This window comes from Aeromonas bestiarum, assembly GCF_000819745.1.
In the GTDB taxonomy this organism is placed as follows: Bacteria; Pseudomonadota; Gammaproteobacteria; order Enterobacterales; family Aeromonadaceae; genus Aeromonas; species Aeromonas bestiarum.
Genome location: NZ_CDDA01000008.1, coordinates 125,363 through 218,095, shown reverse-complemented (window position 1 = coordinate 218,095; position 92,733 = coordinate 125,363). Strand labels below are relative to the sequence as shown.

Genomic DNA, 92,733 nt, shown 5'->3' with positions numbered 1-92,733 from the left:
GCGCCGCCCCCGCCGTGGTGCTGCAACACCACGATCTGCTGGGGGATGCCAGCGTCACCTGTCATCCGGGCTTTCAAGCAGGCCTGCCAGCCGCACACTTGAGTAAGGCGCGGGTCGTGACGGATGAGGCCCATCGCCTGATCACCAGCCAGGGACCGGGCAGCGCCATCGAATTTGCCCTCGAAATCGTGCGGGTGCTGCGCGGGGACGACACAGCCCTCGCGGTGGCCGGCCCCATGGTGATGCCCCCCGCAGTCATGCCATGACCCCTGTTGCCATCGCGGATGCCCTCTCGTCATGACGAGCGCCCCTTGCCTGCCGGCAAGGGGCGCTCTGCTATTGGCCGGGCGCAACTCAAACTGCCCCCTTGATCGCTAGCTCAGCAACTCGGGTCTGAGCTGCTCCATCAGCAGGTGGTTGTCACTGTAATCCACCGGTATGGCCACCACCGCAGGCCCGCTCACCGCCATGGCGGCGCGCAGGGTCGACCGTAGATCCTCGGCGCTGGTGACCGCAAACCCGGCCGCCCCGAAGGACTCGGCATAGGCCTTGAAATTGATAGGCCCGAAGCTCACCCCCGAGCTGCGGCGGTACTTTTTCTCCTCCTGCATCGCCACCATGTTGTAGCCGTTATCGACCCAGATGATGTGCACTATGTTGGATTTGAGCCGCACTGCGGTCTCCAGTTCCATGCTCGACTGCATGAAACTGCCATCGCCGGACACCGAGATGATCTTCTCCCCCGGCCGCACCATGGCCGCACCTATGGCCCAGGGCAGCGCCACCCCCATGGTCTGCTGACCGTTGGAGATGAGCACCTGGCGCGCCCGGAAGCTGTATAGGTAGCGGGCAATCCAGATGTGGAAGCTGCCCATGTCCACGCACAGGGTCATGTCCTGCCCTATGATGTCCTGCAGCTCCTTGACGATCCGCAGCGGATGGATGGGCATGCCCCCCAGATGCTGGGCATGCTGGGTCAGCTGATGGCGCTGGGCCCGTATCTCACCAAGCAGGGCGGCGATGGCGGGGTCCCGTGCCAGCGGCTGGTTCAACATCTTGGTCAAGCAATACAGATTGGCACTGATGGAGCCCACCAGCTCAACCGCCGGGCAATAGCTGCTGTCGATCTCCGCCGGCAGGGCATCGATGTGCAGCAGTTGCCGCTCACCCGTGCCGTTCCACAGCACAGGGTCATATTCGATGGGGCTGTAACCGATACAGATCACCAGATCCGCATCCTGCAGCAACCTGTCCCCCGGCTGGTTGTTGAACAGTCCCACCCGACCGGCGAAGTCATCGAAATGGTGGGTATCCACCACGCCAGCCGCCTGATAGGTGCCCGTCACCGGCAACCGGCTCTTGTCCAAAAAGGCGCGCACCGCGAGAGAGTTTTCCGGCCGGCTGGCCAGCAGGCCAAGCAGCACCACCGGTTTGCGGGCTTGCGCCAGCAGGCTCAGCGCCCTGTCGATGCCCGCCTCATCGGCGGCGCCCGGTTCGGGTATGGCTCTGGGCACCAGGATGGCGCCATCGGTGGGCTCGTTGATGATGTCCATGGGCAGGCTGACGAAGGCGGCGCCGGGGCGACCCAGTTCGGCGGACCGAAAGGCATTGGCCATCACCTCGGACAGGGCGGATCCGGTTCCCACCTGGGCGCTGAACTTGGTGACGGGGCGGCACAGGCTGACGGTGTCCAGGCTCTGGTGAGTGAGCTTGAGGCCATCGGCACGTCGCACCGCGCCACCCAGCGCCACCATGGCATCCCCTTCCGAGGTGGCGGTCGCGAGGCCTGTGATCAGGTTGGCGCAACCTGGGCCCGAGGTCACCAGCGCCACCCCGGCCTTGCCGGTCAGACGGCCCACGGCGGCGGCCATGAAGGCGGCGTTCGCCTCGTGACGCACCACTATGGTGTCGATGGGGGAATCTTCCAGGGCATCGAATACCCGGTCGATCTTGGCCCCCGGAATACCGAATACCTGCTTGACGCCCTGCGCCTCCAGATGGCGTACGACCAGCTCGGCCCCACAGCTCCAGTGTTGATTTTCCATGAGAATAACTCCTTGTAAGCGAAGGGATTAGCCTTCGGCAGCGCGGATGGCGCGGTCCAGATCGGCGGGATTGAGGTCAGCCTGTTGAAAAGCAGGGTTGCGCGGCAGCTCTATGTTGAGATGCTGAACCACAGACAACTGCAACTGGCCGTGGCCCATGGCGTAATCGAGGATGTGACCACCGCCCTTGCGATCTTCGGTGATGAAATGTTCGTGATAGCCGGCCACATTGATCCCCTGCACGAAGGGTGGGCAGCGAAAGCCCACCAGGGTGCCGCGCCGCTGGCTGAACGAGAACAACGGCTGTGCCTCTATGGCCTGCAGCATGGGCTTGTAGGGGGGAGTCTGGCAGGGCACTGTGCGCACCTGGGCCTGCTCAAACAGACCATCGAGGCGAAAGGCGACGAAGACGTTGTCGGTGCCCACCAGCTGATCGATCCACTGATGGATCTCGTCGCGGCTGAGGGGGTGATCGAAGCGGCGCTCCAGACAGGGTCGAAAGTGAGTCATCACCGCAAACGGGGTTTTCTGGCCGGCCTGGGCCGGACGGGCCGAGCCATCGGCCTTGAGTTGATGGATCTGGCGCTCGAACGCAATCAGCTCGCCGTCGAGCCGGTTGAAGGTGCCAAGACCAAAGTCGCCGTGGCGCAGCAGATCGGCCATGGTGGTCTCGCCCTCATAGACGCCGGCCAGCAGGGCGCTCATCAAGGAGCTCTGATAGACCTCGCCACCACCCTGACGGGCTTGCCAGCGAGCAAACTGCTGGCTGATCTCGATGGCACAGTCACACTGTGTATGGGTTTCCATTTGGATTTAACCTCCAATCCTGTTAGGTTGGCAAATCAGGATTCAATAGTGACCAAGATCACACTTTGATACCAATATCCAAACCCATCAGCTTCGAGACGTACCAGATATGGAATTTCGTTACCTGCGCTACCTGGTAGCCGTGGCAGAGAAGCAGAGCTTTACCAAGGCGGCCGAGGCGCTGGGCATGGCCCAGCCGCCCCTCAGCCAGCAGATCCGCAAATTTGAACAAGAGGTGGGCACGCCGCTGTTTCACCGGCTGACCCGCAGTGTGGAGCTGACCGAGGCGGGGCTGAGCCTCTATCAGGATGCCAAGGGCATACTGTCGCAAACCGAGCAGGCCATGCAGAAGGCCCAGCGCATCGCCCGAGGTCAGCTCGGCTCCCTGCGCCTGGGCTTTGCCGGCTCCACTGTGCTGCACCCGAGTGTGCTGCGCCTGATCCACGACTTTCGCCAGGCCTGGCCAGAGGTGAGCCTGCATCCCATCGAGAACAGCATGCCCAATCTGGTGCGCGACCTGATGAGCGAGGAGCTGGATGCCGCCATCCTGCGCCTGCCGTGCAGCAGCAGCTCGGCGCTGACTCACCACCTCATCGATGAGGAGGAGATGCTGATCGCCCTCCCCCCGCACCACCCGCTGGCAAGCACGAGCGCCATCGCCATCGAGGCTCTGGCGGCAGACCCCTTCATCCTGTTCCCGCGCGAGCTCGGGCCGGGCCTGCACGATGCCATCACCCAACGCTGCCAGCGGGCCGGTTTCAGCCCTCGGCTCGGTAGCCAGAGCCCGCAGGTGATCTCCACCGTCGGCATGGTGCAGGCCGGTTTCGGGGTTGCCATCATCCCGCGCTCGGTCAGCGAGCTGCACCCCCACGGCGTCAGCTATCACCCCATCGCCGATGAACCGCTCACCACCCGCATCAGCCTCGCCACCCGTCGCCATCCACGCCAGAAAAGCCTGCAGCACCTGATAGGGTTGATCCCTGGCCATCATTGAAAGACAAACCAAAACCCCCATCGCCATAGGCAGATGGGGGCATTGGTGCCGTATTACATAGCGTACAAATATTGGTCTACTTAATAATTCAGCTCACCTTTATCGCCGGTTGAGATGAAACAAAATCGTTATTCAGACACAGGATTCACATCGGTGACGGGTTGGGCAGCACGATAAGCATCCATGATGGGAGCCCAGGCCATACCACTGGGAGTGGGATATTGCTTGTAGGCATTACCGTATGCTTTATCAAAATCGTCAAACCACTCTTTGTATACTTTGGTGACTGGATTTTCCTTGTCTTGCGAGGTTTGAATTTCCTTAGCAATCCCTCTAGCCAGCAGGATATCAGGCTTCACTTTGGCATTGGTTATAAATGCTTCCACATAGCCGCCGGTGGCCATGCCTAAGCCAATATTATCGCGGCGTACTTCACGCCATTCGTCTTTTACCTTGATGCGATAAGGCTGCGCAATCATGCTTTCCAGTTCTGCTGGCAACGCTAGGCTAATGCGATAGCGCTTTTTGTCATGGAATGAAATCCACTCCACTTCTACCCGATCGGGGGCGGGGTGAATATCACGGCGGCCCTTGCCTATGCTCCAGCGGTAATCTTTCTCTTTTAACGAGTTGGCGCTAACTGAGCGTAGAGCCCCATTGGTTGAGGCATCCACCAACTTGCCTTGACGATAAAAGAGCACCTCAGTCACCCATAACTCATCAGCGTTCGAACCCACCATATGGCGCCAGTCCAGTTGTTTGGGGCCTGTGGGGGCCGCCTGACAAGCAGTGACTAGTGGCAACAGCAGCAGTAATAGGAGTGTGCGCATTGATGCCATCATCGCACCGGGTTTATATCTGTCTTGGGCTGCTTGGCACGGTAGGCGTCCATGATAGGAGCCCAATCCATTCCGTTAGGAACTGGGTATTGCTTGAATAGCTCACCATATTTCTTGTCGAAATCATCCATACCATATTGGCGCGCTATCGGTACTCTCTGGTCATACCAATCATCGGTCACAACTTCGGCGATACCACGGGCGAGCAGTAGGTCAGGACTGAGTTGCAATCCTCCTCCTGTTAGCAGGACCTCGAAATAACCACCTGGAGCTAAACCAAAGTAGAGGCGATTTCGTCTATCATGACGTCCTTCGACTAAATACACCTGACGCATTTTCTGCTCTAGGTCGGTAGGTAAATCCACCTTGATGCGGTAGCGCTTGCGATCATGGAACGAAACCATCTCAATCACAGCTTTATCGGGGACGGGAACACCATCGGTAGGCAGGCCACCGCCGCCCGCCCAATAGTAACGCTGCCCCTTGATTCGGTCAGCAAGCAGACCTCCAGCCCCGCCCCCAGCCAGACGGTCGGCATAAACCGGTTTCCCTCCAAGATAGAACTCGGTCTTGGTGTTCTTAGTAAGATCTATATTGCTGCCTGTACCATAACGCCAAGAAAAAGGTTTGAGCTGTGCATCCGCAGCACAAGCCAACAAGGGACAAAGCAGGCCAAGCACTAACATCCATCGCTTTAACATCATGACACCTTGTTCCCTATCAGTTTGCGCCTCTCCTTACTGATACTCGGTTCGTATTTATTGGTATTGGCCGGATTGGCGATGCCCTGGTTGCTGGCACTGTGGTGCAGATAGTCACGACGCAAGGCACGGTAAACATCGGGCGATAATTGATGGGTCAAGTTCTTGGCAACCTTCTGTTCGATAGCTGATAGCGCCCAGAGTTTATCCAACGTTTTCAAGTCAGCCTCTGGCCGTCTGATAGAGAGCGGCTCAAGCTGCAATGCCCTATCTTCCGGCATCCATGCTTTAAACGGCACCCCTACGGCGCGGCCCGCCTCAACCATCATATGCAGCGGAATACGGGAGTATTCCCCCTCAACCACTCTGCTCATCAGTACCTCCACATAGACCGACTTTTTGCCGGGGCCTGTGCCATTTTTTCCCTCGGGACGCCGGAAGGAGTAAGGTTTTAGGCTGATCGCCCCCAGCGGCGGCACAGCGCCACGAGGCAGGTTGGGGTTGATACGAGTGACCCAGCCCAACGTTCTTTTCTCGTCGGCATACGCCTTGGCTTTTTGATAGGCAAGGCTCTCGGCATCTGGTGTTGTAACAGCTTCCACACTCATAAAACGTTCCAGCTCGATGCGCTCGATCAGGGCAGGATCGCTATTGGGATTGCTCAAGCTCCAGCGGCTATAGTAACCGCCGCCTATGTCAGAGTGAGCTCCCGGTAGCGCCAGCTCAGTAAAGTGAGCAGGAGTACTGGTGCCTGCGGCATCTTCTGTAATACGTGATAGCGGGAAGTATTTACGCACCTCATCCAGCGCGGTGAGATGTACCACCCGCTCTGCGCAATCCGCTTTGAGTTGAACATTGACACTGCGGTTATAAGAGGAAACTACGGTATCGAACAGGCCCACAAAGGTAAAGCGTACATCGTCGCGGCTAGCCCAATCAAAACCTGCCTTGAGGTGAATATCCGGGCTATTCGCCATAGCTTGCACCAAGGGGTGATCGGCTTTTTGGTCGATAACATTGACGAAATGGCGGGCGGCAGCTGCGCCCCGACTAAAGCCAAACACATCGAATACGATGCGATGGATGCAGTCGACACTTGGTAAAACGTCACGAAGATCATCGTGAATACCCATCAGAATTGTATCTGTACAAGCTAGCGTCACTTTGCCAATGATGGAGGTGTTCTCCCCACCAAAATCGAGATCAAATCCCTGGGTCAGGGTGTCATCCGAACGATATTCAGGGCCATTTTCTCCTGCGATTGGGTCGCGAGTCCCAATACCACTGATATAGCTGTGAGCCACCAACGGGCCTGCTGCGATGTCATATTGCTCAAACAACTTGCCCACATTGGTCACATCATTGGCGGAGCTACCTTCAACCGGGCTTTGCCCCATCTGGCAGCCCTGTAGCTCTTTCTCCCGCTGCGCCGGATCTGAGCAGGTTTCCAGAAGCCACTGCTCTACTTTTTGCAACCCCGCCTGGGCGTTGTGGGTGTTGTTACCCGTGCCGTCAAAAAACACCCCGATGCGCAGGGTGGTAAGCTGATAGCCCTTCACTTCAATTACATAGGAGTGCTTGGTGAAAAAGCGGGGAGGCTGAGCCTGTTCTGCCTGATGTCCTCCCGGTAGTGGCTGCTCTGGTTCAGTGAGGCAAAGGTCGCCTGAGGTCACCTTGATGTGCTCTCGTTTGACGTCGCAGTGCCCGAAGAGCTTGTCTGTATAGGCGAGTACCTGTGTGACCTCACCCTCCTTGAGGGCCTCACGGGATTGCGCCGCCTTGAGCCAGGCTGGCGTCTCGATTTTTACTGTCACCGGGCCAACTGCAAAACCTCGTACCAGGGTGGGTCCATCCTTCAGGGTGACCGTCTCTGACTTGCCTGTTTCGTCAGTCAAAGTCGCCTTGAGCCCCTTGAACGAACAGTTGTGCTCATCACGAACGTCTATCTCTATCCAGTTATCATAACGTTCGCAAGGGATACAGTGGGGATCTGCCGCCATCAGGATACTCCTGTCAATTCGTGATGTTTGTTCAGCCAGTTTGCTACCTGCACCAGCTCATCGTCGGTCAGCATCAAAGGCACCCGTATCTCTTCAAGAGGCAAATTGGCCTGCAAGGCCAAGGTGCCAGCCACCACACCATCCCGCACATCCTCTTGCAGCCCATCCTGATTGGCCTGTTTGAGGGTGGGTAAAATGGTCCCGGCCGGGTCGGGATGGCGCTCCATCATAGCCGTCATGGTCTGCCATAACCGCCGCCGCAAGATGTAGGCATGACGGTTCTCGTCGTAGAGTCCAGCCAGGTGATGAGGCCGGATATGAAACCAGGGGCTTTGCAATGCGGGTTGGAACCGGGCATGAGGCGTGCGAGAGAAGGCCTTGCCATGGATCCAGAGCCCGGAACAGGGCCCCAGCACACTATCGCGTTCATCAGGGGTCATGGCGCTGAGCATCGGCAGGAAAATGCGTGGGTCAGAGAAACGAAACCAGACAGCTTCTCCCTCGCGTATCGCTTCTATCAGGCTCTGCCAATGGCGGCGGATCTGCTCCACTGATTGGTCGCTGATCAGGTAGAAGCAGCTCAGGGCGGGATTGGCAATCATGAACTCAGTGGAAGGGGCAGGCAGCAACCAGGGCCCCAACGCAGACTGTTCATCGAAAGCGGTACCGGCAAAAAGTGGATTGGCATTCTCTCCGTCATATGTATAGAAATCTGCCACGGCTGACGCCGCCAGGGCTCCATCGATGACAGCATATATTTCACCCGCTTGCTTGCCAGCGAGCCAATCAGATAACGTCATAATACGGAAACCTCAATCAGTCGCTTGATCCTGCTGCGGTTGTCCGATGCATTGTCAGAGGTTGGAATCGTATTGAGCAAGGAGTCAAAATCGCCGCTCATGGAGGAAACCACCCGATCGACCCTGAGTCTGGTCTGGGTCGGAAACAGCATTTCCGCTTCCCCCTTGAAGTGCGCAGCGTCTCCCAGCAGACGGCCACCATGACCGGCAGGCAGGCGGATCCTCAACAAGGTATCGTTGACCCAGGCCTTGTCCGGTGAGGTACTCATGAATCCTGGCTCAACAACGATATTGCCCACCCCGGTAAACTGATCTTTCAGGGCTGCAAGCTCCGGCTTGTCCAGCGCCAACCCCCGGTACACGAAGTCCAAATCGGGTGAGGCCGGCAATTTCGCCAGACCAGCCTCCACATCGGCAACATAGGCCTTCATTGCCTGGTCGAACTCACTCGCGGATGTCGGTTCATCATTCAAATAACTGCGGCTAAGCAGGGTATCGATGGCCTCTCGCTGCTTGTAGGGGCGATCCCGCAAATAGTTATTGAGCAGCGTATATCCCTGCGCCGAATAGTATCTGAGCGCTTCATCCGCTTTGGATATCTCTACCGTCGCCCACTTCTTTGCCGGCTTTTTGCCCTCCCCTTTGGCCACAACGGGTGGTGGCGGCGGTGGCATCGATGGCCCTCCGGCAAGCTGGGGTGGGGCGGGTGGTGGCACTGGTGGTCCCCCGGCAAACTGGGGTGGGGCGGGTGGTGGTGGCGCGAGCGGACAAGGCTTGGCCAGCGGCGCCATGGACTCCATGCTCTTGTGAATGGCCGGAGCAGGCAAGGTTGCCGGAGGTGGTGCTGGCACCTCAACATTGCCCGGCAGGATGGGCGACTTGCCTGCCCAGCCGGAGCCAGAGCCCGGACTACCACCCGAGTTCATCTTGATGGAGCCACCACTGAGGGTCACGCCACCAGCATCAATCTTCACAAAGCTGCCACCCACTTTCAGGGTCAGCTCGGCGCCCGCCTCCATCACGATTTTCATGCCCGCCTTGTGATGTACCTCGCTTCCTGCTTCCACCAGCAGGGACTGCCCCAGCTTCTGGTGCAGGCTGGCATCCACCGTCAGCGAATAGTCCGCCTTCACCTGGTCGCGCTTTTCACCTTCCACCGTCAGGTGGTCGTTGGCTTTGATGCGAGTCACCCGCTCGTTGTCGATGTCGCTGTGCTGGTCGTGCTTGATATGCCAGACCGCATCGTTCTCGATAAGCACGTTCAGATCTTTCTGACCGTGGATGTAAATCTCTTCCTTGCCCGCCTGGTCTTCGAAGCGCAGTTCGTTGAAGCCTTCGCCCTGGTGGGTTTCGGTGCGCAGCACGGTGCGGGTCTTGTTGGCCGGCAACTCGTAGGGTGGGCGGTTGGTGGCGTGGAAGGTGCGACCGGTGACAATCGGTTGGTCCGGGTCCCCTTCCAGAAAAGAGACGATAACTTCATGGCCGATGCGCGGGATGGCCATCATGCCATATTGGCCGCCGGCCCAGCCCTGACTGACCCGTACCCAGCAGGAGCTCTGGTCGTTGGAGCTGCCGTATCTGTCCCACGGGAACTGCAGCTTCACCCGGCCGTGCTCGTCGCAGTAAATCTCCTCCCCCTCGGGGCCGACCACCATGGCGATTTGCGGGCCGTCCACCATGGGCTTGTGAGGGGCCTGTGGGCTGCCGATGCGCGCCCGCCAGCTGGTGCTGGCTTTGACTACGCCAAATTCGTTGTGGTAGACGGTCGGGCCGCTGCCGCCTTCTTCCTCCAGCGCCTGCGGCTGCAAACCGGTGTGGCTGATGCGCACGATTTGCCAGTCGGTATTCAGACTGCCGTTCGGGTGTTCGGTTAGCGAGAAGAATTGCCCTGGCAAGAGGGCCGCGCTGTTGGACTTGCCGCTGCCGGCCACGGCGTCATTGCGCAGCGCATCGAGCCTGTGCTGGGCAAACGCCTTGCCGCTGCCGTCCTGCTTGTAGCGGCCCGGGAAATCGAAGTGCTGGTAGGTGCCCCGCTGGTGTTCCAGCTCAGCTCCCGCCTTCTTGTGGGAGAGACCGTAGGCCGGGGTCTTGAAGCTGTAGTCTTTGAGCTCAACATCGCTGGGGCGCACCGCCTCGCGGTAGTGGAACTGGCGCACGTAAGGGCCCTGCTCCAGCGAACGGTTGCCGAGATTGAAGAAGAGCGCGGGGCCGGCGGTCAGGGCGGCCGCGTCGTCGGCAAACACGACGCGGTGTTTGCCTGCGTCGAATTCGTGGAAGTAGAAGAGCCCCTCTTCGGCGGCGAGCCGGTTGACGAAATCAAGGTCGGTTTCCCGGTACTGCACGCAGTATTCCCGCTGGGCGTGCTCGTTTTTGAGCGCAAAGGCGTAGTCTGTGATGCCGTGCTCTTGCAGCAGGATGCTGAGGATTTCATCGGGCTTTTGCGCCTGGAAGATGCGGGAGTTGTGACGAAGGGAGAGCCGCCACAGCGCCGGCTGCACCCGCAACTGGTAGCGGGTACGGCGAAAGCCGCTGTCCCCTTGCGCAAAATCACTCACGACCCCGCACACCCGCCGCTGCAACTCGCCGTTGTACCACACCAGCAGTTCGCACGGCTGGTCCAGCACGGCGCCGAAGTCGACGTCAGGCTCTGGGCTCGCCAATTCCAATCGCAGCTGGAACGGTCCGTTCAGCGCCTCTTCCAGCGCAAACTCGGCCACCACGAAGGTGCTCTCGGGCAGCGCCCCCACCTTGACGGTAAATTGTAATCCTGTGCTGTCTGCCATAACGCTGTTCCTTATCCTGCCTGTCCGCTGCCAGAGCCAATCACAACGCCACCGCAACCTATGGCGGTGCCGGTCACGGCGATGGGCTTGCCACTGCGCCGCAAAGTGCACAGCACGGAGCCGACGCCTCCCGAGATGCTGCGTGGATGGGGAGGATTGTTGGGTTTGACGTGAGGGGCCAGCGGATCACCCTGCCGGGCCACCGGTTTTCCATCGAGGAAAACATCGGGGTTGGCGGCGATCACGGGGGATGGGTGAAGCCCATGGCGCCCGGTGCCGATGTCACCGGGCAATGCAATAGTGGGACACATCACGACTGACCTCTGTTGTGCTTTGCAATAAGGTCGATGCCTTCAGCCATATGGCAAAACACAAAAGCTCCGACCACGTCCAGATGAACAGGCCGGAGAAAGCTTGCACGGGCCTGGCGACCACTGACACTGTGAACGCCAGAACCCTGGGGTGCATTACAAGGAATAACGTCAATAAGGACTCGGGGCTTAGGCCTCGATAGGTGCACGCCAGTCGTCAGAGCCGGAGGTGCCAGCCACTGTGTGCTCCCAGTCAATCTTGCGATAGGCCAGAGAGACCTGGATCAGCTGGGTGAAGTCAGACTTCGCCGGATCCTGGCAGTGGGGCATCTGGCAGTCGATGTCGACTATGGTGGAGTCAGTCAGCACTGTGGAGAAGAAGTGCTCCTGCTTGCCTTCGACCGAGGTGCGGTACCATTTCAGGGTCACTTTCGGCAGCATTTCGCCGGAGGCCAGGGAGTTGTACATCAGCGGTACGGCCTTGTTCAGAGCGACGGTGAACTTGAACGGCTTGTGGACGCGCTGACCGGCAGGCTGACCGGATTGGGGGTCAGTCGGCACGGTAACGACGTGTTGGAACTCTTGTACCAGCATCTCGTCTTCATGGCCCTGCACGAAGATGTTGCCGACGGAATCGGAGGTGAAGGCACCGGCAGTGATATTGCCCTGGGTTTTACCTTCGATGCTGATATAACATGGAGTTGGCATGTGTATGCTCCTGATGGGTTGGTTAAATGAGATAGCACTCGACCAAACCATTAGCAGCGACCATGCCACTCTTTTTATCCCTTACTTTTCAGCATCTTAAGTAAAACACCCAAGCAAACCTCACTCATGCAGCGCAATAAGTTGTGCGTTACCGGCCTTTACACCATAAATAGTTGCCCACTCAGTTGAATGTTTTGCAGATCGCGCAACTACTTGCTCAATGCCAATGAAATCACTGTTTCTCATCCACATTGGCAACCAACGCCATCTCCACGTTTAACCTGACCATTCCCTGCTTCAGAGCCCATGAGATGGCCTGGCTCTTGCTGCTGGCCCCCAGCTTGCTCACCACATTGTTCAGGTGAAATGTCACGGTACGAGGGGTGATCCCCAATATCTGGGCAATATCGCTCACCTGCTTGCCCTCCGCAGCCCAGCGGCACACCTCCAGCTCCCGCAGACTCAGCGCATCGTGGGGTGACAGACCGGCCAGACAGACCCGGGCCACCGCCTCGAAAATATGCATGGAGAGCCAACTGAGAAAGGGCACCGCAGAGAGCCACTGCGCCCTGGTGCGAGGTTCGCTGGTGATGAAGGAGAGCAGGCCCACGTGGCCGTTGGCTCCGTGCCAGGGAAACGTCACGCCATCGCGAATGCCAAACTCGCTGGCCAGTTGCATCACCTCCCGGCCTTGCTCATCACCACCCTCTTCATCGCATGCCACATCGGCCCACAGAATGGGGGTGCTCTGGGTCATGCCGCGTTTGACGATGGGATCGATGGCAAAGAAACCGCTGGCCGTGTAGGTATCCACCCAGGCTTGCGGGCAACCGTTGAAGATGATGACGTCGGGGCGTTGAATGGTACTGGGGAAGATCAGGCCGAGCCTGAAATGATCGAATCCCATGTGCGCGGTCAGTTCACGCAACAGGGTCACTATGGTGCGCTCATCAGCGGCCGTCTCAAACTGGGCGATGAGATCCAGCGCATGCAGGGTGTTCATTTCTAGGGTATGAGGATAGTGCACAAGGTAGGGTGGCCAAACATGGAAACGTACCACATGTTAACAAGCGTCAACGGATGGCACACTTGGGCCTGTCACAAAATCGGAGATTGCCCACAGTTTATCCTGCAAATTCAGATATGACTGTATGAAAGCACCGTTGAAAGGGCACTGAGCACATAGCAAAAAGGCCATCCTTTCGGATGGCCTTTTTGGCTTAATAAATGGCGGAGGAGGTGGGATTTGAACCCACGGATGGTCGCCCATCGCCGGTTTTCAAGACCGGTGCATTCAGCCGCTCTGCCACCCCTCCGCGACAGTGCGGCGAATATTACCCATGGCGATCCGGCTTGTAAATCCCCTCGCGGTGCGTTTGCCGATTTATTGGGCTAAATGACGCATAAAGTCGACAAACGGGGCATAAGCAGCGCTTTTTCAACCAGATAACTTGACTTGAAAATAGACTCACCCACTATAGTGGCCATCACGAAATTTCCAGCAAGATGGACTTATGAGAATCAAACATGCCCTGCTTTGCGCCCTGACTGGCGCCACCCTGCTTGCGGCGCCGGTTCAGGCAAGCGAGCTGACCAAGAGCGATGTCGAGCAAATCGTGCGCGACTATCTGGTCAAGAATCCGGAGATCCTGGTCGAGATGTCCAATGCCCTGCGCGCCAAGCAGGAGAGCCAGCAGGCGGCCAACGACAAGAGCCTGATCCAGGCACATGCCAAGCAGCTCTATGCCAATCAGGATCCCGAGAGCGGCAACCCCAAGGGCAGCCTGACCGTGGTCGAGTTCTTCGATTACAACTGCGGTTACTGCAAGCGCGCCCATCCGCTGATCAAGCAGCTGCTGGGTGAAGACAAGGACATCCGCTACATCTACAAGCAGTTCCCCATCCTGAGCGAGACCTCCTACTTCGCCGCCCGTGCTGCGCTGGCGGTACAACTGGGTCAGCCTGACAAATACCAGGCCTTCCACGAGAAGCTGTACGCCCATCAGGGCCCGCTGTCCGATGAAGCCCAGGTGAAGCAGCTGGCGGAAGCGGCCGGGGTGAACTGGAGCAAGGTCGAGGCCAAGATCAAGGACGGCAGCATAGATCAGAACCTCGGCACCAACCGGGCGCTGGCCGAAGCCATGAGCATCTCAGGCACACCGGCCTTCATCATAGGTGACCAGATACTGCGTGGCGCCCCTCGCGATCTGGCGAGCCTGAAAGGCTTCATCAAGGATGTGCGCGCGGGCAAGAGCATTCAGTAACCCAGCCCTTCGCCCATAAAAAACGCCCCGGCATTGCGATGCCGGGGCGTTTTGCCATTCAGGCTTCAGTCCCTCAGGCCTGATGGGTCGTCGCGAGGAGCTGTCAGCAAGGCGAAGAGCTGCGCAGGGACCGGAATTTATATGAATAAATGAGGCTCCCGAGCAGCGCATGATCCTTGATCACGGCTTCGCAGTAGGACCATAGCCGTTCGGGTTCTGGCTTTGCCAGCGCCAGGTGTCCACCATCATCCGCTCGAGCCCGCGCTCCGCCTGCCAGCCCAGCTCGTCACGGGCCTTGTGCGGCTCGGCCCAGCATTCGGCTATGTCACCGGGACGGCGCGGTTTGATCTGGTACGCTATGGTGCGGCCGCTGGCCGCCTCGAACGCCCTGATCATCTGCAGCACGGAATAGCCCTGACCGGTACCCAGGTTGTAGGTGAAGACACCGGTATCGGCAGCGATGCGGGCCAGCGCCTTGAGATGACCGAGGGCGAGATCCACCACGTGGATGTAGTCACGCACGCCTGTGCCATCCGGGGTCGGATAGTCGTTGCCAAACACTCCCAGCTCCTTGAGCTTGCCGACCCCCACCTGGCTGATATAGGGCAGCAGGTTGTTGGGGATGCCGTTGGGATCTTCACCTATGAGGCCGCTCTCGTGGGCGCCAACCGGGTTGAAGTAGCGCAGCAGCACTATGGCCCAGCGCGGATCGGATTTGGACAAGTCACGCAGTATCTCTTCCACCATCAGCTTGGAGCGACCATAGGGGTTGGTCGCGCTGGTGGGGAAATCTTCCCGCAACGGCACAGAGGCCGGATCGCCATACACTGTGGCGGAGGAGCTGAACACCAGCCGGAACACACCCGCCTTTGCCATCTCCTCGCACAGCACCAGGGTACCCGTGATGTTGTTCTGGTAATAGGTGAGCGGGATCTGGCTCGACTCCCCCACTGCCTTGAGGCCGGCAAAGTGGATCACGGATTCAATCTTGTGGGCGGCAAACAGCTGCTGCAGACAGGCTCTGTCCAGCACGTCCCCTTCCACGAAGATGACCGGCTTGCCGGTGATCCGCTCGACCCGCTTGAGGGACTCGGGGGAAGAGTTGGACAGGTTGTCCAGCACCACGACCTGCTGCCCGGCATTGAGCAGCTCAACCAGGGTATGGGAACCTATGTAACCGGCGCCGCCCGTGACCAATATTGTCATTTATTATCCCGTGTTCTGGTGAAACTGGGCTGAGTGTACCCGCCCAGTCACAGCGGGAAAAGGCCGAGATGTTCATGGCACCCTCAATAGTCGAGGCTGACATCCCCCCTAGCGGTACAGGAGCAGGCCAGTGCGACGCCGCCCTCCAGATCCTGCGCACTCAGCGTCATCACACTCTGCCGTTCGATCTCGCCAGTCGTGGTACAGCGACAGGCGCCACACACTCCGGCGCGGCAGGCAGCCATCATGGTCTCGCCAGCCCCTTCCAGGGCGGCCAGCAGGGTCTGGCCCGGCAATATCTTCACCTTCTTGCCGCTCTTCTTGAGGGTCAGCCAGAAATGGTCGCTGGCGACCGCAACCGGCGCCGCGCCCGATGTAACAGCGGGCAGGCCGAACGACTCCTGATGCAACTGCTCCGCTGGCAACCCCAGCTCCGCCAGCATGGCGCAGACGGCGGTCATGTAAGGCGCAGGGCCGCACAGATAGACGTGGCGAGCGAGCAGGTCCGGTGCCAATTCCCTCAGCATGTCCGGGCTGAGTCGGCCAACCCAGGGGTGAGCGGCCGAAGCCTGCTCCAGCACTTTCTCCAGCACTAAAGCATGGCGCACGCCGGCATGGGCCTCGGCCAGCGCAGCCAGTTCGTCCGCGAAGATCAGATCCTGGGGCGAACGGGCGCTGTGAATGAAGCGGATGTCCGCCTCGGGCCGCTTGGCCAGCTCGTCGCGCAGCATGGCCCACATGGGAGTGATGCCGGAACCGGCGCTGAGCAGCAGCGGTCGCTCGCAGGGCAGCGCCGTCAGGTTGAAGTCGCCGAAGGGGCCGTCGACCCGGATCTCGTCCCCCACCTGCAGGCTCTGGTGCAGATGGTGGGAGACCCGCCCCACATCCTTGATGGTGACTTGCCAGCACGCGTCCTGCGGGCTGGAGGAGAGGGTATAGGCACGGCACATGGGCTGGCCATCGATCTCTGTGTGCAGGGTCACGCACTGGCCGGCCAGCACGGGGGGCAGACTGCCTGCAAGCGGCGCGAACTGCCAGCTCACCACATCATGGGTGTCGGCGCGACGACCAATGCAACGCAGGGTGAGAGAGGTGGAGGTCATCACAAGGCTCCTCATTTTGAAAACATGTTTTTGAAACACGACGCTTTGAAAAAAAGGCGAGCCATCAGGCTCGCCAAAGGCTTACAACACGCTGAGATGATCAGGCCTACACGGCCTGCGCTATCACCGGATTCAGGCCGCCAGGATCTCGGCGAGATCCGCTTCGGCCGTGGTGGTCCCTTTCAGCCCGAACTGCTCCTCCAGCACCTTGAGCAGGGCCGGGGTCAGGAAGGCCGGTGCGGTCGGACCGGTGCGAATGTCTTTCACACCGAGCGCCAGCAAGGTGAGCAGGATGACGATGGCCTTCTGTTCGAACCAGGAGAGCACCAGGGTCAACGGCAGGTCGTTGACGCCGCACTCGAACGCCTCGGAGAGCGCCAGTGCCAGCTGGATGGCGGAGTAGGCATCGTTGCACTGACCCACGTCCAGCAGACGGGGAATACCGCCTATGTCGCCAAAGTCGAGCTTGTTGAACTTGTACTTGCCGCAGCCCAGGGTGAGCAGCAGGCTGTCTTGCGGGGCGGCCTTGGCAAACTCGGTGAAGTAGGCGCGCTCGGCCTTGTCGCCGTCACAACCGCCCACCAGGAAGAAGTGGCTGATCTCGCCGGCTTTCACCTTGTCGATCACCGCTGGTGCCGCCTGCATCAGGGCATTGCGGGCAAAGCCGATGGTGATGAAGTGTTCGAGTTCTGTGTGCTTGAAACCGTCCAGCGCCAACGCCTTCGCCACCACGGCGGAGAAGTCATCCCCTTCCAGGTGAGTCACGCCCGGCCAGCCGACGATAGAACGGGTGAAGATGCGGTCGCTATAGTCGCCCACGTTGGGATCTATGATGCAGTTGGAGGTCATCACAACGGCGCCGGGGAAGTTCGCAAACTCCTTCTGCTGGTTCTGCCAGGCAGAGCCGTAGTTGCCCACCAGGTGGGGGTACTGCTTGAAGAAGGGATAGGCCAGCGCCGGCAGCATCTCGCCGTGGGTGTAGACGTTGATGCCAGTACCAGCGGTCTGCTCCAGGATCAGCTTGAGATCCATCATGTCGTGGCCAGAGACCAGGATGCACTTGCCCGGCACCGGGGTGACGCGTACCTGGGTCGGTTCCGGGTGGCCGAAGGCGGTGGTTTCACCGAGATCCAGCATCTCCATGATTTTGAAGTTGAGCAGGCCGATCTCCATGGCACATTTGAACAGGGGATCCAGCTCGCTCGGGTCCGTGCTGAGCCAGCTCATGATGCGATGGAACTCGGCGGCTACGGCGCTATCCTGCTGACCCAGCACCCGGGCGTGCTCCATGTAGGCGGCGGCGCCCTTGAGGCCGTAGAGGCAGAGCAGACGCAGCCCCATGATGTCTTCGTGCACCTCGCTCTTGCCGCGATTGACCGCGGTTTGCGGTGCATGGGCCAGCTGGGCGAGCAACTCGTCACCCGGCTCGAAGCCGGCGGCCTCGGGCAAGCCGGTGACTTGCACCGCCAGTGCAGCCAGACGGTCGGCCAGCTGCTGACGATGAGCCAGCGCCTGATTGACATAGCCAACGATGCGGGCGGAATCGAAGTTGACGTTGGTGAGGGTGGCGAAGAAAGCCTTGGGCACGAAGGCATCGATCTCGTTGTCGATGACGCCGTGCTCGCGAGCGGCCAGCGCCCAGGCACTGAGGCCCTGCAGCGCATAGATCAGCACATCCTGCAGATCCGAGGTTTCGGCCGTCTTGCCGCACATGCCTTGTGCATAAGCACAGCCATTGCCTGCCGGGGTACGAATTGTCTGTTCACATTGCACACAAAACATCATGCCTCTCCTAATTGGACATTTCAGTTACTTGTTTTGTGGCGATTCTATGCCCCTCGCCAAAAACTTAATAGGCATTCAATTTGCCAATTAAGTTTTCATTGATGCAGATCAAAAACAAAAAAGCCGCCCAAACAGGGCGGCAAGCGGGTGGATAAAAGGAGAGACAACTCGGGTTTACAACAAAGGTTTACAACAAAACTCGCTTCAACAAAGGATCAGGCCAGATAGGCGCGCAGCATCCAGACCAGTTTTTCCTGCTGCTGCACATAGTCGGAGAGGATGGATGCGGTGCCCTCGTCACCGGCCTCGGCGGCTTGTCCCAGGATCCGGCGCTGGGCGACCAGCAGCTCGCGGAAGCTCTCAAGCAGGGATTCGACACAGGCACGGCCGTCATGCAGTCCCTTCTGCTCCGGGATGGCAGAGACTTTCAGGTAGTCGCTGAAGCTGTGCATGGGTACGCCATCCAGGGTGAGGATGCGCTCGGCCAGGGCGTCGACCTTCAGCAGCAGATCGTTATAGATCTCTTCAAATTTCAGGTGCAGTTCGAAGAACTGGTTGCCGCGGATATTCCAGTGGAAGCCACGGACGTTCATGTAGAGGATCTGGTAGCTGGCCAGCAACTTGTTCAGCTCGGCGGCCAGGGCTTGTGATTGAACGGTATCAAGACCAATCGGACTTTTCATGTTTCACCTCCAGATTTGACGACTGAGCCAGATTAGCTCCCTTCAGACTCAAAAGGTAATAGTTGCTGCCTAACTGATTGATAGCGAGCGGCTATCGCCAAGTGCACCCATCAGATGATCTGGCATGACTCACCCCGGGCGCCGCTCGATATAGAGGATCACCTCGCCCAGATGAATGCCGAACTTGCTGATCTCGGCCCGATTGATCAGGCGATCTTCATCCAGCAGGTACATCCAGTCATCGAAGCTCACCCGCACCACCTCCCCGTCCGGCAGGGCCAGATCGAGCTGATAGCGCCAGTTGAGGGCAAAGCCTTCCGTCTTGCCTATCGCCTCCCCCACTACATCGGATGCGGTACCGCGCCAGTGACCATCCACCCCCTTGCTCAAGAACCAGGTGCGAGTCTGCCGGCGGCCGTCATCGAAATAGAACTGCTCGAACAACTCGCCCTTTCCACCCTGCCAATGCCCCTGCATCTCGACCCGGAAGCGACTGGTCACTTCGCCTCTGCGGTCGGTCACCAGGCCATGAGCCACCAGCTTGCCGTTGAAGAAGCGGGCGAGATCCCAGCTCGGCCCCTGACCACGGTAGTCGTCCAGATTGCTGCCACACCCCGTCAGCACCACGAGTGGCAACAGCAGCAGAAAGCGACAATAACGATAGAAAAACATTGAGTATTCCAGCATCAGAGTTGACCTCGCAGGCGGCGGGTGAGCCCGGGATCGCGACTGTTGTCGGCGAGCCAGATGGCCAGAAAGGCCGCGGAGAATTGGGGATCGGCGAGGCTGCCGAGCGGCCGTTCGTGCCACCAGAAATGGCCAAATCCGGCCTCATCCACATAGAAGGCAAGTCTGTCTCCCGCCCCCACATCGGGCCAGAGCGCCGCCAGCTGATCGAGCCAGCGCCGGCGATCGGCATCGCTGCCAAGCCCGAGTCGCTGCCACTCCTCGGCGGTGGCGGTGAGCAAATCACTGCGTTTGATCTCTCTGGCGTAGGTGAGGATCAGCGCCTGTGGATAATGGCCCGGCTCATAACGGCCACTTGCGCTGTAGAAGGTAGCGTCATAGAGCTTGAACCAGAGCCAGCTCATCTCCCCCTGCCCCACGGCTCGCAGCGGCTGCCAGGGGGGGGAAGGGGCCTCTTTGGCCAGTGAACACGGGCTGCTCAAGGCCACGATCAGCAGGCTAATTCCACCCCATATGCCAGCTCGCGGGATCTTCCAGTTCATGCCAATCCATCTCCTGTTCCAGCAGGGTGTTGATATCCTGCATCACCACGCGGGCCAGTTGCCCCTGCGCATCCCGCTGGCATGACACCACCAGATAGAAGCGCTCGGTCAGCTCGTGCTGGCTCTCTTTGGTCCACTTGGAAAACAACAAGGTGTCGGTCGAAAAGGTGTTCATCTCGCTTCACCCTCCAGCTTGACCGTTACCCACAGGAGTACGGGTAACCACCACATCCAGATCACCGCCAGCAGTGCCGTGCTGATCCAGATGCCCCAGGGTAAGTGTACTGCGCCCATGGCTGCTCCCGCCACATAGGAGGAGACGCCACCCGCCATGCCAAACAGTCCCTGCTGCCAGCGGGCCAAGGGGCGCAACCAGCACATGCCGTGGGCCAGCGTCAGGGCAAAACCGAGCCAGAGCAGCACCAGCCAGAGGGGAAAACCGGAAGGGAACTGGAACAAGCCGAGCTGCCAGAGCAAGCCATCGAGCAGACAGCCGGCCAGGGCCACTGGCCATAACCGCAGATCGCGCCTGCGGCTGGGGGAGAAGAGAAAGTGGAGCAACAGCATCAGCAGCAGGGGGCCCGGTTGCTGCCATTTCACCGCCAGCAACCAGTAGAGGTTGAACCCCAGCAGCTGGGCCCACTGCCACATGGTCAGTGACCGCTTACTGGCAGGTCCCCCGACCAGCCAAGGGGGCCCGGCTTGGCCGCTTCCAGCTGGACCAGGCTGATGGCCCGCTCCCAGAAGCCACCTTCGCAATAGGCAAAGTAGAAGTGCCACAGCCGGATGAAATCCTGGCTGTAGCCGAGCCTCGGCAGCTCAGGGGCCAGCGCCAGAAAACGCTCGCACCAGTGCGCCAGGGTACGGGCGTAATGGTGGCCGTGATCGTGCAGCCGCACCAGCTGCATGTCGGTCTCGCGGGCCAGCAAGCCCGCCATCTGGGAGACGCTCGGCAGGCAGCCGCCGGGGAAGATGTAACGCTGGATGAAATCGACCCCGCGCAGATACTGGGCGTGGCGCTGATCGGCTATGGTGATGGCCTGAATGAGCAGGCGACCACCGGGTTTGAGCAGGCGCGACAACTGGCGGAAATAGTCCGGCAGGAAGGCATGGCCCACCGCCTCTATCATCTCGATGGAGACCAGCTTGTCGAAGGATCCCTCCAGCTTGCGGTAATCCTCCAGCAGCAGGGTAATGCGATCGTCGAGCCCCTCCCGCGCAATCCACTCCTTTGCATAGTCGTGCTGGGCTTGGGAGATGGTCGTCGTGGTCACCCGGCAGCCGTAGTGGCGAGCCGCATAGATCGCCAGCCCGCCCCAGCCGGTGCCTATCTCCAGCAGGTGATCGTCCGGCCTCAGCTCAAGCCGCTCGCAGATGGTACGCAGCTTGGCCTGTTGTGCCTCCTCCAGGCTTGCTTCCGCACTCGGATAAATCGCGCTCGAGTACTGCATATGGCCATCGAGAAAACCCTGATAGAGGGTATTGCCCAGATCGTAGTGGGCGGCGATGTTGGATCTCGAGCCTGTCAGGGTATTGCGGTTGAGCCAGTGGCGCGCCTTGTTGAAGGGGAAACTCAGCCAACTGAGCCGCCGCTCAAGGCTGTCGAGCAGCGTCAGGTTGCGGGCCAGCAGCCGCACCAGTGCCACCGGATCCGGGCTGGTCCAGAGCCCCTCCACCCAGGTTTCACCGGCGGCTATGCTGCCCCCCAGCAACAGGCGGCGATAGAAGGCCGGATCCTGCACCACCACCTCGGCGTGCAGGTCAGTGCCCGCCACACCGAAACTGTGGCGCTCGCTGCCATCCCGCAGCAGCAGTTGACCATGCTCGAGACGCCCCAGCAGATTCAGCAGCAGTTGCCTTGCGCCTTTGTCGATGAAAGAGGCAGAGAGGGTTGATTGTACAAGTTCCATTAGCGGCTCTCCGGATGAGTGAAGATGGGGGTTCGTTTGATAAAAAGACGCAGGGCCTGCCAGTAGATCCCGAGCAGCACCTTCAGGGTCATCCAGGGCCAGCGGGCGAGCAGCGCCACCAGCCCCTTGCGCGACAGCGGCTCACGGCTCAGCGCCAGGGTGGCGTCGAACAGCTTGGCCTCGCCAGACCTGGGATGACTCTCGATATGGATCAGCATCTCCTGCGCGGGCGGACGAATGCGCCAGTGGTAGCGCATCGCCAGCCCCATGAAGGGGGATACGTGAAAATCCTTGTCGTGGGGCGCCAGCGCCGCCAGATCCAGCAGGTAGTAGTGGCGCTCGTTCCAGGGGGTGTTCGACACCTCGGCCAGCAGGTAACGCGCCTCCCCCTGCCGGTAGCAGAAGTAGAAATTGACCGGACTGAAATAGAAGCCCAGGCAGCGTACATTGCCGAGCAGCAAGACGCGCCCGTCCGGCTCGGCAGCGCCACCAAGCTCGGCCACCTTGTCCCACACCGCCTGCTTGAGGCTTCCCTCGCGGCCTTTGAGATAGTCATTGCGGTGAAAGGAGAGCAGCCCGGCCCGCTCCACGGAGAACCAGCGCCCTTGGCTGAGGTTCGGCAGCTCGTCCAGATCCAGCCCCAGCATGAAGAGGCTGTAAGAGAAAGCGTGGGCCCTGGGTGCAAAGCGGCGATGGCGCACCGAGCCCTGCCAGATGGCGCTGACAGTCTGAGCCATGGTGACAGCACTCATAGCTCGGCTCCGAAGCGTCTGGCGACGTCCAGTGCGCTGCGCACCCCGTCTTCATGAAAACCGTTGTACCAGTAGGCACCGCAAAAGTGGGTGTGATGCTGACCGCAGATCTCCAGCCGCGCCTGCTGCGCCTCAATGGATGCCTGATTGAACACAGGGTGGTGATAAACGAAGCGGCGCAGCACCTTGCTCTCGTCCACCTTTCCTTTGGGATTGAGACTGACGCAGAAGGGCACTGGCGAGTTCACCCCCTGCAGAATGTTCATGTTGTAGCTCACCAGCGGCCGCGCCTCGTCGTCCCCGTCCAGCTGATAGTTCCAGCTGGCCCAGGCTTTGCGGCGAGTGGGCAAACAGCTGACATCGGTATGCAACCAGACGTCATTGGCCTGATAAGCCATGTCCCCGAGAATGGCCTGCTCCCGCTCGCTCGCATCGGCAAGCAGGGCCAGCGCCTGATCGCTGTGGCAGGCGAGGATCACCTCGTCAAACTGTTCCTCGCCATAACGGCTCTGGATCAGCACACCCTCGGCCAGGCGCCGGATCCCCTGCACCGGGCAGGCGAGCCGGATCTGCGGCTGCCAGCCTGCGGTGAGCGGGCCTATGTATTCCCGCGAGCCACCCGGGATCACGTACCACTGGGGACGGTTGGCCACATCGAGCAGGCCATGGTTGGCAAAAAAGCGCAGGAAGAAGGCCAGCGGAAAGGCTCGCATGTCCGCCAGGGTGGAGGACCAGATGGCCGCCCCCATCGGCAGAATGTAGTGGCGGGCGAAGTAGTCGCTAAAGTCCCCCACCTGCAAGAAGTCCCCCAGGGTCAGCGCGGGACACTCGCCATGGCGTTGGCCGTCGGCCAGCCAGGCACGGGCCTCCCGGTTGAAGCGCAGTATCTCGGCCACGAAGCGGTAAAAACGCGGGCTCAGCAGATTGCTGCGCTGGGCAAACAGGGTATCCAGATTGTGACCGTTGTACTCGAACCCCTGCGGGCTCTTCACCGAAAAGCTCATCTCGGCGTCCTGGCGCGCCACGCCGATCCGCTCCAGCAATTTGAGGAAATTGGGGTAGGTGCGATCGTTGAATACGATAAAACCTGTGTCGATGGCATAGCTGCGACCGGCCAAGCTGACATCGACGGTGGCGGTATGACCCCCCAGAGTGGGCGCCGCCTCGAACAAGGTAACATCGTGGCGCTTGTGGAGCAGAAAACCGGCGGTAAGCCCGGAGATCCCAGAGCCGACGATGGCGATTTTTTTCTTCATGAAGGGCGTCCTTTCGAAACAAGCGTGCTGCCAAGCCGCAGCCAGAGTCCCACCGGCAGTGCGCCAAGCAGGCGCAGCAACCAGATGAAGCGGCGAGGAAAATGGATCTGGTGACGACCGGCGGCCAGTCCGGTCAGGATGGCGCGAGAGGCCTGCTCCACCGTCACCAGGCAGGGCATGGGAAAATCATTTTTCGCGGTGAGCGGCGTCTGCACAAAGCCGGGGCGGATCAGGGTCACTGCTATGCCCCTGGCCTTGAGATCGAGACGCAGGGTATCGGCCAGATAGTCGAGGGCCGCCTTGGAAGCGCCATAGGCTTCGGCCCGTGGCAGCGGCAACCAGCTCACCGAGGAGCCGACGATGGCAAGCCGGGCACCGCGTTCCAGAAGCGGCAGGAAGGCGGCCAGCGCGTGGCCGGTGGCGATGAGATTGGTCTCGATCACCCGGGCAAACAGCTCGCCATCGAACCCCTCTGCCAGATCCATGTATTCGCAGCTGCCGGCATTGAGGATCAGCAGATCCAGCGGCGGCAGGCTGGCCGCCACCTCTGCCATGGCAACCGCATCCCGGCTATCAAACTGCAATGGGGTGATGCCGTGGCGACCCAGTGCCAGCAGCCGATCGCCATCGCGACCGCAGCCCCACACCTGCCAGCCCGCCTGCCGGTAATCGAGCGCCAGCTGGCAGCCCAGCCCGGAGCTGGCCCCCGTTATCAGCACACGTCCGCTCATGATCCCAGCCTCCCCTTGATAGTGCGCACCAGGGATCCGAGCAGCGGCAACTGCTCGTAGAGCATGGCGCCGAGATCGAAGTAGTCGCGATGCAGACACACCTTGTCTGCGGCGTCGAACTCAAGCCGGGTCGCCCCCTCCACAGTGACGGGCCGTCCCCCGCCGAGCCTTGGGTGGGAGAAGGTCATGACCCAGCTTATCCAGGCCTCACGACCCTGTTGCTGCTGGCTGATGATCTCGAAGCGGCAGTCTGCGAGACGCTCATAGAGGGCGGCAAAATAGTCGGTGAGCGCCGTCAGCCCCTCGATACGGTGGGCCGGATCGATGAAGATCACCTGCTCGGCGTAGACGTCCGGCAAGCGGTGCAACTGCTGCTTGTCCAGTTGCTGGTAAAGGGCAATAAAGCGGGCCAGCGGCGCATTCATTCTATTTCTCCAGGTGTCGAAACATCTCGATGGCTCTCACCCGGGCGACGGCGTGATCCACCATGGGTGCCGGATATCCCCTTCCTCCCTTGAGTCGCAACCAGTCATGGGGCTGGTGCACATAGGCGGCGGGGACATCGGCAAGTTCAGTTACCCAAGTACGGATAAAGTCTCCTTGTGGATCAAATCGTTGCCCCTGAGTGGTGGGATTGAACACCCGAAAGTAGGGGGCCGCATCGGCACCCGTACCCGCTGCCCACTGCCAGCCGCCGTTGTTGGCCGCCAGATCCCCGTCAATCAGCTGGCTCATGAAGTAATCCTCCCCGAGCCGCCAGTGGATGTGCAGATCCTTGGTCAGGAAGCTCGCCACTATCATCCGCAGCCGGTTGTGCATCCAGCCGGTGGCGTTGAGGCAGCGCATGGCCGCATCGACGATGGGATAGCCGGTGCGCCCCTCGCACCAGGCGGCCAAGGCCTCCGGATCCCAGCCCCAGGGCAAGGCGGCTGTCTCGGGTTTGAACGGCAGGTTCATGGAGAGGGTCGGCACCAGCACCAGCAGGTGGCGATAGAAGTCGCGCCAGACAAGCTCATTGAGCCAAACGAAACCGGGCTGTGCCTTGGATTGGGGCCGGTAACCGAGCCGCTGTTGCAGCGCCCCCACGCACTGGCGCGGACTTATGATGCCGGCAGCCAGATAAGGCGAGAGGATGGAAGTGCCCGCCTGCGCCGGAAAGTCCCGGGTCTCGCCATAGTCGAGCACCGCCTGTTCCAGAAAAGCGTGCAGACGGCGCTGTGCCTCGGCCTCCCCCACCGGCCAGCGCGGATCCGGCGTCACTTCACCGAGATCTGCATCGACAAGTGCCCTGTCGGCCAGCGGCTGCCACAACAGCGGCTCGCCCCGGGGCGCGGGGGCTCGGTGAATGACGAAGCCATCCTCCTCCAGCGCCTTGAGCCAGGCGCGGCTGAAGGGGGTGAACACCTTGAACATCTCCCCAGCACCTGTCAGCACCCGGCCCGGCGGCAGCACGCAGCAGCCGTTGAACCAGTGGCAACTTGTCTTCTGCTCCGCCAGCACGGCGCTGACGGCACGGTCGCGGCGCTGTTCATCGAGTTCGATGGCCTGGTTGGCGTAGAGATGAGTGACACGGAGCTCCCGGCTCAGGGTCGCCAACGCCGCCGGCAGCTCGGCAAAGGTCTCCACCCGCAGCAGATGGAGCTGGATGCCGAGAGCCGCCAGTTCACGGCCCAGCGCATCGACCTGCGCCAGCATCAAGCGCTGACGGATGGGGGCCATCTTGTGTTGTCGCCACTGGATCGGGGAGATGACAAACAGGGCGGCTACCTCCCCCGTCTCGGCGCAAGCGTGTCGCAAGGCCGGGTTGTCGGCGAGGCGCAAATCATTGCGAAACCAGACCAGCTTCATGGGGTCTTGCTCCCGCGCACGGCGCCGCCACGGGCTGCCGGTTGGTCCAAAGAAACCTGTGCAAGGGTGGGCTGCCAGCCGTGGGCCGCCAGCCAATCCGCGTCATAGAGGCGCCCCAGCTCGCCAAACAAGCGGGTGCCCGTCGGCCAGCCGGTGGCCAGATCCTGCTTGCCAAGCCCGGCCCCCAGCAGAACCAGCCAGGGAGTGGTCGCCCGCCCCTCCAGCAGGGCGAGGTGGCGCGGCTCGACCGCCCCCAGCAACTGCACCTCATAACCCTGGCCGATCAGCTCGTAGGCAGACCAGACCAGATCGAGGGGGCCGACCTGGCCCCAGCTCGCCAACGTGATCGGCACGCCCTTCTCCTGCTCGATCAGGTGGCGGGCGAAGCGGGTATGAAGCCAGCCCAGCCACACCTGTTGCAGCAGCTCGCCATCGGGCCGCTCGCGCCACAGGCCGAGCAACTGCTCCACCAGAGGTTGCAGCACCCGGCTGCGCACCAGCTCGAACGGGTAACTCGCCAGCAGGTCATTCAGTTGCGCCTCCACCTTGCGCTGGTTGAGGGCGAGCACCGCCTGGCACAGCTGCTCCAGGGTCTGCTGCCAGTGATCGCTCACCAGCTGGGATTGGGGCTCGCTCAGCAATCCCTTGACCTGGCCTATGCTCACCCCCCGCTCCAGCCAGCTCAGGATCTCGCCTATCTGGCGGATGTCCTGCTCGCTGTAGAGGCGGTGACCCTTCTCGGTGCGGGCCGGCTGCACCAGCCCGTAGCGGCGCTGCCAGGCGCGCAGGGTGACGGCATTGACACCGGTGAGGCGGGAGACATCGCGAATGGGGTAAATGCCCTCATCCGGTCTGGTGGCATCATCTTGTGGTAAATCTGACATGGCTAATTCCGTTCAACAGGGTATGGGCGCCCCGGCCAAAGGGGCCGGGGTCGCAAAACAGGGATCAGAGCCCGTAGCGCAGCTTGAGCGTATCGGGATGAGGATTGAGATAAACCTGCCCGGACAGATAGGGATTGGGGTATTCCCGCAGGTAGTGGCGGATCAGGGTCAGCGGCACCAGCAGCGGGAAAATGCCGGTACGGTACTTGTCGATTGTGTCTGCCAGCTCCTGCTTCTGGGAAGGGGTCAGTACCCGCTTGAAGTAACCCTGCAGGTGCATCAGCACATTGGTGTGGCTGCGGCGATTGGCACGCAGGGTCAGGGCAGCCATCAATCCCTTGATGTAGCTGTCGGCCACCTGCTGCAGGTTGGCCTTGCCAAGGTTGCCCAGCAGCTTGCCGAGCGCCCGATAGTGGGTAGTGGCATGGGAGAGCACCAGATACTTGTAACGGGAGTGAAAGCGGATGAGCGCCGCGGCACTGAGCCCCTGGGCGCAGAGCTGCTGCCAGTCGTGGTAGGCAAAGACCCGCAGCACGAAGTTCTCCCGCAGTATGGGGTCGCACAGGCGGCCATCTTCTTCCACCGGCAGCAGGGGGTTGGCTTCCATCAACGCCTTGGCAAACAGGCCAATCCCCTCCTTGGCACTCCCCTCATTGTTGGCGCCATAGATGCGCACCCGCTCCATGCCGCAACTGGGTGACTTGGCGCAGAGGATATAGCCGGAGATGAAGTCGAGCTGGCGAGCCTTCTGCTCGCTGAAGGCGATCAGTTGCTCGGTGACATCGAAACTGCCGTTGCTCGCCTCGGCGCGGATTTCGCCATGGCGTTTGACCAGCCGGATGGCGGCGCGCGGCGCTCCCAGGCCGATGGCCATCTCGGGACAGACGGGGTGGTAATCGAAGTGAGCGCCAAGATCCCGTTCGCAGAAGCTGGAGCGCTTGTGGCCCCCGTCGAACCGCACTTCCTGTCCCAGCAGGCAGGCACTGATACCGACTTTAATCTTGTACATGTTGACGCTCCTTGTATAAGCCTGAGTTCAGTTATAGCAGTTATACAAAGAAAAGAAAGTTGTATAACTATTGCGGACTGATACGGCACAAGGGCGAAAATAGGATCACCAGAAAATGAAAAAGCCCATGACAAACGTCATGGGCAAAAATGAAGACACTACAGGAAACAGGATTAGAAGCTGTACTTCACACCCAGGCTGGAGATGGAACCCTGTTGCAGGTCCCACTTGCGGTAGGTGTAATCGGCGGTGAGGGCCAGGTTCTGGCTCACCTTGTAGGCGGCGCCCACTTTGAAATCGTGCATGTCGTCGGTCATGTTGGCGTAGCGGTAGCCGGTGGAAAGCTCGACGGCGCCGATGTCGTAACGCAGGCCCACTTCACCGTACATGCTGCCGCTGTTCTTGCGGGTGATGTTGTCCCAACCAGTGTTGTTCACGTTGGATTGAAGCTGGCGCTCCATGGTGTAACCCATCAGACCCGCTTCACCATAGAGGTTCAGGCCGGTGCTGAGCGGGGTGTAGACACCCAGACCCAGGCTGGAGAGGCCCATGCTGTCGTTGCCATCGTTGCGGGAGGTGTATTCACTGCCCAGACGGCCGTAGAAGTTGGAACCGAAGCTCTTGGAGAGATCCAGATTCAGACCACCGAAATCGCGGTTGTTGCCGTCTTTGCCGCCGATGTAGTCGGACTTGGTGTGTGCCCAGGTCAGGCCGCCCTTGGCGTAACTGAAGGCATCCTGTGCCAGAGCGGAAGTAGAAGCGAAACCGGCCAGAACCAGAACAGAAAGTGCAACTTTTTTCATTTTGATGACTCCACTTGTTGAGCTAGTTGAGACCTAGCTGGAATGGAGCCATTGTGCCGAGCAGGAGGGGGAATGCCGAGCGGCAAGCTGTTGCCAAATCATGTCAGATGTAAGCAACTGTTGCTGGCGGTTACCAGGTTAACAATTGAACCCAAACAGGCTCGGTGATGGAGCCTGTTTGGCAACTGGTGTCTGCGCAGGATTTAGCGGAACTCCACTTCCTCAATCTCGACCCGCACCAGGGGGTTGCCAGTCAGACCGGCCGGCCGCGGCATCTCCAGCACCAGGGAGGGACGCTGCTGGCCCTTGCGCAAGTAAGACTCCGGCAGGCGGTTCTCGCCCACCCAGAAACGGGCCTCCCGCTTGACCAGCTGGGCACCCTGCTCGCTGAACAGGGTGACGCTGCCGCGTACCCGCACCACGCTGCGGCTGCCCGTGTTGCTCACCAAAAATTGCAGCGACAGGGGATCCGAGCCCTCAATCTTGTCGAGCTTGACGCTTATCCCGTCCTTGACCGCCTGGGCCAGCAGATCCGGATTGGTCATCGCCTGCTCGGTCAGCACGGGGACGGCCACCGCGCCCGTGACCACCTCACCGCTCGCCGTCGGCTTGATCAGCAGATATTCCCAGGTGAAGTCATCGTTGAGCTGCACCTGGCGGCCATCCGGCAGGGTGACCTGGGTCAGGGGCGCAGCCTGTGCCAGCAAGGGCGACAGACAGAGGGCAACCAGCAGGCGGGACAAGGGTTTCATAGGGTGATGGCTCGGCGTCGATGGAAAAGGGCGTCAGTATAAAGAGTCGGCTCCGACTTGCCTATGACCCGACTCACGTTCTTGCCCTCTGCTGCCGCCATCAGCAAGCCAGCTCCTGCCGATCCTCCTCCTGCACCATGTCCAGCGTCACCAGATCGAACTCTGTGCTCTTGAGGGCATTGAGAATATCCGGTTGCAGATCGAATGCCTGGGCACGCAGCCGCAGCGGTACGCGCACCCGTGCCAGTGTGGTCGCCTGATCCGAAAGGGTATGAAAGAACACCTGCGCCTCCTCCAGCCCCATGTCGGCCAGCATCTGCTCCGCCATGTCCACCATGCGCAGATGGCGCTTGTCCACCAGCTCGGGATCGGAGAAGCGACGACTCAGGCAGCCATGGGCGCTCTTGCCCCAGCGCCCCAGCTGCCGTTTGTTGAAGCCGTAACGAAAGTCCCTGTGGGTCATGCCCTGCTTGGCAAACAGCCAGAGGGTGTTGGCCGGCAGGCTGCCGAAGCGGCGCAAATACTCCTGCAACTCCTCGACCGGGGCGGGCAGCAGCATGGGCAGATGGCTCCAGTCGGTTTCCAGCGCGGTGAGATGGCAGATGTAGCGTACCGGGTCTATCACCTCGTTGAGGTGACGCAGGTGATCGCAGAAGATCATCTCGTCGGTCTTGATGACTCTCTGCTCTATGCCGTAGCGCTGGCAGTAGCGTTTGGCCCGCGCCACCTCCTTGCGGCTGCGAGTCGGGCTGTCCAGGGTGAGGGCCCGGATCCGGACCCCGCTGGCGCGGCACAAATCCATGCTGTAGCAGGATTCCAGTCGGCCGGAGAAGGAGACCACCAGTTCGCCGTAGCTGGCCAGGGTCTCGACAAGCTGTTGCTCCCTGGCCTGAAAGGTCTGATCGTATCCTCGATTCAGCACAACTATATTGGCATCCATAACGACTACACCGGATGATGAATTGGTCGCCATTGTGCCGCAACAATCCTGAATAAACCCTTAAAGGAGAGGGATAAATCAGAATTTAATGATCATCTCCTGCCAATTACCCTCATTTTCATCCTGTTGCGCATCATAAATCCGCAGTTTCGCCTGATGCACCTGATGGGCCCGCAAAAAGCCCTCCGCCTGCTCGAGGGAGCCGAACGTCAGCCTGCCCTCCTCGCTGTCGGTGAGGCACTGCATCTCGCCGTCGACCTCGACACAGAGCTGGTAACCGCTGCCATCCAGGCAGGCGATCAGCAGGCCGGCATCCGGGTAGTGACTCAACCAATTGCGAAACCGGCCATGCTCCATAACGTCTCCTTGAGCACTCCAGACTGTCGGCTCAACCGGGCAGATAGCCCAGCGACAGCAGCTGCTGACGACAGCTGGGCACATCGGTAAACACCAGCCCCCCGATCCCCAGCGCCTGCGCGGCAGCCACGTTGGCGGGGCTGTCATCGATGAACAGGCACTCGTCGGCCTTCAGGTCGAACGACACCAGCAGATAGCGATAAATATCCGGCTCCGGCTTCATCATACGTACCCGCGCCGACACCACCTTGCCGCTGAAGAAGCGCCAGAATGCATGCTGCTCCAGCCAGTCGATGCTGGCATGCCCCATGTTGGAGAGCGCATAGAGGCGGTGGCCCGCCCCATGCAGCGTCTCTATCAGGGTCAGCATAGCGGGATCCGGCAGGAGCGATGCGGGCACCGCCTGCAAAATGGCGAGATTCTGTGCCGCTGGCAGGCCGGTGCGCCCCTGCGCCTGGCGGGCCATGGTGTGCAGCGACAGGGTGCCGCGGTCCACCTCCAACCAGTCCGGGTGGTTGAACAGCCGCTCCGCCAGCGCCTCAGCGTCGTCAGGCCCTCGCACCGAGCGCACTATGGCCACCGGCTCCCAGCTCACCACCACCCGTCCCAGATCAAAAATAATCGCCATTGTTACCTCCTCCTGATGCCTCTGCCTCTGAGCCAACCGCCGCAATCTGGTGCTTGAATGGCCCGTCGGCACACGCAAACACCCTGCCCCGTTCACCTCCCCCGGGCAAGTTTTACTTGCATCACAGGCCCAAATCCCTTAATGGTTATGACGATATTTTCAGGACAAGACCCATGCACGCACCATTCCTCTTTGCTTTCTCGTTTATCCGGCCCACATGAGGGAAGGCCCTGTCGTCGCATGAACAGAAAGCAAAGACGAATCGAGCCTCCCCTAGCGGAGGCTTTTTTTTGCAGCTACCACACTCGATTATTTGGATAGGGAACCACCATGGCTACGCTCGACGAGATCAGACAAGACATCACCCGCTTGGATCAGGAGCTGCTTGCCCTGCTGGCCAAGCGCAAGACCCTCAGCATAGAGGTCGCCCGTGCCAAGCAGGCCAATCCCCGTCCCATCCGCGACACCCAGCGCGAGCAGGATCTGCTGGTCGCCCTGATCCAGAAAGGGCGTGTGTTGGGGCTGGATGCCCAGTACATCACCCGCATCTATCACACCATCATCGAAGATTCCGTGCTCTCCCAGCAGGCTTATCTGCAGAGCCTGCTCAACCCGGAGCAGCAGGAGCCCATGACCAGCGTCGCCTATCTGGGCCCGCGCGGTTCCTACTCCAGCCTGGCGGCTCGCAAGTATCTGGCCCGCTACAAGGATCAGGTGATAGAGGTAAACTGCCAGAACTTTCGCGAGGTGCTGGATGCGGTGGAGTCGGGTCGCGCCGCCTTCGGCGTGCTGCCCATAGAGAACACCAGCTCGGGCTCCATCAACGAGGTGTATGACGTGATGCAGCACACCAGCCTCTCCATCGTCGGCGAGCTGACCTACCCCATAGAGCACTGCATCCTGACCGCAGTGCCGACCGAGCTGGGCCGCATCAAGACCTTCTACGCCCACCCCCAGGTGTTCCAGCAGTGCTCCCACTACCTGAGCAAGCTGGAAGGGGCGCGCCACGAGATCTGCGACTCCTCCTCCAGCGCCATGATGAAGGTGAAAGAGCTGGCAAGCCCGGAGGCGGCGGCGATCGGCAGCGCGGCTGGCGGTGAGCTGTACGGACTGGACGTGCTGGCCGAGCAGCTCGCCAACCAGAAGGAGAACTACAGCCGCTTCATCGTAGTGGCGCGCAAGCCCATCGACGTGGCGCCGCAAATTCCGGCCAAGACCACCCTCATCATGTCCACCTCCCAGAAGCCCGGCTCCCTGGTGGAGGCGCTGCTGGTGCTGCGCAACAACGAGATCAACATGACCAAGCTCGAATCCCGGCCGGTGCAGGGCAACCCCTGGGAGGAGATGTTCTATCTGGATGTGTCCGCCAACCTGCAGACCCCGGCCATGCAGGCCGCGCTGATGGAGCTTACCAAGATCACCCGCTACATCAAGGTGCTGGGCTGCTACCCGAGCGAAGACGTCAAGCCGACCACAGTGCCGCCGGTACTGATGGGCAACTGACCGTTTTTGCCAACAAAAAAGGCGAACATCATGTTCGCCTTTTGTTTTTCTGCCTCGCCGTCAGAACTGACCGGCCATCAACTGGTTGATGTTGTAGAGGGCGCGGGTATCGAGCTCCATCTCGGTGGCATAGGTGTTGCCACGGGGATAGGAGGCCACCACCCGGGCGCCACGCACCATGCCGGCCACGGACACGTCCAGCGAGTTGGAGGTCTGGGTCAAATCCTTGTAGCTGCTCTGGCCCCGCACCTGCTGGCCATTGAGCTGCTCCGCCAGTTCGCGGTAGGCATCCATCTTGGAGGCGCGAATGGCCTGCAACATCTTCTCTGACTGGGACGGCCCCGGCTGAATGTCGATCACCGCGTAACCCACGGCCTTGAGTACCGGGAAGTCATCGGGTTTGTTGTTGCCGCCGCCGTAGTTGACCACCCGATTGCCACCGCTGCACGCGGTCAGCAGCAGGACCAGCAGGCATCCGAACAGGATCTTCATTGCGCTCACTCCTTGTCAGGGGGTCAGATTGACCAGATGGCCGCCGGGACGCGCCTGGCTGTCGCGCATCAGGTAACCGCGATTGATGGATGCCCGGCCAAACGAGTTGTTGGCGCCAAACAGGTATTTTTGCGGGATCAGGCTCTGGGCCGTGGTCTCCACCATCTTGGTCCGCAGATCTATGATGCGGGCATTGACCAGGATCCCCTTGCCATTGCGGCTGAAGGTGCCGGTCAGGATGCGGGAGATGGGCAACCGGGGGGAGAGCTCCCGGTAGTTGCGGCTCATCACGAAGTCACCCTGCGGGGTCACCTTGATGCTGCCAGTCATCTTGAAATCCACCACCACTTCCCCGCGCCGGTTCAGCTCGTAGATAAAGCTCTCCTCGATCTGCTGCCCCATCCAGTTGGTGTCCTGCAGGGTATCGAGATCGACGAAGGAGGAGACGGCGATGGGCTCGGTCAGGGTCGTGAGGGACTTGCGCTCCATCAGCTGATCGGTCATGCGCGCAACCAGCCAGTTTAGCTCCATGCCAGCAGCGGCCTGGCGAGGATCACCCAGATCCCGGTTGATGGGGTCGGAACCACAGCTGGTCAGAGCCAGCGCGAGGGCCAACGCCGTGATGAGTTTGTTCATGGATACCTTTCCTGTATCTGCACCTGATTCGTTATCGGTTCGGCTGGCCAAAGCTTGAGTCGGGAATGAGGCATGGATCTTGCTAATTATTTGCGGTGTGCTGTGCAACTGGCACGGTTCTGTGGTCTGTATCGGCCGGCGCCATCACTTCGACAGGGGTGAGAGGCCGACCCGCATATTCAAGGTGTTTGTCATGAAATTACCGCTGCTGTTAACCCTGCTGCTGGCCAGCCTGTCGGTCCGGGCAGAGCTTATCGAAGCCCAGGGCAGTGCCGCCATCCTGGGGGGCGACGAGGTCTATGCCCGCGAGCAGGCGACCCGCGACGCCCTGCGCCAGGCCCTGCTGGCGAGCGGTGCCGCCGTCTCCAGCATCCAGCGTCTGGAAAACGGCAGCCTGCGCTCCGAGCAGATCCAGATCCGCTCCGGCGGCGACATCCGCCAGTACCGGCTCAAGCGGGAAGAGGTGCGCAACGGCCGCATGTACATCACGGTACAGGCCGATATCCAGGCCGAACGCCAGATCTGCCAGACCCAGCATTACGCCAAGGATTTGACGCTGGTCAGGCTGCGGCTGCGCTACCCGGATCAGGCGAGCTACGGCGCTCTCGACGACATGCCCGCCAACCTGTCCCGTCGCATGTTCGAGACCCTGGCCAACGCGCCGCAAGGGGTGGCCGTACGCCAGTGGCTGGACGAAAACCTGCGCATAGATCCGCTCCACCTGCAACAGGGGGATCGCAGCGCCCTGGAGGAGATCAAGGCCCTCAGCCTGCGCACCGACAGCCAGTATCTGGTGCTCGGCAGCATAGATGACCTCTCCATCGAGCCGCAGGGCAACCAGCTGACCAGCTGGTACGAAGATCCCATTCGCAACTTTCGCATGCAGCTCTACCTGTTCGATGGCATCAATGGCAGCCTGCTAAGCCGCAAGGAGTATCAGGGCCGCGCCAACTGGACCTTCGGCAAGCGGGATCAGATAGGCAGCAGCAGCGGCCAGTTCTGGCAGTCCAGCTATGGCCAGGAGGTGAACTATCAGTTGCAGGAGGCGGTGCAGGATCTGGTCGCCCAGCTCAACTGCGCCCCGGTCACCGCCCGGGTGATAGGCCAGAACGAACGCGGCCCCCACATCAATCTGGGCCGGCGCAACGGCGTCAGGCTGGGGGATCAGTTCCGCATCCAGCACAGCGCCGACTTCATCGACCCCTATGGCAAGTCGCGCATGATGCGCAACCCGGCCGACGGCCTGTTCGAAGTGGTACAGGTATTCGAGGACGGCGCCATCATCAGCACTCAGAACAAATATTCGCCGTTTAACATCCAGATCGGGGATTTGGCAGTATTGGAATAAGAATCAAGGGTTTAAAAGGGAGCGGCTTCTTGTATAATGCCCGCCACAAGGCTCCCGTAGCTCAGTAGGATAGAGCGGTCCCCTCCTAAGGGACAGGCCACTGGTTCGACTCCAGTCGGGAGCACCATATAAAACAAGGGGTTGGCATCATGACGATGCCAACCCCTTGGTCGTTTTTGGGCCGGATGACACACCCGCTATCAGGCCAGATGGAAGAGCGAGGAGAGCTCCATGCTGATCGGGCTGTTGTCGGGGTGCGATGGCATTATCTCTTGCATATAGGCCCACCACTGCTGGCAGATGGCCGTACTGGCCACCTCGCGCCAGCGTCCCTCATCTTCAATCTCGACGTAACCAAACAGCTGACAGCTCTCCGGGTGGAGAAAGATGCTGTAGTTGCTGGCCCCGTGCGCCTTCAGGGTTGCGGCCAGCTCGGGCCAGAGTTCATCGTGACGGCGACGGTATTCCACCTCACAGCCAGGGTACACCGACATCAGGAATGCCTTGCGGATCATCTTGTCGCTCCTTATGCCATGCCCATGCCGACCAGATTGGCGGCACCGACTATCACCAGCATGCCGATGCAGAGGATCCGCACCGGACGAGTGCCGACCCCTTTCCATTCCGCCATCAACAGCCCCACGATACCGCCACACAACACATAACCGCTCATGTGCAACATCCAGTTCACGAAGGAGAGGTGTTCGGGAATGCTGGCTTCGCCCCAGGCATAAAAGAAGAACTGCAGATACCACATGATGCCACCGGCCGCGGCCAGCAAGCCATTGAGCAGCAAACTCCGCGCTGGCTGGGCCAGATCATTGCGCAGTGACAGTTCGGGGCGCGTTGCCAGCCGGATGAAGCAGTAGGCCATGTTGACGATGGCTCCACCGCCCATGATGATGCCGTAGCTCGGCAACACGGCGTAGAGCGGGTTGATGCCAAGTGCCAGCGATGCCTGCCGGATGGGGGCCGCGGCTTCCAGACCGAAGGCAAATCCCGAGGAGAAGATGCCGCACATCACCGCCAGCAGCAGCCCCTTCTTCAGGTTGAACTCCCGGGTAGTCGTGCCCAGGGCAATCTCTTTCTGATGCCCAGCCCAGGTGACTATGCCTATGCCGATCAACGCGACAAAGACACCGAGCAGGGTGATTTGGCCACTGGCCGTGGTGAGCAGCTGACCAAATTCCCCACGCAATATGGGTGGCATCAGGGTGCCCACCACCAGGGTCACGCCGATGGCGATCCCTATGCCCAGAGACATGCCCAGATAGCGCATGGTCAAGCCATAGTTGACATTGCCTATCCCCCACATGGCACCGAACAGAAACATGCCCCAGAATGCCTTGCTGTCCACCACGCTGTAGAAGGCGCCGAAGTCATCGATCAGCGTGGAGGTGACCAGCCAGGGCAACAGGATCCATGAAAACAGGCCGGCGAAGGCCCAGGTGGTTTCCCACGACCAGCGCCGGACCTTGCTGAGGGGCGCATAGAAGGAGGCCGCCGAGGCGGCGCCAACCAGATGCCAACCGATTCCCGATACGATTGCAGACATGAGATGTTCCTTGCTTGAGGTTTGATTGTGTTTTTGCTTCCCGATGGAGGGAAGCGTCCTTGATGACAACCGCGCTGTTTTTGTTGTTTTTCTGACGCCCGCCACACATGGCGGGCGTCGGCAGAGGGTGAACTCAGCGACGAGTGAGCAGCTCCTGCGCCTCGTACTCCTTGACGGCGTCGAGCCAGTCGACGCCCACCGCAACCCCTTCACGGGCGCAGGCGTAGTCCCAGACTGCTTGCCACGGCAGGCTGCGGGTCTCCTCCATCAGGGCCAGCCGGGTCGAGTAATCCCCCTTGCATTCGGCCTGACGCAGCATCTCAATGGGCTCGAGCAGAGCACGCAACAGCGCCTTTTTCATGTTGCGGGTACCGATAACCCAGGCCGCGATGCGGTTGATGGAGGCATCGAAGAAGTCGAGGCCGATATGCACCCGCGCCAGCAACTCATTGCGGATGATTTCATTGGCGATGGCCTGGGTTTCGTCATCCAGCAGCACCACGTGGTCGCTGTCCCAGCGCACCGGGCGGCTGACGTGCAGCAGCAGGTGCCGGACAAACAGGGAGGCCGCGCTGATCTTGTCGCTGATGACCTCGGTGGGGTGAAAATGGCCGGCATCCAGACACAGGGCTATGTCACGGGAGCTGGCATAACCCAGGTAGAACTCGTTCGACCCGACCGTGTAGGACTCGGCGCCTATGCCGAACAACTTGCTCTCCACGGCATCTATGTGGTGCGCCTCGTCGATCCGCTCGGCCAGCACCTCATCCAGTGCCGCCATCAGCCGCTGACGCGGCCCGAGCCGGTCGGCGGGCAGATCCTTCATGCCGTCCGGGATCCAGATGTTCATCACGGACGGCGTACCCAGCGCCTGACCAAAGGAGGCCGAGATACGACGGCTCGCCTTGCAGTGATCGATCCAGAAGCGGCGGATTTCGGGATCCGGATGTGACAGCGTCATGCCATCGGCGCTCAGCGGATGGGAGAAACAGCTGGGGTTGAAGTCCAGACCCACGCCTCTCTCCTTGGCCCAGCTCACCCAGTTGGCGAAGTGCTTGGGTTCAATCTTGTCCCGCGCAACCGGGCCCTCCGCCTCCAGATAGATGGCGTGCAGGTTGAGCCGCTTGGCCCCCGGGATCAGTGACATCGCCAGATCCAGGTCGCGACGCAGCTCGATGGCATCGCGCGCCTTGCCCGGATAGTTGCCGGTCGCCTGAATGCCGCCGGTCAGGGCGCCGGCATCCGCTTCGAAGCCACCGACATCGTCCCCTTGCCAGCAGTGCATGGAGACGGGAATGGTGGCCAGGGTAGTCAACGCCTGTTCCACATCGACGCCGAGGGCGGCATATTGCTGTTTGGCCAGGGCAAAGGCAGTTTCAATATTCGGGTTCATACAACTTCCTCGATTAACGTGTCTGAATGGGTGTGCGCGCAGAGCGCGGCAAAGCGCGTCCGGTAATGGTCCAGCTGCGGGACCTCATGCGGATGCAGGGTGTCGATGCGGGTGTTGTGGCGGATCAGGCGGCGCACGTCCGCCAGATCCTGTAAAAGGCCCAGCCCCTTGAGCTGCCAGCCGATGTTGCCGAGCGCCGAGGCCTCCACAGGCCCGGTGAGCACTGTGCATTGGCAGATGTCGGCGCAAAGCTGGTTGAGCAACCGGTTCTGGGAGCCGCCACCTACGATATGCAACCTGGTGATGGGCTCGCCGGTGACGCTCTCCAGCTCCCTGAGCACCTGGTCGTAGCACAGCGCCAGGCTGTCCAGCACGCAGCGCACCAGCTCGCCCGGGTTCTGCGGCGTGCCCTGTCCCGTCTCCTGACAGAAATGCTGGATGGCGCTGCGCATGCAGGCGGGATTGAGAAAACGTTCGTCGTTGGGGTGAATGAGGTAAGCAAAGGGCTCGGCCTGTTCCGCCTGCGCCACCAACTCTGCGAAGCCCAGCTGCGGCCACAGCGCCTGCAGCCCCTGCACCAGCCACAACCCCATGACGTTCTTGAGCAGACGCCAGGTTCCCTCCACTCCCCCTTCATTGGTGAGGTTGGCAGCCAGGGCGGCAGCATCGGTCAGCGGAGCCTTGCGCTCGACCCCGACCAGCGACCAAGTGCCCGAGCTGATATAGGCAGCGCCGCGTCCACTCAGCGGGGTGGCGACTATGGCCGAGCCGGTGTCGTGAGTGGCAGGCAGGATGACGCTGACCTGACGGCCGGAGGGGCTGATCCAGTGACCCAGCCGGGTGCCGGGGGTGGCGATGGGCTGCAGCCACTTGCCCCCTTCGCCGATCAACCCGATCAGTTCGGGATCCCAATCCCTGCTGCGGGCATTGACCAGCTGACTGGTGGAGGCATTGGTAAATTCGCAGCTGAACTGGCCGGTCAGCCGATAGTGCAGGTAATCGGGGATCAGCAGCAGACGGGTGACCTTGTCCAGCCAGGCCGGTTTTTCATCGAGCAGGGCCCGGATCTGATAGAGGCTGTTGAACTTGAGGAACTGGATACCGCTGCGACGATAGATCTCATCGCGGGACAACTGCTGCCAGACCCGCTCCGGCACGCCGTCGGTACGGGCATCGCGATAAGCCACAGCGTCACCGAGCATCTGGCCCGCCGCATCCAGCAGTACAAAGTCGACCCCCCAAGAGTCGATACCCACCGCATCGAGCGCAATGCCAGCGGCATCAATTTTTTCCAGCCCGAGCAAGATATTGGAAAAGAGCCGTTCCGGTTCCCAGCAATCATGCCCATTGCTATGCACCATGCCATTGGTAAAGCGATGCATCTCCTGCATGGTGATATTGTCATTGACCGGATCATAGCTGGCCCATATTACCCGCCCGCTGGAGGCGCCTAAATCCACTGCCGCAATATTGACTGACATCGAACCGACTCCATAAATTTCGATGTCGTCACTCTAGGTTTCCTGATGGTTGGCAACCTTTCTGTTGTGGCCAAATAAATATGCTCAGCTGGCATAAAAATCGAGAAATAGAAACTGAATGACAATTGTGTGAGTGAGGTCAAATAACGCCACTGCGCAAAAGGAAGCAATCGAGACTTGTTGATAAATAAATGCGAGGTAACTGTGAAAACCCTCACGAAACCCGTGCTATTTGATTGACCGGAGCCGGCGCCTGCGCATATTCACTGCTCATCACCTCATGAAGAGATCGACCATGTTTCGCCTGCAGCAGACCGATTTTTTTGACCACAACAAGGTCATCAACGTATTACCACGCGCTCCGCAGGAACCCTTTCCGGAGCACTGTCATTCGTTTCATGAACTCGTGCTGATCAAATCTGGCTGTGCCATCCACATCACGGACGGCAGCGCCGTGCATATCCGCCGCGGCAGTGTCTTCTACCTGCGCGAAGACGATGCCCACATGTTCGATCAGATGAAGGATCTCTGCCTGACCAATGTGCTGTTCAGGCCGGAGGGATTCCACTTCGCAGACGGGTTGCAAACCCTGCTGCAAACCAGCTGCCATCCGGCCAGTGGCGGACTGCGACTGCCCCCTTCCCTGCAACCGCAGAGCGAGCTGCTGCTGAACCAGATAGCGGCAGAAAACAGCCGGCGAGATGCCTGTTCTCCGGTGATGATCGAAGCACTGTTTTCCCAGTTGGCCGTGCTGCTCTGGCGTACCCGTCAGCAAGGAGGGGAAGCGGGCGGCAAGGGGGAAGGAGATCAGGAAAGGCTGTTGGCCCTCATTAATTATCTCGATGAAAACTATCAGGAAGAGATCGACTGGAGCCAACTGTCTGAACGTTTTTCCATTCCGCTGCGCACCCTGAACCGAAAAATACAGGAATATACTGGCTTGACCCCCAACAATTATCTCGGACGAGTGCGACTCTGCCATGCATCCTGGTTGCTCAGCCATACCAATAAATCGGTTACCGATATTGCCTTTGAGAGTGGATTCAATGATGGAAATTATTTTTCGAGCAAATTTCACCATGCCTTTGAGCTGACGCCACTGCAATACAGAAAACGCTATAAATAAACTTTAATTCTTGGCCACTATATTTCCCTCACGGGCCAAAGGTTAAAGGCCGTCCGCCACAACAAGCTTAATATCCCCTTAATTTCATCCAACGAAGAGGGATATCTGATGGCCTTTGCATTGTGTCTACCCCAGATCAGCCTGTCCGGCAGTGGAGCCATCCACGATCTGGTGCAATTGATGTGCAACCAGCCCGCCCGTCGTCCGCTGATCGTGACCGAGCGAGCCCTGATCTCGCTTGGTCTGCTAGACGGTCTGCTCGGCGCACTGCGTGATCATGGCTTCACCCCCCAGGTTTATGACGGCGTAGAGCCCAACCCGACCGATAAGGTTGCCAGCGCGGCGCTGGCAAACTGGCAGGCCGGGCAGTGCGATGCACTCATCGGCTTTGGCGGTGGCAGCGCCATGGATACCGCCAAGGCGGTGCGCGCCCTGGTTGCCAACCCGGGCAAACAGATCCATGACTTCGAAGGCATCGGCAAGGTCGTCCACACGGGCCCCTTCATGGCCTGCATCAGCACCACCTCGGGCACGGCCGCCGAAGTGACCAGCAATGCGGTGATCACCGACACCCGGCGCAAGGTCAAAATGGTCATCATAGACGCTGCACTGATACCGACAGTGGCAGTCAACGATCCCACCCTGATGGTGGGGCTGCCCCCGGCCGTTACCGCCGCCACCGGCATGGATGCCCTGACCCATGCCATCGAGGCCTATGTCTCCATCGGTGCTCATGTGCTGACCGATCACTCGGCCCTCGCCGCCATCCGGGTGATTGCCGCATATCTGCCGCAAGCGGTGGCGAACGGTCAGGATCTGACCGCTCGCGAGATGATGGCCCACGGCCAGTTCCTGGCCGGCATGGCGTTCAACAGCGCAGGGCTTGGCTACGTGCACTCTCTCGCTCATCAGCCCGGCGCCACCCACAACCTGCCGCACGGCGTGTGCAACGCCATCCTGCTGCCGGTGGTCTGCGAGTTCAATCTGGCCGTCAGGGAGGATCGCTTCGCCGACATAGCCGCCGCCATGGGGGTGGATACCAGCGCCATGAGCAAGGCTGGTGCCGCCGCTGCCGCCATCCAGGCCATTCGCGCACTCTCCGCCCGGGTGGGTATTCCCGGTGGCCTGCATGAACTCGGTATACAGCCTGGGGATCTCGCCGGCTGGGTCGATGCCGCCGCCGCCGATCCCTGTTCCGGCTGTGCCCCCCGGGTGGCCAGCAAGACAGAGCTGCTGGCCCTCTATCAAGCCGCGTTCTGACCCCGAACCCGACACGACAAGCGGCCGCCCTCGGGCGGCCTCTCTGTTTTCAGCAGCCTGCATCCAGCCCTCCGCCCCTTTGTGCACTTCTTGAAAATCCGGCCAACTCCACTCCTGGCTTGGCGCCCCCGTTGAGGCTCGACGCCGCGCCACTGGTTACAGTGGCCCCACTCACAATGGCTCTTCAACGCAAGGTAGAGGAAATGATGCAGCAGATTGAATTCAACGCAGCCGTGCGGGCTGAAATCGAGAAGGTCGTCGAGGTATCCGCCTATTTGTGGCAACGAGAGTGGGCCGAGCGCAACGGCGGCAACATCTCCGTCGATCTCACCGACATCTTTGGGCAGGCGCCCGCCGACCTGAGCCAGTATCCCCACTGCCCCCTGTCCATGGTAGGGGGAGAAGGCACCTTCCCGGCCGACAGCGCCGGTCATGTCTTCTTCGTCAAGGGCACGGGGGAACGCATACGCGAGCTGCGCAGCCCGGAGCTCGCGGGCTGCGTCCTGCGGATCGATGACGAGGCCCGGGGTTACCATATCCTGTGGGGAGGCCGTGGCTTGCACGACTACCAGCCCACCAGCGAATTCATCTCCCACGTGGAAATCGTCATGGACAAGCAGCGCCGGGGCGCAGCCGATCGCTGCGTGGTACACACACATCCGCTCGAGCTGATTGCGCTCTCTCACCATCCCCGTTATGCCCGTGACAGCGCCGCTTACACCCACGCCTGCTGGAAGATGTTGCCCGAGGTGCGGGCCTTCGTGCCACGCGGCATAGGTGTGGTGCCCTACTGCATGCCCGGCAGCCAGACCATGGCGGATGGCACCACGGCCGCCCTGCGCCAGCACGATGTGGCCATCTGGGAAAAACATGGTGCCGTGGCCACAGGGACGGATGCACTGATGGCCTTTGACTTCGTCGATGTGGCGAACAAGGGGGCCAAGCTGCACCTGATGTGTCTCGCCAGCGGTTTCGAGCCGGAAGGGGTCAGCACCCAGGACATGCAGGCGCTGCAGGAAACCTTCGGTCTGTAGCAAGCGGCCGGTATAGGCCCTGCCAGCGGGGCCTATACCGATGCGCGCTCAAAACCACTGCACCTCAGGGAGGGCCGGTCTGCTAGACTGGCCCTCTTTCTATTCATCTTGCAAAGGAGTGTTGGATGTCTGCTTCTTCCTGGTGGGACAGGTCCACCGGTTTTGCGCTGCTGACCATACTGCTGTGGGCCTCGCTGGCGGCGCTCACCTCCCGGATCACCAGCGTGTCACCTCTGGTGCTGGTGGGGCTGGTGCTCTTCTTTTGTGGCGCCGGCGCCCTGCCGTTCTGGCGCCAGTGGCGGGCTCGCCCCATCACCTGGCTGGTCACTGTGGCGGCGCTGCTGTTCTACCATCTGCTGCTGTTCATGAGCTTTCGCCACGCCCCCGTGCTGGAGGCGAACCTCATCAATTACCTCTGGCCCCTGTGCATCATACTGTTCACCCCCCTGCTGCTGCCGGGCCATCCGCTCCATGCCCGCCACCTGCTGGCCGGCGCGCTCGGGCTGGCGGGTTCCGTGCTGGTGATGGTCAACGGCGAGTTGCAGCTGCAGCAGGCCTATCTGCCCGGCTACCTGCTGGCGCTCGGCGCCGCCATCATCTGGGGCGCCTACTCTGTGCTCTCCCGCCGGCTGCCGCCGGCCCCGGCAGTGGTGACGGCGGCGGCCTGCCTGCCCGCCGGATTGCTGGCACTGCTGCTGGCACTCTGGCTGGAAGGGCCGCTGCCCCTCGAACAGATCCCCGCCGGCGACTGGTGGCTGATCCTGGGGCTGGCGCTCGGGCCCATGGGGGCGGCCTTCGTCACCTGGTATCTGGCGCTGCGAGACGGAGATCCCCGTCGCATCGGGGCGCTGGCCTATCTGACCCCGCTGCTGAGCACCTTGGCTCTGGTGCTGCTCAATGGCGAACAGCTGACGCCCCGTCACCTGCTGGCCGGGGCCTTCATCATGGGGGGCGCCCTGCTCGGCATGCTGGGCAAGTCGCCTGCCGCCGGCAAGCAGAAGGAGCCAGCCGCGCCTTCGTTGTCATGATCTCACCGCCCTGCAGCGGCTGTCATAAAAACGCCATCTCTCCTGCTTAAGCTCACGCCGACTTCCATTCCCGTGGCTCAAGCAGGAATCCTGACGTGAAAATAGCCCATTACGCCTCCCTCTCCTCCCTGGTACTGCTGCTGGTCGCCGCCGTGCAAGCCGGCGCCCTGTTTCATGGCTGGCAGCAGCTGAACCGGGCCGAACAAGCCCAGCATCAACACGAACGGCTGCAACAACGACTGACCGGCACACTGCAAGGCACCTTGCGCGACTACCTCGCCAGCGGCGATCCCCTGCGCCTGACTGAGGCCGAAGGGGTGCGCAAGCAGGCACTCGCCCAGCTGGCGCAGCAGGATGCTGCGCTCACAGCCCCGCTACGCGCCCTGCTCGAGCAGATGGGAACGCGCATCGACAACGACTATCTGGCGGCGGGCAAGCTCTCCGGCAACAGCCAGTGGCTGCTGCAAAACGCCGAAAACGAGCTGACCGCCCAGGCCAGGGCGCTGCTGCGTTATGGCCAGCAGGGGGCGACGGGTGCAGATCCGGCCAGCGCGGATCGATACCGCCAGGGTGCCACCGACATACTGGCGGCCCTGCCCGGGCTCGGTCACCTGCGCCAGAACTACATGGAACAGGCCAGCCCCAAGCTGCTGGAGGGACTGACGTTCGAGCTGGCTGCCATGCAAAAGCAGGTGCAGCAACTGGCCGCCCTGCCGCTGCTCGGCCTGTTTGCTGCGCCGCCTGCCGACGAGTTCACCCTGGGTGAGCCGGAGCGCAAGGAGCTGGGCGATCTGCCCAAAGCCGAACTGCTCTCCCTGCTCACGCGCTACCCGCAAGAGCTGGAAAACAGCCGCAAGGCGCTGCAACAGCAGCAGACTGCCCGCCAGGCGGTGCAGCAGGACATCAGCCAGATGTTGCAGGCCACCAACCAGATGGGGGCCGAGCTTGCAGCCGGGCGGCAGGCGGTCCACCAGGAGCTGGCCCTCATCCTCGGCAGCCTGGCGCTCTGTCTGGTGCTGGTCGCGCTGCTGTTTGCCCTGGTGCAGCGCCGCTGGCTGGTCACGCCGCTGCTGCGGCTGCGCGGTGCTTTTCTGCAACTCGACGAGACGGGTCAGGCCGAGACCCTGCCCCAGGGGCGCGAGCGCAACGAACTCGGCGACATAGTCGCCAGCTACAACCGCCTCATCATGCGCCTGCAACAGGAGCAGCAGCAAAAGGAGGGGCAGCTGTCGGCGGTCTCACTGAGCCTGCAGGGCATGGTCAATCAGGTCGAAGAGATCCACCACAGTACGCGCACCACCGAGCAGGCGGTGGACGAGGGGGATCTGATGATGAACGAGCTGAACCAGCTGGCCGGCGAGGTGCATCAGGTGGCCGCAGAGATAGCGCAGCACGCCCAGCACAACGAGCACTCCATGAGCCAGAGCGAGCAGTTGGTGGGAGGCATGTTGCAGGCCACGGCCCAGACCGGGCTTGCCATCGACGAGAGCTGTGGCGCCCTGACCCAGCTCAAGCGCTCGGTGGATGATGTCACCGCCATCGTCGACGTGATAGGCCACATAGCCCAGCAGACCAACCTGCTGGCACTCAATGCGGCCATAGAGGCGGCACGGGCGGGGGAACAGGGGCGCGGGTTTGCGGTGGTGGCCGACGAGGTGCGCCACCTCTCCGCCGATACTCAGCGCTCCCTTGGCCAGATCACAGAGATCCTGACGCGGCTCACCCAGGCGGGAGATCAGCTCGGCACCGTGCTGGCGCGGATCACCTCGGAAGCAGCCGCCCAGCGCCAGCAGGCGGAGCAGTTGCGCCAGACCACCCAGGCGGTGCGGGAGATGGCGCGCAGCACAGCCGTCATAGCGCTGCAAGGGGCGGACAACGCCAAGAGCCAGGAACACAAGCTGGCCAGCTTCGCCGATCTCATCGCGCGCATCAGCCAGCACGCCCGCCAGGGCAGCCGGCTCTCGGTGCAGGTGTCGGAGCACATCCATCATCAAGCCAGCCAGATCCCTCGCATCCTCGGCCATCAGGCCTGAATCTTCCGTCCGGCTCCCCTTCCGAGTCCCCTGCCCCCGCCCCCAAAGCGGGGGGCATATCTTTTTTTGTGCCACAAAATTATCTGTTGCATACAGGTTAACGAAAAAAGTTATGCCCCTTGTGAGAGATCCGCCCGCGTCGCTGAACAATTTCACCTGAAAACGCTATCAGCGCCGATATGAGCGGGCTGGGAGTGTCCACAACAAGATCCATGATTATTTGCACTCGGTCATATTTTTGAAACTTGGTGGGAACTTTTCATTGATATTTCGCACCGCGAACGTACTCTTGGAATTGTCCGATAGCCAAGAATCGGAACACAAAAAATAAAATGATGTGATGAACAGAACTGCCCACCGCAGATGTGCCAAGACGTCGCGGCCGCAGACGAGCTACCAGAAATTTTTTGCCCTACGGGGTTTTGATTGCAATGCCAATACCGAGCGGCGGGCCATCGCCTGACTGCCGGACAAAAAAGCTAAGTCCATAAAATCAGGAGCAATACAAAATGGAAAAAGTGATCTTCAAGCGTGCCGCATTGAGCGCAGCCGTTGTTGCCGCCTTGGTCGCCCCCGGTATGGCATTCGCTGCCGACGAAGCCGGTCCTGCCTATGCTGCCGCCGCCAGCAAATTCTATGAAGAAGGCAAACTCAACGGTGGCCTCTTCTACTTCCAGCGTGATCGTCAACGTATCGATGGCGACCCGACTGCCGCCAAGAAAGAAGGCAAATACCAGTCCAACCTGAGCCACGCCACCACCCAGGCCTCCCTTAACTTCAACTCGGGTTATGCCTGGGACATAGTCGGTATCGACGTGGGTGGCTTCGGTGCCTATGACCTGGCCGTGACCGAGAACCATGCGGTCAACCAGGAGAACGAATTCTCCTTCGCCGGCAACAAGTGGGGCGAAAACTACAAGGATGGCTCCCCCGAAGGTGGCTTCAGCCTGGCCAACGCCTCGCTGAAACTGAAAGCACTGGACGGTGCCATCACAGCCAAGGGCGGTCTGACCCAGCTCTACGTACCGGGCGTGATCGGTGTGAACTGGTCCTATCAGCCGGGTACCTACCGTGGTGGCCAGATCGAGGGTAACTTCGGTGGCCTCTACCTGACCTACGCCATCGCCGACGAGTACAAGTCCCCCTGGTACAAGGAGACCCAGAAGTTCTCCCGCGCCAAGGCATGGATGGATCCGTTCGCCGATGAAAACGTCATCGACTACATCCAGGGTGTAGCCGCACGTTATACCTTCGAAAATGGCACCGCCATCACCGGCTCCTACGGTAACTCCGAAAAATACATGGACAGCTACCACTTCAAGCTGGCCCATAAATTCGACGTGCTGAACGGCCTCTCCACCAGCTATCAGTTCTACGGTTCCGAAACCGACACCTATCAGAAGGGTGGTGCCGACATCGAGACCTATGACGGCATGGCATGGCAACAAGCGCTGACCGCCGCCTGGGGCACAGGCCCGTACGGCTTCCGTCTGGAAGGTCTGTGGACCAAGGCCGAGGGTAACGAAGGCAACTACCTGCCCCGTCTGACCCGTGGCTACGGCAACTCTCAGGGCGCGAACGAAATCTGGTGGGATTCCCGCTCCGACTGGAACGCGAACAACGAGAAAGCACTGTTCTTCGGCGTGACCCGTTCCCTGGATGATCTGGTGGGTGCACCTGGCTGGTCCGTCGGTGTCTCCGGCGCCTACGGCTGGGATATCCAGAAAGGCGACGGCACCAAGGCCACCAACGGTGAAGATACCGAATGGGCAGCCAACTTCGACGTCATGTACACGGTGCAGGATGGCAAGCTGAAAGGCACCCTGTTCAAACTGCACTACACGGATTACAACAACGACATCAGCCAGGGCGGCGGTTGGACCGAATACCCGAACATCTTCGCCTCCGAGCATGACGTCAAGTTCCACATCATAATGCCGTTCACCATACTGTAAGCAGGTGGTAGAACCTCAGCAAACCGGGCCACGTGGCCCGGTTTTCTTTTTTGTCGCGCTCGGGCTACCATGCCCGCTTCGGCCAGGCTCTGGTCGCCAACAAGGATGACCTTTATGCCCCACCCCTTCGTGCTCATCACCGGCTGCTCCAGCGGCATCGGCCTCGCCGCCGCCAAGGCGCTCGGGGTTCACGGCTTCACCGTGATCGCCTCCGCCCGCAAGGCCGACGATGTGGCACAGCTGCAACAGCAGGGTCTGCTGGCGGTTCAACTGGATCTCGCGGACACCGCCAGCATAGAGCGGGGGGCGGCAGAGGCGCTGGCGCTGGCGGGGGGCCGTCTCTATGGCCTGTTCAACAACGGTGCCTATGGCCAACCCGGCGCGCTGGAGGACTTGCCCACGGAGGCACTGCGTGCCCAGTTCGACACCAACCTGTTTGGCTGGCACCACCTGATACGCCAGATACTGCCGGCCATGCTGGCGGCAGGAGAGGGACGGATAGTGCAGAACAGCTCTGTGCTGGGGCTGGTGGCCATGAAGTATCGCGGCGCCTACAACGCCAGCAAGTTTGCGCTGGAAGGGTATACAGACACGCTGCGCCTGGAACTCGAAGGCAGCGGCGTGCACATCAGCCTGATCGAGCCGGGCCCCATCGATACCCGCTTTCGCGCCAATGCCCGCGCCGCCTTCGTGCGTCATATAGATCCGGCCCAGAGCCGCCATCAGGGTGCCTATCGCCAGACCCTGACCCGGCTGGAAAAAGAGGGAGCCACCAGCGGTTTCACGCTGCCAAGCGAAGCCTGCATACCGCCGCTATTGCATGCGCTGCAGAGCAAGCGGCCAAAGCATCGCTACCCTGTCACCTTTCCGACCCGGCTGTTTGCGGTATTGCGCCGCCTGCTGCCAAGCCGCTGGCTCGACAGGATCCTCGCCAAGTCGGCCTGATCCCGTTGGAGGATATGGGCATCCAGCAACCCAGGTCGGGTTGGCCGCGTAGCGGCGTAACCCGACGCACCAACCCTGTTTACCCTCGCCTCAATAGTGCTGACCGTCGCTGTAGTAGTGGCTTTTGACGATGGGCAGCACCTGCACCACCACATAGGTCTGCTCCCCCAGCGCCGCCTTCAGGTGGCGGGTGATGAGCGCCGCGGCGGCATCTTGCAGCTCCTGCGGTCGTTCGAACCAGACCAGCTCCACGAACGGAAAACCGGCTTCGATCACCCCGCCGCGTACCCAGTGACTGTCGATGCACTCCATGGTGACAAACTCCGGTTTGCCGCCGGTCAGGGCGCACAGATCCGCCAGCAGGGGCGTGCTTATCTGCTGCAGGGTATCGACGGAGATGGCCCGAAAACGAAGATGGGGCATGGGAAACCTCTTGGCTGTGACGAATGAGGACTTATCATAGGGCTTATTGTTATGAAGAGAAGCCATCCCGCCAACATAAGGTGCCTCATGAGATTTCATCGCACGCTGATTTCCTTCCTGCTCTGCCTGCTGCTGCCGCTGACCGCCTTTGCCGACCCCGCCTTCTATCGGGTGAACAAGGGTGACCAGCAGCACTGGCTGCTGGGCTCCATTCATGCGGGCAAACCCTCGCTCTATCCGCTGCCCGATCCCGTCGAGCGCGCCTGGCAACAGAGTCGCGCCCTGGTGATGGAGGCCGACCTGACCCACATCAGCCAGACGCAGTGGCGGGAGATGGGCGCCATCACCCGGCTGGTGGATGGCAAGACCCTCAAGGATCACGTGCCGCTCGATCTGTATCGGCGCACCATCATAGCCGCCGGCCAGAATGGCCTGACCGAAAACATGCTCTCCCCGCTGCGCCCCTGGTTTGCGGCCATCACCCTGACCCAGGCGGCGCTGGAACGTACCGGTTTCAGCAGCGCGCTCGGGGTGGATCAACACTTCGCCAAGCGCGCCACCGAGAGCGGCAAGCCCATCATCGGCTTCGAGACCCTGCTCGAACAGCTCGGCTACCTCGCCAGCGTCGGTGACAACCAGACCCTGATGCTGGAGAGCACCCTAGATGAGCTGCCCCAGCTTGAAACCGGCTTTCGCGACGTGATGAAGGCGTGGCAGGAGGGTGATCAGGCCGCCCTGGTCAACCTGCTCAAAGCCGAGATGGCGCCGCCCAAGCTGCAAGCCTGGCTGGAGCAGACCCTGCTGGCGGAGCGCAACCGCAACTGGCTGAAGAAGTGGCCGACCCTGCCGAACGAGAGCTTTATCGTGGTAGGCGCTCTCCACCTTTATGGCGACCAGGGGTTGATCGCCCTGCTGGAGCAGCAGGGGTGGCGCATCACACCGCTCACAACGCCTGGCCCAGGCACGGCCGCCAAGTGATGCCCCATCCGTGCGCCTGATCTGCCCGGCGGCTTGGCCGAGTGCGAGGCCGCTCACAGATCCGGCTGCCGGTTAAATAACCACCACGGGACTTGATCGAGATCATCTCGTCACTCCCAAAGAGGTATCTATCATGCCTGTCATCAATGGGATGACAGGAGTGCATGAGATGGAATTTTGGATGAACCTGATGTTCGGCAACAGCGTGGGGCTCATGTCCATGTTGGTGATTATCGGTACCTTCCTGCTGATCAGTTCCTACGCGGCCTATTTCATCTACAAGGTGATGAACGCCAAGCCGCCGAAAGAGGAGCAGTAACACATCTCGTCAGGCGATCCCCCGATCGCCTGTTGTCGCCTGCCCGGCCCGACTGACAGGGCCGTCTGACTGGCTAGCCCCATTTTCTGACCCCGACTCCCCCGCTATAATGCCCGCTCATTCCAATGCGGGGAGCCTGCCGTGTCTCATGACGACGAACTCTCACTGTTTCTGCAGGAAGTGGCCGACGTGCGGCCCATTCGCAGCGACAACACCCTCTCCCTCACGGGCACATCCGCCCCGACCGAGGCGCAACTGGCCCGTCGCCAGGCCGCAACCGCCGAGCAACTGACTCTGGATCACCTCAGCATGGAGGCGGTCGAGCTGCTCGATCCCCACGCCATCGTCGGCTTCAAGCGCGACGGTGTGCAGGAGGGGGTCTACAAGAAGCTGCGGCTCGGCAAATATGAGCTGCAGGCGAGCCTGGACTTGCACCAGAAGACGCTCAACGAGGCGCGCCAGAGCCTGGTGCAGTTCATTGCGGATTGCGAAGTGCGGGACATCCGCTGCCTGCTGATCCTGCACGGCAAGGGGGAGCGCAGCACACCGCGCGCCCAGCTGAAAAGCCATGTCAGCACCTGGTTGCCGCAACTGCCGGCCGTGATGGCCATGCACAGCGCAGAGCGCCGCCACGGCGGCAGTGGCGCCCTCTATGTGTTGCTGCGAAAAAGCGAGCGCAAGAAGGCGGAGAACCGCGAGCGACACCAGAAGCGGCTCGGCTAGCCAGCGCCTGTCATCTGGTCAGTCATCCTAGGCCAGGGTGGTAAAACGCACGAGGGCAGTGTTAGCATCGATCGGCCCCGATCATGCCAGGTACGGGGCATACCATCAGGGACGATAACAAGGACAATCCCATGTCATATCAAAAACTTGAACAACATCAGCAACAGCTGCACCGGCTCTCCCACCTCAGCGCCATCTGCGGCTGGGATCAGGCCGCCATGATGCCGGAGGGCGGCAACGAGGCACGCGCCGAGGCCATGGCAGAACTCGGTGTGCTGATCCATCAAAAGCGTACCGCCCCCGAGCTCGGCGACTGGATAGCCAAAGCCGAGAGCGAACCACTGGATGAGATCCAGCGCGCGAACCTCACCGAGATAAAGCGCCACTGGCAGGATGCGAGTCTGCTGCCCACAGATCTGGTCGAGGCGCTGTCGCTGGCCGGCAGCAAGTGCGAGCACGCCTGGCGCAGCCAGCGCAAAAACAACGACTGGGCAGGCTTCGCTCCCAATCTCAAGGAGGTGGTGACGCTGTCGCGAGAAGTGGCGCGCCTTCGCGCAGAGGCACTTGATGTGCGCCCCTACGACGCCATGCTGGCGCTGTACGAACCCGGCATGACGAGTGCGCGGCTCGATCAGATCTTCGGCGATCTCACCGGCTGGCTGCCCGGCCTGATCCAGCAAGTGAGTGAACAGCAGAAGCATGAATCGATCTTGATCCCGCAGGGGCCCTTCCCCATCGCGAGCCAGCAGGCGCTCGGTCAGGAGGTGATGGGGCTGCTCGGCTTTGATTTCGCCCACGGCCGGCTCGATGTGAGCAGTCACCCCTTCTGTGGCGGCGTGCCGACCGACGTGCGCATCACCACCCGCTACAACGAGCGGGAGTTCGTCTCCAGCCTGATGGGCATAGTGCACGAGACGGGTCACGCGCGTTACGAGCAGGGGCTGCCGCGCCAGCTGCTGGGTCAACCGGTGGCCGAAGCGCGCTCCATGGGCATTCACGAAAGCCAGAGCCTGTTCTGCGAGATGCAGCTCGGCCACGATCCCGCCTTCCTGGCGCTGCTGGTGCCGCGCATTCGCGCCCACTTTGGCGAGCAGGCTGCGTTTGCGCCGGCGAACCTGGCGAAGCTCTACAACCGGGTCGAGCCCGGCTTTATCCGGGTCGATGCGGACGAGGTGACATACCCGGCGCACGTGATCCTGCGCTACGAGCTGGAACGCGACCTCATCGAAGGGCACATCGAGGTGGCCGATCTGCCCGAGCAGTGGGATGCCAAGATGCAGAAGTGGCTCGGTCTCTCCACCCAGGGCAACTACCAGAATGGCTGCATGCAGGACATTCACTGGACGGACGGCTCGTTCGGCTACTTCCCAAGCTACACGCTCGGCGCCATGTATGCAGCGCAGCTGCGCTTCGCGCTGGAGCGGGAGCTGGGCAACATGAGCAGCGTGATCGAGGCGGGCCGCCTGCCGGAGATACTCGCATGGCTTGGCCGCCACATCTGGTCACAGGGCAGCCAGCACAGCACGGACGAGCTCATTCGCCGCGCGACCGGCGAGGCGCTGAACCCGCGCTGGCTGCGCCAGCATCTGGAGCAGCGCTACCTGAAATAACGGATGCAGCGCCAGCGAGTGAAAAGTGCAACGGGCCAGCTTGGCTGCCCCGTTTTTCATTGGCAAACAACCGGATTCAGAGAGGATCGGGGACGCTCAAAAACTCGCGCAATTGCAGGATATTGCCTTCCGGATCAAACGCATTGCGCAGCACGAAGCCAGGCCCCGGCCACTGCTGCGGCAACAGGCCACCACCGAGGTCGGCCGCCCTGGCCTCGGCCCAGGCGAGGCTTGGCACGGTAAAGAACAATTTTATCGCCCCCTGTTCCCGCAGCTGCGGTGGCACTTGGATATCAATATCACAAGCAATCGACTCGGGAATGGCGTGGATCAACAGCTGGATGTCGTCGTTCTCCATCACGACAAAAGCGGCATCCTGACTGCGAATGTCCATCTGCAGCAGGGTGCGGTAGAAGTGGGTCAGCAGGCCGAGATCCCTGGCGTAGATCAGGGCGCCGGCGCGGGCGGGTCCTGGCATGGTGCTATCCTCCTTGGATGTTGTCACCCCAGATTCTCACACTTGCCCGCCCGGTTCGACCGCTTTCAACCTCGCCACAGCGGCTCTCCCGGCGACGTTTTTATTTCAATTGCAGTCCGTTTCTGGCTAGTCACCGCCTTCCCTCCCCCTTACTCTCTCATCCATGCACCCAGAACGGAGCGCCAGGACCATGAACTCGCCACCAGCCAGTGACCACCACCAGGATGAGGGGATCCCGAGCCTCAACCGCGAGCAATGCCACGCCGCCCGGCTCGCCCGCGATGCGCGTTTCGATGGCCGCTTCTTTACCGGCGTGCTCTCCACCGGCATCTACTGCCGCCCCGTCTGCCCCGCGCGGCCACCGCACGAGCACAACGTGCGCTACTTCCAAAGCGCTGCCGCGGCCGAGCAACATGGCCTGCGCCCGTGTCTGCGCTGTCGCCCCGAGCTGGCCCCCGCAGCACGCGGCGATCTGCCGCCCGAACTCGCCCGTTTGCTGGCGCGGATCGATCGCGGCGAGCTGGCGGACGGCTCGCTCGCCGCACTGGCGGCAGAGGCCGGAATAAGCGAGCGCACGCTGCGCCGCCAATTCGAGCAGCACCTCGGTGCGTCACCGAAACAGGTGGAGCAGACGCGCCGGCTGCTGCTCGCGAAACGGCTGCTGACCGAAACTGCACTGCCCATCACGGACATAGCGTTTGCGGCGGGCTTTGCGAGCATTCGCCGCTTCAACGATGCCTGGAGCCAGGCGTATGACCTGGCGCCCCGGGCGCTGCGCCAGCGTGAAGGAAGGGCCGACGTCACCGAGAGCGGCGCGGCGCTCACGCTGCAACTGTCCTATCGCCCGCCTTATGACGTGGCGGCCATGCTGGCGTTTTACCGGCTGCGGGCCATCCCCGGGCTGGAGCGGGTCGATGGCGATGCGTACGAGCGGCGCCATAGCGTCGGCGATCACGCGGGCTGGATCCGCATCGAGCAGGGCAAGGGCCATAGCATCAGGCTTACTGTGCATGATCTGCCGCCCGCGGCGCTGCCTGATCTCTTGTATCGCGTGCGCCGCATGTGGGATCTCGACGCCGACATGCAGCGCATCGGTGAGCGGCTCGGGCAGGATCCGCTGCTGGCGCGCCTGCAGACGCGCTGGCCCGGGGTGCGCTTGCCCGCCGGCTGGGATGAGTACGAGGTGATGCTGCGCGCCATCGTTGGCCAGCAGGTGTCGGTCAAGGGCGCCATCACCATCATGGGGCGACTGGTGGCGCGTAACGAGGCGCAGTTCGGGGTGGCGCAGCTGCCCACTCCGGCGCAGCTCTGCACACTGGATCTCGACGGCATCGGCATGCCCAGCAGCCGTATTCGCACGCTGCAGGGGCTCGCCGCCGCGCTCGCAAGCGGTGCGCTTTCCCTGACCACGGCCAGCGACGAGCAACTGCTGGCCTTGCCGGGCATAGGTCCCTGGACGGTCGCTTACTGGCGGCTGCGCTGCGGGCAGGATCCCGACGCCTTCCCCGCCTCCGATCTCGTGCTGCAAAAGGCGCTGGGGGGCGGCGACAAGCTGCCGGTGAAGGAGGTGCTGGCGCAAAGCGCGGCGTGGCAACCGTGGCGCGGCTATGCCGCGAGCTGGCTGTGGCACGCCATGAGCGAACAACCGGCCCTGCTGATCAAGCAGCCATTGACTACCACAGCGAGTGCCATCGCAAACCTGGTGTCACCCACCACGGGGAGCAAGGCGCCCCAAAGCCATGACGAGGAGATAACCCATGATCCGCTATGACATGCTGCCAACGAGCTGCGGCGAACTGCTGGTCGCCATCAACGCGCGCGGCCTGGTACACGTGGACTTTGTGGCAGGCCTGCGGGCGCTGCCCGACATGAGCGGCTGGCAGCAAGACGGTAAGGCGCTCGCCCCCTATCTTGCCGAGTTTGACGCCTATTTCGCCGGGCGCCTGCAGCGCTTCACGCTGCCGCTCGCCGCCAATGGTACGGCTTTTCAGCAAACGGTTTGGCAGGCGCTGTGCGATATCCCCTATGGCGAGACCCGCAGCTACGGCGAGATTGCCCGCGTCATCGGCAAACCGAGTGCGAGCCGTGCGGTCGGCGCCGCGAACGGCCGCAATCCGCTGTCGATCATAGTGCCGTGCCATCGCGTGATCGGCCAAAACGGCAGCCTGACCGGCTATGCGGGGGGATTGCCCATCAAGCAGGTACTGCTGCGCCTCGAGGGGATCGCGCTCTGAGCCCAGGATCCCTGCCGCCACGCCAGGGGCAGCCCAACCCTTGCCGTTTGCCCTGCCAGGAAGGCCCTGGTCACACTCGGCGCCAGACGTAACCCAATGCCAGCTCATCTCGCCCTCATCAGCCAAGCTATTGAATAACAACCATGTTTTTCGATAGACCCGGCAAGGCTGGCCGTTCCAGTGCAGCGCGCGCCTGACATGGGGTGAAAACTTGCCCATAACGGCAGCAAACCAGAGCGCCGACGGGAGTTTGGGCGAATACTTCGAAGACCGGGATGACGCTGCGCGTTGGCAGCTTGCTGACTATCGAGATCACGGCGTGTTTCCTGGCGATCCGATCGCAGCCATCGGCTGCAATCCGTTTGAAACGAGGAGAAAACATGTCCACTCCAGTCACGGTCACTCAATTCCAGGTGAGGTCCCACGGCGCCCCCGACGAGGTGCGCACTCCCGACAAGACCCGGGTCGAGGTCGTTAAACTCAATGGCTACACCATAGGGCGGTTCAACTTTGCCCCCGGCTGGCGCTGGTCTGACTGCATCAAACCTGTCGTCAAGACGGAGCAATGCCAGCTCTCGCACGTGGGTTACGCCGTCTCGGGGGCGCTCACTGTCCGCCTGACGGACGGCACCCTCAAGACCATCAACGCCGGCGAGTCCTACACCATACCGCCGGGGCACGATGCCTGGGTCGAGGGCGAGCAACCCTTCGTTGGCATCGAGGTGCTCAGCGCCGATCAATTCGCCAAGCCATAGTGTGTCGTTGGCAACTTACCATGGTTGCAACCGAATCTACCGGTGGGCACTCGCCCACCGGCACAGCAAGGCAGGCTTGATTAGCCAAGCCTCATCAAGCGTTCGTAAAGAGACATTGCAGACACCCAGCCGCTCCCTTCGTATTGACCCCCCCCTTCTCCCATGCGGGAAGAAGAGACAAGCACAAGGCCCGGGCATGCAGCCACGACCGTCAGCACCGGATGCTCGAACTGCCACTCCTTTTTCTTAAGGCTGGTTTTTCAGGGCCGGATTGAAGACACGCTTGATGGAGGCAGGATTGGCCGCCAGCTTGGCCGTGGGGCGACGGGGACGCCTGACCAGTTCACCGCCACAATTGGGGCAAATCAGTTGCAAATAGTGCTCGCTGCAATCGGCGCAGAAGGTGCACTCGAAGGAGCAGATATAGGCAAGACCCGTGTCGGCGGGCAGATCCTGGTCACAGCATTCACAGTTGGGTCTGAGTTCGAGCATGGTGGTTGGCCTCGGTGGCAGCAAAAGAAGGTGAACGGCTCAGTCGACGATAAAGAGCCTGGCGCCCTGTTCGGTGAAGGATCTATGGGGCTCGGCGTTGTCGGCCACCTGATAGCTCATGCCCGCCGTCAGGGTGAAGACGCGGCCATCCTGCAACTCGGTGTGCAGCTCCCCCTCGATGCACAACAGGACATGCCCCTTGCTGCACCAGTGATCCGCCAGATAGCCAGGGGAGTACTCCACCATCCGCACCCGCAGCTCGCCAAAGCTCTGGGTATGCCAGCGGGCGACGCCGGTTTCCCCCTTGTGCTCGGTCGGCGCTATATCGGCCCAGTGGGTCGTGCAAAACGGCAATGCATTGATTTTCATGACAGTTCCTTTGTCTACTCACGGAGATCCCGAGGGCATTTGCTTATCCCGGCGGGATATACGTGCTCGGGCAAGCTCCCTCTCTATCCTCCCTATACTGCCATCGAATCCGCGGCCGCCCTATGCCCGGAAAGGGGCCGCAGAGGTCATTAACGCTTGAGGCTCCCCATCACCTGCATTTCGCAGCGGTTGCAATCAAAGCGCAGCCGGAAGATGTCCTTGCCCATCTTCAATTCCAGCGGCTCGGCCTTGAGACCGGGCACCTCTTTCGGGCAGAGGTTCTGGCTGTAGCGGATGCAGTGTTTCGTTGTCATCAGCACCACTTCCCCCTCATCCTTGTTCGCCTCATAGGCGGGGGCGATGCGTTCCACCCCGTGCTCGCGGAAAAACTGCTCGGCGGCCGAGTTCAGCACGTTGCCAAGGTAGGAAAGGCGGTGCTGGGGATAGCTGACATCGCGCAGGGCTATGCGCCGCTCGGGGCGCTGGTAGCTGGCCACGCGCGCCGCCTCCAGCGCGGCTATGCCGTCCCGGCGCAGCCCGTTGAGCTGTGATGCCGCAATGAATAGCGGCCTCGTTACTGCCAACTCAATCTTGCGGGCCACAAACAGGGTATTGCCGAGTTTGCCAAGCTGGTCGCGCGCCTGTTGCAGCGCCCGCTCCGGATTGTCGGCAGGCTGCTTGTCACAAGGCAGCGTCACCGCGGCGCTGATGCCCTGCTCGTCGGTGAGCGTGAGGCGCAATCCCTCATCGCACTCACAGAGCTGCATATCGACCCGGATGCGGCGATCCGCGCTGGCCTTTTCCAGCATCTTGCTGAATGCCTGATCGTGGTTGCGGTAGATTTCTGTGCCCACCGTCAAGCCCGGCATACGCTCCGACAGGAGTAACTGCTTGCCTTCCACCTTGTTGAGGCGCATCCCCACCAGCTCCTTGTTAGGCTTGAAAAAGCCGAGGCCGTCGCCGTTGTTGAGGGTGACGGGCTTGCCGTCGATTTCTATGCCATCGCGGGTCACCTTGGTGACGCGGCCCAGCGGTTCGCCCACGTATTTCGGGCTTAGGGTGGAGTCGATCCCCTGCTGGCGGCCATTGAGGAAGTAGTCGGTTGAGCCACGGTTGAAGCTCTTTTTCGGATCCGGCTCGAAGCTGTAGCTGCAACGCCCCGCCGAGGCGGCCACCAGATCGGAGCGGCGATCCAGAATGGCGTCGAGCTTCTGGCGATACCAGGCGGTGACGTTCTTGACATAATCCAGCCCCTTGAGGCGTCCCTCGATCTTGAACGAGCGAATGCCCGCCGCGATCAGCGCCTCCAGGTTGTCGGTCTGATCCATGTCTTTCAAGGAGAGCAGGTGACTGTCCTCCACCAGCACTTCGCCGTCCGGCTTTTGCAGCGAGCAGGGCAAGCGGCAGAGCTGGGCACACTCGCCGCGATTGGCGCTGCGGCCGGTGCGGGCATGGCTGATGTTGCACTGACCGCTGTAGGAGACGCAGAGCGCGCCGTGGATAAAGAACTCCAGCTGCACCTTGGTCGCCGCGCTTATTTCGCGGATCTGTGCCAAGGAGAGCTCGCGCGCCAGCACCACCTGGGAGAAGCCCACATCCTGCAGAAACTTCACCTTCTCTGGCGTGCGGTTGTCGGTCTGGGTGCTGGCGTGCAGCGCTATGGGGGGCAAGTCCAGTGCCAGCAGCCCCATGTCCTGCACTATGAGCGCATCGGCCCCCGCTTCATAAATCTGGTGGGTCAGGCGCCGGGCCTGCTCCAGCTCGCTGTCGTGCAGCAAGGTGTTGAAGGCAACGAAGACCTGGGCGCCGAAACGGTGGGCGTGGCGCGCCAGCGCTTCGATATCGTCGAGGGAGTTGCCCGCCGCACTGCGGGCACCAAAGGCGGGGCCGCCCATGTAGACGGCATCGGCGCCATGGTTGATGGCTTCGATGCCGTAGGCGAGGTTCTTGGCTGGCGCCAGCAGTTCGAGGCGGTTCAGCGCGTGACTATGGGTCTGTGGGTGCATGGTCTCTGAGTCTATCGGCAGACAGAAAATGCCCGTCACTCTAGGTCAGTCGCCCTTTGCTTGCCTTGATCCCGCTTAAGATCACCGCAAGATACAGGATTAAAAGTCCGGAGATCGCAGTCCCGCCCGTGGAGCCGGGTATACGTTCAGCGGCCCTGCCCTCATGGCGCGAGCCGCTGACAAGCGAACCTCAGAACACTACCTTGAGCGCCAGCCCCAGCAGCACCAGACCGCTCACCTTGTCGATCACAAAGGATTTGGCTTTGAGCCAGGCCAGTAGCAGATCATCCACGGGAGGATTAAAGCACCACCTTCAAGGCCAATCCAAGCAGCACCAGACCACTCACCTTGTCGATCACGAAGGATTTGGCTTTGAGCCACGCAAGAACTGGACCGCGGGAGAGCGCCAGCGCCACCAGCACGTACCAGAGCGCATCTATGCCACCTGCGGTGAGCATCATGATCCCCCCTTCGTTCCAGCCGGTATCAGCCCGTACGAACTGGCTGAACAGGGCGATAAAGAAGATGGCAAGCTGGGGATTGAGAAAGGCGACCATAAAGCCTTCAAAGGCACCCTGACGACCACGCAACTGGTGGACCACCTCCTCGGCCGACTCGCAGGCGGGCCTGGCAAGCAGCGCCTTGATGCCGAGCCAGGCGAGAAACGCGGCGCCGCCGTAACGGATCAGATCAAACAGCAGCGGTGTCTGGGTGATCAGCACGGAGAGCCCCAGTGCGGTAATCAGTGCATAGATGCCAACGCCAAGGCCGTGACCCAGCGCGGTTGCCACCCCGTGACCCTGCCCCCCCTGCACCGTATTGCGGATGATCAGCGCCAGACTCGGCCCCGGGCTGATGGCCCCCATCACGCAGATTGCGGCCAGTGCCAGCCAACTCGTCAATTCCATATTTTTCCCTACCTGTAAGCCGAATATCAGCAGCGGATCTCAGGGTAAGGGGCGGCCAGTTATGCCAGAAGTGAAAGTTATGAATAGATCCCATAGCCAACGGCTATAGGCTGGCACAACCGACTGCGGCTAGCGGACGCCAGCCAACAGCTTGCGGCTCTCGGCGACCGTGCGCTGCAGGTGTTCGCGCAAGAAGGGATAGGCCAGCTCGCGAAACCATTTGTGAGCCGGATCCTGATGATGGCGCTGGTGCCACAGCAGATGATACTGCTGGGTGCGGGTGGCAAACGGCAGATCACAAAAGGCGAGATCCTGCTCGCGGGAGAGCTGCCAGGCGATATGGGCCGGGGTGGTCATCAAACAGTCGGTGCGCAGCAACACCTCCACCGCGGCCTGAAAGAAGGGCACCCTGGCAAACCAGCGCCGGTTAAGTCCCTGCGGCGCCAGCACCTGCTCCACCGGGCTGTCCTTGTCACCACCACCGCTCACCTGCAGATGGGGCCAGGCGAGGTAGTCATCCAGACTGAGTGGCTTGCCCGCCAAGGGGTGATGACGGCCCATCAGCACCACCAGCCTGTCCTCCCCCTGATGCAGGCCACGGATCTGCTCCGGCACCAGCTCCGTGATGGTGGAGACCAGATCCAGCTCGGATTGCCACAGCTGGGGCAGCTGGCGCTTGTCCCACAGGCTGTACTCCAGCGCAGCAAGCGGCGCCTCTTTGGCCAGCGCGGCGCAGATATCGGGCAGGATGTGCTGGGCCACATAATCGGACGAGGCAAGCCGAAACACCCGCTCGCAGCGACCGGGGTCGAAACCCGGTGCCTCGTAGAGCCGATCCAGCGCACCGAGGGAATCCGCCAATGCCGCCGCCAGCGTCTCGGCCCGTGGCGTCAGCAGCCAGCGCTGCCCCTCCCGCACCAGCAAGTCGTCGCCAAACTCGCTGCGCAGCTGGCTTAGCTGCTTGCTGATGGAGGGCTGGCTCAGGTGCAGCAACTCGGCCGCCCGGCTGATGTTGCGGGTCTCCAGCAGCACCTTGAGGGTCGGCAGCAGGTTGAGGTTGGCTTTGTGCAAGGGGCGGCCCCGTTGGATGGTGGAAAGCCCTATCTTAGGGCAGGCGAGTCCTCGATTTTAAGCAAAATTTCCCGCTATTTTCGGCGGTTTTACGCCTCTTCCCTGCCAGATAACCATGACCACAAGATGACAGTGGTTGCTCCGTGCGGCATAATTGCGCGATTTTCCGCCCGCGGGCGATCCACTTTGAGAAGCGGTAACAAGATGAAATACGCCAATATCACCGGTTGGGGCAAATGTCTGCCCCCCTCAGTGCTGACCAACGATGACCTCAGCACCATCATGGATACGTCGGATGAATGGATCTATCCGCGTACCGGTATCAAGGCCCGCCGGATCTCCCACGTCAGCACCTCGGATCTCGCCACCCTGGCCGGTCGCCGCGCCCTGGCCTGTGCGGGCCTGGAAGCGAGCGATCTCGATGGCATCATACTGGCGACCGCGACTCCGGATAACCTGCTGCCCAATGCCGCCTCTGCGGTGCAAAAGAAGCTCGGTGCCGTCAACGCCGCCGTGTTCGACCTCAACGCCGCCTGTACCGGGTTTGTCTACTCCCTCTCCGTCGCCACCTCCCTGGTACAGACCGGCATGATGAAGAAGGTGCTGGTGATAGGTGCCGAGCGCCTGACCTATCTGCTGGACTGGGCGCGCCGCGATACCGCAGTGCTGTTTGGCGATGGCGCCGGGGCCGTGGTGATAGAAGCGAGCGAGCAGGAGTGCGGCCTTATCGCCAACAAGCTCGGCTGTGACAGCGAAGCGCGGGAGATACTGCACGTCCCGAACTTTGGTACCGATCGGGTGCGTTTTGCCGATGTGGATGGGCTCTTCACCTTCAACTTCGAAGGCCCGGAGATCTTCAAGCGCGCCGTGCGCGGCATGGGTGAAGCCACAGGCACAGTGCTGAGCCAGGCCGGCATCACCCCGGAGCAGGTCGATCTCATAGTGCCGCACCAGGCCAATATTCGCATCATCGAAACCCTGGCCAAGCGCATGAACGCGCCCATGGAGAAGGTGATGGTCAACATCGAAAACTACGGCAACACCTCCGCCGCTACCGTGCCCATCGCCCTGTGCGAGGCGCTGGAGCAGGGCCGCGTCAAGCCGAACTCCTATCTGCTGACCGCCGCCTTCGGTGCCGGTCTGACCTGGGGCGCGGCCATCATCAAGTGGGGCGATCGCGTCACCCCTATCAACTCATGCGATGCCGAACTGCCCCCGTGCGACAAGAGCGCGCTTGAGCTGATTGCCCATGCGGTCGAAGGGTGCCAGAAGGCCCACGCCAACGAGGCCTAATCCTCATCAGGAGCCTGGTTCATCAGGCTCCTTTTTGTCTGCGCTTGCCTCCGCGCTATCCCCACGCTTCGTTATCCGCCACTTCACCGCGCTCTCGTCTAGCCAGAGCCCCGTCTGCAGCCTCCATATTCCAGTTTTATCAGTAGATCCCCCCGAACAGGACCGATTTGTAACCAAGTTATTTTTTTGCGCTAACCTTACTGAGCCATTTGTAACTAACGGGTTCGGGCGTGGATCATCCTCTCTGTCACCAGTGGGATAGCAGCTTGTTCCCGCCCCGACTCACGTGCAGGGATGAGTTTGCGTATGACAGATCACAAGACGGCAGAGACCATTGCATTCTGGGACCCAGTGAGTTGGGCATGCTGTCTGGGCACAGGCCTGCTCAGCACCCTGCTGCTGACTCTCGCAGGCAGCCCGCTGCCTTATCTGCTGGCCAACGGCGTGCTGGCACTGGGCGCAGCCCTCTGGTGCTCCCATCACTATCACGGCAAGCCGGCGGCGAGCCATCACGACGAGGAGGCTGCCCATACCTGGTCTGCCGCCCAGCTCAGCCACTCCATCATCGGGCTCGAGCAAGTGTGCGAGAAAGCCGTCCCCATCTGGTCACAGCAGATTGAGAGCTCCCGTCAGCAGACCGAAGGAGCCATGATCGATCTAACCCAGCGCTTCGCCGGGCTCACCACCAAGCTGGAAGAGGCGGTAGCCGCCTCTCACGATGCCGCCGGCGATCTGGGAGGGACAAAATCGGCGGGCATGGCCGCCGTACTGGCCGAGAGCCAGGCCCAGCTCAACCAGGTGCTCGCCATCATGCACTCCGCGCAAGCCAATCGCGATGCCATGCTGGCGGAGATCAAGACGCTTACCGCCTACACCATAGAGCTCAATACCATGGCGCTCGACGTGGCCAAGATTGCCTCCCAGACCAACTTGCTGGCGCTCAATGCCGCCATAGAAGCGGCTCGGGCTGGCGAGGCAGGTCGCGGCTTCGCCGTGGTGGCCGATGAGGTGCGCACCCTGTCGCGCCTCTCCAGCGAAACGGCCCAGAAGATGACGGACAAGGTCGACACCATCAATACCGGTATTGGCCGCGCCTTCCAGATAGCAGAAAGTGCAGCCGCACGGGATCAAGCCGCCGTCAGTGACTCGGAGCACGCCATCGAGCAGGTGCTGGAGCGCTTTCGCATGGCCACCACCAGCCTGGCGGAGTCGGCTGCCCTGCTGCAGAGCGAAAGCTCGGGGATCCACCGCGAGATCTCCGATGTCATCGTTTCGTTACAGTTCCAGGATAGGGTCAGTCAAATCCTCAACCATGTACGCCAGAACATGGACAGCCTCAATGACCACCTGATTTCATCACGCAACAGAACACACCAGTCCGGCCCCATCCAGATAGATGCGGAGAGCTGGCTGGCAGACATGGAACTCTCCTATGCCACTGATGAACAACGCAACATTCATCATGGCCGCCGCCAGCAACCCATGATGAATTCCTCCAGCAGTGCAGACGTTACTTTTTTCTAGGAGACAGATATGGCTAAAACAGTCCTGATCGTGGATGACTCGGCAACCATTCGCCAAGTCGTCGGCATGACGCTCAAGGGAGCCGGTTACGAGGTGATGGAAGCCTGCGATGGCAAGGATGCCCTCAGGAAACTCGACGGCAAGAAGATCAATCTCATCATCAGCGACGTCAACATGCCGAACATGGATGGCATCAGCTTCGTCAAGGAGGCCAAGAAACTGGCCAGCTACAAGTTCACCCCCGTCATCATGCTGACCACGGAATCCCAGGACAGCAAGAAGCAGGAGGGACAGGCGGCAGGGGCCAAAGCCTGGGTGGTCAAGCCATTTCAGCCCGATCAGATGCTGGCGGCCGTCGCCAAGCTCATCATGCCCTGAGTCAGGAGCCACCCATGCCGCTGCACATAGAGACGGGTGAACACAAGACGCTGGTCAAGTTATCGGGGGAGATGACCATTTACACAGCCGCCGAACTCAAGCTGGCACTCACCCCCCTGCTCTACCGCCAGCAAGCGCTTGAGCTGGATCTGTCCCAGGTGTCCGAGATGGACAGCGCCGGCTTGCAGCTGTTGCTGGCTGCCAAGAAAACGGCGCAACAGAGCGGCTATCCGCTGCACCTGATCATGCACAGCCATGCGGTGCTCGACGCGCTGGAGCTGTGCCAGCTGGCAGCCTTCTTTGGCGATCCCACTCTCATGCCCCACGCTGATCACGGCTAGGCAATCCCAGCGACAAGGAGTCATTCGTGAGCATCAATCTTGATCAGGCCCTGCAAACCTACATAGCCGAGGCACGCGAACTGCTGGAAGAGATGGAGTCCGCCCTGCTGACGCTGGAAAACGACCCGGACAACAGCGAGCTGATAGGCGCTATCTTCCGGGCGGCACACACCATCAAGGGCTCCGCCGGCCTGTTTGGCTTGCAGCCCATCGTCAGCTTCACCCACATAGTCGAAGACTTGCTCGATCAGGTGCGCAATCAACAACTGGCGATCACCACGACGCTTATCAAGGATCTGCTGGAGAGCCGGGATCACATCGAACGGCTGGTCCGTCTGGTCGCAGAGCAGGGAGCATCACTGGGGGATGACGAACAGGCACTGGACTCCCAGTTGCGGCTCAATCTGGCGCGCCATCAGACGGCACGCCAGACCGGGTTGCCGGAATGTACCCCATCCGCAGACTCAGAGCCGGTCAGCAAGGAAGAGGGTCATGTCAGCGCCACCTCGCTGTGGCACATCTCCCTGCGCTTTGGCCCGGATGTGCTGCGCAATGGCATGGATCCCGCCTCGTTTCTGCGCTACCTCGGCACCATGGGCACCCTCTGCGCCATCGAAACCCTTCACGACGCCCTGCCCGACTGGGAACATTTCGATCCCGAGAGCTGCTATCTCGGTTATGAGCTTGATGTCGACACCCAGGCCGACAAAGGAGCCTTGAGCGATGTATTCGAATTCGTTCGCGATGACTGCCGCATCACCATACTGCCCCCTCACAGCAAGCTGGCCGAGTACATAGCGCTCATCCATGACCTGCCAGAAGACAACGACATGCTGGGGCAATTGCTGGTCAAAACAGGGGCGCTGACCGCCAGCGAGCTGGTGCTCGGCCTGCAAACCCAACATGACAGCCCGCAGACTGACAGCAGCAAGCTGGGGGAGATCCTGATTGCCCAGGGCGCAGTCAACGAGGTGGTCGTGGATGCGGCGCTCAAGAAACAACACCAGAACAAGGAGAATAAAACCAAGGAGGGGCGCTACGTCCGGGTGCATGCCGACAAGCTGGATGATCTGATCAATCTGGTCGGCGAGCTGGTGGTCGCCAGCTCGGGCGCCAGCCTGCTGGCCCAGCGCTCTCGGGACAGCCAGCTGCAGGAGGCAAACTCCACCATCGCCATGCTGGTCGAGGAGATCCGGGATGGCGCCCTGCGCCTGCGCATGGTGCCCATCGGAGACACCTTCAACCGTTTCCAGCGCGTCGTGCGCGACGTCAGCCACGAACTGAACAAGGACATTGCACTGGTCATCACAGGCGGTGACACCGAACTCGACAAATCCGTGGTGGAAAAAATAGGCGATCCCCTGATGCATCTGGTTCGCAATTCCATGGATCACGGCATCGAATCGGCGGGGCAGCGCCTCGCCGCCGGCAAACCGGCGAAGGGTACCTTGACCCTCAATGCCTATCATGACTCCGGCAGTATCGTCATCGAGATCAAGGACGATGGCGCCGGCCTCAACCAGGCAAAAATTCTGCAAAAGGCGCAAGAGCGGGGCCTGGTCGCCGCCAATGCGGTGTTGACGGATCAGGAGATCTACCAGCTCATCTTCGAGCCTGGTTTCTCCACCGCAGAGACAATCACCAATCTCTCGGGTAGAGGAGTCGGCATGGACGTGGTCAAACGCAATATCCAGGCCCTGCGCGGCAGCGTCGAGCTGGACAGCAAGCCCGGACAAGGCACCCGGGTGCAGATCCGGCTGCCATTGACCCTGGCCATCATCGACGGCTTTCTGGTCCGGGTCAGCACCACCCATTACGTCATCCCCCTCGACATGGTGATCGAGTGCGTGGAGCTGACCCAGAGTGCACTGGCCGATACCCAGGGGCGCAACTACCTCAACCTGCGCGGCGAGGTGCTGCCGTTCGTCCGGCTCCAGCACTACTTCGATGTCGAAGGGGCGAGAGGACGCAGGGAAAACATAGTGGTCGTCAGTCACGGCGGCAAGAAGTCCGGGCTGGTGGTCGATGAATTGCTGGGGGAATTTCAGACCGTGATCAAGCCGCTCGGCAAGCTGTTTCAACGCCTGCAAGGGATCAGCGGCTCCACCATTCTGGGCGGCGGCGAGGTTGCCCTCATCCTGGATATTCCCTCCCTCATTCAACATGCCATCGATCAGGAACTGAGCCAGCTGAGTCAGTACGCCCTTCCTCGCCAGCAAACTCAACCAAGAGTCAATTAACGCCAGGAGCCCGTCATGTTCAGAAACTCCACCATTAAAATGCGACTCACCATACTGCTCTGCCTGCTATGCGTGCTGCTGCTGGGCGTCGGCGGGTTGGGACTTTACAACATGCAGAGCAGCAACCAGGGCCTGCAGCGGGTTTATAACGACCGCGTGGTGCCGCTCAAACAGCTGAAAACCATCTCAGACAACTACGCCGTCGCCGTCATCGACAACGTCAACAAGGCCAATGCAGGCCTCATCAGCGCCGAAGAAGCGTTGCAACAGATCCAGCGGGCCCAGCAGCAGATCAAGCAGGAGTGGCAGCGTTATCAGTCCACCAAGCTGACCGCAGCCGAGCAGAAACTGTCGGCCGAGGCGGGCACCCTGTTCAGCGCGGCGGATCGCGACATCACCCGGCTGGAGCAGTTTCTCGCGACCCAGCGCGGCGTCATCGCCGGCAGCCTCAATGATTTTGACGGCAAGCTTTACGGCTCCATCGATCCCATAGGCAACAAGATAACCGAGCTGGTCAGTCTGCAACTCGATGTGGCCAAAGCCGAATATGAACAGGCTCAATCCTGGTACGACGCCATGCTGCTCACCATGATGGTGGTGGTCACGGCGGGCATAGTGGCCGCGGCCTGGTTTGGCATAGTGCTCATCCGCAGCATCATAGCCCCCATCAATCAGGCGCTGCAGGTGGCCAACCATCTGGCGGAGGGCAACCTCGACGTCACCATCACCATAGGGGCCAACGATGAGGCGGGCCAACTCTTGATGGCCATGCAAAACATGGTCAACAAGCTGACGGCCCTCATCAACGACATCGAAACCCTGGTCACTGCCGCCGTCGAGCAGGGGGATTTCAGCTACAAGATAGCGCTGGACGATCGGCAGGGTTATATCAAGCGCTTGTCAGAGCTGCTGAACCGCTTGTCCAACGTCACAGATACCAGCCTCAAGGATGTCATGCGCATCGCCACCGCCCTGTCGCGGGGGGATCTCACCCAGAAGATAGATCAGCCCTACCCGGGGATTTTTGGTCAGACCAAGGATGGTCTCAACAGCACCATAGACGCCCTGACGGCCATCATTGAAGAGGTACGCAACGCCGCCGACAACCTCACCAACGCCTCCAGCCAGGTCAGCACCACGGCCCAGTCCCTGAGTCAGGCTACCAGTGAACAGGCCGCGAGCGTGGAAGAGACCAGCGCCTCCATAGAGCAGATGAGTGCCAGCATCAACCAGAACACGGACAACGCCAAGGTGACCGACAACATGGCAAGCAGCGCCGTCCTCGAAGCGACCGAAGGGGGCCGCTCGGTACAGCAAACCGTGGCGGCGATGCAACAGATAGCCCGCAAAGTCAGCATCATCGATGACATCGCCTACCAGACCAACCTGCTGGCGCTCAATGCCGCCATAGAGGCGGCCCGCGCCGGCGAACACGGCAAGGGCTTTGCGGTGGTGGCCGCAGAGGTGCGCAAACTGGCAGAGCGCAGCCAGATTGCGGCCCAGGAGATAGGGGAACTCTCCTCCAGCAGCGTCGATACCGCAGAGAAAGCGGGCAGCCTGCTCGACAAGATAGTGCCTTCCATTCGCAAGACATCCGATCTGGTCCAGGAGATCAACGCGGCGTCCGGCGAGCAGGCCAGCGCGGCGAACCAGATCAGCATGGCCATGAACCAGCTCAATCAGGTGACCCAGCAGAACGCTGCCAGCAGCGAGGAGCTGGCCGCCACCGCCGAGGAGATGAGCTCCCAGGCCAATGAACTGCAGCAGACCATGGACTTCTTCTCGCTGGAGAACCTGGTCAGGCCCTCAAAATTCAGCGAGGGCACGCACAGGGGCGCCCCCCCCAGAGGCAAGTTTGTCATGCCTGCCCAACACCCGCTGCACGGCAATACGGCACCGCAACCCCAGGTTGACGAAGCCGATTTTGTCCGCTTTTAACCGGAGAGACTCATGAGCATGTCAACCGAAGTGGTCCCACAGCCAGTCACGCTGGCTCATGACAATCAGGGCGATGCCCAGTACCTGACCTTCCTGATCAAGGGTGAGATGTTTGCCATCAACATTCTCGGGGTCAAGGAGATCATCGAATACGGCAACATCACCCCCATCCCCATGATGCCGAGCTTCATCCGCGGCGTGATCAACCTCAGGGGTGCCGTGGTCTCGGTGGTGGATCTCAACGCCCGCTTTGGCAATGCCCCCTCCAGCATCACCCGTCGCAGTTGCATCGTCATCATCGAAGGAATGCACCCGGATGATCCCGAGCACGGCAATCAGGACATAGGGGTCGTGGTGGATTCGGTCTCGGAAGTGCTGACCATTCCCTGCAACGAGATAGAGCCGCCACCCAGTTTTGGCGCCCGCATCCGGGCCGACTTCATCAGCGGCATGGGCAAGGTGAACGGCAAGTTCGTCATCCTCATCAATACCGAGAAGGTACTCTCCATCGACGAGATGACACAGCTCAGTGAACTGACCCAGCAGCAGGAACGGCTGCAGGAGCAGAGACAGCCAACGCCATAACCCCGGCGTCAACAACAACGAGAGTGTCGCTCACTCCACACAGCAATGACATGTCGCACAAGGATAAGGCCCATGACTCAATCATTCTTTGGCAATCTCTTCGGCAACGGTAGCGCTCATACCTTGCAACAAGCACAACTGACCCAGTTGATCGGCGCCACTCGCACCATTTCGCAGGGGATCGCGCAGGGTGAACAACCGACCCTGCTGGAACTGGCCACACTGGACGGCCCGCTGCGGGAACTCTGTCAGGAGTTCAACCAGGTCATCACGCTGCTGGGCCAGCGGCTCAGCAGCGGGCTGGCGGCCATCAGCGCAAACCAGGCCCTGTATGACGAGAACCTGCGGGTACGCAAGGCACTGGATGGCGCCTCGACCAATGTGATGATCGCCGATACCAACCTCGACATCGTCTACATGAATGAAGCCGTGCTCGCCATGCTGGGGCAGGCGGAATCCGACATCCGCAAGGATCTGCCCAACTTCGACACCAGACAGCTGATGGGCAAGAACATAGATACCTTTCACAAGGATCCGTCCCACCAGCGCAGCATGCTGGCCAAGCTGGACAAGACCTACCGCGCGCAGATCTCGGTCGGTGGCCGCATCTTCTCCTTGATCGCCAACCCTGTCTTCAATGACAGCGGGGAGCGGCTCGGTTCAGTGGTGGAGTGGGCCGATCGCACCAAGGAGATCGCCATCGAGAATGAGGTGAAAGCGGCCAACGCCGCGGCCAAGCTCGCCGCCGCCGAGAGCCTGCGAGTCAAGAGGGCGCTGGATGGTGCCACTACCAACGTGATGATTGCCGACACAGATTTGAACATCATCTACATGAACGAGTCGGTCAAAGAGATGCTGAGCCTGGCCGAGTCCGACATCAGGAAGGAACTCTTCAGCTTCAATTCGTCCACCCTGATGGGGGCCAACATTGACAGCTTCCACAAGAATCCCGGCCATCAGCGCAGCATGCTGGCCAAGCTGAACAACACCTACAAGACCCAGATCCTGCTCGGTGGACGCACCTTCTCGCTCATTGCCAACCCGGTGTTCAGCGACGATGGCGAGCGGCTGGGATCTGTGGTCGAGTGGTCTGATCGCACCAAGGAGGTCGCGATCGAGCGGGAGATGTCGGAAATAGTGCAGGCGGTGATCAACGGGGAGCTGCACAGACGCATGGATCTGGTGGGCAAGAGTGGCTTCTTCCAGACTCTGGGAGAAGGCATCAACCGCATCGCAGAGGTGATAGACACCAGTCTCAACGACGTGATCCGGGTGGTGCAATGCCTGGCGCGGGGGGATCTGACCCAGACGATCGTGGCCGACTACCCCGGGGTATTTGGCACCACCAAGGACTCCCTCAATCAAACCATCATCTCGCTGACCAACATAGTGACCGAGGTAAGGAGCGCGTCCGACAACCTCTCCAGCGCCTCGGAACAAGTCAGCGCCACCGCCCAATCCATCAGCCAGTCGAGCAGTGAACAGGCATCCAGCATGGAAGAGACCAGCGCCTCCATCGAGCAGATGAGTGCCAGCATCAACCAGAACACAGACAACGCCCAGGTCACGGACGGCATGGCCAGCAAGGCGGCCAAGGAGGCGGTGGAAGGGGGCGAGGCGGTCAAGCTCACGGTCGATGCCATGAAGCAGATTGCCAAACGGATCGGCATCATAGATGACATCGCCTACCAGACCAATCTGCTGGCCCTCAACGCCGCCATCGAAGCCGCCCGCGCGGGGGATCACGGCAAGGGCTTCGCAGTGGTCGCCGCCGAGGTTCGCAAACTGGCGGAGCGCAGCCAGGTAGCGGCCCAGGAGATAGGCGAACTGGCTTCCAGCAGCGTCGACATGGCGGAAAAAGCGGGCCGCCTGCTCGATCAGATGGTGCCCTCCATCAACAAGACCTCGGATCTGGTGCAGGAGATCAGCGCCGCCTCCGCCGAGCAATCCACCGGCGTCAGCCAGATCAACATCGCCATGAATCAGCTGAGCCAGGTGACCCAGCAGAATGCCTCCTGCAGCGAGGAGCTGGCGGCCACGGCAGAGGAGATGAGCAGCCAGGCCGAGCAACTGCAACTGGCCATGGAGTTCTTTACCCTGGAGCAACACAAGGGCGGCACGGGTCAGAAGGCCACAGCTCCCCGGGCCGCGACCCGAGGGCGTTTCATCACCGACGGCAATGGACAAGATGGCTTCAATGGCTCCCCTCGCCCCCACAACGACGCTGATTTTGTCCGGTTCTAAGCAAGGTACCGGGTGAGCGTGGCTCACCCGGTACGCTCCTATCACCACAGGGAGTCCGTCCGTGTATCAGACCCAGTTGCATGATGATGAATTTACGCAGTTTCAACGCTGGATCCACCAAACGGCGGGCATAGATCTGTCACCGGCGAAGAAGGCGCTGGTTGCCAGCCGACTGTCAAAACGGCTCTGTCACTACGAACTGGAGAGCTATGGCGACTATTTCAGCCTGATCATGAACAACCGGGGGCCAGAGCTGCAGATCGCGCTGGATCTGCTCACCACCAACGAGACCTACTTTTTCCGGGAGCCAAAGCACTTCGAATTTCTCAGCGAGAAGGTGCTGGCACGACAGCCAAAAGAGCGGGCGGTGCGCATCTGGAGCGCGGCCAGCTCGTCCGGCGAAGAACCTTACAGTCTGGCCATGACGCTGGCCGACACCTTGAGCCAGGGCAATTGGGAGGTGATTGCCTCGGATATCTCGACCCGGGTGCTGGAGCAGGCCAGATCGGGGCAATATCCCATCGAGCGGGCCCATAATATTCCACTCTCCTTCCTGATGAAGTACTGCCTGAAGGGCGTCGGCTTTCAGGAGGGGACCTTCATCATCGATCGAAAACTCCGGGACAAGGTGCAATTTCATCACATCAACCTGAATCAGGAGCTGCCCGACATCGGCATGTTCGACATCATTCTGATCCGCAATGTGATGATCTATTTCAATCGGGAAACCAAGGGGCAGGTGCTGCAGCGCCTGGTGCCGCGCTTGAAGAAGGGAGGCTACCTCATCGTCAGCCATGCGGAGAGCCTGAACGGCCTGCCCCACGGTTTGCAACTGGTGTCGCCCTCCATCTATCTGAAACCCTGAGGGTTTCAAGATGAAAGAGATAGTGCTGCAACCGGGAGAGTTCTTTTTTGGTCAGGACGACACCATCATCCGCACCCATCTGGGCTCCTGCGTGGCCATTACCATGTGGCACCCTGAGCAGAAACGGGGTGGCATGTGCCACTACATGCTACCCAGCCGTGGCCACAACGATGACGGGCTGGATGGCCGCTATGCGGATGAGGCAATCCAGTTGTTTATCAATGAAATAAGCAAGTACCCCGCCCCCATTCACGAATACGAGGTCAAGTTGTTCGGCGGCGGCAACATGTTTATCGAACAGCAGACACTCAACACCATGAATGTGGCCATTAAAAACATCAAGGCGGCCTGGCAACTGACGCAGCACCTAGGGCTGTCGATCAAGGCTCATCATCTCGGACATGCAGGACACAGAAGCCTGATTTTTGAACTGGCCAACGGCAATGTCTGGGTACGCCATCACCGGCTGCCACATCGTTAAGGGAACTGGGCTATGAAACAGATCAAGGTCATGCTGGTGGATGACTCCGCCGTGGTCAGGCAGGTATTGCAGGCCATTCTGGAACAGGAGCCTGATATCAAGGTGATTGCCACCGCGTCTGACCCGCTGTTTGCACTGGAGAAGCTGAAAAAAGAGTGGCCCGACGTGATAGTGCTGGATGTGGAGATGCCGCGCATGGATGGCATCACCTTTCTCACCAAGATCATGGCCGAGCACCCCACCCCAGTGGTGATCTGCTCTTCCCTCACCGAGAAGGGGGCGGAAACCACGCTGCAGGCCATGGCCGCCGGCGCAGTGGACATCATCACCAAGCCCACGATCGGCCTCAAAAGCTTTCTGCAGGAGTCGGCGCAAGCGCTGGCCATGGCGGTGCGCGCCGCTGCCCAGGCCAATGTCAAACGACTGGGCAAGGCGCCTGTGGCCACAGTCGCCGCCAAACTCAACGCCGACGCTATCATGCCCGCGGCCAGCCAGCATGCAATGGCCCAGACCACGGAGCGGATCGTGGCGATCGGCACCTCCACCGGCGGCACCCAGGCGCTGGAAGCCGTGCTGACGACCCTGCCTCGCGTCTGTCCCGGCATCGTCATAGTGCAACACATGCCGGAGAAGTTCACCGCCTCCTTCGCCGAGCGGCTCAACAACATATGCCAGATCGAAGTCAGGGAGGCGAAGAGCAATGACAGGGTCATTCCGGGTCTGGCGCTCATAGCGCCGGGGGGCAAGCACATGCTGCTCAAGCGCAGCGGCGCCTACTATCACGTCGATGTGATGGACGGCCCCCTCATCAACCGTCACCGCCCCTCGGTGGATGTGCTGTTTCGATCCGTGGCCAAGTTTGCCGGTGGCAATGCCACCGGCATCATAATGACGGGAATGGGGGATGATGGTGCGCGCGGGCTAAGAGAGATGCTGGAGGCGGGCGCCAACACCTTCGCCCAGGATGAGGCCTCCTGCGTGGTGTTCGGCATGCCCAAGGAGGCCATCAAGCTCGGGGCCGCCCGCCACATACTGCCACTGCAGGATATTCACCACGCCATAGTGGGTCGCTAGCAGGCAGCAGACATATGAGGCGACACGGCCCGGCATCCCCGGGCTGTGCTGTTTTAATACGGCATGTCATCGAGCAGAGCGAACAGCCGATCGATCTCGGCCTGCGTGTTGTAGTGCATGCAGCCCACCCGCAACACTCCCTCACTCACCCCCAACTGTTCCACCAGCGCCAGCGCATAGAAGTGGCCGGCCCAGCTGCATACCTGATGCTGGCCGAGATACTCGGCCATCTCGGTCGGCGTATGGCGGCTCGAGGTGATGGCGAAGGTCGGGGTGCGCCCCTGACTGTCGTTGATGCCGTGCAGGGTGAACCAGGGCCGTTCGGCCAGCCTGGCCAGCAGATGGGCGCCGAGCTGCTGCTCATGGGCCCGGCTGCGGGCAAATGCCATATCGAGACGCGCCTCCAGATCATGTTCGGCGGCGTCCAGCCCGGACAGCGAAGCCAGATATTCGACCGTCGCCTCCACCCCGGCCAGGGCTTCCCAGTTCTGGGTGCCAGTCTCCCACTTGTAGGGCGCCACATTCTTGGCCGGTTCGACTTTGTAGGGCGTGAACCGTTCCAGATGACGGTGCTTGCCATACAGGATGCCGAGGTGCGGGCCGAAGAACTTGTAGGCGGAGCAGCCGAGGAAATCACAATCCCAGGCCTGCACGTCGATGCGCTCGTGGGGCGCAAAGTGGACCGCATCCACATACAGCAGAGCCCCGACCCCGTGCACGGCATCGGCAATGCGGGGAATATCGACCAGAGTGCCCGTGGTATTGGATGCCGCAGTGACCGCCACCAGCCGGGTCTTGGGGCCCAGCAGCGTCAGCAGATGCGCATAGTCGAGCCCGCCGCTCGCCACATCCACCCGCACCTGATGCACCACAACGCCGCGATCGGCCGCCGCCTGCTGCCAGCTCGACACGTTGGAATAGTGATCCAGCGCGCTGACGATGATCTCGTCCCCCGCCTGCCACTCCCGAGACAGGGCACGGCTGACCGCAAACGTCAGAGTGGTGAAGTTGGCACCAAAGACGATCTCTTCAGCCCGATCCGCCCCCAGCAGGGTCGCCACGGCCTGCCTTGCTCGCTGCGCCTGCTGCTCCGTGGCGCGGGCCGAGAAGAAGGGACCACCCAGGTTGGCGTTGAAGTGGCCGAGATAGTCGGTCATGGCCGTGAGCACGGGCCGAGGCACCTGAGCGCCGCCCGGGCCGTCGAAGAAGATGGGGGTCTTGCCATCAACCAGTTGATTGAGGGCGGGAAACTGGCCGCGCAACACGGCGATATCGAGAGCCTGCATAGAAGAGTCCACAGTCCATGTTAACAGTTGAATAACATGGCGAGAGTAAAATGGTGCAGCAGCAATGTCCATCCGTGAACCGGTCAACCATCACAGTTACAAGATGAGGCCATATTTTCAGTAGAAAATGCTGAGGAGTCGCACATGGCCCACCCGCCCCATCAGTGCCTGCCGGCACGGGTCTCTCGCCGCATTCATGCCGGGAATCGACATAGAAGTCGTTGATAAGGATGAAAAATGAGCGAAAGATATCAAAAAATGACCGACTCGCACTTTTTTGTCGCCAGATATCACCAGAAGGGGTTCACAAAGCTGCCGGATCTGATAGTATGCGCCTCGCACTTGGGGAGGGGTTCCCGAGCGGCCAAAGGGATCAGACTGTAAATCTGACGGCTCTGCCTTCGAAGGTTCGAATCCTTCTCCCTCCACCATTCAAGTGCAATAGTAGTGACAATCAGGAAATACCCCGTGGAGGGGTTCCCGAGCGGCCAAAGGGATCAGACTGTAAATCTGACGGCTCTGCCTTCGAAGGTTCGAATCCTTCTCCCTCCACCATTTTCCCGATTGCAATGGCTGAATAACCTATGCTTTGCCCCTGTGGAGGGGTTCCCGAGCGGCCAAAGGGATCAGACTGTAAATCTGACGGCTCTGCCTTCGAAGGTTCGAATCCTTCTCCCTCCACCATCATTTAAAAGACCCGGCCCAGAGCCGGGTTTTTGCTTTGTAAAAATGACTCCATTTGACACTGTCAGATCTGACAATTGCATCAGCTATTCTTTTTGGAAACAGTAGTGCTCACACAGTTCGGAGTCATGGATCGCCATGTTTGAGATTTGGGATGAGACGGGACAGGCAAACGGCTTGACGCTACCACAGTTGCGGCAGCGGCTGGCCAGCTATCGAGGCGAGGTCATGGTGCGCTACACCAATCGCATCGGCCTGCCGACGACTCTGTTCCTGACCGTCGATCAGGGACTGGCTTATCAGCGCTTCAAGGCGGATAAACCCCTGCTCGACTGGGCCTGGCTGGCGCAAGCCGTGCACGCGATCGACCCGGGCAGGGAACCCATGATCTCCTATCTAGGCGCCGTCTCCCGCTGATATTCCCTCTCAAGACAGGGCAAGCAAGACGGTCAGCTCATCGACAATCTGCTGCAACAGGGCCCTGAAGTCGGCCAGCTCGGCTTCACACTGCCCGGCCCCCTCCCTGCGGATCTTCTCCTCCAGATGCCAGGCTTGCTGTGCCAGATCGCTCACCATCATCATGGAGATGGTGCCAGCCTGACGGTGCACCCAGTTCGCCAGCGCCTTGTCGTCGTCATGCACCAGCGCCAGGGATTGCTCCAGCTCCTGGCGAAACAGGGTCAACATCTGCTCAAACGGTGCCCCTACCCCGAAGAAACTTTGCAGTGATGCGGGATCGAGCAGCCTGGGGGCCGGCAACATGTGCCACTTCGTCAGCATCTGGCGAAGCCCGTCCAGCAGCACTGGCTTGCCCAGCACATCGTTCATGCCTGCCGCCAGGCAACGCTGCGCCTGTTCCGGCATCACATTGGCCGTCATGGCAATGATGGGGAGCCGCGCCAGCCCCTCGGTAGCACGCACCTGGCGGGTAAAGTCATAGCCATCCATCACCGGCATCTGGCAATCACACAGGATCAGGTCATAGCTATGCTCTGCCAGCATGGCAAGCGCCTGCTGACCATTCTCGGCCAGATCGCACACCAGATTCAGCTGCCTGAGCTGACGCTGCACCAGCACCTGGTTGATGCGATGATCCTCGACCACCAGCAAACGACCAGGCAATGGGGCAATGGCTGGCTCGACCGCGAGATGATCGGGTAGCAGTTGCTCGCCCCAACCAAGCTGGCGATAGCAGACCTCCCGCACCGCCTGCCAGGTCAGGGGATTGCTGTTGAGCCAGAACTGCCCCTCCCGCCACTGATACCCCAGGGTATTGCCCAGCGGCGCGATACAGATGCGGTTATCCGGTTGACTCGCGACATCGCCAAAGACCAGATCGGCCGTCTGCGGGTCATCGCTTATCTGCACGCCCAGCGACAGCAGGTGCAGTCGCAAGGTATGGCGCAGCTTGCCATCGGCCAGCGCCATGAAAGCGCTCAAGCCGGCGAGCATGGGATCATGTTCACGCCGCTGTTCCAGCGGCAGCGTGACCGACAGCCCGATACAGGTTCCAAGCCCGGGGGCGCTTTCCAGCCTGAGATCCCCCCCCATCAGCTCGGCCAGGGTATGGCTGATGCTGAGACCCAGCCCGGTTCCGCCATAGCTGCGGGTAGTAGCGCCATCGGCCTGCTCAAAGGCGTTGAAGATGCGGGCCTGCACCTCGGCGCTCATGCCGATGCCGGTATCCTGCACCCCGAGCAGCAACTGCTGCTCTCCGTCCGTTTGCTTCTCCAGCCTGATCGACAGTTCGATGAAACCGCGCTCGGTGAACTTGATGGCATTGCTGACGAGGTTGAACAGTACCTGCTTGAGGCGCAACACATCGCCACAAAAACGGGCGCCCACCTCGTCATCGACACGCAGATAGATCTGCAAATCCTTGCGCAGCACCTCGCTGCTGGTCATGGTCAGCACGTTGTCGATAAGCTCGCGCAGCAGGAAGCTGGTGGGTGCCAACCTCATCTTGCCCGCATCCAGCTTGGAGTAATCCAGTACGTTGCCGATCAGTTGCAGCAGCCCGTCCGCCCCCTGGTTGATGATGGCCACCATCTGCCGTTGCTCCAGATCGAGCGATGTAAAGCTCAACTGCTCCGCCATGCCGACTATGCCATTCATGGGGGTACGGATTTCGTGGCTCATGGTGGCCAGAAATTCAGCCTTCTTGCTGGCCGCAAGCTCGGCGAGCTCCTTGGCCCGCGCCAGGGCTGCCTCCACCTGACGACGGCGCAAAATCTCCTGGCGCAAGCGCCAATAAGCGATGGAGAGCGCGAGGATAAACAAGGTGATACCGGCACCGACGGGGATCAGGGTACGGATCAGCTTTTGCCACGGAATGCCTTCGCTGTAGTTCACTGCCAGCCAGGTATTGCGGATCTGCTGGCGCTCCTTGTCGCTCATGCTGGCCAGCACCCGATTGATCAGCGGCAACAAGGGGGTATAGGGTTCGCGCACCGCCACCGCCAGCTCATCCTTGAACGGAGTGGGTGCCACTATATGCAGGCTGTCATCGAACCGCTCATTGATAAGCCGTGATATCACAACCAGATTGCCCATATAGGCATCCCCAGCCCCTGCCGCCACCATGGCCAGCCCCTCCTCCGGGCCGGGCACCACTGTGATCCGGATGTCCGGAATACGTGCCTTCAGCCCTGCGGTCAGCATGCTGTCAGTCACGATCAGATGCTTGCCCGCCAGTTCGGCAATGCCACCAATGGTGGTGCTACCACGGGCCATGGCGATGACCACGGGAAAGGAGGTAATGGGCTGACTCAGCTGCCAACCCAGCATCTGGCGGTTGATGCGGGTGGGAATGATGGTCAGATCCACCTCCTGATGCAGCAGCGCCTGCAGCAGCTCGGGCCAGCTTTGATCCGCATCGTAGAGATACACCAGCCCCAGCTTGTCCTTGAACAGCGCAAGATAGTCACCGATAAGACCTGCTACCTTGCCTTGGCTGTCCGTATAGGAAAAAGGCATCCAGCCCTGGATAAAGCCCAACTTCAACGGCGGTAAATGAGAGAGCCACTCCCGCTCATCGGGCCGCAGCAAAAAAGCACTGTGGCCCAGAAAACTCAGGCTGTTGTCACCCAGCCAGCGCTGCTCCAGGGTACTGCGCTGCTCCACCGTCAGCGCCTGAATGGCCGTATCAAAGCGGACCCCCAACCTGGACTTATGATTGCTGATGCCCAGATAGAGGCTCTCCATCAACAAAGGGGACTGGGCCACCACAGCCAGTTCGGGGTGCCGGGCAATAAATTGATTGGTGACATGCAGGTTGCCGATATAGGCATCGGCCTGTTTGTCCAGCACAGCCTGCAAGGCCGAGCTGGAGTCCTGAAACAGAATGCGGGAGACATCGGGATAATGGATCCTGACCAGTTTTTCGGTCAGAAAACCGGCTTCGATGGCGATGCGAGATTGATTCAAGCCACTGACATCACGAAAGAAAGGGGAATCATGGCGCACCACGACCACGGTTGGTGACGAATAATAAGGACGCGTGTATGAAATACATTCCCGCTCTTCCGCACGAAAAGCATCCAGCAAAATATCGACCTCACCACGACAACTGGCCGCATATAACCGGTTCCAGTCGGGGTAGACTTTCCACTCAATTCGGTAATCAAGATTTCTGGCCAAGATGCTGATCAGCTCGACACTGAAGCCGCTGCCATTATGTCCATCCCACTGCTGAAATGGCCCCCAGCCGCCCACCAACAATCCGGCTTTTATTACCGGCATAGCTGACTTGTTAGCAGCCTGGAGTGGCTGGCAAAATATGCAGATATTAAATACCAATATGACGATTATGCATCGAAATATCGTCACGAGGGGACACCTCATAGTGTCAATCCTGAAAAAGGTGACATCATATAAACGCTCGAAAAAATGCGGGGCGCAAAGTAGTATAGAAATGGAATGTTTGATAGTTTAAATATTATTCACCGTTTTATATGGGGCTCACCTATGTCTTTCAAGATCATTCTTGCCGACGACCATCCGCTCATACTGACCGGGATCCGCAGCCTTATTGCACACAATCAACCTGGTTGCGAGGTTGTTGCCGAGGCGCATCAAGTCTCCGAACTCTTAAACACATTGCAGCAACATAGCTGCGATTTGTTGATCACCGATTTCAGCATGCCAGGAGATGAACGCAGCGATGGGCTGACCATGATCCAGCAATTGAAACGAGATTATCCTACCCTGCCTATTATCGTGCTGACCCAGATCCACAATGCCGGTATCTTGCAGTCACTGATCCAATTGGGGGTGAGCGGTGTCCTGCTCAAAAAAGCGGTGATCAGCGAATTATCCGATGCCATTCGCCAGATATTATCCGGACACAGCTATATCGGCAGTTCGGTGAAAACCCTGCTGGCCGAAGCGGGCCTGGATCACCAGACCAGCCTGGTGCAACTTACCCCCAAGGAGAGTGAAGTTGTGCGCCTGTTGGCCAGCGGCATGTCCGTCACTCAGGTGGCCGAGTACCTGCACCGCAGCGTCAAGACCATCAGCACCCAGAAAAAGAGCGCCATGCTGCGGCTCGGCCTGCAAAGCGATAGTGCCCTGTTCCACTATGCCAAGGAGCAGGGACTGGCTTGAACCTTGACCGGACCACGTCACGGTCAGCTTAAATTGCAGCATCATAGATAATAGCCACATTACCTTTATAAGTGCTTCCCGGAGACTTCATCATCTCGGTCAAGGCTGGTTTATCTACCTTGAATATAAGAATACGCGCTGCATCTTTTGACTGGCCTGAGAATAGTTTTTTTGTTATAGCTCTTAAAACAAACTCTTCTTTTGCTCCATTCTGATAAATAACATCAAATCGAGCTTTATGACCAGTGAGAATATTATTTAGCATGCAGTATTCACCATCAACATATTGACAGTTCAACCAAACATTATACGTTGAACTAGCCCATAGCCGATATGGTAACTCCGCAATCAAATAGGGAGGCTGATATGATTTTCCACGATAAATCCAGTCATGCCATCCACCAGGTGGCTGCAATACAACTTTATCACTGCCAGGGGGAAACTCCATTTTTATTTGATGACGAACTGTCATGGTAAAATTAATCGTTAACAGATTGTCTGAATAAGTGCCATTGCCAAAATCTAGATCCTTGTTTCGACCGATTGATAAGACCAAACTCCCTTTATAAACACCATTCTCCATTTTCAGTGGGTCAGGTGCATGTAGTTTATAACCAAGATATATCTTTGATAAAGCAGTGCTCTTGCTGGAAAAAGTAGTTTTGAATTTATTATGATAACATTCCCCACCAGTCAGCTGATTCTCAGGCTTTATATCATAAAGATAATGAACCAGAGATGGACTAGCAAAAGTATTCAGAGAGAACTGACAATCTCCATCAATGTGATCCAACCAGTCTGAATTTTTTACAAGCGCTTCCTTTGCAATATTCGGACTCATTCCTGCGCCAATCTTGGTAAAAAAAAATTTTAATGGATATGATTTTCCACTGCTTTGATGAACAAGAGAAACATCACGAGCACCAACAAATGCTAGGTAAGTAAGTGCATCTATCAAGTTATTATTATTTTTTACTACACGGTCTATTGTTATTGATATAAATAATGGTTGCGACTGGTCTACTGTCGAAGTGCCACTACACCAAAATCCTGACCAAGACTCACTATTACAAGGTGTTGTGTTTATAAATTTTGCACTACCTACTTCATAAGCCGCTGGCTTATATTCTGCGGTCACATCGATAGATGCTGCCTGCACGGGCAACCCAAGCAGCACGACCAGCCACAAACAATAATGCATCACACCGGCTCTCATTATCTCTTCCTACTTTAAGAACTTATTGACTCGCCCAGGCCTGGGCACTGCAGATCAGATCGCCCAGTAACAACACTTCCTGCTGACGTTCGGCTCGGGCCGTGTCCAGCGCCAGATCGCACTGCTGCGACCCCTGATACTCCACCTGCAAGCTGGGATTGCGCTCGCTCATCTCCACTGCAAAGAAGCCATCTGCCTCGCTGACGGTGCGCCCCGCGTGGTTGACCACCATAGCCCCCTTCAATGGCGCCCCCTGCCCATCCAGCAGGCGCCCTATCACTGTCACCGTCTTCATCACCCGGACCTGGTGATAGGCCACCCCACCCTTGTTGAGGTGATAGGGCAGCACGTTGGGGCGAATGCTCACCGAGGGCGCATCGTGCTCTGCCAGATCCAGCTGCACGGCACCACTGCGATAGGCAGTGACGGGTATCAGGTTGCGACCGGGCCGCAACTTGATATTGCCACCCTGATCGTCATAGCCACGCAGGGTCAGCTCGGGCATGTCGGACTCCAGGTCCACTATCATGCCCGCCTCGTACCCTTGGGATTGGCCTGTCATGGTCAGGCTGCCCTCATCACCAAACGCCAGGGTACTGTCGAGGTTGAGCCCCCCGCTCAGCGCCCGGTTATAGGAGGAAGATTGCAGGTGAGCATCACCGCTGACCAACTCCCCCTGAAACCTGGCATAGCCCGCCGTGCCGACGCCGTAACTGTCGGTGGTCAGGTTGGCACCCACGCTCTGCAGGGCGCCCCACTCCAGCAACTGCTGGTACCCGAGCGAGGCGTTGCGCTCCTGCCCACCAGAGCGGGAGGTTCGGCTGCCAATACCGATGGCCAGCAGGCTGCGCTCTCCCCCCAAGTTCATGCTCAGGGAGAGCATGCCACCCCTGTCCCTCGCATGATCGGTACTGATGCTGCCCGGCCGGTCGAACACCGTCAGGTTCCAGCTCACCGTCTGACCGAGCAGATCGCCGTTGTAACGCCAGCCCAGATCGGCCCCCAGCCCCCGCCCCATCTGGTGTGCCAGATAGAGGTTGGCGGAGTGGTGCTCATCGAGCCGCTGCTGCAACGACAGATTGCTCTGCTTGAGGTCGCGGCTCTCCCCGACTTGCCCCTGCTGGCGCTGCTGCTGATGGCTCAGCACCAGGCTGCCTTCGCCATAGTGATACAAAGCCTGCAGATCGAAGCCGCTGCCCAGCGCCTGTGTCGCCATCAGGTTGCCAAACAGCCGCCACTGATCATTCAGGCTCCAGTCGGCCGAGAGACCGTGCTGCCAGCGCTGGTCGATATACTGACTGGATGCCCCGACAATCACCGAAGGGGTGAGCAGATGGTTGAGCATGACGCCGCTGCTCAGGGGCTGGGCATTGTCCTCTTCCCAGTTGCTGAACAAGCGGGTCTGCTGGCCCACAAACAGGTTGAAGCGCCAGCTCTCATCCGGGTTTTGCCAGTTCATCGGCTTGTAGATCATCTCTCTGCGCCGCTCGGTCACCTGACCATCTTCCAGCACACGCAGCTCCACCTCGTAGATGCCGGCGGGCAGTACTTTGGTATCCAGCGCCTGCAAACCCGAGATCACCTGCTGCGAGTTGATGAGCTGCCCATCCCGATAGATCTCGACCATGCCGGGTCGGCTCGGGGTGACATAGACAGGCGTGGTACTGGCCTGGCCCTGCTCTATCAACAGGGTGTCGGAGTCCCCCAGCATGACCCCCAGCACGGTCGGGGTGCCGCCGCCGAACAGGGTGGGCTGACGTACCAGCCCCTGGGCATAGGGCGAGAAGTAGCCCAACCGGTAGAAGTGCCCCCTTCCTTCGTGTTCGGCATAAAGTTGCTGCACATGATGCTGCGCCACCTGCCCGCTGCCGGACTGGCTCACTTCCCCCTCCAGCAGCGGGGTCCACTGGCCTATGCTGCCCTGCGCCATCAGGTTGTAACGGCCACTGCGCTGATCCCCTTCCCCCTGGGTCAGGTTCAACTGGTGACGCAACAGGGCGCCATAGCTGCCCCCGCTGGGCAGGCTGTGATAACGGGTCAGCGGCTGCCCCTTCTCGGCACCAGCCGTCAGCACCGACAACTGGGAGTTCTCCAGGCTGTACTCCAGCGCCAATATCTCATCGGCACACAGATTCTGACATGGACCCAGTCGATGGGATGCCGCCAGCACCTTGCTCCAGCGCTGGCGGGTGCGCTCGTCCAGCTCACTCTCGTGGCTGCTGGTCAGGGCCAGCAGTTGCACGCTGGTGTCTTTGCCCAGCACTATCTCGCCTTCCCCCAACAGCTGCCCATCCACCAGGATGCGCACCGCCAGCGGGACGCCGAAGAAGTGATCGGCAAAGCCATCAGGCAAATCTTCTGCTTGTTGCAGCAGATCAAGGGGTTGTGCAATACGCCCTCCCGTGGCCCAGGCAGGTACGCACAACACAACCAGGAACAACAGGAAAGAGAAATACGGCACGACCTGTCTCACTCTTCTAAACGCAGACAAAAAGGCTCCCCGCGACAGGGAGCCTCCACCCATCGGCTTATGCGCCGCCTTTGGGGGCTTCCGATTCAAATATCATGTTCACCACCCCCTGGTAGTTGCCTGGCTTGTAGCCGGCGACCGGGGCATCCGCCGGGATCACTTCCAGCCCGAGCAACTTGCCGGTCTTGGCATCATCGGTCTTCATTACCTCAGCCGAGGTGGTACCCAAGGTGACGCCGCCAATCTTGACAGTCAGGGCGATGTTGTCATTGCCGCTGGCCATCACGGCCGGGTTGGTCAGATAACCTTTAATCGCGCCTATGGTGCTCTTGGCGTCCAGCTGCTTGCTCAGCGTGTCCAGCTTCTTGGTATAAGGGTTGTAGGCCAGTTTCTGCGGCGTGCTCATCCAGTTGTCCCCACCGGTCGGCTGCACATAGAAAGCCTCGGTCGGGATCTGGGCGGTCACAGTGACCTGATGCTCAATACGTTCGGCAGCCATCAGATTGGCCGACACCAGCATTGCCAGAGGCGCAGCTATCCATACTTTCATCACTCTCTCCTCTCTCGGATATAAGAAACATCAGTGACCAATCACCATGCTTCTGCTCTTGTCACCCTCAATCAGTTCAAACCGATAAAGGTGATCGCTCTTTTTCATCAGTTGCTTCTGCATGTTTGGCAACAGATGGATTTTGCTTGGGGTGGAACAGTTTTTTTTCCGCCCATCACACTCTTCAAAAAAATCCAGCACTATGGTGGCATTGCCTTTATTCACGACAGTCGTCATGGTGTCTGTCTTTATCAACCGGGTATCAAACCGGCTCTCTTTTGGCATCACAAAAATAATGGCGCCAAAACCGGTCAATATATTTACCCCGGCCGAGACTTGCGGCTGACTCTCCTGCACCGTATTGGCATCCAGATCGAACCCATCCTCCTGTTTTGGCAACACAGGAATAAAACGGACCCTGAAATAGCGCTCCTTGTCCCGCTCTCCCATAAACAGCAGCCGAGTCGCCTGCACCCCGTTGGCCGGAATAATCATGCGGGACGGGCTGGCAATCAGCGCCCGGCGTCCCTCGGTCAGCTCCGCCGACTCCTGCGGCTGGCCCGCCGCGTCGTAGGTGATCTCGTGAATGGCAACCTTGACGAAGGCGGTGGCATCGCCCTGATTACGAATGCGCTTCAAATAAGTGCTCTGCTGGCCTGACATATAGTCATAAAGCGTGCCTATGCTGATTTCGGCCGATGCCAGCGCGTTGCCGCTGAATATCAGCGACAAGATAAAATATATTTTCTTCATGACGATTCCAGACTGTTTTTTACATGCAGTGGTTTGTCTTATCAGAATTATTGATTCGCAAAAGACGAACTGGCTGCATATCACTGGAGCCAGTCTATTTATAACCAGGGGGGAAGTTAATCAGAATAGTCCTATATTGACTTGGCAAATTCAGCCGCATTATCAGAGGATTCCTACAGAGCATCCCCCTGTCCCTCCTGTATTATGCGCAGCCATATCCGTCTATCAGGTGAGTGCCATGTTTGCGTTCAAAGAAGAGTATCCGATGAGTGACATGGCAACCGTGGCGGTGGCCGAGGTGGCCGTGCCCTTTTACCAGCCGATCATAGGCCGCGACCGTCAGGTCAAAGGCTATGAGGTACTGGCCCGGCGCTGGGAGCCGGCGCAGCAGAGTTATCAGGGCATCGACTTTCTCTCCCTCAGCCAGGATGAATCCCTGCATCTGGACATCGTCATGCTCAGGGCCATCATGCGCGATCTGCCGACCCTGGCGAAGGCTGGCCCCTATCTACTCTCTATCAACCTCAACCCGACGCTGTGCAGCCCGACCTATCAGAACCTCTTGCTGCTGGTGCTGATCCAGGCGCACAAGGTGGGCATGGAGATCTGGTTCGAAGTGCTGGAGCACGCCCCGCTGCACAGCAAGCACAGGGCGCTGATCGAGGTGCTGCGCGCTCATGGCGCCCACATCGCCTGCGATGACTTCGGCACCCAGGAGTGCAACTTCCAGCGGGTGATGGCGCTGCCCTACGAGATCATCAAGCTGGATCGCTCCCTGCTGCTGCAGGCGGCGCGCACGCCCCATGCCTTCAAGATGCTGACCGGTCTGGTGGAATACCTGCAGCGGCTCGGCATGAAGGTGGTGTGTGAAGGGGTCGAGACCCTGCAACATATCGAGATAGCCAACCGGCTCGGCTGCGACTACCAGCAGGGCTACGCCTACGCCATGCCCTCCCCCCTCTCCCGCTGGGCCTGATCTGGCCCGGACATTCCTCGCGGCTCGCGCCGGCAACCATTGCCTGCCAAATTGCATGATGGCGTGGGGGCGAGTACAATCTCGCACCCCGTATATCAGGTGCATCCCCTGTGATCCTGCATAATGATGTACGCCATCGGGTAGTTGTGACGCGAGCGCCGTCTCGTACCACGGCTCAACCAATCCGGCGCCATCAGGTGGCGCCGTCCTGATTTGCAATCAGATACTAAGAGTCCAACATGTTCAGACCAGAATTGCTCTCCCCCGCCGGGACCCTCAAGAATATGCGTTACGCCTATGCCTATGGCGCCGACGCCGTCTATGCGGGCCAGCCGCGTTACAGCCTGCGGGTGCGCAACAACGAATTCGATCACGAAAATCTGCAGCTCGGCATCAACGAGGCCCACGCGCTGGGCAAGCAGTTCTATGTGGTGGCCAATATCCAGCCCCACAACTCCAAGCTCAAGACCTTCATCCGCGACATGCGCCCCGTGGTGGAGATGAAGCCGGATGCGCTGATCATGTCAGATCCGGGCCTCATCATGATGATGCGCGAAGCCTTCCCGGACATGCCCATCCACCTCTCGGTGCAGGCCAACGCGGTCAACTGGGCCACTGTGAAATTCTGGCATCAGATGGGCCTGACCCGCGCCATCCTCTCCCGCGAGCTGTCGCTCGACGAGATCGAAGAGATCCGCATGCAGGTGCCGGAGATGGAGCTGGAAGTCTTCGTCCACGGTGCCCTCTGCATGGCCTACTCCGGCCGCTGCCTGCTCTCCGGTTACATCAACAAGCGCGACCCCAACCAGGGCACCTGCACCAACTCCTGCCGCTGGGAGTACAAGGTGCACGAAGGCAAGGAAGATGACGTGGGCCAGATAGTCCACCGTCAGGAGCCCATCGCCGTGCGCCCGGACAACACCCTGGGGCTCGGAAAGCCCTCCGATGCCCTGGTGCTGCTGGAAGAGTCCAACCGCCCCGGTGAATACATGACGGCGTTCGAGGACGAGCACGGCACCTACATCATGAACTCCAAGGACCTGCGTGCCGTCGAACACGTGGAGCGCCTGACCAAGATGGGGGTTCATTCGCTGAAAATCGAAGGCCGCACCAAGTCCTTCTACTACTGCGCCCGCACCGCCCAGGTCTATCGCAAGGCCATCGACGACGCGGTCGCCGGTCGTCCGTTCGATCCGACCCTGATGGGCACCCTCGAGAACCTGGCGCACCGTGGCTACACCGAGGGCTTCCTGCGCCGTCACAACCACAGCGAGTACCAGAACTACGACTACGGCTACTCTGTCTCCGACACCCAGCAGTTTGTCGGCGAGATCACCGGTCGCCAGGGCGACATGGTGGAAGTGGAAGTGAAGAACAAGTTCCTGGTGGGCAACAGCCTGGAGCTGATGACGCCGCAGGGCAACGTCAGCTTCAATCTGGAGCAGATGCAGAACCGCAAGGGCGAGCTCATCGACACGGCGCCGGGCAACGGCCACGTGGTCTATGTGCCTGTTCCCAAAGAGATCGACATCAACTACGGCATACTGCTGCGCAACCTCGGCGATCGCCAGGACACCCGTCAGCCGCACTCGGCGGCCTGATATGTCCCTGCTCATCACCGACAAGTGCATCAACTGTGACATGTGCGATCCCGAGTGTCCGAACCAGGCAATCAGCTTAGGGGAGGAGATCTACGAGATAGATCCCAGTCGCTGCACCGAGTGCGTCGGTCACTATGAGAAGCCGACCTGCATCAGCGTCTGCCCCATCGATTGCATCATCTGGGATCCCGCCCACGTGGAGACCGAGGAGCAGTTGCTGGAGAAGTTTGTGCGGATGCACCGGCAGTAGCATCAGCGTCTGCGGCTCATAGACTGCATCATCCGGGATCCCGCCCACGTGGAGACCGAGGAGCAGTTGCTGGAGAAGTTTGTGCGGATGCACCGGCAGTAGCATCAGCGTCTGCGGCTCATAGACTGCATCATCTGGAATCCCGCCCACGTGGAGACCGAAGAGCAGTTGCTGGAGAAGTTTGTGCGGATGCACCGGCAGTAAACGGTCGGCCGGTAGCTACAGCGTCATAAAAAAAGCCCCGCATGCGGGGCTTTTTTACGTTTGGTGCCGGCCGAGCCTAGACGTATTCCATAAAGACCCGGGAGGTGAGCTTGGTGATGAGCTCGTAGGGGATTGTGCCAATCTCGTCGGCGACCCGCTCCACCGGCAGCCCCTCACCCCAGAGCACGGCTTCGTCACCGGCCTTGTCGGTGGCGCCCGGCCCCAGATCCACTGTGGTCATGTCCATGGAGACGCGGCCCACCAGGGGCACTATGCGGCCGTTGACCAGCACGGATGTGCCGTTGGGCGCCATGCGCGGATAGCCATCGCCGTAGCCGATGGCGATGACGCCGAGCTGGGTATCGCGATCCGACACCCAGTTGGCGCCATAGCCCACCGGCTCGCCCGCCTTGTGATCCCGCACCGCGATGAGCTGGGTCTTCAAGGTCATCACGGGTTGCAGGTCATAATCCGCCGCCACCGTATTGGGGAAGGGGGATACGCCATACAGGATGACGCCGGGGCGCACCCAGTCGCAGTGGGAATCGGGCCAGGCCAGGATCCCCGCCGAGTTCGCCATGGCCCGCTCGCCCGCCAGCGGGGCAGTCAACTTGCTGAACAGGTCGATCTGCTCGCGGGTGGTGGCTTGTTCGAGCTCATCGGAGCGGCTGAAGTGGGTCATGATGTTGAACGGCTGCACCACGTTCTTGCACCTGGCGAGCCGCTCGATGAAGGCGGGCATCTCATCGGCACGCACCCCGAGCCGGTGCATGCCGGTATCGAGCTTGAGCCAGGCCACCACGGGGGCGGGCAACTCGGCCTGCTCCAGCGCTTCGAGCTGCTCCCAGGTGTGCACCGCCGTCTGCAGGTTGTTGGCGGCCAGCACCGGCAGGTCCGCGCTCGAGAAGAAACCCTCCAGCAGCACGATCGGTTTGACCACAGCGCAGGAGCGCAGCATCAGCGCCTCTTCGATGCGGGCTACCGCATAGGCGTCGGCATCCACCAGGGTGCGGGCGACCGGCAGCAGGCCATGGCCATAGGCGTTGGCCTTTACCACGGCGATGATCTTGCAATCGGGGGCGTGCCGTTTTACCACGGCGAGGTTGTGGCGCAGGGCCGCTGTATTGATTTGAGCAATTGCCGCTTTCATCTGTTTTCCCTTACGAGGGCATGATGGCGCTTGAATGCGCCAGGCACCGTGTGGTGTCAGCCCTTAATTGTCATCGTCTAAGGCCGGACCGGCATAATTGTCGAACCGGGAAAACTGTGTCTGGAATCTGGGGGGCATAGTCACCTATATGGGTGCGCAGACCGGCCCCTCCCTACTTAGTAATCGTCATCAAACGCCGGGCCGGCATAGTTGTCGAACCGGGAGAATTGCCCCTGGAAGGTGAGGCGCACGCGGCCTATGGGACCGTTACGCTGCTTGCCTATGATGATCTCGGCAATCCCCTTGTCGGGACTGTCATCGTGATACACCTCATCACGGTAGATAAACATGATCAAATCCGCGTCCTGCTCGATGGAGCCGGATTCCCGCAGATCCGAGTTGACCGGGCGCTTGTCGGCGCGCTGTTCCAGGCTTCGGTTCAGCTGGGAGAGCGCCACCACCGGGCACTGCAGCTCTTTCGCCAGCGCCTTGAGGGAGCGGGAGATTTCACCGATTTCCAGGGTTCTGTTGTCGGAGAGCGCGGGCACCCGCATCAGCTGCAGGTAGTCGATCATGATCATGGAGAGGCCGCCGTGCTCACGGGCGATGCGGCGCGCGCGGGAGCGCACGTCGGTCGGGGTGAGGCCGGAGGCGTCATCTATGTACATCTTGCCCTTCTCGAGCAGCAGCCCCATGGTGGAGGAGAGGCGCGCCCAATCTTCGTCGTCGAGCTGACCGGTCCGCACCTTGGTCTGGTCGATGCGCCCCACGGAGGCGAGCATACGCATGATGATCTGCTCGGAGGGCATCTCCAGCGAGAAGATGAGTACCGGTTTGTCGGCGGTGAGCGCCGCGTGCTCGCACAGGTTCATGGCAAAGGTGGTCTTGCCCATGGAGGGACGGGCCGCCACGATAATCAGATCCGAGCGCTGCAGACCCGCGGTCATCTTGTCGAGATCCCCGTAACCGCTGGAGACCCCGGTCACCCCGTTGTGGGGGGTCTTGAACAGCTCTTCAATCTTGTCGACCGTCTGCTCGAGGATCAGCTTGAGCGGCTGTGGCCCCTCGTTGGCGCTGGTGCGCTGCTCGGCGATCTGGAACACCTTGCTCTCGGCCAGATCGAGCAGATCGCCCGAGGTGCGTCCCTGCGGCTCGTAGCCTGCTTCGACTATCTCGTTGGCGACCGAGATCATCTCCCGCACCACCGCCCGCTCACGCACGATCTCGGCGTAGGCATTGATGTTGGCGGCACTCGGGGTGTTCTTGGCGATCTCCACCAGATAGGCGAAGCCACCGGACTCTTCCAGTTGCTCGGAGCGTTCCAGCTCCTCCTGCAGCGTGATGAGATCGATGGGGTTGCCCACATTGGAGAGGCGGGTCATGGCCTGGAAGATCAGCCGGTGCGGACGGCTGTAGAAATCCTTGTCGATCACCCGTTCGGCGACCCGATCCCAGGCGTCGTTATCCAGCATCAGGCCGCCCAGTACGGACTGTTCGGCCTCAAAAGAGTGGGGAGGGACTTTCAGCTGTTGTGTCTTGGCGTCTTTTTTCGCCGTCACTTGCTCTGCCATACACATAAAAACCGCAGCGGGAAGGGGACGGGAATTTTACAAAAGAAACCCCGCCATCGCGAGTGCTAATGCACGCTATTCACTTCTGTCTGGTGCAACCCTCCTCCTGATGGTGGCTGGCACCGCTTGCCGATGAACTGTGCCAGGGGATCACCCCGGCCTCATACCATG

General features: G+C 60.4%; 88 protein-coding genes, 5 tRNA genes, 2 pseudogenes and 1 other annotated feature. Of the genes and pseudogenes, 40 read left to right on the top strand and 55 right to left on the bottom strand.

Annotation, left to right across the window (positions count from 1 at the left end):
• Positions 1-266, top strand: a 266-nt coding sequence (locus tag BN1118_RS22200; RefSeq protein ID WP_043554750.1) for a DJ-1/PfpI family protein, incomplete at its 5' end; no start/stop codon positions are given.
• 108 nt (positions 267-374) lie between these two features.
• Here the strand turns inward: BN1118_RS22200 and alsS are convergent.
• Positions 375-2,045, bottom strand: a complete 1,671-nt coding sequence (alsS, locus tag BN1118_RS04650) for an acetolactate synthase AlsS (RefSeq protein WP_043554749.1) — start codon at positions 2,043-2,045, stop codon at positions 375-377.
• 27 nt (positions 2,046-2,072) lie between these two features.
• Entirely contained in the window at positions 2,073-2,852 is a 780-nt protein-coding gene (gene budA, locus BN1118_RS04645; RefSeq protein ID WP_043554748.1) for an acetolactate decarboxylase, read from the bottom strand.
• Between the two features lie 109 nt (positions 2,853-2,961).
• Between budA and BN1118_RS04640 the strand changes: the two genes are divergently transcribed.
• A complete protein-coding gene (locus BN1118_RS04640) occupies positions 2,962-3,846 on the top strand; it encodes a LysR family transcriptional regulator (protein WP_043554747.1) in 885 nt (294 codons plus the stop codon).
• Positions 3,847-3,974: 128 nt separating this feature from the next.
• Here BN1118_RS04640 and BN1118_RS04635 read toward each other — a convergent pair whose 3' ends face one another.
• The 10 genes and pseudogenes from BN1118_RS04635 to BN1118_RS04595 form a co-directional block, all read right to left on the bottom strand.
• On the bottom strand, positions 3,975-4,676 hold the full coding sequence (locus BN1118_RS04635; protein WP_043554882.1) for a DUF2931 family protein: 702 nt from the start codon (positions 4,674-4,676) through the stop codon (positions 3,975-3,977).
• Positions 4,677-4,684: 8 nt separating this feature from the next.
• The gene (locus BN1118_RS04630) at positions 4,685-5,371 is read right to left on the bottom strand and encodes a DUF2931 family protein (protein ID WP_043554879.1); all 687 of its coding nucleotides are present in this window, start codon (positions 5,369-5,371) and stop codon (positions 4,685-4,687) included.
• A 14-nt stretch (positions 5,372-5,385) separates the two neighbouring features.
• A complete protein-coding gene (locus BN1118_RS04625) occupies positions 5,386-7,386 on the bottom strand; it encodes a T6SS phospholipase effector Tle1-like catalytic domain-containing protein (RefSeq protein WP_043554746.1) in 2,001 nt (666 codons plus the stop codon).
• A complete protein-coding gene (locus BN1118_RS04620) occupies positions 7,386-8,186 on the bottom strand; it encodes a DUF4123 domain-containing protein (RefSeq protein ID WP_043554745.1) in 801 nt (266 codons plus the stop codon). The genes BN1118_RS04625 and BN1118_RS04620 overlap by 1 nt, the downstream gene beginning before the upstream one ends.
• Positions 8,183-8,860 carry an ADP-ribosyltransferase gene (locus BN1118_RS22195; protein WP_244463574.1) on the bottom strand — a complete coding sequence of 226 codons (678 nt, stop codon included), beginning with the start codon at positions 8,858-8,860 and terminating at the stop codon, positions 8,183-8,185. The genes BN1118_RS04620 and BN1118_RS22195 overlap by 4 nt, the downstream gene beginning before the upstream one ends.
• Before the next feature lie 102 nt (positions 8,861-8,962).
• Positions 8,963-10,969 (bottom strand): annotated as a pseudogene (locus BN1118_RS04615) (type VI secretion system Vgr family protein); the annotation flags it as partial.
• An 11-nt stretch (positions 10,970-10,980) separates the two neighbouring features.
• Positions 10,981-11,280: a PAAR domain-containing protein gene (locus BN1118_RS20985; RefSeq protein ID WP_043134409.1), complete on the bottom strand. Its 300-nt coding sequence runs from the start codon at positions 11,278-11,280 to the stop codon at positions 10,981-10,983.
• A 189-nt stretch (positions 11,281-11,469) separates the two neighbouring features.
• Positions 11,470-11,988, bottom strand: a complete 519-nt coding sequence (hcp1, locus tag BN1118_RS04605) for a type VI secretion system effector Hcp1 (RefSeq protein ID WP_042867131.1) — start codon at positions 11,986-11,988, stop codon at positions 11,470-11,472.
• Positions 11,989-12,220: 232 nt separating this feature from the next.
• Positions 12,221-12,991, bottom strand: a complete 771-nt coding sequence (locus tag BN1118_RS04600) for a LuxR family transcriptional regulator (protein ID WP_043554744.1) — start codon at positions 12,989-12,991, stop codon at positions 12,221-12,223.
• A gap of 225 nt (positions 12,992-13,216) precedes the next feature.
• Positions 13,217-13,304, bottom strand: a tRNA-Ser gene (locus BN1118_RS04595).
• A 198-nt stretch (positions 13,305-13,502) separates the two neighbouring features.
• Between BN1118_RS04595 and BN1118_RS04590 the strand changes: the two genes are divergently transcribed.
• Complete coding sequence (locus BN1118_RS04590) at positions 13,503-14,252, top strand: DsbA family protein (protein WP_043554743.1); 750 nt, start codon at positions 13,503-13,505, stop codon at positions 14,250-14,252.
• A gap of 180 nt (positions 14,253-14,432) precedes the next feature.
• Here the strand turns inward: BN1118_RS04590 and galE are convergent, their stop codons facing one another.
• From galE to BN1118_RS04485, 21 genes are all read right to left on the bottom strand, one after another.
• The gene (gene galE / locus BN1118_RS04585; protein ID WP_043554742.1) at positions 14,433-15,458 is read right to left on the bottom strand and encodes a UDP-glucose 4-epimerase GalE; all 1,026 of its coding nucleotides are present in this window, start codon (positions 15,456-15,458) and stop codon (positions 14,433-14,435) included.
• A gap of 83 nt (positions 15,459-15,541) precedes the next feature.
• Positions 15,542-16,561, bottom strand: a complete 1,020-nt coding sequence (locus BN1118_RS04580; protein WP_043554741.1) for an FAD-binding oxidoreductase — start codon at positions 16,559-16,561, stop codon at positions 15,542-15,544.
• A 132-nt stretch (positions 16,562-16,693) separates the two neighbouring features.
• The gene (gene hcp, locus BN1118_RS04575; RefSeq protein WP_043554876.1) at positions 16,694-18,343 is read right to left on the bottom strand and encodes a hydroxylamine reductase; all 1,650 of its coding nucleotides are present in this window, start codon (positions 18,341-18,343) and stop codon (positions 16,694-16,696) included.
• 218 nt (positions 18,344-18,561) lie between these two features.
• Entirely contained in the window at positions 18,562-19,029 is a 468-nt protein-coding gene (locus tag BN1118_RS04570) for a Dps family protein (protein WP_021140949.1), read from the bottom strand.
• A gap of 129 nt (positions 19,030-19,158) precedes the next feature.
• Positions 19,159-19,701 (bottom strand): DUF3833 domain-containing protein, encoded by a 543-nt coding sequence (locus tag BN1118_RS04565; RefSeq protein WP_209428855.1) that lies wholly within the window; start codon positions 19,699-19,701, stop codon positions 19,159-19,161.
• A 14-nt stretch (positions 19,702-19,715) separates the two neighbouring features.
• Positions 19,716-20,258 carry a chalcone isomerase family protein gene (locus BN1118_RS04560; protein ID WP_043554739.1) on the bottom strand — a complete coding sequence of 181 codons (543 nt, stop codon included), beginning with the start codon at positions 20,256-20,258 and terminating at the stop codon, positions 19,716-19,718.
• Positions 20,215-20,433, bottom strand: a complete 219-nt coding sequence (locus BN1118_RS04555) for a TIGR02450 family Trp-rich protein (RefSeq protein WP_043134397.1) — start codon at positions 20,431-20,433, stop codon at positions 20,215-20,217. The genes BN1118_RS04560 and BN1118_RS04555 overlap by 44 nt, the downstream gene beginning before the upstream one ends.
• Positions 20,430-20,909, bottom strand: a complete 480-nt coding sequence (locus BN1118_RS04550) for a DUF2878 domain-containing protein (RefSeq protein ID WP_043554738.1) — start codon at positions 20,907-20,909, stop codon at positions 20,430-20,432. Before BN1118_RS04550 ends, BN1118_RS04555 begins: the two co-directional genes overlap by 4 nt.
• Positions 20,910-20,911: 2 nt before the next feature.
• A complete protein-coding gene (locus tag BN1118_RS04545) occupies positions 20,912-22,168 on the bottom strand; it encodes an SAM-dependent methyltransferase (RefSeq protein ID WP_043554737.1) in 1,257 nt (418 codons plus the stop codon).
• Positions 22,168-22,920, bottom strand: coding sequence for a DUF1365 domain-containing protein (locus BN1118_RS04540; protein ID WP_043554736.1), 753 nt, complete (start codon positions 22,918-22,920; stop codon positions 22,168-22,170). Before BN1118_RS04540 ends, BN1118_RS04545 begins: the two co-directional genes overlap by 1 nt.
• Positions 22,917-24,176, bottom strand: coding sequence for an NAD(P)/FAD-dependent oxidoreductase (locus BN1118_RS04535; protein WP_043554735.1), 1,260 nt, complete (start codon positions 24,174-24,176; stop codon positions 22,917-22,919). Before BN1118_RS04535 ends, BN1118_RS04540 begins: the two co-directional genes overlap by 4 nt.
• Complete coding sequence (locus tag BN1118_RS04530) at positions 24,173-24,907, bottom strand: SDR family NAD(P)-dependent oxidoreductase (RefSeq protein ID WP_043554734.1); 735 nt, start codon at positions 24,905-24,907, stop codon at positions 24,173-24,175. The genes BN1118_RS04535 and BN1118_RS04530 overlap by 4 nt, the downstream gene beginning before the upstream one ends.
• A complete protein-coding gene (locus tag BN1118_RS04525; RefSeq protein WP_043554733.1) occupies positions 24,904-25,332 on the bottom strand; it encodes a nuclear transport factor 2 family protein in 429 nt (142 codons plus the stop codon). The genes BN1118_RS04530 and BN1118_RS04525 overlap by 4 nt, the downstream gene beginning before the upstream one ends.
• A 1-nt stretch (position 25,333) precedes the next feature.
• Positions 25,334-26,755 carry a deoxyribodipyrimidine photo-lyase gene (gene phrB / locus BN1118_RS04520; RefSeq protein ID WP_043554732.1) on the bottom strand — a complete coding sequence of 474 codons (1,422 nt, stop codon included), beginning with the start codon at positions 26,753-26,755 and terminating at the stop codon, positions 25,334-25,336.
• On the bottom strand, positions 26,752-27,639 hold the full coding sequence (locus tag BN1118_RS04515) for a MerR family transcriptional regulator (RefSeq protein ID WP_043554731.1): 888 nt from the start codon (positions 27,637-27,639) through the stop codon (positions 26,752-26,754). The genes phrB and BN1118_RS04515 overlap by 4 nt, the downstream gene beginning before the upstream one ends.
• 64 nt (positions 27,640-27,703) lie before the next feature.
• Entirely contained in the window at positions 27,704-28,648 is a 945-nt protein-coding gene (locus tag BN1118_RS04510) for a YbgA family protein (protein WP_043554730.1), read from the bottom strand.
• Between the two features lie 173 nt (positions 28,649-28,821).
• Positions 28,822-29,451 carry an outer membrane beta-barrel protein gene (locus BN1118_RS04505; protein WP_042867063.1) on the bottom strand — a complete coding sequence of 210 codons (630 nt, stop codon included), beginning with the start codon at positions 29,449-29,451 and terminating at the stop codon, positions 28,822-28,824.
• Positions 29,452-29,654: 203 nt separating this feature from the next.
• Positions 29,655-30,203, bottom strand: coding sequence for a DUF3157 family protein (locus BN1118_RS04500; protein ID WP_043554729.1), 549 nt, complete (start codon positions 30,201-30,203; stop codon positions 29,655-29,657).
• 100 nt (positions 30,204-30,303) lie between these two features.
• Complete coding sequence (locus tag BN1118_RS04495; RefSeq protein WP_043554728.1) at positions 30,304-31,176, bottom strand: adenine nucleotide alpha hydrolase family protein; 873 nt, start codon at positions 31,174-31,176, stop codon at positions 30,304-30,306.
• 45 nt (positions 31,177-31,221) lie between these two features.
• Positions 31,222-31,500 carry a DUF6482 family protein gene (locus BN1118_RS04490; protein WP_043134374.1) on the bottom strand — a complete coding sequence of 93 codons (279 nt, stop codon included), beginning with the start codon at positions 31,498-31,500 and terminating at the stop codon, positions 31,222-31,224.
• Positions 31,501-31,531: 31 nt separating this feature from the next.
• A complete protein-coding gene (locus BN1118_RS04485) occupies positions 31,532-32,128 on the bottom strand; it encodes an HAD family hydrolase (protein WP_043554727.1) in 597 nt (198 codons plus the stop codon).
• A gap of 169 nt (positions 32,129-32,297) precedes the next feature.
• Positions 32,298-32,420 (top strand) — a sequence feature (Phe leader region).
• Between the two features lie 38 nt (positions 32,421-32,458).
• Here BN1118_RS04485 and pheA point away from each other — a divergent pair.
• A complete protein-coding gene (gene pheA / locus BN1118_RS04480; RefSeq protein WP_043139906.1) occupies positions 32,459-33,631 on the top strand; it encodes a prephenate dehydratase in 1,173 nt (390 codons plus the stop codon).
• 60 nt (positions 33,632-33,691) lie between these two features.
• Here the strand turns inward: pheA and BN1118_RS04475 are convergent, their stop codons facing one another.
• Positions 33,692-34,123 carry an LPP20 family lipoprotein gene (locus tag BN1118_RS04475; protein ID WP_043139908.1) on the bottom strand — a complete coding sequence of 144 codons (432 nt, stop codon included), beginning with the start codon at positions 34,121-34,123 and terminating at the stop codon, positions 33,692-33,694.
• Between the two features lie 15 nt (positions 34,124-34,138).
• Complete coding sequence (locus BN1118_RS04470; protein WP_043554726.1) at positions 34,139-34,759, bottom strand: FlgO family outer membrane protein; 621 nt, start codon at positions 34,757-34,759, stop codon at positions 34,139-34,141.
• Between the two features lie 193 nt (positions 34,760-34,952).
• Here BN1118_RS04470 and BN1118_RS04465 point away from each other — a divergent pair, with 193 nt between their 5' ends.
• Complete coding sequence (locus BN1118_RS04465) at positions 34,953-36,107, top strand: flagellar assembly protein FlgT (RefSeq protein ID WP_042867056.1); 1,155 nt, start codon at positions 34,953-34,955, stop codon at positions 36,105-36,107.
• Positions 36,108-36,157: 50 nt separating this feature from the next.
• Positions 36,158-36,234, top strand: a tRNA-Arg gene (locus tag BN1118_RS04460).
• Positions 36,235-36,307: 73 nt separating this feature from the next.
• Here the strand turns inward: BN1118_RS04460 and rhaM are convergent.
• From rhaM to rhaB, 4 genes are all read right to left on the bottom strand, one after another.
• Positions 36,308-36,622, bottom strand: a complete 315-nt coding sequence (rhaM, locus tag BN1118_RS04455; protein ID WP_043135024.1) for an L-rhamnose mutarotase — start codon at positions 36,620-36,622, stop codon at positions 36,308-36,310.
• Between the two features lie 11 nt (positions 36,623-36,633).
• Positions 36,634-37,662: an L-rhamnose/proton symporter RhaT gene (gene rhaT, locus BN1118_RS04450; protein WP_043135025.1), complete on the bottom strand. Its 1,029-nt coding sequence runs from the start codon at positions 37,660-37,662 to the stop codon at positions 36,634-36,636.
• A 133-nt stretch (positions 37,663-37,795) separates the two neighbouring features.
• On the bottom strand, positions 37,796-39,055 hold the full coding sequence (locus BN1118_RS04445) for an L-rhamnose isomerase (RefSeq protein ID WP_043554725.1): 1,260 nt from the start codon (positions 39,053-39,055) through the stop codon (positions 37,796-37,798).
• Positions 39,052-40,536: a rhamnulokinase gene (gene rhaB / locus BN1118_RS04440; protein ID WP_043554724.1), complete on the bottom strand. Its 1,485-nt coding sequence runs from the start codon at positions 40,534-40,536 to the stop codon at positions 39,052-39,054. Before rhaB ends, BN1118_RS04445 begins: the two co-directional genes overlap by 4 nt.
• A gap of 295 nt (positions 40,537-40,831) precedes the next feature.
• Between rhaB and BN1118_RS04435 the strand changes: the two genes are divergently transcribed.
• The 7 genes from BN1118_RS04435 (at position 40,832) to BN1118_RS04405 (ending at position 49,917) form a co-directional block, all read left to right on the top strand.
• Positions 40,832-41,662, top strand: coding sequence for a helix-turn-helix domain-containing protein (locus BN1118_RS04435; RefSeq protein ID WP_043554723.1), 831 nt, complete (start codon positions 40,832-40,834; stop codon positions 41,660-41,662).
• Between the two features lie 108 nt (positions 41,663-41,770).
• Positions 41,771-42,922: an iron-containing alcohol dehydrogenase gene (locus tag BN1118_RS04430; RefSeq protein ID WP_043554722.1), complete on the top strand. Its 1,152-nt coding sequence runs from the start codon at positions 41,771-41,773 to the stop codon at positions 42,920-42,922.
• Between the two features lie 203 nt (positions 42,923-43,125).
• Positions 43,126-43,956, top strand: a complete 831-nt coding sequence (gene rhaD, locus BN1118_RS04425; RefSeq protein WP_209428854.1) for a rhamnulose-1-phosphate aldolase — start codon at positions 43,126-43,128, stop codon at positions 43,954-43,956.
• A gap of 125 nt (positions 43,957-44,081) precedes the next feature.
• The gene (locus BN1118_RS04420; RefSeq protein WP_043554721.1) at positions 44,082-44,984 is read left to right on the top strand and encodes a DMT family transporter; all 903 of its coding nucleotides are present in this window, start codon (positions 44,082-44,084) and stop codon (positions 44,982-44,984) included.
• A gap of 95 nt (positions 44,985-45,079) precedes the next feature.
• Positions 45,080-47,017 (top strand): methyl-accepting chemotaxis protein, encoded by a 1,938-nt coding sequence (locus tag BN1118_RS04415; protein WP_043554720.1) that lies wholly within the window; start codon positions 45,080-45,082, stop codon positions 47,015-47,017.
• 509 nt (positions 47,018-47,526) lie between these two features.
• Positions 47,527-48,972 carry an OprD family outer membrane porin gene (locus BN1118_RS04410; protein WP_043554719.1) on the top strand — a complete coding sequence of 482 codons (1,446 nt, stop codon included), beginning with the start codon at positions 47,527-47,529 and terminating at the stop codon, positions 48,970-48,972.
• Positions 48,973-49,086: 114 nt separating this feature from the next.
• The gene (locus tag BN1118_RS04405; RefSeq protein ID WP_043135036.1) at positions 49,087-49,917 is read left to right on the top strand and encodes an SDR family oxidoreductase; all 831 of its coding nucleotides are present in this window, start codon (positions 49,087-49,089) and stop codon (positions 49,915-49,917) included.
• 90 nt (positions 49,918-50,007) lie between these two features.
• On the opposite strand, the gene BN1118_RS04400 is transcribed toward BN1118_RS04405, so the two are convergent.
• Positions 50,008-50,340 (bottom strand): DUF1904 family protein, encoded by a 333-nt coding sequence (locus BN1118_RS04400; RefSeq protein WP_043554718.1) that lies wholly within the window; start codon positions 50,338-50,340, stop codon positions 50,008-50,010.
• Between the two features lie 87 nt (positions 50,341-50,427).
• Here BN1118_RS04400 and BN1118_RS04395 point away from each other — a divergent pair, with 87 nt between their 5' ends.
• The 4 genes from BN1118_RS04395 to BN1118_RS04385 all read left to right on the top strand — a co-directional run bounded on the left by BN1118_RS04395 (position 50,428) and on the right by BN1118_RS04385 (position 53,970).
• Complete coding sequence (locus tag BN1118_RS04395) at positions 50,428-51,318, top strand: TraB/GumN family protein (RefSeq protein ID WP_043554717.1); 891 nt, start codon at positions 50,428-50,430, stop codon at positions 51,316-51,318.
• A gap of 133 nt (positions 51,319-51,451) precedes the next feature.
• The gene (locus tag BN1118_RS20980; RefSeq protein WP_098984905.1) at positions 51,452-51,637 is read left to right on the top strand and encodes a DUF3149 domain-containing protein; all 186 of its coding nucleotides are present in this window, start codon (positions 51,452-51,454) and stop codon (positions 51,635-51,637) included.
• Positions 51,638-51,778: 141 nt separating this feature from the next.
• On the top strand, positions 51,779-52,360 hold the full coding sequence (gene smrA / locus BN1118_RS04390; protein ID WP_043554716.1) for a DNA endonuclease SmrA: 582 nt from the start codon (positions 51,779-51,781) through the stop codon (positions 52,358-52,360).
• A 131-nt stretch (positions 52,361-52,491) separates the two neighbouring features.
• Positions 52,492-53,970 carry a carboxypeptidase M32 gene (locus BN1118_RS04385; RefSeq protein WP_043554715.1) on the top strand — a complete coding sequence of 493 codons (1,479 nt, stop codon included), beginning with the start codon at positions 52,492-52,494 and terminating at the stop codon, positions 53,968-53,970.
• A 76-nt stretch (positions 53,971-54,046) separates the two neighbouring features.
• Here the strand turns inward: BN1118_RS04385 and BN1118_RS04380 are convergent, their stop codons facing one another.
• Positions 54,047-54,448: a VOC family protein gene (locus tag BN1118_RS04380; RefSeq protein WP_043554714.1), complete on the bottom strand. Its 402-nt coding sequence runs from the start codon at positions 54,446-54,448 to the stop codon at positions 54,047-54,049.
• Positions 54,449-54,638: 190 nt separating this feature from the next.
• Here BN1118_RS04380 and BN1118_RS04375 point away from each other — a divergent pair, with 190 nt between their 5' ends.
• Both BN1118_RS04375 and BN1118_RS04370 read left to right on the top strand, forming a co-directional pair.
• A complete protein-coding gene (locus BN1118_RS04375; RefSeq protein ID WP_043554713.1) occupies positions 54,639-56,219 on the top strand; it encodes an AlkA N-terminal domain-containing protein in 1,581 nt (526 codons plus the stop codon).
• Positions 56,206-56,682, top strand: coding sequence for a methylated-DNA--[protein]-cysteine S-methyltransferase (locus BN1118_RS04370; RefSeq protein ID WP_043554712.1), 477 nt, complete (start codon positions 56,206-56,208; stop codon positions 56,680-56,682). Before BN1118_RS04375 ends, BN1118_RS04370 begins: the two co-directional genes overlap by 14 nt.
• 127 nt (positions 56,683-56,809) lie before the next feature.
• Here the strand turns inward: BN1118_RS04370 and BN1118_RS21575 are convergent, their stop codons facing one another.
• Positions 56,810-57,064 (bottom strand): hypothetical protein, encoded by a 255-nt coding sequence (locus BN1118_RS21575; protein WP_156994817.1) that lies wholly within the window; start codon positions 57,062-57,064, stop codon positions 56,810-56,812.
• On the opposite strand from BN1118_RS21575, the gene BN1118_RS04365 reads away from it, so the two are divergent.
• The gene (locus BN1118_RS04365) at positions 57,063-57,437 is read left to right on the top strand and encodes a cupin domain-containing protein (protein ID WP_043554711.1); all 375 of its coding nucleotides are present in this window, start codon (positions 57,063-57,065) and stop codon (positions 57,435-57,437) included. The two genes, BN1118_RS21575 and BN1118_RS04365, sit on opposite strands and share 2 nt — an antisense overlap.
• 246 nt (positions 57,438-57,683) lie before the next feature.
• On the opposite strand, the gene BN1118_RS04360 is transcribed toward BN1118_RS04365, so the two are convergent.
• From BN1118_RS04360 to BN1118_RS04340, 5 genes are all read right to left on the bottom strand, one after another.
• Positions 57,684-57,929, bottom strand: a complete 246-nt coding sequence (locus BN1118_RS04360; RefSeq protein ID WP_043554710.1) for a DUF1272 domain-containing protein — start codon at positions 57,927-57,929, stop codon at positions 57,684-57,686.
• Positions 57,930-57,968: 39 nt separating this feature from the next.
• Positions 57,969-58,298, bottom strand: a complete 330-nt coding sequence (locus BN1118_RS04355) for a DHCW motif cupin fold protein (RefSeq protein WP_043554709.1) — start codon at positions 58,296-58,298, stop codon at positions 57,969-57,971.
• A gap of 149 nt (positions 58,299-58,447) precedes the next feature.
• Complete coding sequence (locus BN1118_RS04350) at positions 58,448-60,304, bottom strand: peptidase U32 family protein (RefSeq protein WP_043554708.1); 1,857 nt, start codon at positions 60,302-60,304, stop codon at positions 58,448-58,450.
• Positions 60,305-60,603: 299 nt separating this feature from the next.
• Positions 60,604-61,212 carry a LysE family translocator gene (locus BN1118_RS04345; RefSeq protein WP_043135051.1) on the bottom strand — a complete coding sequence of 203 codons (609 nt, stop codon included), beginning with the start codon at positions 61,210-61,212 and terminating at the stop codon, positions 60,604-60,606.
• Positions 61,213-61,341: 129 nt separating this feature from the next.
• Entirely contained in the window at positions 61,342-62,283 is a 942-nt protein-coding gene (locus tag BN1118_RS04340; RefSeq protein WP_043554707.1) for a LysR family transcriptional regulator, read from the bottom strand.
• Between the two features lie 204 nt (positions 62,284-62,487).
• Here BN1118_RS04340 and BN1118_RS04335 point away from each other — a divergent pair, with 204 nt between their 5' ends.
• From BN1118_RS04335 to BN1118_RS04285, 11 genes are all read left to right on the top strand, one after another.
• Complete coding sequence (locus tag BN1118_RS04335; protein ID WP_043135054.1) at positions 62,488-63,576, top strand: ketoacyl-ACP synthase III; 1,089 nt, start codon at positions 62,488-62,490, stop codon at positions 63,574-63,576.
• Positions 63,577-63,882: 306 nt separating this feature from the next.
• The gene (locus BN1118_RS04330; protein ID WP_043554706.1) at positions 63,883-65,100 is read left to right on the top strand and encodes a methyl-accepting chemotaxis protein; all 1,218 of its coding nucleotides are present in this window, start codon (positions 63,883-63,885) and stop codon (positions 65,098-65,100) included.
• A gap of 9 nt (positions 65,101-65,109) precedes the next feature.
• Complete coding sequence (locus BN1118_RS04325; protein WP_042867032.1) at positions 65,110-65,478, top strand: response regulator; 369 nt, start codon at positions 65,110-65,112, stop codon at positions 65,476-65,478.
• 14 nt (positions 65,479-65,492) lie between these two features.
• Positions 65,493-65,819: an STAS domain-containing protein gene (locus BN1118_RS04320; RefSeq protein ID WP_043554705.1), complete on the top strand. Its 327-nt coding sequence runs from the start codon at positions 65,493-65,495 to the stop codon at positions 65,817-65,819.
• Between the two features lie 26 nt (positions 65,820-65,845).
• The gene (locus BN1118_RS04315) at positions 65,846-68,059 is read left to right on the top strand and encodes a chemotaxis protein CheA (protein WP_043554704.1); all 2,214 of its coding nucleotides are present in this window, start codon (positions 65,846-65,848) and stop codon (positions 68,057-68,059) included.
• A gap of 15 nt (positions 68,060-68,074) precedes the next feature.
• Positions 68,075-69,997: a methyl-accepting chemotaxis protein gene (locus BN1118_RS04310; protein ID WP_043554703.1), complete on the top strand. Its 1,923-nt coding sequence runs from the start codon at positions 68,075-68,077 to the stop codon at positions 69,995-69,997.
• Between the two features lie 12 nt (positions 69,998-70,009).
• Positions 70,010-70,582, top strand: a complete 573-nt coding sequence (locus tag BN1118_RS04305; RefSeq protein WP_043554702.1) for a chemotaxis protein CheW — start codon at positions 70,010-70,012, stop codon at positions 70,580-70,582.
• Between the two features lie 72 nt (positions 70,583-70,654).
• Positions 70,655-72,826: a methyl-accepting chemotaxis protein gene (locus tag BN1118_RS04300; RefSeq protein WP_043554701.1), complete on the top strand. Its 2,172-nt coding sequence runs from the start codon at positions 70,655-70,657 to the stop codon at positions 72,824-72,826.
• Positions 72,827-72,887: 61 nt separating this feature from the next.
• A complete protein-coding gene (locus tag BN1118_RS04295) occupies positions 72,888-73,691 on the top strand; it encodes a CheR family methyltransferase (protein WP_043554700.1) in 804 nt (267 codons plus the stop codon).
• Between the two features lie 10 nt (positions 73,692-73,701).
• Positions 73,702-74,172, top strand: coding sequence for a chemoreceptor glutamine deamidase CheD (gene cheD / locus BN1118_RS04290; RefSeq protein WP_043135062.1), 471 nt, complete (start codon positions 73,702-73,704; stop codon positions 74,170-74,172).
• 12 nt (positions 74,173-74,184) lie between these two features.
• On the top strand, positions 74,185-75,246 hold the full coding sequence (locus BN1118_RS04285; protein ID WP_043554699.1) for a protein-glutamate methylesterase/protein-glutamine glutaminase: 1,062 nt from the start codon (positions 74,185-74,187) through the stop codon (positions 75,244-75,246).
• A 53-nt stretch (positions 75,247-75,299) separates the two neighbouring features.
• Here the strand turns inward: BN1118_RS04285 and BN1118_RS04280 are convergent, their stop codons facing one another.
• A complete protein-coding gene (locus BN1118_RS04280; RefSeq protein ID WP_043554698.1) occupies positions 75,300-76,532 on the bottom strand; it encodes a cysteine desulfurase-like protein in 1,233 nt (410 codons plus the stop codon).
• Positions 76,533-76,878: 346 nt separating this feature from the next.
• Between BN1118_RS04280 and BN1118_RS04275 the strand changes: the two genes are divergently transcribed.
• The 4 genes from BN1118_RS04275 (at position 76,879) to BN1118_RS04260 (ending at position 77,633) form a co-directional block, all read left to right on the top strand.
• A tRNA-Tyr gene (locus BN1118_RS04275) sits at positions 76,879-76,963 on the top strand.
• Positions 76,964-77,002: 39 nt separating this feature from the next.
• Positions 77,003-77,087 (top strand) — tRNA-Tyr (locus BN1118_RS04270).
• A 44-nt stretch (positions 77,088-77,131) separates the two neighbouring features.
• Positions 77,132-77,216: transfer RNA gene (locus BN1118_RS04265), tRNA-Tyr, on the top strand.
• Between the two features lie 138 nt (positions 77,217-77,354).
• Complete coding sequence (locus BN1118_RS04260) at positions 77,355-77,633, top strand: hypothetical protein (protein ID WP_043554697.1); 279 nt, start codon at positions 77,355-77,357, stop codon at positions 77,631-77,633.
• A 9-nt stretch (positions 77,634-77,642) separates the two neighbouring features.
• Here BN1118_RS04260 and BN1118_RS04255 read toward each other — a convergent pair whose 3' ends face one another.
• Positions 77,643-81,059 carry an ATP-binding protein gene (locus tag BN1118_RS04255; RefSeq protein WP_043554696.1) on the bottom strand — a complete coding sequence of 1,139 codons (3,417 nt, stop codon included), beginning with the start codon at positions 81,057-81,059 and terminating at the stop codon, positions 77,643-77,645.
• Positions 81,060-81,134: 75 nt separating this feature from the next.
• Here BN1118_RS04255 and BN1118_RS04250 point away from each other — a divergent pair, with 75 nt between their 5' ends.
• Complete coding sequence (locus BN1118_RS04250) at positions 81,135-81,821, top strand: response regulator (protein WP_244463573.1); 687 nt, start codon at positions 81,135-81,137, stop codon at positions 81,819-81,821.
• A 28-nt stretch (positions 81,822-81,849) separates the two neighbouring features.
• On the opposite strand, the gene BN1118_RS21565 is transcribed toward BN1118_RS04250, so the two are convergent.
• From BN1118_RS21565 to BN1118_RS04235, 4 genes are all read right to left on the bottom strand, one after another.
• Positions 81,850-83,037 (bottom strand): hypothetical protein, encoded by a 1,188-nt coding sequence (locus tag BN1118_RS21565; protein WP_156994816.1) that lies wholly within the window; start codon positions 83,035-83,037, stop codon positions 81,850-81,852.
• Positions 83,038-83,059: 22 nt separating this feature from the next.
• On the bottom strand, positions 83,060-85,498 hold the full coding sequence (locus BN1118_RS04245) for a fimbrial biogenesis outer membrane usher protein (RefSeq protein ID WP_043554694.1): 2,439 nt from the start codon (positions 85,496-85,498) through the stop codon (positions 83,060-83,062).
• A gap of 67 nt (positions 85,499-85,565) precedes the next feature.
• Positions 85,566-86,057, bottom strand: a complete 492-nt coding sequence (locus BN1118_RS04240) for a CS1 type fimbrial major subunit (RefSeq protein ID WP_043135071.1) — start codon at positions 86,055-86,057, stop codon at positions 85,566-85,568.
• Between the two features lie 30 nt (positions 86,058-86,087).
• On the bottom strand, positions 86,088-86,810 hold the full coding sequence (locus tag BN1118_RS04235; RefSeq protein ID WP_043554693.1) for a hypothetical protein: 723 nt from the start codon (positions 86,808-86,810) through the stop codon (positions 86,088-86,090).
• Positions 86,811-87,048: 238 nt separating this feature from the next.
• On the opposite strand from BN1118_RS04235, the gene BN1118_RS04230 reads away from it, so the two are divergent.
• The 4 genes and pseudogenes from BN1118_RS04230 to BN1118_RS21555 all read left to right on the top strand — a co-directional run.
• The gene (locus BN1118_RS04230) at positions 87,049-87,786 is read left to right on the top strand and encodes an EAL domain-containing protein (protein ID WP_043554692.1); all 738 of its coding nucleotides are present in this window, start codon (positions 87,049-87,051) and stop codon (positions 87,784-87,786) included.
• A 239-nt stretch (positions 87,787-88,025) separates the two neighbouring features.
• Complete coding sequence (gene trhP, locus BN1118_RS04225) at positions 88,026-89,387, top strand: prephenate-dependent tRNA uridine(34) hydroxylase TrhP (RefSeq protein WP_005311829.1); 1,362 nt, start codon at positions 88,026-88,028, stop codon at positions 89,385-89,387.
• A gap of 1 nt (position 89,388) precedes the next feature.
• Complete coding sequence (locus tag BN1118_RS04220; RefSeq protein WP_021140912.1) at positions 89,389-89,637, top strand: YfhL family 4Fe-4S dicluster ferredoxin; 249 nt, start codon at positions 89,389-89,391, stop codon at positions 89,635-89,637.
• Between the two features lie 120 nt (positions 89,638-89,757).
• Positions 89,758-89,841, top strand: a pseudogene (locus BN1118_RS21555) (YfhL family 4Fe-4S dicluster ferredoxin); the annotation flags it as partial.
• 76 nt (positions 89,842-89,917) lie between these two features.
• Here the strand turns inward: BN1118_RS21555 and alr are convergent.
• Both alr and dnaB read right to left on the bottom strand, forming a co-directional pair.
• Positions 89,918-90,991, bottom strand: coding sequence for an alanine racemase (alr, locus tag BN1118_RS04215; protein WP_043554691.1), 1,074 nt, complete (start codon positions 90,989-90,991; stop codon positions 89,918-89,920).
• Positions 90,992-91,167: 176 nt separating this feature from the next.
• Positions 91,168-92,562 carry a replicative DNA helicase gene (gene dnaB / locus BN1118_RS04210; protein ID WP_043554690.1) on the bottom strand — a complete coding sequence of 465 codons (1,395 nt, stop codon included), beginning with the start codon at positions 92,560-92,562 and terminating at the stop codon, positions 91,168-91,170.
• Between the last annotated feature and the right edge of the window lie 171 nt (positions 92,563-92,733).

Excerpts from the sequence above, each read along its gene's own strand:
- BN1118_RS04535 (WP_043554735.1), bottom strand. The coding sequence starts at position 24,176 with ATGAAGAAAAAAATCGCCATCGTCGGCTCTGGGATCTCCGGGCTTACC.
- BN1118_RS04345 (WP_043135051.1), bottom strand. The coding sequence starts at position 61,212 with ATGGAATTGACGAGTTGGCTGGCACTGGCCGCAATCTGCGTGATGGGG.
- BN1118_RS04560 (WP_043554739.1), bottom strand. The coding sequence starts at position 20,258 with ATGAACTGGAAGATCCCGCGAGCTGGCATATGGGGTGGAATTAGCCTG.
- BN1118_RS04540 (WP_043554736.1), bottom strand. The coding sequence starts at position 22,920 with ATGAGTGCTGTCACCATGGCTCAGACTGTCAGCGCCATCTGGCAGGGC.
- BN1118_RS04435 (WP_043554723.1), top strand. The coding sequence starts at position 40,832 with ATGTTTCGCCTGCAGCAGACCGATTTTTTTGACCACAACAAGGTCATC.
- BN1118_RS04400 (WP_043554718.1), bottom strand. The coding sequence starts at position 50,340 with ATGCCCCATCTTCGTTTTCGGGCCATCTCCGTCGATACCCTGCAGCAG.
- BN1118_RS04555 (WP_043134397.1), bottom strand. The coding sequence starts at position 20,433 with ATGAACACCTTTTCGACCGACACCTTGTTGTTTTCCAAGTGGACCAAA.
- alr (WP_043554691.1), bottom strand. The coding sequence starts at position 90,991 with ATGAAAGCGGCAATTGCTCAAATCAATACAGCGGCCCTGCGCCACAAC.
- BN1118_RS04230 (WP_043554692.1), top strand. The coding sequence starts at position 87,049 with ATGTTTGCGTTCAAAGAAGAGTATCCGATGAGTGACATGGCAACCGTG.
- BN1118_RS04360 (WP_043554710.1), bottom strand. The coding sequence starts at position 57,929 with ATGCTCGAACTCAGACCCAACTGTGAATGCTGTGACCAGGATCTGCCC.
- BN1118_RS04635 (WP_043554882.1), bottom strand. The coding sequence starts at position 4,676 with ATGCGCACACTCCTATTACTGCTGCTGTTGCCACTAGTCACTGCTTGT.
- BN1118_RS04375 (WP_043554713.1), top strand. The coding sequence starts at position 54,639 with ATGAACTCGCCACCAGCCAGTGACCACCACCAGGATGAGGGGATCCCG.
- BN1118_RS04300 (WP_043554701.1), top strand. The coding sequence starts at position 70,655 with ATGACTCAATCATTCTTTGGCAATCTCTTCGGCAACGGTAGCGCTCAT.
- BN1118_RS04235 (WP_043554693.1), bottom strand. The coding sequence starts at position 86,810 with ATGAAGAAAATATATTTTATCTTGTCGCTGATATTCAGCGGCAACGCG.
- BN1118_RS04305 (WP_043554702.1), top strand. The coding sequence starts at position 70,010 with ATGAGCATGTCAACCGAAGTGGTCCCACAGCCAGTCACGCTGGCTCAT.
- BN1118_RS04385 (WP_043554715.1), top strand. The coding sequence starts at position 52,492 with ATGTCATATCAAAAACTTGAACAACATCAGCAACAGCTGCACCGGCTC.
- BN1118_RS04325 (WP_042867032.1), top strand. The coding sequence starts at position 65,110 with ATGGCTAAAACAGTCCTGATCGTGGATGACTCGGCAACCATTCGCCAA.
- BN1118_RS04580 (WP_043554741.1), bottom strand. The coding sequence starts at position 16,561 with ATGACCTCCACCTCTCTCACCCTGCGTTGCATTGGTCGTCGCGCCGAC.
- hcp (WP_043554876.1), bottom strand. The coding sequence starts at position 18,343 with ATGTTTTGTGTGCAATGTGAACAGACAATTCGTACCCCGGCAGGCAAT.
- BN1118_RS04620 (WP_043554745.1), bottom strand. The coding sequence starts at position 8,186 with ATGACGTTATCTGATTGGCTCGCTGGCAAGCAAGCGGGTGAAATATAT.
- BN1118_RS04475 (WP_043139908.1), bottom strand. The coding sequence starts at position 34,123 with ATGAAGATCCTGTTCGGATGCCTGCTGGTCCTGCTGCTGACCGCGTGC.
- BN1118_RS04280 (WP_043554698.1), bottom strand. The coding sequence starts at position 76,532 with ATGCAGGCTCTCGATATCGCCGTGTTGCGCGGCCAGTTTCCCGCCCTC.
- BN1118_RS04470 (WP_043554726.1), bottom strand. The coding sequence starts at position 34,759 with ATGAACAAACTCATCACGGCGTTGGCCCTCGCGCTGGCTCTGACCAGC.
- BN1118_RS04420 (WP_043554721.1), top strand. The coding sequence starts at position 44,082 with ATGTCTGCTTCTTCCTGGTGGGACAGGTCCACCGGTTTTGCGCTGCTG.
- BN1118_RS04565 (WP_209428855.1), bottom strand. The coding sequence starts at position 19,701 with ATGTTTTTCTATCGTTATTGTCGCTTTCTGCTGCTGTTGCCACTCGTG.
- BN1118_RS04445 (WP_043554725.1), bottom strand. The coding sequence starts at position 39,055 with ATGAACCCGAATATTGAAACTGCCTTTGCCCTGGCCAAACAGCAATAT.
- BN1118_RS04355 (WP_043554709.1), bottom strand. The coding sequence starts at position 58,298 with ATGAAAATCAATGCATTGCCGTTTTGCACGACCCACTGGGCCGATATA.
- alsS (WP_043554749.1), bottom strand. The coding sequence starts at position 2,045 with ATGGAAAATCAACACTGGAGCTGTGGGGCCGAGCTGGTCGTACGCCAT.
- BN1118_RS21565 (WP_156994816.1), bottom strand. The coding sequence starts at position 83,037 with ATGAGAGCCGGTGTGATGCATTATTGTTTGTGGCTGGTCGTGCTGCTT.
- BN1118_RS04590 (WP_043554743.1), top strand. The coding sequence starts at position 13,503 with ATGAGAATCAAACATGCCCTGCTTTGCGCCCTGACTGGCGCCACCCTG.
- BN1118_RS04285 (WP_043554699.1), top strand. The coding sequence starts at position 74,185 with ATGAAACAGATCAAGGTCATGCTGGTGGATGACTCCGCCGTGGTCAGG.
- dnaB (WP_043554690.1), bottom strand. The coding sequence starts at position 92,562 with ATGGCAGAGCAAGTGACGGCGAAAAAAGACGCCAAGACACAACAGCTG.
- BN1118_RS04260 (WP_043554697.1), top strand. The coding sequence starts at position 77,355 with ATGTTTGAGATTTGGGATGAGACGGGACAGGCAAACGGCTTGACGCTA.
- BN1118_RS04570 (WP_021140949.1), bottom strand. The coding sequence starts at position 19,029 with ATGAAAAGTCCGATTGGTCTTGATACCGTTCAATCACAAGCCCTGGCC.
- BN1118_RS04500 (WP_043554729.1), bottom strand. The coding sequence starts at position 30,203 with ATGAAACCCTTGTCCCGCCTGCTGGTTGCCCTCTGTCTGTCGCCCTTG.
- BN1118_RS04505 (WP_042867063.1), bottom strand. The coding sequence starts at position 29,451 with ATGAAAAAAGTTGCACTTTCTGTTCTGGTTCTGGCCGGTTTCGCTTCT.
- BN1118_RS04335 (WP_043135054.1), top strand. The coding sequence starts at position 62,488 with ATGAAATACGCCAATATCACCGGTTGGGGCAAATGTCTGCCCCCCTCA.
- BN1118_RS04320 (WP_043554705.1), top strand. The coding sequence starts at position 65,493 with ATGCCGCTGCACATAGAGACGGGTGAACACAAGACGCTGGTCAAGTTA.
- BN1118_RS20985 (WP_043134409.1), bottom strand. The coding sequence starts at position 11,280 with ATGTGTCCCACTATTGCATTGCCCGGTGACATCGGCACCGGGCGCCAT.
- trhP (WP_005311829.1), top strand. The coding sequence starts at position 88,026 with ATGTTCAGACCAGAATTGCTCTCCCCCGCCGGGACCCTCAAGAATATG.
- BN1118_RS04600 (WP_043554744.1), bottom strand. The coding sequence starts at position 12,991 with ATGAACACCCTGCATGCGCTGGATCTCATCGCCCAGTTTGAGACGGCC.
- BN1118_RS04240 (WP_043135071.1), bottom strand. The coding sequence starts at position 86,057 with ATGAAAGTATGGATAGCTGCGCCTCTGGCAATGCTGGTGTCGGCCAAT.
- BN1118_RS21575 (WP_156994817.1), bottom strand. The coding sequence starts at position 57,064 with ATGTTTTCTCCTCGTTTCAAACGGATTGCAGCCGATGGCTGCGATCGG.
- BN1118_RS04365 (WP_043554711.1), top strand. The coding sequence starts at position 57,063 with ATGTCCACTCCAGTCACGGTCACTCAATTCCAGGTGAGGTCCCACGGC.
- BN1118_RS04490 (WP_043134374.1), bottom strand. The coding sequence starts at position 31,500 with ATGGAGCATGGCCGGTTTCGCAATTGGTTGAGTCACTACCCGGATGCC.
- BN1118_RS04430 (WP_043554722.1), top strand. The coding sequence starts at position 41,771 with ATGGCCTTTGCATTGTGTCTACCCCAGATCAGCCTGTCCGGCAGTGGA.
- pheA (WP_043139906.1), top strand. The coding sequence starts at position 32,459 with ATGGCTACGCTCGACGAGATCAGACAAGACATCACCCGCTTGGATCAG.
- BN1118_RS04410 (WP_043554719.1), top strand. The coding sequence starts at position 47,527 with ATGGAAAAAGTGATCTTCAAGCGTGCCGCATTGAGCGCAGCCGTTGTT.
- phrB (WP_043554732.1), bottom strand. The coding sequence starts at position 26,755 with ATGAAGCTGGTCTGGTTTCGCAATGATTTGCGCCTCGCCGACAACCCG.
- BN1118_RS04640 (WP_043554747.1), top strand. The coding sequence starts at position 2,962 with ATGGAATTTCGTTACCTGCGCTACCTGGTAGCCGTGGCAGAGAAGCAG.
- galE (WP_043554742.1), bottom strand. The coding sequence starts at position 15,458 with ATGACAATATTGGTCACGGGCGGCGCCGGTTACATAGGTTCCCATACC.
- BN1118_RS04495 (WP_043554728.1), bottom strand. The coding sequence starts at position 31,176 with ATGGCGACCAATTCATCATCCGGTGTAGTCGTTATGGATGCCAATATA.
- cheD (WP_043135062.1), top strand. The coding sequence starts at position 73,702 with ATGAAAGAGATAGTGCTGCAACCGGGAGAGTTCTTTTTTGGTCAGGAC.
- rhaM (WP_043135024.1), bottom strand. The coding sequence starts at position 36,622 with ATGATCCGCAAGGCATTCCTGATGTCGGTGTACCCTGGCTGTGAGGTG.
- BN1118_RS04220 (WP_021140912.1), top strand. The coding sequence starts at position 89,389 with ATGTCCCTGCTCATCACCGACAAGTGCATCAACTGTGACATGTGCGAT.
- hcp1 (WP_042867131.1), bottom strand. The coding sequence starts at position 11,988 with ATGCCAACTCCATGTTATATCAGCATCGAAGGTAAAACCCAGGGCAAT.
- BN1118_RS04515 (WP_043554731.1), bottom strand. The coding sequence starts at position 27,639 with ATGTCAGATTTACCACAAGATGATGCCACCAGACCGGATGAGGGCATT.
- budA (WP_043554748.1), bottom strand. The coding sequence starts at position 2,852 with ATGGAAACCCATACACAGTGTGACTGTGCCATCGAGATCAGCCAGCAG.
- BN1118_RS04250 (WP_244463573.1), top strand. The coding sequence starts at position 81,135 with ATGTTTGATAGTTTAAATATTATTCACCGTTTTATATGGGGCTCACCT.
- BN1118_RS04625 (WP_043554746.1), bottom strand. The coding sequence starts at position 7,386 with ATGGCGGCAGATCCCCACTGTATCCCTTGCGAACGTTATGATAACTGG.
- BN1118_RS04310 (WP_043554703.1), top strand. The coding sequence starts at position 68,075 with ATGTTCAGAAACTCCACCATTAAAATGCGACTCACCATACTGCTCTGC.
- BN1118_RS04370 (WP_043554712.1), top strand. The coding sequence starts at position 56,206 with ATGATCCGCTATGACATGCTGCCAACGAGCTGCGGCGAACTGCTGGTC.
- BN1118_RS04465 (WP_042867056.1), top strand. The coding sequence starts at position 34,953 with ATGAAATTACCGCTGCTGTTAACCCTGCTGCTGGCCAGCCTGTCGGTC.
- rhaT (WP_043135025.1), bottom strand. The coding sequence starts at position 37,662 with ATGTCTGCAATCGTATCGGGAATCGGTTGGCATCTGGTTGGCGCCGCC.
- rhaB (WP_043554724.1), bottom strand. The coding sequence starts at position 40,536 with ATGTCAGTCAATATTGCGGCAGTGGATTTAGGCGCCTCCAGCGGGCGG.
- BN1118_RS04255 (WP_043554696.1), bottom strand. The coding sequence starts at position 81,059 with ATGAGGTGTCCCCTCGTGACGATATTTCGATGCATAATCGTCATATTG.
- BN1118_RS04330 (WP_043554706.1), top strand. The coding sequence starts at position 63,883 with ATGACAGATCACAAGACGGCAGAGACCATTGCATTCTGGGACCCAGTG.
- BN1118_RS20980 (WP_098984905.1), top strand. The coding sequence starts at position 51,452 with ATGCCTGTCATCAATGGGATGACAGGAGTGCATGAGATGGAATTTTGG.
- BN1118_RS04550 (WP_043554738.1), bottom strand. The coding sequence starts at position 20,909 with ATGTGGCAGTGGGCCCAGCTGCTGGGGTTCAACCTCTACTGGTTGCTG.
- BN1118_RS22195 (WP_244463574.1), bottom strand. The coding sequence starts at position 8,860 with ATGCCACCGCCGCCACCACCCGTTGTGGCCAAAGGGGAGGGCAAAAAG.
- BN1118_RS04525 (WP_043554733.1), bottom strand. The coding sequence starts at position 25,332 with ATGAATGCGCCGCTGGCCCGCTTTATTGCCCTTTACCAGCAACTGGAC.
- BN1118_RS04405 (WP_043135036.1), top strand. The coding sequence starts at position 49,087 with ATGCCCCACCCCTTCGTGCTCATCACCGGCTGCTCCAGCGGCATCGGC.
- BN1118_RS04510 (WP_043554730.1), bottom strand. The coding sequence starts at position 28,648 with ATGTACAAGATTAAAGTCGGTATCAGTGCCTGCCTGCTGGGACAGGAA.
- BN1118_RS04530 (WP_043554734.1), bottom strand. The coding sequence starts at position 24,907 with ATGAGCGGACGTGTGCTGATAACGGGGGCCAGCTCCGGGCTGGGCTGC.
- BN1118_RS04545 (WP_043554737.1), bottom strand. The coding sequence starts at position 22,168 with ATGGAACTTGTACAATCAACCCTCTCTGCCTCTTTCATCGACAAAGGC.
- BN1118_RS04380 (WP_043554714.1), bottom strand. The coding sequence starts at position 54,448 with ATGCCAGGACCCGCCCGCGCCGGCGCCCTGATCTACGCCAGGGATCTC.
- BN1118_RS04630 (WP_043554879.1), bottom strand. The coding sequence starts at position 5,371 with ATGTTAGTGCTTGGCCTGCTTTGTCCCTTGTTGGCTTGTGCTGCGGAT.
- BN1118_RS04485 (WP_043554727.1), bottom strand. The coding sequence starts at position 32,128 with ATGGCGATTATTTTTGATCTGGGACGGGTGGTGGTGAGCTGGGAGCCG.
- BN1118_RS04350 (WP_043554708.1), bottom strand. The coding sequence starts at position 60,304 with ATGCACCCACAGACCCATAGTCACGCGCTGAACCGCCTCGAACTGCTG.
- rhaD (WP_209428854.1), top strand. The coding sequence starts at position 43,126 with ATGATGCAGCAGATTGAATTCAACGCAGCCGTGCGGGCTGAAATCGAG.
- BN1118_RS04395 (WP_043554717.1), top strand. The coding sequence starts at position 50,428 with ATGAGATTTCATCGCACGCTGATTTCCTTCCTGCTCTGCCTGCTGCTG.